Annotated in this window: 90 protein-coding genes, 1 tRNA gene and 1 pseudogene (1 of these 92 running past the window's edge); 52 read left to right on the top strand and 40 right to left on the bottom strand. The window is 49.6% G+C overall.

Annotation, left to right across the window (positions count from 1 at the left end; translation table 11 throughout):
• The 6 genes from ubiU to ABD028_RS05465 all read left to right on the top strand — a co-directional run.
• A protein-coding gene (gene ubiU, locus ABD028_RS05490) for a ubiquinone anaerobic biosynthesis protein UbiU (RefSeq protein ID WP_343842699.1) crosses the window boundary here: on the top strand, positions 1-681 show its 3' portion. Its footprint begins 315 nt before the window's first position; only the last 681 of its 996 coding nucleotides appear in the window; its start codon lies off the left edge, out of view; it ends in the stop codon at positions 679-681.
• A 3-nt stretch (positions 682-684) separates the two neighbouring features.
• A complete protein-coding gene (locus tag ABD028_RS05485) occupies positions 685-1,569 on the top strand; it encodes a U32 family peptidase (RefSeq protein WP_343842697.1) in 885 nt (294 codons plus the stop codon).
• A 116-nt stretch (positions 1,570-1,685) separates the two neighbouring features.
• Positions 1,686-4,349 carry a nitrate/nitrite transporter gene (locus ABD028_RS05480; RefSeq protein ID WP_343842694.1) on the top strand — a complete coding sequence of 888 codons (2,664 nt, stop codon included), beginning with the start codon at positions 1,686-1,688 and terminating at the stop codon, positions 4,347-4,349.
• 13 nt (positions 4,350-4,362) lie between these two features.
• Positions 4,363-5,550: an NnrS family protein gene (locus ABD028_RS05475; protein ID WP_343842692.1), complete on the top strand. Its 1,188-nt coding sequence runs from the start codon at positions 4,363-4,365 to the stop codon at positions 5,548-5,550.
• Positions 5,551-5,802: 252 nt separating this feature from the next.
• Positions 5,803-6,381, top strand: coding sequence for a DUF3299 domain-containing protein (locus ABD028_RS05470; protein WP_343842689.1), 579 nt, complete (start codon positions 5,803-5,805; stop codon positions 6,379-6,381).
• Positions 6,371-6,829 (top strand): hypothetical protein, encoded by a 459-nt coding sequence (locus ABD028_RS05465; protein WP_343842686.1) that lies wholly within the window; start codon positions 6,371-6,373, stop codon positions 6,827-6,829. Before ABD028_RS05470 ends, ABD028_RS05465 begins: the two co-directional genes overlap by 11 nt.
• Before the next feature lie 17 nt (positions 6,830-6,846).
• Here the strand turns inward: ABD028_RS05465 and ABD028_RS05460 are convergent, their stop codons facing one another.
• The 9 genes from ABD028_RS05460 to ABD028_RS05420 are packed head-to-tail and all read right to left on the bottom strand — an operon-like array spanning position 6,847 to position 14,739.
• Positions 6,847-8,472 carry an HAD family acid phosphatase gene (locus ABD028_RS05460; RefSeq protein ID WP_343842683.1) on the bottom strand — a complete coding sequence of 542 codons (1,626 nt, stop codon included), beginning with the start codon at positions 8,470-8,472 and terminating at the stop codon, positions 6,847-6,849.
• Between the two features lie 11 nt (positions 8,473-8,483).
• Positions 8,484-9,044, bottom strand: a complete 561-nt coding sequence (locus ABD028_RS05455; RefSeq protein ID WP_102797066.1) for a DapH/DapD/GlmU-related protein — start codon at positions 9,042-9,044, stop codon at positions 8,484-8,486.
• A gap of 60 nt (positions 9,045-9,104) precedes the next feature.
• Positions 9,105-10,049 carry a GTP cyclohydrolase FolE2 gene (folE2, locus tag ABD028_RS05450; RefSeq protein ID WP_343842681.1) on the bottom strand — a complete coding sequence of 315 codons (945 nt, stop codon included), beginning with the start codon at positions 10,047-10,049 and terminating at the stop codon, positions 9,105-9,107.
• A 15-nt stretch (positions 10,050-10,064) separates the two neighbouring features.
• The gene (locus tag ABD028_RS05445; RefSeq protein ID WP_343842678.1) at positions 10,065-11,399 is read right to left on the bottom strand and encodes a dihydroorotase; all 1,335 of its coding nucleotides are present in this window, start codon (positions 11,397-11,399) and stop codon (positions 10,065-10,067) included.
• Positions 11,400-11,412: 13 nt separating this feature from the next.
• Entirely contained in the window at positions 11,413-12,090 is a 678-nt protein-coding gene (locus tag ABD028_RS05440; protein WP_343842676.1) for a DUF1826 domain-containing protein, read from the bottom strand.
• Positions 12,087-13,292: a zinc metallochaperone GTPase ZigA gene (gene zigA / locus ABD028_RS05435; RefSeq protein ID WP_343842673.1), complete on the bottom strand. Its 1,206-nt coding sequence runs from the start codon at positions 13,290-13,292 to the stop codon at positions 12,087-12,089. The genes ABD028_RS05440 and zigA overlap by 4 nt, the downstream gene beginning before the upstream one ends.
• Positions 13,285-13,704: a MerC domain-containing protein gene (locus ABD028_RS05430; RefSeq protein ID WP_343842670.1), complete on the bottom strand. Its 420-nt coding sequence runs from the start codon at positions 13,702-13,704 to the stop codon at positions 13,285-13,287. Before ABD028_RS05430 ends, zigA begins: the two co-directional genes overlap by 8 nt.
• A gap of 13 nt (positions 13,705-13,717) precedes the next feature.
• Positions 13,718-14,191: a Fur family transcriptional regulator gene (locus ABD028_RS05425; protein ID WP_343842668.1), complete on the bottom strand. Its 474-nt coding sequence runs from the start codon at positions 14,189-14,191 to the stop codon at positions 13,718-13,720.
• A complete protein-coding gene (locus tag ABD028_RS05420; protein WP_343842667.1) occupies positions 14,191-14,739 on the bottom strand; it encodes a ZrgA family zinc uptake protein in 549 nt (182 codons plus the stop codon). The genes ABD028_RS05425 and ABD028_RS05420 overlap by 1 nt, the downstream gene beginning before the upstream one ends.
• A gap of 313 nt (positions 14,740-15,052) precedes the next feature.
• Between ABD028_RS05420 and ABD028_RS05415 the strand changes: the two genes are divergently transcribed.
• The 7 genes and pseudogenes from ABD028_RS05415 (at position 15,053) to ABD028_RS05385 (ending at position 26,743) form a co-directional block, all read left to right on the top strand.
• The gene (locus tag ABD028_RS05415) at positions 15,053-16,168 is read left to right on the top strand and encodes a TonB-dependent receptor plug domain-containing protein (RefSeq protein WP_343842664.1); all 1,116 of its coding nucleotides are present in this window, start codon (positions 15,053-15,055) and stop codon (positions 16,166-16,168) included.
• Between the two features lie 71 nt (positions 16,169-16,239).
• A complete protein-coding gene (locus ABD028_RS05410; protein ID WP_343844049.1) occupies positions 16,240-17,268 on the top strand; it encodes a TonB-dependent receptor domain-containing protein in 1,029 nt (342 codons plus the stop codon).
• Positions 17,268-18,470 (top strand): ABC transporter substrate-binding protein, encoded by a 1,203-nt coding sequence (locus tag ABD028_RS05405; protein ID WP_343842661.1) that lies wholly within the window; start codon positions 17,268-17,270, stop codon positions 18,468-18,470. The genes ABD028_RS05410 and ABD028_RS05405 overlap by 1 nt, the downstream gene beginning before the upstream one ends.
• The gene (locus ABD028_RS05400) at positions 18,467-19,528 is read left to right on the top strand and encodes a FecCD family ABC transporter permease (protein WP_343842659.1); all 1,062 of its coding nucleotides are present in this window, start codon (positions 18,467-18,469) and stop codon (positions 19,526-19,528) included. Before ABD028_RS05405 ends, ABD028_RS05400 begins: the two co-directional genes overlap by 4 nt.
• Positions 19,529-20,320, top strand: a pseudogene (locus tag ABD028_RS05395) (ABC transporter ATP-binding protein). It begins immediately after the preceding gene.
• 326 nt (positions 20,321-20,646) lie between these two features.
• Positions 20,647-20,877, top strand: a complete 231-nt coding sequence (locus ABD028_RS05390) for a helix-turn-helix domain-containing protein (protein ID WP_343842656.1) — start codon at positions 20,647-20,649, stop codon at positions 20,875-20,877.
• 31 nt (positions 20,878-20,908) lie between these two features.
• Complete coding sequence (locus ABD028_RS05385) at positions 20,909-26,743, top strand: anti-phage protein ProA (RefSeq protein WP_343842653.1); 5,835 nt, start codon at positions 20,909-20,911, stop codon at positions 26,741-26,743.
• Positions 26,744-26,829: 86 nt separating this feature from the next.
• On the opposite strand, the gene ABD028_RS05380 is transcribed toward ABD028_RS05385, so the two are convergent.
• Complete coding sequence (locus tag ABD028_RS05380; RefSeq protein WP_343842650.1) at positions 26,830-27,039, bottom strand: hypothetical protein; 210 nt, start codon at positions 27,037-27,039, stop codon at positions 26,830-26,832.
• A gap of 42 nt (positions 27,040-27,081) precedes the next feature.
• A complete protein-coding gene (locus tag ABD028_RS05375; RefSeq protein ID WP_343842647.1) occupies positions 27,082-27,687 on the bottom strand; it encodes a BRCT domain-containing protein in 606 nt (201 codons plus the stop codon).
• Between the two features lie 982 nt (positions 27,688-28,669).
• Here ABD028_RS05375 and ABD028_RS05370 point away from each other — a divergent pair.
• From ABD028_RS05370 to ABD028_RS05310, 13 genes are all read left to right on the top strand, one after another.
• Entirely contained in the window at positions 28,670-29,548 is an 879-nt protein-coding gene (locus ABD028_RS05370; protein WP_343842643.1) for an NAD(P)-dependent oxidoreductase, read from the top strand.
• A gap of 194 nt (positions 29,549-29,742) precedes the next feature.
• Positions 29,743-32,013, top strand: a complete 2,271-nt coding sequence (locus ABD028_RS05365; protein ID WP_343844046.1) for a chondroitinase-B domain-containing protein — start codon at positions 29,743-29,745, stop codon at positions 32,011-32,013.
• Between the two features lie 6 nt (positions 32,014-32,019).
• Entirely contained in the window at positions 32,020-34,227 is a 2,208-nt protein-coding gene (locus ABD028_RS05360) for a heparinase II/III domain-containing protein (protein WP_343842640.1), read from the top strand.
• Positions 34,228-34,238: 11 nt separating this feature from the next.
• The gene (locus tag ABD028_RS05355) at positions 34,239-34,583 is read left to right on the top strand and encodes a cupin domain-containing protein (protein ID WP_343842638.1); all 345 of its coding nucleotides are present in this window, start codon (positions 34,239-34,241) and stop codon (positions 34,581-34,583) included.
• A 2-nt stretch (positions 34,584-34,585) separates the two neighbouring features.
• Complete coding sequence (locus ABD028_RS05350) at positions 34,586-35,893, top strand: MFS transporter (protein WP_343842635.1); 1,308 nt, start codon at positions 34,586-34,588, stop codon at positions 35,891-35,893.
• 4 nt (positions 35,894-35,897) lie between these two features.
• The gene (locus ABD028_RS05345) at positions 35,898-36,830 is read left to right on the top strand and encodes a sugar kinase (protein ID WP_343842632.1); all 933 of its coding nucleotides are present in this window, start codon (positions 35,898-35,900) and stop codon (positions 36,828-36,830) included.
• A 48-nt stretch (positions 36,831-36,878) separates the two neighbouring features.
• Positions 36,879-37,496: a bifunctional 4-hydroxy-2-oxoglutarate aldolase/2-dehydro-3-deoxy-phosphogluconate aldolase gene (eda, locus tag ABD028_RS05340; protein ID WP_343844043.1), complete on the top strand. Its 618-nt coding sequence runs from the start codon at positions 36,879-36,881 to the stop codon at positions 37,494-37,496.
• Positions 37,497-37,510: 14 nt separating this feature from the next.
• Positions 37,511-38,602 carry a class II fructose-bisphosphate aldolase gene (fbaA, locus tag ABD028_RS05335; RefSeq protein WP_343842631.1) on the top strand — a complete coding sequence of 364 codons (1,092 nt, stop codon included), beginning with the start codon at positions 37,511-37,513 and terminating at the stop codon, positions 38,600-38,602.
• On the top strand, positions 38,590-39,558 hold the full coding sequence (locus ABD028_RS05330; protein WP_343842629.1) for a class 1 fructose-bisphosphatase: 969 nt from the start codon (positions 38,590-38,592) through the stop codon (positions 39,556-39,558). The genes fbaA and ABD028_RS05330 overlap by 13 nt, the downstream gene beginning before the upstream one ends.
• Positions 39,559-39,726: 168 nt before the next feature.
• Positions 39,727-40,632: a polysaccharide lyase family 7 protein gene (locus ABD028_RS05325; RefSeq protein WP_425542083.1), complete on the top strand. Its 906-nt coding sequence runs from the start codon at positions 39,727-39,729 to the stop codon at positions 40,630-40,632.
• A 296-nt stretch (positions 40,633-40,928) separates the two neighbouring features.
• Positions 40,929-43,964: a TonB-dependent receptor gene (locus ABD028_RS05320; RefSeq protein ID WP_343842623.1), complete on the top strand. Its 3,036-nt coding sequence runs from the start codon at positions 40,929-40,931 to the stop codon at positions 43,962-43,964.
• 124 nt (positions 43,965-44,088) lie between these two features.
• Positions 44,089-47,739, top strand: a complete 3,651-nt coding sequence (locus ABD028_RS05315) for a VCBS domain-containing protein (RefSeq protein WP_343842620.1) — start codon at positions 44,089-44,091, stop codon at positions 47,737-47,739.
• A gap of 1,183 nt (positions 47,740-48,922) precedes the next feature.
• Positions 48,923-51,865, top strand: coding sequence for a TonB-dependent receptor (locus ABD028_RS05310; protein ID WP_343842617.1), 2,943 nt, complete (start codon positions 48,923-48,925; stop codon positions 51,863-51,865).
• A 188-nt stretch (positions 51,866-52,053) separates the two neighbouring features.
• Here ABD028_RS05310 and ABD028_RS05305 read toward each other — a convergent pair whose 3' ends face one another.
• From ABD028_RS05305 to ABD028_RS05295, 3 genes are all read right to left on the bottom strand, one after another.
• Positions 52,054-52,785: a FadR/GntR family transcriptional regulator gene (locus ABD028_RS05305; protein ID WP_343842614.1), complete on the bottom strand. Its 732-nt coding sequence runs from the start codon at positions 52,783-52,785 to the stop codon at positions 52,054-52,056.
• Positions 52,786-53,407: 622 nt separating this feature from the next.
• Positions 53,408-53,484: transfer RNA gene (locus tag ABD028_RS05300), tRNA-Val, on the bottom strand.
• A 159-nt stretch (positions 53,485-53,643) separates the two neighbouring features.
• A complete protein-coding gene (locus ABD028_RS05295; RefSeq protein ID WP_343842611.1) occupies positions 53,644-53,862 on the bottom strand; it encodes a tellurium resistance protein TerC in 219 nt (72 codons plus the stop codon).
• Between the two features lie 131 nt (positions 53,863-53,993).
• Here ABD028_RS05295 and ydiJ point away from each other — a divergent pair, with 131 nt between their 5' ends.
• Together ydiJ and ABD028_RS05285 are read left to right on the top strand one after the other, a co-directional pair.
• Positions 53,994-57,020: a D-2-hydroxyglutarate dehydrogenase YdiJ gene (gene ydiJ, locus ABD028_RS05290; protein WP_343842608.1), complete on the top strand. Its 3,027-nt coding sequence runs from the start codon at positions 53,994-53,996 to the stop codon at positions 57,018-57,020.
• 2 nt (positions 57,021-57,022) lie between these two features.
• Complete coding sequence (locus tag ABD028_RS05285) at positions 57,023-57,418, top strand: DUF4826 family protein (protein WP_343842605.1); 396 nt, start codon at positions 57,023-57,025, stop codon at positions 57,416-57,418.
• A gap of 31 nt (positions 57,419-57,449) precedes the next feature.
• On the opposite strand, the gene ABD028_RS05280 is transcribed toward ABD028_RS05285, so the two are convergent.
• The 7 genes from ABD028_RS05280 to ABD028_RS05250 all read right to left on the bottom strand — a co-directional run bounded on the left by ABD028_RS05280 (position 57,450) and on the right by ABD028_RS05250 (position 63,539).
• Positions 57,450-57,908, bottom strand: a complete 459-nt coding sequence (locus ABD028_RS05280; protein ID WP_102797052.1) for a GNAT family N-acetyltransferase — start codon at positions 57,906-57,908, stop codon at positions 57,450-57,452.
• A gap of 68 nt (positions 57,909-57,976) precedes the next feature.
• The gene (locus tag ABD028_RS05275; protein WP_343842601.1) at positions 57,977-59,215 is read right to left on the bottom strand and encodes an adenylate/guanylate cyclase domain-containing protein; all 1,239 of its coding nucleotides are present in this window, start codon (positions 59,213-59,215) and stop codon (positions 57,977-57,979) included.
• 114 nt (positions 59,216-59,329) lie between these two features.
• Positions 59,330-60,703: an adenylosuccinate lyase gene (purB, locus tag ABD028_RS05270; RefSeq protein ID WP_343842598.1), complete on the bottom strand. Its 1,374-nt coding sequence runs from the start codon at positions 60,701-60,703 to the stop codon at positions 59,330-59,332.
• Positions 60,704-60,715: 12 nt separating this feature from the next.
• Positions 60,716-61,345, bottom strand: coding sequence for a high frequency lysogenization protein HflD (gene hflD, locus ABD028_RS05265; RefSeq protein ID WP_343842595.1), 630 nt, complete (start codon positions 61,343-61,345; stop codon positions 60,716-60,718).
• 2 nt (positions 61,346-61,347) lie between these two features.
• Positions 61,348-62,460, bottom strand: a complete 1,113-nt coding sequence (gene mnmA, locus ABD028_RS05260) for a tRNA 2-thiouridine(34) synthase MnmA (protein ID WP_343842592.1) — start codon at positions 62,458-62,460, stop codon at positions 61,348-61,350.
• 98 nt (positions 62,461-62,558) lie between these two features.
• Positions 62,559-63,002 (bottom strand): NUDIX hydrolase, encoded by a 444-nt coding sequence (locus tag ABD028_RS05255; protein ID WP_343842589.1) that lies wholly within the window; start codon positions 63,000-63,002, stop codon positions 62,559-62,561.
• Positions 63,003-63,539, bottom strand: a complete 537-nt coding sequence (locus ABD028_RS05250; protein WP_102797046.1) for a pseudouridine synthase — start codon at positions 63,537-63,539, stop codon at positions 63,003-63,005.
• Positions 63,540-63,871: 332 nt separating this feature from the next.
• On the opposite strand from ABD028_RS05250, the gene ABD028_RS05245 reads away from it, so the two are divergent.
• On the top strand, positions 63,872-66,097 hold the full coding sequence (locus tag ABD028_RS05245) for an NADP-dependent isocitrate dehydrogenase (RefSeq protein ID WP_343842584.1): 2,226 nt from the start codon (positions 63,872-63,874) through the stop codon (positions 66,095-66,097).
• A gap of 284 nt (positions 66,098-66,381) precedes the next feature.
• On the opposite strand, the gene cspD is transcribed toward ABD028_RS05245, so the two are convergent.
• Positions 66,382-66,600, bottom strand: a complete 219-nt coding sequence (gene cspD, locus ABD028_RS05240) for a cold shock domain-containing protein CspD (protein ID WP_102797044.1) — start codon at positions 66,598-66,600, stop codon at positions 66,382-66,384.
• Positions 66,601-66,805: 205 nt separating this feature from the next.
• Between cspD and clpS the strand changes: the two genes are divergently transcribed.
• Together clpS and clpA are read left to right on the top strand one after the other, a co-directional pair.
• Positions 66,806-67,120, top strand: a complete 315-nt coding sequence (gene clpS / locus ABD028_RS05235; protein WP_102797043.1) for an ATP-dependent Clp protease adapter ClpS — start codon at positions 66,806-66,808, stop codon at positions 67,118-67,120.
• Positions 67,121-67,150: 30 nt separating this feature from the next.
• Entirely contained in the window at positions 67,151-69,415 is a 2,265-nt protein-coding gene (gene clpA, locus ABD028_RS05230; RefSeq protein ID WP_343842580.1) for an ATP-dependent Clp protease ATP-binding subunit ClpA, read from the top strand.
• 51 nt (positions 69,416-69,466) lie between these two features.
• Here the strand turns inward: clpA and infA are convergent, their stop codons facing one another.
• The 5 genes from infA to ABD028_RS05205 form a co-directional block, all read right to left on the bottom strand.
• Complete coding sequence (infA, locus tag ABD028_RS05225; RefSeq protein ID WP_006010397.1) at positions 69,467-69,685, bottom strand: translation initiation factor IF-1; 219 nt, start codon at positions 69,683-69,685, stop codon at positions 69,467-69,469.
• Between the two features lie 212 nt (positions 69,686-69,897).
• A complete protein-coding gene (locus tag ABD028_RS05220; RefSeq protein WP_102797041.1) occupies positions 69,898-70,575 on the bottom strand; it encodes an arginyltransferase in 678 nt (225 codons plus the stop codon).
• 4 nt (positions 70,576-70,579) lie between these two features.
• Positions 70,580-71,287, bottom strand: coding sequence for a leucyl/phenylalanyl-tRNA--protein transferase (gene aat, locus ABD028_RS05215; protein WP_343842564.1), 708 nt, complete (start codon positions 71,285-71,287; stop codon positions 70,580-70,582).
• 36 nt (positions 71,288-71,323) lie between these two features.
• Positions 71,324-72,277 (bottom strand): thioredoxin-disulfide reductase, encoded by a 954-nt coding sequence (gene trxB, locus ABD028_RS05210; RefSeq protein WP_343842561.1) that lies wholly within the window; start codon positions 72,275-72,277, stop codon positions 71,324-71,326.
• 59 nt (positions 72,278-72,336) lie between these two features.
• Positions 72,337-73,803 carry a RimK family protein gene (locus ABD028_RS05205; RefSeq protein ID WP_343842558.1) on the bottom strand — a complete coding sequence of 489 codons (1,467 nt, stop codon included), beginning with the start codon at positions 73,801-73,803 and terminating at the stop codon, positions 72,337-72,339.
• A gap of 239 nt (positions 73,804-74,042) precedes the next feature.
• Here ABD028_RS05205 and rimI point away from each other — a divergent pair, with 239 nt between their 5' ends.
• Positions 74,043-75,143: a ribosomal protein S18-alanine N-acetyltransferase gene (gene rimI, locus ABD028_RS05200; RefSeq protein ID WP_216362569.1), complete on the top strand. Its 1,101-nt coding sequence runs from the start codon at positions 74,043-74,045 to the stop codon at positions 75,141-75,143.
• A 104-nt stretch (positions 75,144-75,247) separates the two neighbouring features.
• Positions 75,248-75,694 carry a terminus macrodomain insulation protein YfbV gene (yfbV, locus tag ABD028_RS05195; protein ID WP_102797036.1) on the top strand — a complete coding sequence of 149 codons (447 nt, stop codon included), beginning with the start codon at positions 75,248-75,250 and terminating at the stop codon, positions 75,692-75,694.
• Here the strand turns inward: yfbV and ABD028_RS05190 are convergent.
• A complete protein-coding gene (locus tag ABD028_RS05190) occupies positions 75,691-75,975 on the bottom strand; it encodes a hypothetical protein (protein ID WP_343842554.1) in 285 nt (94 codons plus the stop codon). The two genes, yfbV and ABD028_RS05190, sit on opposite strands and share 4 nt — an antisense overlap.
• Positions 75,976-76,118: 143 nt before the next feature.
• On the opposite strand from ABD028_RS05190, the gene ABD028_RS05185 reads away from it, so the two are divergent.
• The 3 genes from ABD028_RS05185 to ABD028_RS05175 all read left to right on the top strand — a co-directional run bounded on the left by ABD028_RS05185 (position 76,119) and on the right by ABD028_RS05175 (position 81,451).
• Entirely contained in the window at positions 76,119-78,161 is a 2,043-nt protein-coding gene (locus ABD028_RS05185; RefSeq protein ID WP_425542063.1) for a S9 family peptidase, read from the top strand.
• Positions 78,158-79,207: a CNNM domain-containing protein gene (locus ABD028_RS05180; protein WP_102797034.1), complete on the top strand. Its 1,050-nt coding sequence runs from the start codon at positions 78,158-78,160 to the stop codon at positions 79,205-79,207. Before ABD028_RS05185 ends, ABD028_RS05180 begins: the two co-directional genes overlap by 4 nt.
• A gap of 87 nt (positions 79,208-79,294) precedes the next feature.
• Positions 79,295-81,451: a patatin-like phospholipase family protein gene (locus ABD028_RS05175; RefSeq protein ID WP_343842552.1), complete on the top strand. Its 2,157-nt coding sequence runs from the start codon at positions 79,295-79,297 to the stop codon at positions 81,449-81,451.
• A 66-nt stretch (positions 81,452-81,517) separates the two neighbouring features.
• Here ABD028_RS05175 and ABD028_RS05170 read toward each other — a convergent pair whose 3' ends face one another.
• Positions 81,518-82,318: an acyl-CoA thioesterase gene (locus tag ABD028_RS05170; RefSeq protein ID WP_343842550.1), complete on the bottom strand. Its 801-nt coding sequence runs from the start codon at positions 82,316-82,318 to the stop codon at positions 81,518-81,520.
• A 229-nt stretch (positions 82,319-82,547) separates the two neighbouring features.
• On the opposite strand from ABD028_RS05170, the gene ABD028_RS05165 reads away from it, so the two are divergent.
• A complete protein-coding gene (locus ABD028_RS05165; protein WP_343842548.1) occupies positions 82,548-83,543 on the top strand; it encodes a branched-chain amino acid aminotransferase in 996 nt (331 codons plus the stop codon).
• A 45-nt stretch (positions 83,544-83,588) separates the two neighbouring features.
• Here ABD028_RS05165 and pyk read toward each other — a convergent pair whose 3' ends face one another.
• Both pyk and ABD028_RS05155 read right to left on the bottom strand, forming a co-directional pair.
• Positions 83,589-85,025 carry a pyruvate kinase gene (gene pyk, locus ABD028_RS05160; RefSeq protein ID WP_102797030.1) on the bottom strand — a complete coding sequence of 479 codons (1,437 nt, stop codon included), beginning with the start codon at positions 85,023-85,025 and terminating at the stop codon, positions 83,589-83,591.
• A gap of 264 nt (positions 85,026-85,289) precedes the next feature.
• Complete coding sequence (locus tag ABD028_RS05155) at positions 85,290-86,144, bottom strand: MurR/RpiR family transcriptional regulator (RefSeq protein ID WP_102797029.1); 855 nt, start codon at positions 86,142-86,144, stop codon at positions 85,290-85,292.
• A 248-nt stretch (positions 86,145-86,392) separates the two neighbouring features.
• Between ABD028_RS05155 and zwf the strand changes: the two genes are divergently transcribed.
• The 5 genes from zwf to ABD028_RS05130 are packed head-to-tail and all read left to right on the top strand — an operon-like array spanning position 86,393 to position 92,030.
• On the top strand, positions 86,393-87,883 hold the full coding sequence (gene zwf, locus ABD028_RS05150; protein WP_102797092.1) for a glucose-6-phosphate dehydrogenase: 1,491 nt from the start codon (positions 86,393-86,395) through the stop codon (positions 87,881-87,883).
• Between the two features lie 3 nt (positions 87,884-87,886).
• Entirely contained in the window at positions 87,887-88,573 is a 687-nt protein-coding gene (pgl, locus tag ABD028_RS05145) for a 6-phosphogluconolactonase (RefSeq protein WP_343842542.1), read from the top strand.
• Between the two features lie 9 nt (positions 88,574-88,582).
• Complete coding sequence (edd, locus tag ABD028_RS05140) at positions 88,583-90,412, top strand: phosphogluconate dehydratase (protein WP_102797027.1); 1,830 nt, start codon at positions 88,583-88,585, stop codon at positions 90,410-90,412.
• Positions 90,409-91,362 carry a glucokinase gene (locus ABD028_RS05135; RefSeq protein ID WP_343842539.1) on the top strand — a complete coding sequence of 318 codons (954 nt, stop codon included), beginning with the start codon at positions 90,409-90,411 and terminating at the stop codon, positions 91,360-91,362. The genes edd and ABD028_RS05135 overlap by 4 nt, the downstream gene beginning before the upstream one ends.
• Positions 91,363-91,367: 5 nt before the next feature.
• Positions 91,368-92,030: a bifunctional 4-hydroxy-2-oxoglutarate aldolase/2-dehydro-3-deoxy-phosphogluconate aldolase gene (locus tag ABD028_RS05130; RefSeq protein WP_102797025.1), complete on the top strand. Its 663-nt coding sequence runs from the start codon at positions 91,368-91,370 to the stop codon at positions 92,028-92,030.
• Between the two features lie 51 nt (positions 92,031-92,081).
• Here ABD028_RS05130 and ABD028_RS05125 read toward each other — a convergent pair whose 3' ends face one another.
• The gene (locus ABD028_RS05125; RefSeq protein WP_343842535.1) at positions 92,082-92,921 is read right to left on the bottom strand and encodes a D-hexose-6-phosphate mutarotase; all 840 of its coding nucleotides are present in this window, start codon (positions 92,919-92,921) and stop codon (positions 92,082-92,084) included.
• Positions 92,922-93,027: 106 nt separating this feature from the next.
• Positions 93,028-94,035 carry a type I glyceraldehyde-3-phosphate dehydrogenase gene (gap, locus tag ABD028_RS05120; protein ID WP_102797023.1) on the bottom strand — a complete coding sequence of 336 codons (1,008 nt, stop codon included), beginning with the start codon at positions 94,033-94,035 and terminating at the stop codon, positions 93,028-93,030.
• A gap of 381 nt (positions 94,036-94,416) precedes the next feature.
• Here gap and malQ point away from each other — a divergent pair, with 381 nt between their 5' ends.
• The 4 genes from malQ to gndA all read left to right on the top strand — a co-directional run bounded on the left by malQ (position 94,417) and on the right by gndA (position 102,528).
• Positions 94,417-96,624 (top strand): 4-alpha-glucanotransferase, encoded by a 2,208-nt coding sequence (malQ, locus tag ABD028_RS05115; protein ID WP_343842533.1) that lies wholly within the window; start codon positions 94,417-94,419, stop codon positions 96,622-96,624.
• A gap of 22 nt (positions 96,625-96,646) precedes the next feature.
• Positions 96,647-98,836: a 1,4-alpha-glucan branching protein GlgB gene (gene glgB / locus ABD028_RS05110; protein WP_343842531.1), complete on the top strand. Its 2,190-nt coding sequence runs from the start codon at positions 96,647-96,649 to the stop codon at positions 98,834-98,836.
• Complete coding sequence (glgX, locus tag ABD028_RS05105; protein WP_343842528.1) at positions 98,820-100,892, top strand: glycogen debranching protein GlgX; 2,073 nt, start codon at positions 98,820-98,822, stop codon at positions 100,890-100,892. The genes glgB and glgX overlap by 17 nt, the downstream gene beginning before the upstream one ends.
• Before the next feature lie 103 nt (positions 100,893-100,995).
• Positions 100,996-102,528 (top strand): NADP-dependent phosphogluconate dehydrogenase, encoded by a 1,533-nt coding sequence (gene gndA, locus ABD028_RS05100; protein ID WP_102797019.1) that lies wholly within the window; start codon positions 100,996-100,998, stop codon positions 102,526-102,528.
• A gap of 91 nt (positions 102,529-102,619) precedes the next feature.
• On the opposite strand, the gene ABD028_RS05095 is transcribed toward gndA, so the two are convergent.
• On the bottom strand, positions 102,620-103,417 hold the full coding sequence (locus ABD028_RS05095) for a DUF2989 domain-containing protein (RefSeq protein ID WP_343842524.1): 798 nt from the start codon (positions 103,415-103,417) through the stop codon (positions 102,620-102,622).
• A 236-nt stretch (positions 103,418-103,653) separates the two neighbouring features.
• On the opposite strand from ABD028_RS05095, the gene ABD028_RS05090 reads away from it, so the two are divergent.
• Positions 103,654-105,114 carry a glyceraldehyde-3-phosphate dehydrogenase gene (locus ABD028_RS05090; protein WP_102797017.1) on the top strand — a complete coding sequence of 487 codons (1,461 nt, stop codon included), beginning with the start codon at positions 103,654-103,656 and terminating at the stop codon, positions 105,112-105,114.
• A 427-nt stretch (positions 105,115-105,541) separates the two neighbouring features.
• Complete coding sequence (locus ABD028_RS05085; protein WP_343842520.1) at positions 105,542-105,946, top strand: LIC_13387 family protein; 405 nt, start codon at positions 105,542-105,544, stop codon at positions 105,944-105,946.
• A 39-nt stretch (positions 105,947-105,985) separates the two neighbouring features.
• On the opposite strand, the gene ABD028_RS05080 is transcribed toward ABD028_RS05085, so the two are convergent.
• The 3 genes from ABD028_RS05080 to ABD028_RS05070 form a co-directional block, all read right to left on the bottom strand.
• Positions 105,986-106,435 carry a GNAT family N-acetyltransferase gene (locus tag ABD028_RS05080; protein ID WP_343842517.1) on the bottom strand — a complete coding sequence of 150 codons (450 nt, stop codon included), beginning with the start codon at positions 106,433-106,435 and terminating at the stop codon, positions 105,986-105,988.
• A 300-nt stretch (positions 106,436-106,735) separates the two neighbouring features.
• Positions 106,736-107,932, bottom strand: a complete 1,197-nt coding sequence (locus ABD028_RS05075) for a retropepsin-like aspartic protease (RefSeq protein ID WP_343842515.1) — start codon at positions 107,930-107,932, stop codon at positions 106,736-106,738.
• A 27-nt stretch (positions 107,933-107,959) separates the two neighbouring features.
• On the bottom strand, positions 107,960-108,160 hold the full coding sequence (locus tag ABD028_RS05070) for a hypothetical protein (protein WP_343842513.1): 201 nt from the start codon (positions 108,158-108,160) through the stop codon (positions 107,960-107,962).
• A gap of 171 nt (positions 108,161-108,331) precedes the next feature.
• On the opposite strand from ABD028_RS05070, the gene ABD028_RS05065 reads away from it, so the two are divergent.
• Positions 108,332-108,715 (top strand): DUF6746 family protein, encoded by a 384-nt coding sequence (locus tag ABD028_RS05065; protein ID WP_343842511.1) that lies wholly within the window; start codon positions 108,332-108,334, stop codon positions 108,713-108,715.
• A gap of 60 nt (positions 108,716-108,775) precedes the next feature.
• Here ABD028_RS05065 and ABD028_RS05060 read toward each other — a convergent pair whose 3' ends face one another.
• Positions 108,776-109,177, bottom strand: coding sequence for a VOC family protein (locus ABD028_RS05060; RefSeq protein WP_343844037.1), 402 nt, complete (start codon positions 109,175-109,177; stop codon positions 108,776-108,778).
• 192 nt (positions 109,178-109,369) lie between these two features.
• Between ABD028_RS05060 and ABD028_RS05055 the strand changes: the two genes are divergently transcribed.
• Entirely contained in the window at positions 109,370-110,272 is a 903-nt protein-coding gene (locus tag ABD028_RS05055; RefSeq protein WP_343842508.1) for a hypothetical protein, read from the top strand.
• Between the two features lie 87 nt (positions 110,273-110,359).
• On the opposite strand, the gene ABD028_RS05050 is transcribed toward ABD028_RS05055, so the two are convergent.
• Both ABD028_RS05050 and ABD028_RS05045 read right to left on the bottom strand, forming a co-directional pair.
• Positions 110,360-111,064 (bottom strand): PEP-CTERM sorting domain-containing protein, encoded by a 705-nt coding sequence (locus ABD028_RS05050; protein WP_343842506.1) that lies wholly within the window; start codon positions 111,062-111,064, stop codon positions 110,360-110,362.
• 124 nt (positions 111,065-111,188) lie between these two features.
• Positions 111,189-111,911 (bottom strand): hypothetical protein, encoded by a 723-nt coding sequence (locus ABD028_RS05045; protein WP_343842504.1) that lies wholly within the window; start codon positions 111,909-111,911, stop codon positions 111,189-111,191.
• 215 nt (positions 111,912-112,126) lie between these two features.
• Between ABD028_RS05045 and ABD028_RS05040 the strand changes: the two genes are divergently transcribed.
• Together ABD028_RS05040 and ABD028_RS05035 are read left to right on the top strand one after the other, a co-directional pair.
• Positions 112,127-113,251 (top strand): beta-ketoacyl-ACP synthase III, encoded by a 1,125-nt coding sequence (locus ABD028_RS05040; RefSeq protein WP_343842502.1) that lies wholly within the window; start codon positions 112,127-112,129, stop codon positions 113,249-113,251.
• Between the two features lie 111 nt (positions 113,252-113,362).
• The coding region (locus ABD028_RS05035; RefSeq protein ID WP_343842500.1) for a sensor histidine kinase at positions 113,363-115,343 on the top strand (1,981 nt) is incomplete at its 3' end.

The following is a 115,343-nucleotide window of genomic DNA, read 5'->3' as shown; positions in this document are numbered from 1 at the left end:
CGTTATCCTGAGGTGGAATTGCATTTGTCGGTGCAAGCCTCTGCTACCAACAGTGCCGCCATTGAGTTTTACCAGCAGCAGTTCAACGTGCGCCGGGTGGTGCTGCCCAGGGTCTTGTCCATCCATCAGGTTAAACAACTTGCCCGCCAATGCTCTGTTGAACTGGAAGTGTTCGCCTTTGGCAGCCTGTGCATTATGGCCGAAGGGCGCTGCTATTTATCGTCCTATATGACCGGGGAGTCGCCGAATACCGCAGGTGCCTGCTCGCCTGCCGCGCATGTGCGCTGGCAGGAAACCAGCCAGGGACTGGAGTCCAGATTAAATGGCGTGTTGATCGACCGTTATAACAGACAGGAAAAGGCCGGTTATCCGACCTTGTGCAAAGGGCGCTTTGATGTGGATGGGCAGACCTATCATGCCCTGGAAGAGCCGACCAGTCTGAACACCCTTGAGCTACTGCCGGATCTGCTTGGTTGTGGCATTGCCGCGGTTAAAATAGAGGGGCGCCAGCGCAGCCCTGCCTATGTGCAGCAGGTGACTCAGGTATGGCGTCAGGCCATCGACACCTGCATCAATGGCAGGGAGGATTTTCACATCATGCCAAGCTGGCGTCGGCAGCTTGATGCACTGTCCGAAGGCAATCAGACCTCTCTTGGTGCTTATCACAGAAAATGGCAGTAATTTATGCAGTATGCGTTAGGACCCATTCTTTATTTCTGGCCCAGAGCAAAGGTGGAAGACTTTTATCAGGCCGCGGCACAAAGTAGCGCTGACATTATTTATCTGGGCGAAACCGTTTGCTCAAAGCGTCGTGAACTGCGTACCCGCGACTGGCTGACGCTGGCGAAAACTCTCACCGGCAGCGGTAAGCAAGTGGTGCTGTCTACGATGGCATTGCTTGAAGCGCCCTCAGAAGTGAAAACGCTGAAAACCTATTGCGATAACGGTGACATTCTGGTGGAAGCCAATGATACCGGGGCCATCCAGTTTTTGCATGAACAGCGTAAACCCTTTGTCGCGGGGCCGGCGATTAACTGTTACAACCAGTATGCCGTTAAGGGCCTGCTGGATCTGGGCATGCAACGTTGGGTGATGCCGGTGGAATTGTCGCGGGACTGGCTAATTCAACTGTTGCAGCAGTGCGAAGACATGGGGCTTCGCCAGCGCTTTGAGGTGGAAGTCTTTGCTTATGGCTACCTGCCTTTGGCCTATTCGGCCCGCTGTTTTACCGCCCGTTCACAAAACCGTGCCAAGGATGACTGTGAACTGTGTTGTATAAAGTACCCCAATGGCCGGCTTACCCGCAGTCAGGAAGGCCAGCCGCTATTTACCTTAAATGGCATCCAGACCCAGTCTGGTCAGTGCTACAACCTGGTAAACGACTTACCAGGCATGCAGGGTTTGGTGGACTGCTTGCGACTCAGCCCCCTGGGCCCGGACACCCTCGACTGGCTGGATAAATTCCGGGCCAATCAACAGGGTTTTGCGCCGCAACCCCTGGCGCAGGATTGCAACGGATACTGGCATGCTATCGCTGGTATGGCCAAATCAGCACAAAGCGCATCCTGACCACAATGGCTACCCCTTGATGGGTAGCCGCATCCCAGCCTTATGCCTCTTCATCTGTATAGTGCCCACCTGCCGCTGTCTCTATGATCAAACTGAGACAACCGGGAGTAACAAAAATGATTGAGGCAGGTACGGTTTCCAGTAAAGACCAGCGATATGCCCTGTGGCTGACAACGCTGGCCTTTACACTCTGTTTTGCGGTTTGGACCCTGTTTTCCATTCTGGGTATTCGTATCAAGGATGAAATGGGCCTGACCGATACTGAATTGGGGCTGCTGATGGCCACCCCAATATTAACCGGCTCGATTAGCCGCTTGTTCCTTGGCCTGTTGACCGACAGGTTTGGTGGCCGTTGGGTGTTTGGTTTGCTGATGCTGACCACCTCTGTCGCGGTATTTTTGCTGAGTCTGGCAAGTAGCTATCCATTGCTGCTGTTGGGCGCCCTTGGGGTTGGCCTGGCGGGAGGCGGTTTTATCGTGGGGGTGGCGTACCTGTCCAGTTGGTATGAACAGGGTAAGCAAGGAACTGCACTGGGGATATTTGGTGCCGGCAATGTGGGCGCCGCGCTGACTAATTTCGCGGCACCTTTTTTACTGCTGGCAGTAGGCTGGCAAAGCACAGCTCAGGTGTACGCCGCAGTGATGGCGGCAATGGGCCTGAGTTTTTTGCTGTTTGCCAGGGCCGATCCTGGTCAGCATCAGCGTCAGCAGGAGCGCATCACCCTGGCCGCCCAGTTAATGCCACTGACTGAGCTCAGAGTGTGGCGGTTTTCCCTTTACTATTTCTTTGTATTTGGCGCGTTTGTGGCGCTGGCCTTGTGGCTACCGCACTATTTGATGGAAGTGTACCATCTGGACTTGGCCACGGCGGGGATCCTGGCGGCGCTCTACACTATCCCTGCTTCCCTGTTTCGCATTCTGGGTGGTTGGCTGTCTGATCGCTTTGGTGCACGCAAGGTGATGTACTGGACGTTGATTGCATCAGTGCTTTGTACCTTCTTATTAAGTTATCCCCCCACCGAATATCAGGTGCACGGAATACGCGAAGTGTTAAGTTTCTCTCTGCAGACTAATCTGGTTGCCTTTGTACTGCTGACCTTTGTACTGGGCTTTTTCATGTCGCTGGGTAAAGCCGCGGTGTTTAAGCATATTCCGGTGTATTACCCCAAACACGTTGGTGTGGTAGGGGGAGCGGTTGGCATGATTGGTGGTCTGGGTGGTTTCTTCCTGCCCTTAACCTTTGGCATGCTCAATGACGTGGTCGGCATCTGGCAAAGCAGCTTTATGCTGTTGTTTGTGATTTGCGCGCTGGCGCTGTGGTGGATGCATTTCGCGATACGCCAGGCAGAAAAACGCGAGTGGCAGGCAGGGCAGGAGGTCACCGACCTGCCGGAAATGTCCAGCGACAGTTTGCTGCTTGAAGACTGGCGGCCTGAAGATAAAGGCTTCTGGCAGGACAAAGGGCGGCGCATTGCCACGCGTAACCTGTGGATCTCTATTCCCAATCTGTTTCTGGCCTTTGCCGTGTGGTCCATCTGGAGCATTATGGTGGTGAAAATGCCGCAACTGGGCTTTACCTACAGTGCGAACCAACTGTTCTGGTTGGCTGCGCTACCGGCCTTGTCGGGTGCCACCTTGCGGATATTTTACGGTTTTATGGTGCCCATTTTTGGTGGGCGGCGCTGGACGGCATTGTCTACCGCTTCATTGGTACTGCCTTGCCTGTGGATGGGAGTTGCACTGCAGGACACCAGCACCCCATATCTGGTGATGTTGATCCTGGCATTGCTGTGCGGATTGGGGGGCGGCAACTTTTCTTCCAGCATGGCCAATATCAGTTTTTTCTACCCCAAAGCAGAGAAAGGCGCGGCACTTGGATTAAATGCCGGGCTGGGCAATCTTGGTGTGTCAGCAATGCAGTTAATCGGGCCTTTGGCCATCTCTGCCAGTTTGTTTGGCGATATGGGTGGTGCGCCGCTGACCCTGCTGGATAAAAACGGAGCCAGTCATCTACTGTGGCTGCAAAATGCCGCGTTTATCTGGGTGCCCTTTATTGTGATTGGGGCGCTGGCAGCCTGGTTTGGCATGAATGATATTGCCGATGCCAAGGCGTCGTTCAAAGAACAGGCGGTGGTTTTCAAGCGTTCCCACACCTGGATTATGTGCTGGCTGTATCTGGGCACCTTTGGCAGCTTTATCGGTTTTGCCGCGGGTTTTCCGCTGCTGTGTGGTTTGCTGTTTCCCGATGTGGATCCGGTTAAATATGCCTTTATCGGCCCTCTGGCCGGTGCGCTGGCGCGGCCCTTTGGTGGCATTATGTCGGACCGCCTGGGCGGCGCTACTGTAACGCTGTGGACCTTTGTGCTGATGGCCCTTGGTGTGTTGGCGGTGCTGCATTTTCTGCCACAGGACGGGCAGGGGGGGAACTTTATCGGCTTCTTCGCGGCCTTTATTGTGCTGTTTATTGCCAGTGGTATTGGTAACGGCTCGACCTTTCGCATGGTGCCGCTGATCTTCCTGACACTGCGCAGCCGTGCTTTGGGAGCGTCAGGGGCAAAACAGGCGGAGATTGAAGGTAACCGGGAAAGCGCAGCGGTACTGGGCTTTATCTCGGCGATTGCCGCTTATGGTGGTTTCTTTATTCCCAAGGCGTATGGGTCCTCTATCAGTGCAACGGGCTCTGTGGCGATGGCGCTATATGGCTTTGTACTCTTCTATATCAGTTGCGTACTGGTCACCTGGTGGTGTTATGCCCGCAAACAGGCCACTATTCCATGCTGAGGGAGAATCTCTGATGACACACCACAACCCGGCACTACCACATCCACTGTTTCGTCTGGGGTTTCGGCCGCTGTTTCTGGGCGCAGCCCTGTTTGCTGCGCTGGCGATTGGAGCCTGGGGTGGGCTGTATGCCGGGCTGTGGGGCTTTTCACCTTATGGCGGAGCCTACTTCTGGCATGCCCATGAAATGTTGTTTGGCTTTGTTGCTGCCGTTGTAACGGGCTTTTTGCTGACCGCGGTGCAGAACTGGACCGGCATTCCCGGACTCAAAGGCCGGGCGTTGGCATGGCTGGTGATGGTCTGGCTCGCGGCCCGGCTTGTCAACTGGTGGGGACCGGCGTGGCCAAACTGGCTGATAGCAACACTGGATCTGCTGTTTTTACCTATGGTGGCGGGCTTTATGGCCTATCCGCTGTGTAAAGCCGGTCAATGGCGAAATCTGTTTTTTGTACCGGTTTTGTTGCTGATGAGTGGGGCGAACTTTCTCACTCACTTTGGCCTGCTTAGTGGTGATAATGGGTTTGTCAAACAGGGCATCTACCTGATGCTGATGCTGGTGACGGCGCTAATGTGCGTGATTGCCGGCAGAGTCACCCCCATGTTTACCGCCAACGGCACTGGAACCGTCAAAGTGCAGCCTGTTGCCTGGCTGGAAAAAGCCGCATTGCTCAGTATCTGGCTATTGGTTGTACATTTTCTATGCCGGGAAATACTACCGCCGTTACTGGCGGGGGGCTTGTGCCTTGTCGCTGCGGCTCTGCACTTGTGGCGCTGGTGGCGGTGGCGCTTCTGGATTACTTTTCGTGTGCCGCTGCTGTGGTCTTTGCATCTGGCCTACCTGTTTATTCCTCTCGGGTTGGGGGCATTGGCGGCACATTATCTGTTCAATGCGATGGCGCTGAGTACCGCCATACATTTTCTTACGGTAGGGGCGATGGGCGGCATGATTCTGGCCATGATGGCCAGGGTGTCATTGGGCCATAGTGGTCGGCCGCTTAAGCCCAGACCGCTGATGAGTCTGGCCTTTGCTTTAGTGTTGCTGGCGGCGATGATTCGAACGCTGGGCAGTTGGCTGCTGCATCAGCACATCGTCGCGGTATTGTTGCTGGCCAGCCTGCTGTGGTGCCTGGCATTTGTGCTGTTTGTGCTGTTGTACTGGCCGGTACTGACCCGCCCCAGGGTCGATGGCAAACCTGGGTAGAAAAGTGTCAAGCCCGATGTAATTCTGCATGCTGCCTGATCTTGGTAACAAGGATAGGTTGGTTAATCTTAAACGCTATATCAGTCAAATGAAGAATGCGGTTGATTGCCCTTTTCCGGACGACCACTGCGAGTAGTGGTTCAGCGACTCAGCAATAACGCTATTCGAGTGCTTGACAGTTGGCATCGGTATACAGTTTGGTTGTGGTATGTTATAACGTTTTCGCTTGGCTCGCGTATTCCGGTGAAAATTATGGCGTTGCGTTTTGTATCTCTCTGTTTATCTGTTGCGATGTTGTTAGTATTTGACACGTCAGCACAAACGTCTAAGTCCCTTGACAGGCAATATCAGGAAGTCGAGTGGGTCGCATTGATGCCCAAAGACGATCTGGATACCTTGTTGGATCCTCCGGATTACTTTGCCGATATTGCAGACGGCTCGCAGGAAGACTCCCTGGAGGCGCTGACTCAGCAGGCGCAACAGGATGAAAAAGTGCGTCGCTACCAGGATGCCCTGACATCGACTCGTGTTGTACAGGACTGGCACAACAAAGCCATAAAAATTCCCGGCTTTATTGTGCCGTTACAAGCCGATGAACAACAACATGTCACAGAGTTTTTTATTGTGCCTTATTTTGGTGCCTGTCTGCATATGCCGCCCCCGCCACCCAATCAAATTATTTATGCGGTGTTGAAAAAAGGGGTTGAGCTGAAAAATCTCTATGATCCCTTTTGGTTTGAAGGGGTACTGGCCATTGAAATCAATGAAAATGAGATGGGGACGGCCGCCTACCGCCTTTGGATAGACTCTGTTGTGCCATATGAAGACTAAACCTCTTCGGTTAGCGTACTGCAGCATTTACACGCTGATGTTGCTGAGCCTGGCACCCAGTTCAGGGCAAAGTTGTGAGTGGCATGACGGGGCGGAGCGTTTTGGCCATTTTCATCCTTTGATGCAACAGCATAGGCTACCCAGCTCCCCGCAGCTTATTCGCGTCAGCCATCAGAAGCAGGTTGCTGTCTCTTCGCAACAGCCAGCCGTGCTGGAAATAGACTATCAGGTGCCTGGCCGTTTTCATCAGGCAACGCTGAAAGTTTCAGCCAGCGATAAGATTGTCTTGCAGGAGCCAACCAAGATAGCCTTATCTCTGTCGGGTAAACTGCGGCTTTATTATCAGGCCAGCGAACCGGGTGAGCATAATATCACGCTGCACATCCAGGCAGAGGACGGTCGTCAGCCTCTGTTGAAACAACAGCGAATTAACGTAAAAGCAGATTAGGATCAAAATATAAGCACTTATTGCCAGGAGCCATACAAGGGGTTAGGCAGCAAAAACAGTGTTTTTCCTATTTGAGGTAATACGGTCCCAATATCGGCCTGCTGCTGCGTAAGCCCGGAAAAATCCTCAATATTGTCACCAACTTGCAACACTATGTTATGTGGTTCCGACCAGGAGGTTTTTGACTCATGGGGGTGCCCAAAACAAGGGGCATCGCCTTGCACGATTTGCTGGCGACGTAAGTCTTTGTCGTTCCTGATGAGCTTATGGTCCAGCGCGTCCTGGTCTGATGCATGCCGACCGATAAGACAGGTATTTGCCGTTGTTATGGGAATGCCCAATTCCTGCAGATTGCGCCAGGTATGAATGTCCAGGCGCCGGTTGCGGTTGGTCACCAATGCCAGCTTTCCGCCGCGCTGAAATATGGCTTCTATAAAAGGTTTGACACCGGGCACCAGACTGGCTTGTTCGCTTTGCACCCAGGTATCCCAGGTCGCAGGTGAATAGCCGGTCCCTGCGATTTCTGTCTGCTTTTGGTAGGCAGTATTGTCCAACACTGTTTCGTCAACATCCATAACCACCACCCAGTTTTGCAAATCAGCAGGCACCTTTGCCAGAGCCTGTTGTGCCTGCTGATAGATTGCCCTGCTAACAAGCTGATATTCCTTGCTGGTGGTTTGCCACAATAATGCAGTAGAAAGTCTGGGGCTGTCAGCTGATAAGGATACTGACACAGCGCAATGGTCACTGAGCATGGCACCTTCATCTGCGTAAGTATGTATCTGTGCAGATTCAGTTATCCGCTCAGTCGGCATGCCGCCTGCCAGTATATGGTCGATCAGGGCCGAATGGCGTGGATGACAACTTAGCAGATTGCGTGTGGTAATCGTGGTTGAGCGCTCATTATTCAGCAGTACCCGGCTCAGGCGGTTATAGGATGCTGAAATCCGGTGATTAAAATCCCCTAATACCAGATAGGGTGAAGCCGATTTTTCCCGCTGCGCAATCCACTCATTCAACACATCTGCCTGTTTAGCCAAAACCCGGCAGGCCTGTGTGTCGCTTTGCAGGTAATCATCGACAAAACAACCGCTTTTCAAGTGCAGATTTAAAATGTCTATTGGCCCGGTGGGGGAGTCAACCCTGACGGCCAGCCCATAGCGCAAGTCGGGTAAGTCCAGGCCGAAATCTTTAACATGGGTGATGCTTAGCAGCGGTACTTCTCTTCTGATTGCAAAAGCTAATTTTTGCTGGGTAGAAAGATAGCCATTTTCCCTGCATTGATAGGGCTGGCTATTGGGTCTGTCGGACAGGATGAGTCGCCAGTGTAGATCCGGAAAGATCAGTCTTAACGCCTGTTTCGAATCGACTTCCTGCAGGGCAATAATATCGGCATCCAGACTTGCTGCATATCGTCGCATGGCTGACAGCTGAGTATTGCTTCTGGGTTTGCACCCACCGTCGCCCGGATAGGCCAGATGTTCAGTGTTCCAGGTGGCCACTTTTAGCGCCCTGGGTTGTGGGCGTTGCGCTGTGGTGAAGGCGTCTGCAGGACTCTCTGTAACTGGCGATGGAGGACTGGCCACGCAACCGCCACAAAGTGAACTGATGGCCACCAGCGCAAAGAATTTAACGATATTCATCTATGTCAGCCTTAGAGTTCGTTAGCGAGCTTTTTGTAACCCTGCACCAGGTAATGATTGGCCGATACAACGGATTCTGAAAAGCTTGAATACTCAGGTGGCACTTTACTGATGCTATCTAAATCAAAACCGGGTCCGATGTTGGTCATAGGTGGGACATGAAACTTGTCGGGCAGGTTTAACCCATCAATAACCGAGTTGTGTCTTACTACACAGCCGTTACCAATTCTGGTCCGAAATACCACGGAGTTAAAGCCGATGAACACATCGTCACCCACTTCGCATGGGCCGTGAATAATGGAGCGGTGGGCGATGGAGGTTCGTTCGCCCACGATAACCGCCGCGCCGGATTTGGAATGGATTACCACCCCGTCCTGAATGTTGGAATCCCGTTTGATTACAATGGGCTGCATATCACCGTTGGTGTCCACTTCATCGGCGCGAATGACCGCATAGGGACCAATAAATACATTGTCCTCAATCACCACTTTTCCACAAATAATGGCGGTAGGGTCGATAAACGCGCTTTGTGCCACGTCGGGCAGATGACCACTGGGATTTTTGCGTAACATATTAGTTTATTCCACGTTTATGATGGACGGGCGCCTTTTGTCATTATGCCAAACGGCGGTTCAATAAGCCCTGTTATGGCCGTTATGCAGCCAATCGGTATGGTGTTTTTGGTCGTGCACCACGGCGTTATGAGCATGCAGACTTTCCTGATGCTCTACTTTAAACCAGTAGTCGGACACCTGAGGCATCAGCTCCAGCGCTTGCTTAATACGTCTGGCTGCATCCTCACAAAACAGCAGGTTTTGCGCATTCAGCTTGGCAAAGGCCTGCTCGTCCTGACGTTTGACGGCGGTTTGTACTGATGTGCCGATAACCTGCTCAAGATGGAAGATTAGGGAGGGCAGATTTGGCAGGTCTTCATCCGTCAGTCTCAGCCTGATATAGGCGTAGGAGCGCTGGCTATGGGGGGTGGCGATACTGGCCTGCTCAGACGCGAGCCACTGGATAAGTTCATCTTTGTCTAACTGCGCTGTGTTGAAACGCCGGGCGAATGCCTCACTCAGAGCCTGCCTTGACAGGGCCGCAGAGCAAGGGCAAGTGCTGGAATAGGGAATGGTGACACTAAGATCGGTGATGAGGGAGCCGCTTTTCAATTCTCTGGTCAGGGTCACAGTGTAGTTCTGATAACCGGACTCGTTGCTCAGCAGTGCGTTTTTTACCAGCGGCAGATCAAACTGCAGGTTTAGCTTAGCGGCCTGGCTGAGCCCTTGCTGGCTTTGCACCATATCTTTTAGCAGGGCGGATATCCCTGAGCCACTCAGACGTTGCTTGCTCAACTGCTGATTAAGGCGCAAATACAAACGCGACATATGTATGCCCTTGGCCTCGGTTTTTTCCAGGCTGACAAACACATCTGCCCTGGCGGTGATGTGGATTGGCTGGTTGCCATCCCCATCTACCAGAATGGGCAGTGCGATGGCCTCCATACCTACCCAGCGCAGGGGCAGAGAATTTAAGCCGGTTTGGCCAGCGGCAACATCGGGTAAGGTGATCATCATGTTCATACAGCGGGATTCCGGTTATCGGTTAAAAACAAGTGGCATGGCCGGCGTTTGAGATTGAGTTAGCTTACCAGCATCAAAAACAACCTGGCCGTTGACCCAGGTTGTTAATATGCGCGATGAAAAACGGGTACCGTTAAAGGGCGTCCAGCCACAGTGGTAGTGGCAGGTTTTGTGGCTGACCTCTGTACTGTGCTTTGCTGATACCAGCACCAGATCGGCAAAGTAGCCCTCGTGGATAAACCCTCTGTCGGCAATGCCATAGCGAATGGCTGGATTATGGGCGGTTTTCTCTGCCACCAGCTCAATGCTGAGTCTGTTGTGGTGCACCTGTTCACACAGGCTTAGCAGTGCGTGTTCAACCAACGGCAATCCGGCCGGTGCCTGCAGATAGGCTTGCTGTTTTTCACTCCAGGTATGGGGAGCGTGATCGGTTGCGATGATATCGATAAGGCCGCTTTGCACCGCGTTTAGCAATGCTTCCCGGTCACTTGCGGCCTTGATGGCTGGGTTGCATTTGATTAGGTTGCCAAGCCTGGGGTAGTCATCCTGACTAAACCATAAGTGATGAACACAGGCTTCGGCAGTAATATGTTTGTTCCTTATATTACCGGTGCTGAACAAGCTAAGCTCTTTTTCGCTGGTGATGTGCAGGACATGCAACTGGGCGCGATATTGTTTAGCCAGTGACACTGCATAAGAAGACGATGCATAGCAGGCTTCGGTATCGCGGATTTTGGCATGATCTAAAATACCTGGCGTCAGACCGTTTTGACGGTACATCTGTAGATTGTGATTTATGCGTCGCCCGTCTTCGCAGTGGGTCACGATCAATACCGGACTCTCCCTGAAAATAGCTTCCAGTGCCTGGGGATGTTCCACCAATAAATCGCCTGTCGAAGCGCCCATAAAGACTTTCACCCCGCAGATTTTGCTGGGATCCAGTGCTTTAATATCTTCCAGGTTGTCCTCGGTGGCGCCCAGATAAAAGGCATAGTTGGCCAGTGAACCTTGTCGGGCAATGGCATATTTATGTGCCAAGGCAGCCATATTGGTACTGGCAGGGCTGACATTAGGCATTTCCATATAACTGGTGATACCTCCGGCGACCGCTGCCCGGGACTCGCTGGCGATGGAGCCTTTGTGGGTCAGGCCGGGTTCGCGAAAGTGCACCTGGTCGTCAATCATACCTGGCAACAGCCAGGCACCTTTTGCATCGATAACCTGTTCGTTTGCTTTGGCTGGTATGTCCGGGGCAATGCGTTCAATTCTGGCCCCGCGGATACGCACGTCAGCCGGCATACTTAAGCCGGCATTGATCACCAGGGCATTTTTGATTAACTGCTCATTCATAAGAAAGGGTAACTCAGAAAACAAAGTCCAGGGTCATTAACAGGCGTTTTTCAGTCCCGCTGGCTGGCGCAGAGCGGTGGACTAAACCAGCATGCTCATTGCCTTGCCAAAGTTCACCTTTTAACAAGGCGACATCCCCTGGTGCTAATACCTGAATACAATCCTGGCCGCTGTATAAACCTGATTGTTCGTCTGCCAGGTCCTGACTTTTAATGCCGAGTCTGTCGCGGTTAACCAACTGATGGGGTAGCCATTGGGTACCCGCGCCGTAAAAGGTTGTGACTAATCGACAGGGCACCCTGTCCACATGAAAGCGCGGACACATTGCGTGTTCCAGTACTTTTAAGCGTAACCCGGCCCGTGTTAAATCGAACAGGCAGCAAAACATCTCGACCAACTCGGCCACCTTTGCCTGTAACAGCGCATTGCCGGGAAAATCCGGCAGTGTTTCCTGTAGTTGCTGTTCAATAGCTTCAGCCTCAATGGTTTTGGTGATACTTAATCTGGGGTTGCTCTGCAGATACTGTTGCAGACTGCCAAGCAGTTCGGTTGGCAGTTTGCGTTGCCAGATGGCAATATTGACCGCGTCCTGATAGATATCCGTCAATACCACGGGGCTTGTGCCTTTTGAGGCAACTCTTAATAGTGCACCCCTTTGTTCTGCCGCGGGTGCTAAACATGCGTTACTCATGTTTCGCTCTCCCAAGCGGGAAAAGGATCGGGCAGGGTCTGCCAATAGCTTTTACCCTGCAACAGTTCTTGCTCAGACAGCAGACAACGATCCAGCGACTCGGTGATTACCTGCTTATCCAGATTCTGGCCAATAAACACCAGTTCCTGACGCATATCGCCAAATGGCTCCTGCCAAAGCTTTTGTATATAAGCCAGAGACTCTGCATCGGTAGGCCATTGTGATTCAGGCACCGCTTTCCAGAACAGGCCCGCAAACCCATATCGGGCGATGCCGCCAGCCTGGTTCCACTGACCCGCATACTGGGGGCGCGATGCCAGCCAGAAATAGCCCTTTGAGCGCAGCAGCTTGCCCTGTTGGTTGCTGTTGTGCAGAAACTGATAAAATTTTTGCGGGTGGAAGGGGCGACGGGCGCTATAAGTGAAACTCGAGATACCATATTCTTCGGTTTCTGGTATATGTTCACCGCGCAGTTCCTTTAGCCAGCCAGGCACCTGCTGGGCTTTGTCAAAATCAAACAAGCCGGTACCCAATATGGCGCTGACCGGCACCTGGCCATGTTGAATGGGGATAATACGCGCGCTGGTATTAAGGGTACTGAGTATGACTTTTAAACGTTCCAGCTCAGCATTGTCCACCAGGTCGGTTTTACTGATTAAAATCACATCGGCAAATTCCACCTGATCGATTAACAGGTCGGCAACGCTGCGTTCATCCTGTTCTCCTAAGTGTTCACCGGTATCCTGCAAATACTTGGCTTCGTCATAATCCCTGACAAAATTAACCGCATCTACCACGGTAACCATGGTGTCCAATGTGGCCACATCGGACAGGGAAATGCCGTCTTCGTCTGCAAAGGTAAAGGTTTCGGCCACTGGTAAGGGCTCAGAAATGCCTGTCGACTCGATAACCAGGTAGTCGAACTGTGCGGATGAGGCCAGTTTGCGGACTTCTATTAATAAGTCCTCTCTGAGCGTACAGCAGATGCAGCCATTGCTCATCTCCACCAGTTTCTCTTCGCTGTGATTGAGCGATACCTCGTTTTTGACCATGGCCGCGTCAATATTCACTTCACTCATATCGTTGACTATCACCGCCACTTTCTTACCCTGACGGTTATTCAGAATATGGCTGAGTACCGTGGTTTTTCCTGCGCCAAGAAATCCTGACAGCACGGTGACGGGTAATTTGTTGTTAGTCATGGTTGGTATATTCCTGATGGGCATTGGTGCACTGCTGCTGACGACCAAGTTGATAGTTGCGGATATGGCCAAAGGCAATGATGCAGGAACCCAGCACGGTCATGGCGACTTCACCATACTCACCCAGCAGGTCATGACCCATAACTGCTGCAATTACCAAAATGGTTAAGCCTAAGGCACCGATAACAAAGACACGGCGGTTGCGGTGGTGAAAGTACCCCATCAACAATGCAATGCTGCTAATTGGCACTACTGCGAACAGCAGCCAGATGTGAAACAGCTCATCATTTAATGCCAGCACGCCTGACAAGGGCGGGATAAGGATCAAGATAATGGGCATAAATAAACAATGCACGACACAAAGTGCTGAGAGGCCTATGGCTGCTTTATCACTAATGTTTTGAAGCTTCATCTGACATCTTTCCTTAAGACGAAGAGGCTGATTGGCACTTGCTGCACAGCCCATTAATTTCGAGTTGTGAGCCAGCAATAAGAAATCCTGATTTTTTGGTGCTCTGTGTCAGTAGTCTCACCAGATTGGTGGGTACCGACGTCTCCTCCACTTTCTGGCAAAGGGTACAGATCAGAAATAATGGGAACGGATGATCACATTGGCCTGATAGTTGGGTGCAGGCCATATATTTATTGGCAGAGTGGAGTCGGTGTGCAAGTTTCATCGATTCCAGAAACACCAGGATACGGTATACCGACATGGCCATAATGGGGGCTGGCGCTATCTGATTGTAAGCGTCCGTCAACTCATAAGCGGACATAGGAGCTTCCGTCTTTAGCAATATCTCCAGCACTCGCTGACGCTTTTCTGTCAGACCACGGCCACTGTTGCGACAAGTCTGCTTAGCCTGCTGGATAACCTGACCCATTTGCCCCTGATTCATCATTACCACGCTATATAGGGTTGGCTGCTGGTGAGATTGGCGACACCTTGCCCCTTGTCGGTTAACCACTGCGCTTTTATCAGGCTCAGTGAAGGCATAGATTCAAACAGTGGCAGAGAAAGCTGGGTGACTGCGCTTGCACAGTCATATTGGTAGGTCACCTCAATATTGCTATGTCTATGCTCGTGATGCTGTTCATTGTCGTCATGATGCTCATGATGCTCATGATGTTTGTGGGGGTGATTTTGGTTGTCAACCGCCTGTAGTGAATGCTCTGCGCTGACCAGCGAGCATTGCCCGGCCAGTTGTACAACCCCGGCATTGTGCGTTAGCTTGTGTGCCAGGTGGTGCTGGGCTTTTTTTTGTTCACTTGTTTTTGCTTCATGTTCAAAGCCCAGGGCGTCGGCTGCCGGCAAAATCAATTGGAGATGCCAGCGCTCGCCATCCTGAGCAATCAGCAGTTCGCCCTGGCCATGGGTGTGCTGCTGGGCATAGGCTGACGGGCTTAAGCACAGTATCAGTGCCAATCTGAGCCAGTGTGAATTGTTCATAGTCCAACCTGTAGAAATGACTAGCGATCTACGGCAGGGCGGTTGCCCTGCCTGTTCATTTGACTTAAAGCTGCAAACCAACGTATCGTAGGTGTACTGTATTGATACAATATAACATATCGAAATCTAATTGAAATGATATGATGTATCTTTTGTGCGTGAAGCGTTTAAGACGTTTTGCTGTTCTGCAGATTATTTCCGGCAAAAAGTGGTGGGCAACTCAATAGCAGTTGCATATCAGACCTAGCAGAAAACAGTTTATCAGCCTGAGTAAAACTTGGTTGGCTCCTAACTTACTAACGAGAAGATAAACATGCGCTATACATTCATGGCGGCCCTTATTGCCGCTTCCTGGGTTGAGCCAGGCACGTCGTCAGCTGTCGCTGGTGAGACGTTTTCTGGCCAAGCAGAAACTGGCATCGAACGAGTGGTTGTGACGGCAACCCGCTCTGAACAAATGTTGCTTGAGGTTCCAGCAGCGATTTCTGTGCGTGAACTGGATGACTTGCGCGGCAAGGGCTTCACCTATGGTACCGACGAATTCAGAGGCGTACCTGGTATATTCTTTCGGCGGGGTGAGGGGGATGGGGAAGAGTTCCCCTTTGTGTCCATACGTGGTGCCACAGGTAATCACGGCAATGATACTTTTCTAGCCATGCTTGATGGCATTCCTTTTGTCGGCCCCGACGAAGAAGTGTTACTTTATGAGATTCCCTATCCCATAGTGAATCATATTGAAATTGTGCGGGGGCCGGTATCTGCACTCTATGGTCGCGGGGCTATTGGCGGCGCGATAAATTATCAGACCCGCAATCCAGTCAACAACAGCGCAGAACTGTCTTTTTCTGCAGGTCAGGACGGCTATTATCGCGGCCAGGTGCTGTTAGAAAGACTGTTTGAACAGGACATCGGCGTTCTTGCCAGCCTCAGTTATGAAGATTTCGCTGGTTGTAGAGACAACAGCTCGCGTGATGCAACCAGCGCTTTTCTGAAGACCGTCATCCCCTTCAACAGCAGCAGCGCGTTGACTGCCTGGTTGTCTTATTTTGAACGCAATGCGCAGGTGCCCAGCGTTATTCCGACGCTGGCAGATGGCTCAGTAGTAAAAGTGGCAGGTGGCGCTGAGCGCTTTCTGGGGCATAAGCCAACCCGCAACAACAACCAGGGCTGGATAGCTGCGCTGCGCTATGAGCAACAAGTAACAGACATTCTGGATATCCAGCTAACTGCCCAGGCGCGCCAGTTCGACAGTGACGTTCGCCTCAATTTTTATGACTACTTAGAGTTTAATCCCGACAACAACATCATGGGGGTAAACGGCTTTGCCTCAGTCAATGACGCTTCCGTATATTTTGCCGAAGCGTTGGCCAACTGGCAAAGTGGCAGGCACAAACTGGTTGTCGGTGTCAGTGCTGAACCACCACATTAGATGAGCAGGACAGGTGGTCAGGAGAGCTTGACCCGTTTTTCAGCGGTGAATGTGGATTTAGATTCTACGCCATTCTGATTGATTACAGCACAGTTGAAGTGCTGAATGATCAGCCTGGCAATGACTGTTTTGTGCGTGAGCAGTTGCGAACGGCAGCAGATACCACCAATCAGTTTTATGGGGCTTTTTTTCAGGACGAAATCAGTCTGAGCGAACGTTTAACGCTGACTGTGGGCGCGCGATATGATGAGTTTAAGCGTAATATCGATTTTTCTGTGATTGCCGCATTACCTGATTTGCAAAATGCCGAGGGGCGTTCTGAAGCCGTGTCGCCCAAGGCGGCACTCGCCTATCAATTGGATAGTGGATTAGTCTATGCCAGTTATGGACGGGGCTTTAATTCCAATTTTGGTCCGGTTTGGCAATGGGAGCCGGATCGCTATGCCCGCGACGAAGCCCCTACCTTTATTGACAGTTATGAATTGGGATGGAAAGGGCAAACGCAAAACAAACAACTGAGCTGGGAAACCGCGCTGTTTTATTTACGGCAGACTGACCGGCGGATTTTTATTGACAATCCCGATCCAGAAGGACCACCAACCCTGGCAACCACAGGACAGAAATACTCCAGTCGTGGCCTGGAAGCCGCTGTCCGTTACCGCCCAGTGCGCAGCACAGAATTGCTGGTCAATTACACCTACCTGGCCCCCGAATGGGATGAGTTAATTCTGGCCGGCTCTTTTGGCGCGCCTGACACCAACTTTTCCGGCAACACACCGCAAGGCGTGCCAGGGCATATTGTTTATGCAGAAGTATCACACGAGTTTTCCGAGCAATGGCACGGCAGTTTGTCTTATGAATGGTACAGCGACTATTTCGTTGACTTGTCCAACAGTATAAAGACCGGTCAATACAGTCTGATGAATTTGTCTGTTAGCTGGTTTCCCATCAACAATCCAGACCTGGCCTTCGACCTGTCAGTCACCAATGTGCTGGACGAAGACTACTTTTTCTATTTTGCTGGCTCGCGTAGTGCGGTCACCAATGTGACGCCGGGCGTGCCACGCCAGATTCGCCTGGGTACAAAAGTGAGATTTTAATGAAGACATTCATCATCTTAATGCTGTTATTTGTGGTTGGGGGCTGCAGCCAACCAGACAAATCACAAGATAAGGTGCAGGGCAAACCAACTTTGAACCTGTCATCCAGTGTTCAGGTGCCTATGCGTTATACCGAAACCTTTGTGGTCAGGGAATTGGATGGCTATCAGATTATTGATTTAAAAGCACCCATGGTGTCCTGGGGCGGCAGTGCGCAGGGAAATGAGCAAAGTGCTCGCATTATTCTAGTGCCGCGCGATAAAGCCGAACCTGTCCTTACAGGTGACCTGGAGGGTGCCACCGTGGTCAGAACACCAGTGATGCGTATTGCAACTAATTACGGCTTTTTGGAAGCCATCGTCAGTGAATTGGGCATAAAGGACAGGTTGGTGGCGGTTGGCGGAGTTAAAAGTTACGACGACGAGTTACGCGCCAAAGCGCGCAGCGGTGAACTGGCGCAAATAGGTTATGGCTGGCACACGCCACCGAATATTGATCCCTTGCTCGATGCCAGTCCAGATGTATTGTTAATGGTATTGGGCAGCCTTGAGCATGTGCAACATATGCAGCGCATCAGCAAATTAGGGATTCCGGTAGTACCGATTTTTTTCGAAGCCGAAACCCATTATATGGGGCCTGTTGACTATGTGCGCCTGATTGGGCTGATGACCGGCAAAGAAAAGCAAGCCCAGAGTTTTGTCAACAACGTGGCAGAACAGGTTGAGCAACTCAAAGCCATCGCCGATACCGCCCCAAGGAAAAAAGTGCTTAGTTCCTGGTATGGCGGCAGTGATCGCTGGATGGTGACGGTCAGAAACGCAGACAATGCGCTGTTGAGGGACGCCGGGGGAATGAATCCGCTTGCCCAGCCAGATGATATTCGCATTGATGATTTTGTTAAGCTCAGTTCCGAAGTGCTGCTTGAACAAGCCAGGGACGTTGATTGCTGGGTTATTCGCGACAGCCATTCTCAGCCTTTTACCGATGTTAAGTTTCTGCACAATTTCAAAGCCTGGCGACAAGGCTGCCTTTTTGCCGCCGATGGCTCGAGTAAACCTGAAGCCGATGCTTTTGACATTTATGCAACCGACCAGATACGCCCAGACTTGATTTTGCGTGATCTGGTGCAAATGCTGCACCCGAACCTGATCAACGCCCCTTTCACCTATATTCAACCCGACAGTCAGACGCCAAGGCCATGAACAGCACAATACACGCTTCAAACCATTTTGCATCGCTACAACGCATGGTTGTTACGGTATTTTTACTGATGTTAGTGGCTGTCATTGTCTTTAGCCTGAGTTATGGGCAGGTCATATTGGGGGGAGAACGGTTGTTGGCGGCGGTACTTGACCCCAGTGGGGATCCCGTTGCCAGCCAGATTGTGCGGGATATCCGCCTGCCCAGGGTGCTCACCGGATTAATTGCTGGTGCAGCACTGGGGATTTCTGGGGTGCTGATGCAAGCGTTGTTCAGAAACCCAATGGCTGACGCCTGGTCTTTGGGACTGCTGGCGGGAGGGCAGTTGGGCGTATCACTGATTGTCACTGCTGCAGCATTTGCCGGGCCTGCCGCATTGGCGTTTTTGACGGCGTTTCAGGGCATTGGCTTAACCAGTGGTGCAATTCTGGGCGTGGCCGTGTTTGCTGTGCTGATGGCCGGACTGTCAAGACGGGTCAGCAATATTACTCTGTTGGTGGTGGGTTTGATGCTTGGCTTTACCGTTCAGGGGCTGGTCAGTATCGTGATGCATTTTGCCAGTCGCGTAGGTGGGAGGGTGTATTCAGGCTGGAACGACGGCACCTTTGCCAGCACAGAGATCAGCGACGTTGCTTTAATGCTACTTCCTATTGGGCTTGGGCTGGTGTTGGCGATTGTCAGTGCCAAAGGACTGAGCGCTATGCTGCTGGGAGAGACTTATGCACGCAGCATGGGGACGGATGTTAAACGGTTGCGCTGGCTGACCTTAGGCGCCGTAGTGCTTTTGGTGGCACCAGTAACGGCGTACTGCGGCCCGGTGACCTTTATTGGTCTGATCGTACCGCATTTTGCCCGTGCCATGGTCAGAACGTCGCAAATTCTGCCCTTGCTACCCATTGCCGCCCTTTGCGGCGCATTGCTGGCTTTGAGTGCCGATGCCATTGTGCATTTGCCATGGGAACAACACTTTTTGCATTTGAATGCTATTTTGGCTTTAGTGGGAGCACCGGTGGTTATTGCGATATTGTTGGCCAGTCCATCCTTACGGGGGCGCATTTAGATGTTGGAAGTGATGAATGTAGCGGCCGGTTACCCCGGGCCTCGCGGTGCGGTGTTGGCCAATCTGAACTTAACGTTAAGACCTGGCGCATTTATCTGTGTCATCGGCCGAAACGGTGCGGGTAAATCAACTCTGCTGCGCACTATCAGCGGCCTGCAGAAGCCACTTGGTTGAAGGGTTTGCCTGCACAATGTCAATATTCATGAGATGACGGCACAATTGCGGGCACAGCGTATTTCTGTGGTAACTACCGAGAGAGTTTCCAGTCCGGGGCTCAGAGTACGAGATGTTATCAACCTCGGCCGTCAGCCCTATACCAACTGGCGAGGCCACTTGAGTGACACAGATTATGAGGTTATCGCAGATGCCATGCGTACCGTAGATGTCTTGAAATTTGCCAATCAGCCGTTTGACAGCCTTTCTGATGGAGAACGCCAACGGGTGATGATTGCCAGAGCGCTGGCTCAGGATACTGATGTGATAGTGTTAGACGAAATTACTGCGTTTCTGGACCTGCCCGGAAGAGTAGAGGTAATGAGTCTGCTTAGAACTCATGCTCACACTATGGGTAAAATAGTATTGCTGTCCAGCCACGATCTTGAACTGAGCCTGGAATTGGCAGATCGGCTGTGGATTGTCGACGAAGGTAAGGTAAAAGCGGGTATTGCCGAAGATGGTGTTATTTTACAGGCAATTGCTAATGCCTTTGATACTAAAAATGTCAGGTTTGAGCCTGCAATAAGACAATTTAGGTTACGGGACCCAATGCTAGCCATTACAGATCCTCCCTGATGCCATGGGGATGATCTGTGCGGGCCTGACCGCAGGGTTATAGAGCTCATGCTCTACGGCTTCCCAAATGTAGAACCCCTTGAGGCCAGAAAATGGCCGGATTTGATGTAATGTATCCCCTCCAGTAGGACACTATATTTCAATGCTTTGTTGATGTAACCTGCATTGAAGTGGATTCGGATCTGCCAGCTGTTTTTTCTGAGAGAAGTGTATTTGGCATACAATCACCTTTGTTCTTTATTGCTACGTAATGTTCTTTCAGAAAACCTGTGGGCAGTGTAAAAGTATTCTGTCAAAGAACATTTGCATATTTTTTAAGGTTTTTGATGATCCGGTTTCGATTGAAGGAGCTCCTGGCCGACAAGGAGTTCCGGGAAAAAAGAGAAATCATGCTCGAAGAAGTGGCCGAGCAAACGGAGGTCAACCGCACCTCCTTATCCAAGATGCAGAATCCCGCGATGCGTCATTCCACGACGACTAACGCCATTGATTCACTGTGCAAATACTTTGGCTGCAGAGTAGATGAACTGATGGTGTATGTGCCGGATGAGGAATAACTAAACCAGACACTTAGCCAGGGAGGGTATTATGACAGTCAATTCACACCTGAACCTTGTCATCGACGCAATATCGACGTTTTCGTTAGCCGCACAACAAAACGCCTACCCACTGATAAAAAGCTTGAAGCTTGAATACCTTAAGCCCGATACCCAAGAGCCTGAAGTGCAGGCTGTGCCGAGCAAGAGCCTCAAAGTGGTCCTGCAAGCTATTCCTTGCTGGTTGGAAGAGGAAACCTGGCTCGTCGATGAACTGGCCCCCGGGCAAATACTGACATTACCCAAACGTGACCTCAGATTTACCTTCGACAAACTCTTCGGCCTAACCGAAGAAATATCCCTGGAGCTGTCATTTCGGGTTCTTAACGAAGACGAGGTGATATTGGCCTCTGCAACCCACACTATTGCTGTGTTACCGGCAAACTATTGGGGTGGGGAAACCCGGCAACCTGATTTGCTGGCGGCATTTGTTAAGCCCAACGGCGTATATGTTGAATCACTGCTTCGAAGCACCGCTGAGCTATTGGAACGAGCAGGGCACGGTCGAGTCATTGACGGCTATCAGTCAAATACCCGTGAAAAACCTTATTTGATGTTAGCCGCTCTGTGGAACGTCATTTTCGATCAGCAACTGGCCTATGTTTCGCCCCCAAATGGCTTTGCCAGGTACGGTCAGCGTATCCGGTTAGCCTCTGATATCAGCACTAGTAAAATTGCTGCCTGCCTGGATACCTCCCTGTTATTCGCAAGCTGCATTGAAGCAATGGGGCTGAATCCTGTTGTCGCACTAAGTAAAGGGCATGCTTTTGCGGGGGCATGGTTGATTGATGAGCGCTTGCCGGTCCTTACCAATGACGATCCCATGGATGTGCGTAAGCGACTTGATAACCGCGACATGGTGTTGTTTGAAACCACCCTGGTGACCAATGTTACCCCCGTAACTTTTGAGCAAGCCAAAGAGCGGGCACGCAGCCTGCTTGCAGAAGAATGTGAGGATGAGTTTGTCTACGTTATTGATATCGGACAGGCTCGCGCCAGACAGATAAAGCCTTTGTCGACAGTTGAGGAAAGACGGGAAGAAGTGCTGGCAAAAGGTCCTGCAGTGATGGACTTACCAGTTGTGCCACCTTTACCGCCGGTTCGTGCGGACGAGCGGGTAACGGTAGAAACACCCGAAACCCGCATAGACAGCTGGTCACGAAAGTTACTCGATCTATCCAAGCGCAACAGTCTACTTAATTTGCGGGAGCAAGCGGTCTCCATAAAATTGTTTTGCCCGGATATAGCGTCCATGGAAGATGAACTCGCCGATGGGGGGCGCTTTCGCTTTATCTCGGCCGAAGAGAGTCCGATTAACGATCGTGAGCGTGATCCTGAGAGTTTCAGGATGCAATCAGGCTCAGACTTACACAAACAGTATGCGCAGGAGCAGCTTGGAAAGCAGGTGCTGGTGGCAAACCAAAGTCAAAAGCGACTGGAAAGCTGTGCCGTCTCCTTGTTCCGCAAAGCTAAGAATGACCTGGAGGAGGGTGGGTCTAATACCCTTTATCTGGCGTTGGGAATGCTCAAATGGAAAGAAAATCCCGAGGACGACAAAAGCTACCGAGCACCGCTGATTCTGATCCCAGTGAGCTTGAGCAGAAAAAGTGCACGCTCACCGGTGACGCTACAACAATTGCAGGACGAAGATCCCATATTCAACCTGACCTTAATTGAATTTCTTCAATCTGAGCATGATATCAATCTGTCTGAATTTAAAGAGACACTGCCAACCGATGACAGCGGGGTAGACGTACCCTATATCTGGCACAGGGTGAGAGAAGCGGTCAGTGAGCACCGCGGGTTTGAAGTGGTTGAGGAGTTGGTGCTTGCCTCGTTTTCATTCGCCAAATATTTAATGTGGAAAGATCTCAGGGATCGAATCGACGAGCTAAAGGAAAACCCTTTCGTCAATCATTTGGTTGACCATCCCAAAGAACCTTACAGACAGGAAACGCATTTTTTTGAGCGCTCTGAGGTAGACGCCAAGATTGATCCTGCTGAGCTATACACGCCATTGAATTGTGACAGTTCACAACTAGTAGCCGTGGCGGCCTCTGCAGAACCGCAAGATTTTGTATTGGAAGGGCCGCCCGGCACCGGCAAGTCAGAAACCATTGCCAATATCATTGCTCACAATATCGGCAAAGGCCGCAAGGTACTGTTCGTTGCTGAGAAAATGGCGGCACTGAATGTGGTTTATCGACGTTTGCAAAAGGTCGGGTTGGATCACCTTTGCCTGGAGCTTCACAGTAATAAAACCAATAAGCGGGCAGTGTTGGACCAACTCAATCGCGCCTGGCAGAAACGGGAAGGGCTGAGCCAACAAGAATGGTTACAACATGTTGAACAGCTCAAGGCTCATAAGGATGAACTGAATGCTTATGTACATGCCCTTCATGAAAAATCGCCATTTGGATTGACCGCCAGAGAGGCCATTGCAAAGGTTTCTTCCAAATCGAAAGAACCTGTCATTTCCCTGGGTTGGCCGATGAATATAGAGGCTGGCCCTGTTCAGTCTGACCATGACCTCAATCAGGCAAGAGAAATAGTCGCAGCTCTGGCCCTGGCATTTGTGGATGTCAGAGAACTTGATGGAAACTGTTTTGCTCCGATAACCGCCTCGACCTGGTCGAATGTTTGGCAGTCAAAACTTACTGAAAAACTTAAAACCTTTAGTGACCAACTGACGCCGCTGGAAACCGCGATCACCAGCCTGTTGCACTTGCTTGATATCAAACCAGCCGCCACTGCTACTGGCCAGCCCTTACTAGAGGGCCTTTCGGCGATCACCACCCTTGTGGACATGGCGGAAAAAGAGAGTATCGACTTTGCCATGGAAAAGGGAGCTAAAGAGCGACTTGCCGCAATTGAAAGTCTGGCAGACAACAAACGCAAGTTTGACGTACAGCTCAATGCATTCAAGGGCAAAGTCACGCCACAGCAGCTTCAAACTATCCCTATCGACCGCTGGCTCCAGTTAAAAGATGAAGCGGCCTCGGGCTGGTTTAAGGCCCTGGTTTCAATCTGGAAAATCAAATCCGAAGCTAAAAAACTCGGCTTTACTGCCTTAGAAGGGCTGCAGACCATTGAACAGCTTAGAACGATCATACCACTTCAAAAATCGATTCTGACGCAAGTCGAACAACTACAGCCATATGCGCTTTGGCAGGGATGGGAAACAAGCCCCGAGTTTTTACAGGGCAAACTGCAGACGGGGCAAACCGTTTTAGGCGCGATATCCCGTGGGTTAAGTCTGGTTGACGAACCGGTTGAACTAATGATTCCGCTTAAAAAGTGGCTAGTCGAGGGACGGGACTATCTTGAGGGATCGAAGCTGCAAAAAGAGAGCGCTTCATTCGCACAGCTAGTCAGTCAGTACCTTTCTTATGTTAAAGAACTACAAGAGCTAGGCTTTTCGTTATCAGAAGAGTTCACGCTGGAGCAAATTCGTCAAAGTGTTGAAGCCATCTTAAAAGCCCAGCCAAAGCTCAAAAGTTGGTGTGAGTGGCAAGGTACAAAACAAAAGGCCATGTCGCTGAAGTTACAAGCAATGGTGTCCGGGTTGGAGAAAGGGGAGTTCCCACCAGAACAAGCGGCTGAGCAATTTGATGCGGCTTACAGTGCCTGGTTGGCTCCCTTGCTAATAGATGCCAATCCGGTGTTGCGTGAATTCAAAGCCTCCACCCATGAAGCCACCATTGAAAAGTTCAGGCAGCTTGATCAAAAACTGGCGGATATCACCAGCGACTATATTGTCGCCTTGTCTGCATCCGCAGTGCAGTCACAGGATTCTCGTGACAATCCACCAGAATTTGGCGTTCTTGCCAGAGAAATCCAGAGAAAGACCCGTCATCTTCCCACCCGTGCGTTGATTGAACAACTGGGTAAGTCTCTGCTTTCACTTTGCCCCTGCTTAATGATGTCTCCATTGTCAGTGGCGCAATTTCTGCCAGCCGGGTTCAGGGACTTTGATCTGGTTGTCTTTGATGAAGCATCGCAAATGACGACCTGGGACTCGGTAGGAGCCATTGCCCGGGGACGTAACGTCATTGTTGTAGGCGATCCAAAGCAAATGCCGCCGACAAACTTCTTCTCGGCTGCCAGCAGTAGTGAGGATCCTGAAGAGGAGGATTTGGAATCTATTCTGGACCAGGCCCTTGCTGCCAGATTGCCACTGCTGCGATTGATGGGACACTACCGCAGTCGGCATGAAACCCTGATAGCCTTTTCAAACAGCAAGTATTACGAAAATGCGCTGGTTACCTATCCTTCATCTGATACCAAGGAATCGGCTGTTCATCTGCATCGGGTGGACGGCGCCTATGCCAAAGGTAAGGGGCGTAACAATGTTATCGAAGCCAAAGCAGTTGTCGATGAAATAGTGCGACGGTTGAAAAGTCCGGCGAAAAGCAAGTTGTCGATGGGAGTGGTCACCCTTAACACTGACCAACAACGGACAATAGAAGATTTGCTAGACGATGCCAGGCGGCGTCATCCTGAAATTGAAGCCTATTTCAGCTCAGATCAAAATTATGACGGCGTTTTTGTAAAAAATCTGGAGTCGGTGCAAGGAGACGAGCGTGACGTTATTATCCTGAGTCTTGGCTTTGGCCCGACAGAAGTTGGCGACAAGACAATGAGCATGAATTTTGGCCCTCTGAACAAGTCAGGCGGGGAGCGCAGACTCAATGTTGCAATAACCAGGGCAACCACCGAGGTGCTGATATTTAGCAGCTTCGACTCATCCATGATTGACTTGAATCGTACTTCGGCAAAAGCGGTAGAGCATCTGAAGCACTATCTGGAATTTGCTGAGCGGGGACCCCGTGCTTTAACTGAACAAACGACTGCGGTCTATGGTACCGATCAGTTTGACAGTGACTTTGAAAAAGCCGTTGCCTTTGATCTTCGCGAAAAGGGCTGGAAAATCCAGACACAGGTGGGAGTCAGTAAATTCAGAGTGGATCTGGGTATCGTCCATCCAGACAAACCCGGAGTGTACTTGGCAGGCATAGAATGTGATGGCGTGAGCTATCATGCCTCTCCCTCGGCTAGGGATAGAGACAGAGTGCGCCAGGCTGTACTTGAAAACCTGGGTTGGCGGATCTTGAGATTGTGGTCAACTGATTATTTCGTAGACCCTGAAACAGCTGTCCAGAAATTGGATGTTCAACTAAGAGAGCTGGTCGAAAAAGACAAGTCTGAGCTAAGTGAGATCGAGCAAATGGCTGAAGTGGTTGAATCTGTCCCAGACGATGCAATGACCACAATTTTGGATGTTCCTCTCTCAGAAACTGAAATTCAGCAAGCTCAAGATACAGGACCCACAGGTCCGGAGGCCAAGGACTACTTTGCTGACAGTAACAGGCAATCTATGGAGCAAATGGCCAGAGGCATACTACAAGAGAAGCCGGGAATTACGCTGCAGGCCTTGGCTCTTGAAGTGGCTAATCTGCATGACTTGGCCAGAACCAGTCAAAAACAGATTGCTCATTTACGTTCCATCATAGAGCCCTGGGCTGGTATTACTGAGATTGATGACCAAAAGCCAGTGGTGTGGCCAAGTGCTGATAACATCGCCAGTGAAATCCCATGGCGGGGTGTTGCTGCCTTTGGTTACCCCAGACTTTGGAGTGAAATCGCCTATCCCGAAGCATTAGGCTTGGCAAGGCTGGCACTTGAGAAAAGCCCACAGGACCCTGTGGGCTATATATGTGACGAGTTTGAACTGAAACGCAGGCATGATAAAACTTTGAGTATCTTTAAATCCTGGGTAGATGAAGTCAAAGAAAACTCAATTGTAATGCCTCCGGCTCAACAGTAAGGCCGGTATACAATAAGCCATCGCAAGAATTCGATTTCTTTTTAGCAAGAGAGCGACTTTTCCGATGGCTTCATAAGCAAAGATATTCAATCACCTAGGCTCAAGGAAATTTCGTAAAGTTTAGTATCTATTTCTTCCAGCCACTCAAGTTGCATCTTGCTGTGTGAATGTTCCTTAGTCCAATCAAGTTCATTTGTGATTGTGGACAGCTCATTTTGTATATCGAAAAGTTTTTCCAATATTTGCTCATTAACTTGAACTAGGCGTTCAAGCAAAGCCGTTTGCTCATTGCTCATATTTCTACATCAACCTTTTAGTGATCCTAATGCTTGTGTGTTTCAGAGTTTTGTCTGACTTATCCAATATTCCTCGCAAACAATCCTAAGCGGTACACCGGATTCCCGGTATTCCATGGCCTTTTCAATCTTGCGCCCAAAACTTTCATGTGCCCAGCTGTCGGTAACGTAACTGCCGATAATCAGATAATTCAGTTTCTTAGTTACACTGTTAGCGTTTTGACCGCCGAGGGATTCAATCGCTTGCTGACACTGCTTGCGACTGCCATAAGCACAGGTGCCGGTAAACAGAAAACTGTGTCCAGGGAAGGTAATTTGTGGGGCAGGAGAACAGAGCGGCAGACTTGTTGGCTTGGCTACCTCACCTAACTCTGAAGGTTCACCGGAAAAGCGCCTTAGGATCTGCAGCAGCTCGGTGGACTCTTCTTTATCCAGAATCCCGTCTTCCAGCATCAGGCTGATTTTCTCCAGCAGATTGCGGACCACAGGGCTTTCTGCACCTGTGTGCTGGACCAGCCAGGTTTGCAGCATTTCGGCTTCAGCCTGGTTCACCATGCCATCGGCGGTGATGCCTTTGGCAAGACCAATCAGGGTGTCGATATCCCTGTCCTGGATTTGCTTGCGATTAAAGCGAAGAAAGATATTCATATTGCCCACTCCCTGTTGGTACCTGATAGCCTCCTTCGGTTCCAATCACCAAAGGATCATGCCGGTGCTGTTTGTTATGGCTTTGATAAGCCTAGTTTTTTTAATATCTATACCACCAGATCTCGGGATGGGCAAAAATTAGTTAGCAAGGAAACTTCAGGCAACTGAAGAATTTCGATAAGGCGGATGTAGTTGAATGGTTACTGAGGAAGGTCTGTAATGGCAATCAGAGCCAAACTTGAACGTCAGCAAAGGGAAAAATGAGAGGAATTAGCCATGTGTGACCGAGTAGGGTGGTGGTCAAGAAAAATCGGCCGAAAGTTGGGTCAAAAATTCATTTTGGTCACCAAATGGCCAGTGATAGGAATATGCCATTCTAATAGGGATCCTGCATGACGCAAAGCAAAGATCTAATATGCCAAACATATTATTCATGCATCTGTGAAAAGTAAAAGTTCAAGCAGAGTAATAATCGAAAGATACACCACGAGATGAGCTGCCTTTTTATTGTCATACCAATTAACCTTCTTTTTATTACCACAAGTTTTGCCGCCGTCTAAAGACTTCAAGACCATTGAAGCCAGGAAATAAGGTCCGTCTGGACCTGACCTTCCAGATGCTTATTTAATAATTATCCTTATAAAACAGGAGGGTACAGCTTTTTTAAGGAGCTCTTTGCGGTAATGGGACAACAGGGTCTCAGTATCTTCCTGCCAATTTTGACGCCATCTTGGTTAAATGGCTTTGTTCGAACAGTTTACCGTTGTTAAAATATTGGTTGACAAATTGGCAATACACAAATAGTTTAACTGATATACCGTGTGGTTAGGTTGAAACTATGGCAGCCTGAAAGAGAACGGTATGTGTCGAATTTTTGCAACTGCACTTTTCTGTTGCGAGAGTGCAACAATGCGCTGCTGTTAGGTAGTGGGTAAGCGTGCTTGCTCCAGCGGTTATGCGGCAACCAAATTAGGGGTTACTCATGTCAAAACCAGTTATAGGTTTCATCGGCCTTGGCCTAATGGGCGGCAATATGGTCGAAAATTTACAAAAGAAAGGCTATGAGCTGACGGTTATGGATCTCAACAAAGATGCTGTTGCAGCCTGCGTGGCCAGAGGAGCATCGACTGCAGACTCAGCAAAAGAGCTAGCGGCCTCTGTTGACATCGTCATGCTCTGTCTGACCACCTCCGCCATTGTCGAAAAAGTGGTGTATGGAGAGGATGGCATTCTCGAAGGAATCAAAGAAGGCTCGGTACTGGTTGATTTTGGCACGTCTGTTCCAGCGTCAACCCGCAAGATTGGGGCGGACCTGGCCAAGAAAGGGGCCGGCATGATTGACGCGCCATTGGGTCGCACGCCTGCTCACGCAAAGGACGGATTGCTAAATATTATGGCAGCTGGCGACCGCGAAATTTTCGATAAAGTGAAACCAGTGCTGCGAGATCAGGGGGAGAACGTGTTTTATCTGGGGGCCTTGGGCGCTGGGCATACCACAAAACTCATCAATAATTTTGTTGGTATGACGACCGTCTGTGCGATGTCTCAGGCATTTGCTGTAGCCGATCGTGCTGGTGTTGACCGCCAGCAACTGTTCGACATTATGTCAACAGGCCCTTCCAGCTCCCCATTTATGAAGTTCTGCAAAAACTATGCAGTGGACAATGTGAGTGATCTGGGCTTCTCCCTAGCCAATGCAAATAAAGACTTAGGTTATTTCTTAAAAATGGTGGAAGACCTGGGTACCGAATCAAAGATTGCCAAAGGCTCTTCTTCCGATCTGCAAGCGGCTTTCGATGCTGGAATGGGCAACGGAAACGTCCCTGAGATATTCGATTACTACCTCAAGCTGGTTAAATAGACCGGGTTGTCTTTATGTCGGCGCTTATCCCACAGCTAAGATGGTCCGGCTAGTTCCGGTTCCGGGAACTACTCTAAGCGCCGGATACCACTAACGTGCAAATGAGATGGAACTCGTTTGTGCAGAAAGTTTTCCTCGCTTCATCCACCCTAGGAAGTGAAGCGAACATCAGCGACGAGGCGCAAGATCTTGGTATGCATTTATTCAATGGTTATCTGCTTAAAATAAGCCTGACTCTGGCACTGGCCTCTGCGGCCGTTGTGGTCCACGCTACCGAATACTTTGTAGGAAGCAAAGCCGACTACAAGAAGATTTCGTCGAATCTGGTTGCAGGCGACAAGGTCATTTTGAAAAACGGGGTTTGGACTGACTTTGAAATATTACTGACAGGTCAGGGGCAGGCTGACAACCCCATCCAACTAACGGCTGAAACCAAGGGTCAAGTAATTCTCTCTGGCCAATCAAATCTCAGACTGGCCGGGCAGCATCTCATAGTGTCTGGTTTGGTATTCAAAAACGGCTTTACGCCCAGCAGTGCGGTCATTGAATTTCGCAAAAACAGCGATGAACTGGCTTTCCATTCCAGGGTCACGGAAGTGGTCATCGACAACTATAACAATCCGGATAAACAGGAATCAGACTATTGGGTGGCATTGTATGGTCAACATAATCGGCTCGATCACAGTCACTTTGTTGGAAAGCGTAACAAAGGCGTCACTATTGCCGTCAGGCTGAATAGCGAAAAAAGCCAGCAGAATCACCATCAGATTGACCATAACTACTTTGGTTATCGCCCAACGTTTGGCTCAAATGGTGCCGAAACTCTGCGTATCGGCACCAGCCATTATTCGCTCACCGACTCCTATACATTGGTGGAGAACAACTACTTCGAACATACCAACGGTGAAGTCGAAATTATTTCAGTGAAGTCCGGCAAAAATATACTGCGCGGTAATCTTTTTTATGAGGCCAGGGGCACTCTGACTCTTCGCCATGGCAACGGCAATATCGTCGAGCAGAACATATTTTTAGGTAATGGGGTGGAACACACTGGTGGCATTCGCGTGATCAATAAAGATCAGGTTATCCGCAACAATTACCTGGAAGGTTTGACCGGCTATCGATTTGGTAGTGGTTTTACCGTTATGAATGGGGTGCCGGACTCGCCAATCAATCGATACCACCAGGTAGAAAATGCCCTCATCAGCAACAACAGTTTTATTAATGTCCGCCATATCCACCTGGCGGCCGGCAGTGATGCTGAGCGCACCGCTGTGCCCATCAATTCTGTGATGAAAAACAACCTTATATTCAACAACGACCATCAACAGCCGTTTAGTCTGTTTGATGATGTCAGTGGTATTGAGCTGTCCGCAAACATCACCAATGTCAGGGTGCCTGAAGCATTGGCATATGGCGTTCAACAGCAAGACGTTGCCCTTGAGCGAGGAAAAAACGGTCTGATGTATCCCGAGTCTGACGCACTGAATGCCGGAGCCAAACGAAATTTAAATGTTCTTTCCAAAACCGACACCGGGGTGAGCTGGTACCCGAAATCCCCTGCGGTAGTGGCATTTGATTCGGGCACGATACATAACGTCGGCAAAGGCTCCGATACTCTGTTAGCCGCCATAAGCAAAGCAGAATCCGGCGACATCCTTGAGTTGGCCAATGGCCAGTATGATATTCCTAAACTGGTAAAGATTGACAAGACCCTAACCATTAAAGCAGCACATCAAGGGCAGACCAGGTTGAGCTTTGAGCGCTCCACATTATTTGAACTCCAGGATGGGGGCAGTTTAAAGCTTGAGGGTTTGTCCATTTCTGGGAAGCACAGCCCCGACTCAGCAGGCAACACCGTTGTTCGAACTCAAAAATGGGGCATGGTTGAGAATTACCGCTTCATCATGCTGAATTCACAGGTTGAAAACCTGGATATCAACCATTCGTTCGATTTCTTCGCAACTGGCAAGGGAGCCTTTGCCGATGAGATCACCCTGATTGGTAACACTTTTGAAAATGTGACCGGCGACATTCTGCGTCTGAACACCGAGCTTGAGGATCTGGGGATTTATAACGCCGAGTATGTCACGTTAAAGGGCAATACCTTTAGCAATGTCGATGGTGCGGTAGTGAAGCTATACCGTGGTGGTACCGATGAAAGTACCTTTGGTCCGCACTTGTTAATGACAGACAACAGGTTAAACCAAGTTGGTCATGGCAAGCGAAACAAGCATCAATCCAGTCTTTATCTGCACGGCGTTCAGGTTGCCTACATTCTCCAAAACACCTTCGTCAGGTCTGCCTCAATAGTAATTGAACATACGGTAGGGGAGCCAATAACGGTGATTAAGGGAAATCGTTTTGATTCGACCCAGGCACCAACTGTGACTGAGCTCAGGGTTGAAGGGCCGCATACGGCAGTCGTTGAAGATAACAAAACAGTTAACACTGAGAGGAGGTAGCTTCAGATGAATCCCCAATTTCTCCTGTCAAAACTAAAGTTACTGACGTTGACTATCTTCACCTTGGTATTGTCATACGGTGTTCAGGCGTCTCATCCTAGTTTAGTCATTACGCAATCCGATGTGCTCGAAATGCGCAAAGCGGTCATTGAGCAGGGAAGTTTTGCCACCGCTTATGGAAAACTGAAAGCCAAGGTCGACTTACAAATGGCTTTACCTATTGAAGTGCCTGTTCCCAAAGACGGCGGAGGAGGTTACACCCACGAGCGTCATAAGAAAAATTACCAGTTGATGTATGACGCCGGCATCCTTTTTCAGCTAAATCAGGATAAGACTTATGCAGATTATGTCCGGGACATGTTGCTGGCTTATGTACAGTTGTATCCGACACTGGATCTGCATCCGGCCAGAAAAGTTAAATCACAAAACCCGGGAAAACTGTTTTGGCAAAGCTTGAATGAGGCTGTTTGGTTGGTACATACCATCCAGGCTTACGATTTAGTTTACGGTGCGCTAAGCGCACAAGACATCGATAGCATCGAAACAAAGCTGTTGAAACCTGTCGCACTGTTTTTGTCACAAGGACAACCCTCTACTTTTAACAAAGTGCACAACCATGGTACCTGGGCAACTGCCGGGGTCGGCATGGCCGGTTATGTGATGGACGAACCTGAATGGGTCGAGAAAGCCCTATATGATCTGGAAAAGTCTGGAAAAGGCGGTTTTCTGAGGCAACTGGATGAATTGTTCTCCCCTCAGGGTTACTACAATGAAGGGCCTTATTATCAGCGTTACGCGCTATTGCCTTTCGTCACCTTTGCCAAAGCCATTGATAATAACGACCCACAAAGAAAGATCTTTGAGTACCGGGATGGGATTTTATTAAAAGCGATAGATACGACTATTCAGTTGAGTTATGACGGTCTGTTTTTCCCAATCAACGATGCTATAAAAAGTAAGGGTATAGACACCATAGAGCTGGTACATGGCGTTGCTCTGGCATACAGCCTCACAGAGGACCCTGGCTATCTGGATATTGCCAGGCACCAGGATCACATCATTCTTTCCGGCGATGGCCTAAAGGTGGCGCAGGCCCTCGACAAAGGCCTGGCCGAACCTTATCAGTTCGAATCCGTTGCCTTCGGCGATGGCAGTGATGGTAAGCAAGGGGCGCTGGTGATTATGCGTAGCCAGTTGGCTGGTGATCAGGCCTTGCTGTTTAAACCCGCTGCCCAAGGTCTGGGCCATGGTCACTTTGACAAGCTCACCTGGCAGTTTTATGACCAGGGTAAGGAAATCGTCTCTGATTATGGTGCGGCGCGTTTCCTCAATGTTGAAGCCAAGTTTGGTGGCCGCTATCTTCCTGAAAATGAGAGTTACGCCAAGCAAACCGTTGCCCATAACACTGTGGTAGTGGATGAAACCAGCCACTTTAACGGCGACGTTGAGGTAGGCAACCTAAACGCGCCGACACTTAATTACTTTGACACTAATCAGTTTGGCACCATCGCAAATGGGGATATCAGTAGCGCTTATCCGGGCGTTAAGCTTGAGCGTACCTTGGCTCTGATCAACCTGGCTGAGCTTGAAAAAACTATCGTACTGGATCTATTCGACGTCAGGGCATCTGCTGAACATCAACTTGACCTACCTTTGCATTACCTGGGCCAGCTAATCGGCACGAACTTTGAATTGTCGGTGAATACCGAACAGCTCTCGGCCCTGGGCTCCAATAATGGCTATCAACATTTATGGCTCAAGGGCCGCGGTCAACCTGAACAGGGGCTGGCAAAGGTTTCCTGGTTGAATGAAAACGGCCGATTCTACACTCACACCAGTTTGGTTAAGGGCAATGAAGAATTCCTGTTTACCCAGATCGGCGCGAATGATCCCTATTTTAACCTGCGCAATGAGCAGGGCTTTATCCGCCGGGTAAAAGACAAGAAACAGCATCAATTCATTTCCATATTGGAGCCTCATGGAGAATACAACCCCGGCAAGGAATACACGTTGGAAGCCGAAAGCAAGCTGACCGGTTTGGTCCATGGCGAACAGGGGGACCTGACCCTGATAAAGATTACCATGGCGGGTATGCCTTATCTGATTGTGGTGAATCAGTCAGCAGACGCTTCGACCCAGCACAGTTTCCAATATCAGGATAAATCCCTGTCAGTAAACGGTCGTCTCGCCGTTTATGCACTGAACAATTTTTAGGAGTGAGTCAGATGAACAAGCAAAGTAATCATTTTATTTTTGGCAATGACGTTGAAATTGAAGATCTTGGCGGCGGATTGAAGCGCCAATTACTGGGATTTAACCATGAACTTATGATGGTAAAAGTCTGGTTTGCCAAGGGTGCCGAAGGTTACGTGCACAAACATCGTCATTCTCAGGTGACTTACGTGGAAGAAGGCGAATTTCATTTCAATGTTGGTGGCGAGATCAAAGTGCTGAAGCCCGGTGACAGTTGCCTGATTCCACCGCACGTTGAGCACGGGGCCGTGTGTCCGACCGGAGGCATCCTGATCGACACATTCAGCCCGGCCCGAGAAGACTTTCTAAAGGAATGATTATGAAACTGAAAGGTTTGCGCTGGTGGGTGGTGACGTTAATCGCCCTGGCGACCATCATTAACTACATTGATCGTCAATCGCTCAGTGTACTCTGGCCGGCTATTGTTGAGGACTTGTTTCCAGACCAATCAGCGCTGGAGCGTAAGCAGATATATGCAAACATCTCTGTGGTCTTTGTTTTCGCTTATGCCTTTGGTCAGGCAATCTTCGGAAAAATATTTGACTGGGTGGGCACACGTATCGGATTCGTCCTGTCCATAGGCGTCTGGTCACTGGCAACCATTGCGCATGCGTTTGCTCAGGGTGTGCTTAGCTTCAGTATTTTCAGAGCCATACTCGGGGTGGCTGAAGCTGGCAACTGGCCGGGGGCAACCAAGGGTAATGCAGAATGGTTTCCGGTTAAGGAACGTGCTTTAGCACAGGGGATTTTCAACTCGGGGGCCGCAATTGGCGGTATTGTCTCCATCCCATTGATCGCTTTTCTGACTGTCTACTTCAGCTGGCAAATGGTCTTTGTGATTGTCGGTCTGGTGGGATTTCTCTGGCTGATCCCCTGGTTAGTTCTGGTCAAGGCTCCGCCGGCTATGCACGCCTGGATTACAGATGAAGAACGCGAATATATCCTGACCGGCCAAAAGCGGGTGTTGACACCGGAGAAGGCAACGCTACCGGAAGAAGATGACTATAACCCCAGCACCGCTGAACTGTTATCTCGCAAAGAAAGTTGGGGGGTTATTATCGCCTCTGCCGCTATTGATCCGATTTGGTGGCTGTTTGTTTTTTGGATCCCCATTTACCTGAACGAAGTCTACGGCATGGATGTGCAATCCATTGGTATCTATGGCTGGGTGCCTTATGTGGGTGCCATGCTTGGAGCCTGGTTCGGTGGCTTACTCGCGCAAAACAGGCTGAAGGCAGGGTGGACTGCAGATAAAACCCGCAAGCTGACTATCACGTTGGGATGTTTCATTATGTTGCCTTCCCTGTTAGCCATGGCGGATCCGGGCGAACCTGTGATCGCTGTGCTGATCATGGCGGTCATCCTGTTTGGTTTTCAAACCGCCATCGGCAATGTGCAAACGCTCCCCAGTGACCTTTTCAGCAAGCGCGCGGTGGGTACCCTGGCCGGATTTTCCGGCATGGCTGCCAAACTCGGAGCCGTCGGTCTGACCTCTCTGGTGCCATTTCTCACGGCTGATGGAAACTATACACCGGCTTTTGTTATCGGCGCGTCTCTGGCGATAACGGCGGTGGCAGCTGTGTGGATTTTAATACCCTCCATCGAACCCTTAAAGAAACCCGAGTAAGAAGATGACAAAGATATTTTTTCTGGGTGAATGCATGGTCGAACTCCGGGAACAGGATGAATCGACCATGGGGCTATCGTTTGCCGGTGATGTCTATAACTCTGCGGTCTACATGAAGCGATGTTTTCCACAATTAAGCGTATCCATGGTCACGGCCATAGGCCGCGACCGGCTCAGCGACAAAATGCTTAACCGTTTCAAGAGTGAGAGCTTGGAGACTGAGTTTGTATTCAGACATCCAAGCAAAGTCCCTGGCATTTACTTTATTGAGACAGATGAGTCCGGTGAGAGACGTTTCACATACTGGCGCAATGACTCTGCGGCCAGAAAGCTGGTTGATTTTCTCAGTGCTGAGGTTATTGAGCAGTTGACGGTCGCAGATACGTTCTTTTTTTCAGGAATACCGTTGGCCATTTTTGAACAAGGTGCGCATACGAAGTTTTGGCAATCGCTGGAGCGCCTTAAAGCGGCGGGGGTGAAAGTAGTCTTTGACCCCAATTACCGTGCCCAGCTTTGGACAAGCAAAGAAGAGGCAATAAGACAGTTTGATAAGGCCCTGAGGCTGAGTGACATCGCCCTGCCAGGTGTCGAGGATCTGACTGTACTTTACGGCATTCAATCTGCTCAGGATGCCGTCGGTTTTTGTCAACAATATGAGCTGGAAGAAGTGGTAGTGAAGAATGGACCGCATTCCGTCTTCACTCTGGTTGGCAACGAGCTTCTCAGCCACACCATCACACCTGTTACAAAGGTGGTTGATACCACATCAGCAGGGGACGCCTTTAATGGTGTTTATCTTGGTGCACGTTTATCGGGGCGAGGCATAGGAGAGTCCGTGCAACTGGCGGCTAAAGCGGCTGGAACGGTAATTCAGCATCCCGGTGCTATTGCACCTATGGCAGCATTCAAACAGACCATGTCTGAAGCTGGCATATAGCTGTTATTGCAAATCAACATCCACTATCAATTAATGAGATATTCAGACATGACTCACTTTTCTGAACTGATGTCAGGACAGACATTGTTACCTATTATTCAAGCGAATTCCCCTCAGCAAGGTGTTCAAATAGCTCAGGCCATGGCCAATGCCGGGCTAACTCTGGTAGAAGTAGTATTGAGAACGGACGCTTCTCTTGCCGCTTTAACAGCGATAAAAAGAGAAGTGCCTCAGCTCAAAGTCGGTGCCGGAACAGTGATCGATGCCCGGATTCTGAACCAGGCAATAGAAGCCGGCGCGGACTTTATTGTAACCCCGGCGGTTTCAGAGAAGCTGCTTGGCGAATTGTTAAGTTGTGGGGTGCCGGTACTGCCAGGGGTTTCGAATACCGGTGAAATTCTGATGGCTTATGAGCACGGTTTTGGCGAACTTAAACTGTTTCCGGCCTCTCTGTCCGGTGGCGCTGCCTTCCTTAGCGCACTGTCTTCAGTGTTCCAGTCGATCCGTTTTTGTCCCACCGGTGGAGTGAACCAGCAAAATAAGCGGGACTATCTGTCATTGAGCAATGTTTTTGCAGTGGGGGGGACCTGGATTGCACCTGCTCAATGGGTTGAGCAGGGGAATTGGCAGGCGATCACAACAGCTTGCCGTCAAGCGCTCAATTAATCGGGTCCAGGCCAATGACTCATTCAACCACAAAGATTCAGGCTGGCGTCGCCCTGGCCGAACAAGTCAGTGCACTGTACGCGCAGGCGCGGGCGAATCATTATGCGTTTCCCGCCGTCAATGTTGTCGGTACACAATCTATAAATGCCACCCTCGAGGCAGCGAAAACAGTTCAATCCCCCGTAATCATTCAACTGTCTTATGGTGGTTCACAGTTTTTTGTGGGTAAAGGACTTTCCTTGCCCGGCCATCAAAGTGCGGTGCTAGGCGCGGTTGCTGCGGCCAATTATGTCCACCTTATAGCCGGGCATTACGAAGTGCCGGTAATGCTGCATACTGACCATGCTGCCAGGAACCTGCTGCCATGGATAGATGGATTATTAGACGAAGGTGAACGTCACTTTGCCCGTACCGGCAAACCCCTTTTCAGTTCGCACATGCTCGACTTGTCCGAAGAACCGTTACAGGAAAATATTGAGCTCTGCGAACAGTATCTGACCCGAATGGCCAAAATGGGCATGACCCTGGAAATTGAGTTGGGGTGCACAGGTGGTGAGGAAGATGGGGTAGACAACTCTCATCTTGACAATTCGGCACTGTACACACAGCCCGAGGACGTTGCCTATGCATATGAGCGACTGAGCCGAATCAGCCCCAATTTCATCATTGCCGCCTCTTTCGGCAATGTGCATGGTGTCTATAAACCCGGCAATGTCGTCCTGACACCAGGTATTCTTAAAGCGTCACAAGCCTATGTGTCGGAAAAATTCGGCCTGCAGGTAAACAGCCTGAACTTCGTATTCCACGGTGGCAGTGGTTCCGAGCCGGAGAAAATTGCTGAATCGCTGACCTATGGTGTGGTGAAGATGAACATTGATACCGACACGCAATGGTCATGTTGGCAGGGGGTGTTGGACTATTACAGGAGCAAAGAGGCTTATCTGCAGGGGCAGATCGGTAATCCTGAGGGGGAAGACAGACCTAATAAGAAATACTATGACCCACGGATATGGCTAAGAGAGGCCGAGCAGCAGATGGTATCCAGGCTTGTCCGATGCTTTGGTGATCTTAATTGTATAAACCGGTTTCCCGCATGCGAAGACTGATCCCGGTTCTGAAACAAGATGGAGTGGACACAGATCTCATTATGCTGGTTCGTACCATCCTGGCAGCCAGCAAGGAAATTGCCTTTCGTGTCAGTCAAGGCGAGCTGGCCGGTATTCTGGGTTCGACGCTGAATGAAAATATTCAGGGGGAAGTGCAGAAAAAACTGGATGTGTTGGCCAATCAGCTAATAAAAGAGATGCTGCTGGACGATGAATCAGTCAGAGCAATTGCCTCAGAAGAGGAAGAGCATGTTGTTGCTGGCCATTCGACAGGTCGCTACATCGTCGCATTCGATCCTCTGGACGGCTCGTCAAATATCGATGTTAATGGCCAGATTGGCACCATTTTTACTGTCTATCCCGCCAGGGAGGATGTGGCGTATGACAGTTGTCAACAGTTTCATCAGCCCGGTATAAATCAACTCTGTGCAGGATACATTCTGTACGGTCCCTCGTCCCTGCTGGTCTTGAGCACGGGGGGACCCACCCGCTGTTACACACTGGATCTAACCCATGGTGGCTACCTGCTGACCAAAGCGCAGATGAATGTGCCAAGGGACAGTTGTGAGTTCGCTATCAATATGGCCAACTATCGTCATTGGAGCCGGGTTACACAGGCATATTTTGACCAGGTCCTCTATGCATCTGAACGCTTCAGACACAGCTCCGTCCGATGGAACGCTGCCATGGTCGGTGATGTTCACCGGGTGTTAAGCCGGGGCGGTATTTTTCTTTATCCGGAGGACGCGCGTCTTGGCAACGAGACGGGCAAGCTCCGATTGCTGTATGAAGCCAACCCCCTGTCATTGCTGATAGAAAAGGCAGGGGGTAAAGCGACGTCCTCAGGGCGGCGAACGCTGGAAATCATGCCGAAGGATCTGCATCAAAGGGTGCCGGTTGTCTTAGGCTCTGTTGGGCCAGTAGACGACTTTAATAGCGCTGTTTTCAGCGCATGAGTGGCCCAGCGGTCTACAGCATCTGGGAATCAACCGATCTTATTCAATTGTGTCTGATTAACGGGAATAACCATGAAAACAATAAAATGTATGTTGACGGTCTACTTAATATTGTCGCCGGCTTGCTTGGTTTTCGCAGACGACCATGGTGAGTCTGACCTGGACATCATGATGCCCGAATCTCATCGGCAATTAGCGCAAGGGGTGTTGCTTGGGAGTTTTACTCAGTTGGATCCTGCGAGAAAGCCCAGTGAAAACTTTGACCTGCTCGACTGGAGTCTAACCCTGCCGACGGATCTGAACAAAGATCAAAAGGCCGACATGGTTTATGAGAAAGCCTTAGCCGATGGGTTTGAACTGAAACCGCTGTTTTATACCGCAGAAGATGGTGGCATGGTGTTCGCTTGTCCCAATCAGGGAGCCAAAACCTCAAGCAATACCAAATATGCTAGAACGGAACTGCGCGAAATGCTCAGACGTGGCATTACCCAAATAAAGACGCAGGGCATAACTGAAAATAATTGGGTCTTCAGTTCTGCCCATGGAGCGGCGAAAAGGCAAGCCGGGGCTGTTGATGGAAGCCTGGAAGCCACCCTTGCTGTCAACCGCGTATCAGTTACCGGTGATGAAAAGAAAATCGGGCGGGTCATTATTGGTCAGATCCACGCGACTGATGATGAGCCCATTCGACTCTATTTTCGGAAACTACCGGACCATGAACATGGTTCTATCTATTTTGCTCATGAGATTAATGGTGGCGAGGATATCTGGGTCAACCTGGTCGGTTCCCGTTCTCATACTCTGGCCGATCCCACTGACGGTATTAAGTTGAACGAGAAGTTTAGCTACAAGATCACCGTCGAGGAGGATGTGTTGCATGTCACCCTGATTCGGCAGGGTAAAGCCAATGTCACCAGGCAGATGGACATGCGCCGAAGTGGCTATCATAAAGGTGATCAATACATGTATTTTAAAGCCGGTGTTTACAACCAGAATGAAAGTGGTGATCCCCGCGACTATGTGCAAGCCACTTTCTATCACCTTGATAATCAACACGATGGTTATCAATTTTAGTTAAGTCTTCCCCCTCTAAAACCCAACAGTCTTACTGCGCAATTGGTTAACCAGTTGCGCTCTCTTCAAAGCGATAACCCGCCCAAGATGGTTCTAGGTCTAAGGTTTCAAGCCTGTTTGCGGTGCTCATGCATTGGTAAAGCTTATTGGTGACTCATATTGGTAACAACAAAGTGCAATAATTGGTTGATGATGTGCTTTTGGTTGGGTATATTTCACGTAACAACTGTATTACATATATGTAACAGGCAATCCTCAACTACATGCTCGCGCAAAAGACCAACGGAGAACCCGATATGTCGCTGAAATCTGAGAATCATGCAGACTCAAGCAAACAAGAGCAGCAATTCAGGCTTTCGCCTGTCGCTAAATTGGTAAAAGCAGCAGTGATTGTCTCTCTGACCAGTTCAGTTGCATTTTTTGCAACAGCTCAGGAGGTGAGCGATGAATCTGGAAATGAAGCTGATAATAATGTTGAGCAGATTGAGGTTATTGGTACCCGTAAAACGATCCAAGACCAAATTTCAATAAAGCGCGAGGCCACTATGGTCGTTGACGGATTATCTGCCGAAGATATCGGTGATTTGCCCGCGCTTTCAATTGGTGAAGCCTTAGAGTCTATAACGGGGGCCGCGTCTCACCGTGAGAATGGCGGCGCCACAGAAATTACTATCCGGGGCTTAGGGCCCTTCTTAAGCGCCACACACATCAACAGTCGTGAAGCGACCAATGGAAGTGGTGACCGCTCTGTTAACTTCTCCCAGTTTCCGTCGGAGTTAATGAAAAAGGTCGCTATTTATAAAACTCAGGACGCATCAATGATCGAAGGTGGTGTGGCCGGCGTTATCACCCTGGAAACGCTTAAGCCTCTGGACTATGGAAAGCAACAAATTCAGGGGGAAGTAAAACTCAACTATAACCCTGATGAAGCCAATATTGATAACTCATTACAAGGCGACGTGGGCGGTCGGGTTACATTCAGCATTGTTGACCAATTTGAGTTTGCCAGTGGTCAGTCTTTGGGGGTTTCTTTTGGTGTGCAACGTCAGGATATCAGCCAACCTGAAGCTGAGTACCGGGGTTCAAGCCCTACCGGTTCTTCTTTGTGGGCATGTTTAAACGACCCCACTAACAGCAATGAAGGTTTTTTCCGAAGTTCAGCCGGAGATTGCGAAGATCAGGTGACTGGTAGCAGTAATCTGGGTTATCAGACGGCTATTGATCCCGCGACGGGTGCAGCACAAAGTGCTGGCACGCCTTACGCCTGGACCGGCAGTAGCCGTAGCTATCGACAAAACGAAACCTCTGATGAGCGTAATGCAGTGTTTCTTGCGTTGCAATATCGCCCTTCCGATGCTTGGGATATCAACTTCGATGCGCAATTCTCGGATCGTACTCAGGCAGAAGCGCGTCATGACTTACTGTTCTTGCAAAAGCGTGTCACGCCTGGTGTAACCGGCCAGAATCTCATTACCAATGACGTAGGCGGGATTCTTCATTGGCAAGGTGAAGAGCGCTTTGAATCAGTAGGTGAGCAGTTTTCCCGTGAAGAAAATTATGTCGGATACGGCCTCAATGTCGAACACTTCTTCAGTGACCGCTTAACGATTACCGCCGATATCGGTTACTCGCAAACAAAACGTGAAGAATTGCAAATTTCTAACCGGGGCAGAACGCCTGGCCGCCCTTTCTTAACCTGGGATATGGGGGAATACATCCCGCATATAACCGTCACGGATTTTGATGTGACCGACATCTCGAATTTCACAGACAGCTTACGAACCCTTATTGACCGGGAAAATGTGCGTGAAAACGAGATTATTTCGGCCCGTCTGGACTTTAACTATGCGCTGGATGGTGGTGTGTTCACCAGTGTGCAAGGTGGGGTCAGAGCGTCAGAGCTAACCTTTGTGCAGTTTGGTGGCAACCAGGGTAGTGGTTCACGAACTGAAGTATTGCTGGATGAAGGTGCAACATCAGCATTAGACGTATTGCAGCAATGTCAGATCAATTTCCCGGAGTCTAACTTTCTATCCTCAGTGTCTGACGGCAATATTATTACCCACATAGACAGTAGCGGTAACGTCGTTGCCAGTGGTACGGGCTCATCATGGGCTACTTACGATAATATCTGTTTCTCACAAGCGCTTGTGGCCTCAGTCGGTGGCGATTTTGTCTATCCGCAAGTTGAGTATCAAAATGCCGGAACTCAGGATGTCACTGAAAAAACACTGTCGGCTTACATTATGGCCAACTACGATACTGAAATGCTGGGTAAATTTGTTCGCGGTAACTTTGGCGTGCGCCTGGTGGATACCGACGTAACTTCAATTGGTTTCAGAAACAGTTTTGATGTTGTCGTCAATGAATTAGGGGTGCTGAGCCTGGTAACCGGGGATTCTTTAGAGTCCATTACCGGGGGCGGCGGTTATACCGAAATACTCCCCAGCTTTAATCTGGTAGTGGATTACAGTGACGACATTTTGCTGCGGGCCGGCATTTACCGCGGCATGTCACGTGCAAACCCCAGTGATATGAGTTACAGCCGCACATTTCAAACTGATGAAGATGTGGCTCCAACAACCTTGGCAGATTTATTTGTCGGCGTGAATGGCTCTGGTAACCCAAATATCAAGCCTCTGATGTCTTGGAATTACGACGTCGCATTGGAATGGTATCCGAACGAAGATTCAATCTTCGCCGTTAGCGTCTACTACAAACAATTTCAGGGTGGCTTCCAACAGCAGACAGAATTGGAAGACTTTATTGTTGACGGTCAGACAGTGACGTTGCCGATTACCAATTCGGTCACGACAGAAAACGAAAGTGAATTGTATGGCTTGGAAGCCTCGGTGGCCTATCGGTGGGACAACGGCATTGGCATTAAGCTTGGTTACAACTACGCCGACACCGACTTTGAGTTTGAAGACAGCTTATACGGCGATACCTTTGTCACAGATTTGGACGGCACGACGCGTCAATTGACTGAGGGCATTGTGCCACCCGGCTCGGTGCCGGGTTTTTCTGAACATGTATTCAGCGGTCAAATTTACTATCAGATAGGCGATTTTGATACTGCACTTATCTACAAGTATCGCAGCGAATACTTCCAGCCCTATACAAACAACGGCACCAGACTGCGTTATGTCGATGAGGTTGGGGTATGGGAAGCTCGCGCCTCTTACAAAATTAACAACAATATCCGGTTAAAAGTGGAAGCGATTAACCTGTTCAGTGCGCCCAAGTCACAGGATTTCTTTGTGCAGGGTAACCTGGGAGAGGTTAACGACTATGGTCCACGTTTATTTGCCGGAATTAGCCTGAAGTATTAATCGATTCGCTTGAGAGCTGAATCAGAATGCGGGGAAAAGTCGAAGCCCGCGAGTGTTTACAGATATCACTTTTGTTCAGTAACGAAGCAACGTTTAAACACTGAACCTATTAGGAGCAGAACGCATGGTTAAGCAGTCTCTGATACCGATCATCCTCGTAACCGTTTTAGTCGGTTGTAGTGGTGGTGATAAAGACGAACTGGATGGAAATAGCAGAGGAAGTATCACAATCACCGGTGGTGAGTTAATCGCAGGCACCACACTGTCTGCATCGGTTAGTGATGCAGACGGCATAAGAAACGACACCTTGGTTTACGCGTGGTCAACCGGGGCGACAGGGTCATCCTACACCATCACTGAAGCGGATGAAGGTTCTGTAATATCGGTGTCTGCCAGATATACGGATGAAGCCGGTTTCACAGAAGGTGTCGGCGCATCGACTTCAATGATACTGCCAACTCTGGATGTGACAGCAACCGTGGTAAAAGGGCCGGTAAGCGGTGCTAGTTGTGAAATATTTGCCATTACTGACACGGGCGCAGCGGTGATGCCCGCTCAGGCTTCGGCGATTTCCAGCAGTATGGGCAGTATCACTTTTACTGGAGTTCATTTTGAAGGCGCGGGTTTAATCTCGTGTTCGGGCGGTATCTACAAAGATGAGTCAACCGGCCTGATGCTTGAAGCGCCAGCTTTGCGGGCGGTGGTGAATGTTGTTGAAGGAAGCGCAGACACGCCTGCACCATCTTATGTCGTGTCTCCTTTGACTGAAATGGCAGTACAGGCAGCGGGTTCAGATTTGGGTGCCTTTGCTGAGCAAGCTGAAGCAATAAATGCCCGCTTTGGAATACGTTTTGACATTACAACCGTTTTACCGACTGAGGTAGGCGTTGTAGCTCTTGGTGCTGAAGGCGCAGTAAATGCTGATCGCTATGGCTCTGTATTAGCGCTTTTGTCGCAACTTGACGCCGACAACGTCGACAAAAATATGGCGATGCTAATTGCCGAAACCGCAGCTGATTTAGCTGACGGTGCGTTTTCACAGGCGTTGTTAGATGCCTTCGAAATCGCCCAGACGAATTTACAAACTGTGTCAGTCATCGCGAATGATGTAGATGTTGCTTTACTTGATATTATTGGATCCGCGATTGGCTACAACAACACCCCTGTCGGTGCAATTATTGAAGGGATGTTGAGCGCAACCGTGCAACACACTGCCACCGAACCTTTAACGGGTTCTGTCACTGTGATTGATCCGAACTTTGGCGAAGATGAAATTCTGGTTCAAACTGATGTGCTTCTCGACTATGGTACCTTCAGTATCAGTGCTCAGGGCAATTGGTCATACACTGTAGATGTTAACAATGAAACGGTCGCAAACCTTGCGGTGGGCAACTCTGTCAATGACAGGGTGACTATCACATCGATTGACGGAACAACTGACGAGATCGTCATTCGCATTGCAGCACTTACACAGTTAGTAAAGATATCGGATACCGGTAATGACACTGGCGAAATTAGATTTACTGTTAATAACTTACGCCAGGGTAAGCTCAGTGCTTCGTTTTCTAAAGATGAAACTTTGGGCAGCGATGGCAATGTTAAAGATGCCTACATTACACTTTATGGTTCTTCTGGTAGCTCAAGTGAGGCTTTAATTGATTTACGTATTCAAGGTACGCAAACGGATGCTAATGGTATTACCATCGCCCCGCGTTTCTTGGTAAGAAACACTGAGAGCGCCGCTTATCCGGGCGTGATTGTTACTGCCCCTTTTGTTGAAGAACAATTCTATGTCGTTGAAATTACGTGGGATTTAGATGCAGCCGAACAATTAACCCTTACTATTAACGATGAAGTTATTGGTGGCGGGTCTTTCTCTACTGCCGCTGTGGTTGACCCCGATTTCACGGATATTAATCAGTGGTTCGCCGATGGCATTAAGGCAATTCAGTTCAGATTGGGGGACAACGATAGAACGATACCTTTTGGATCTTTTTATGTAGACGATATTACTGTCTATTCCGATGTTGCTGGCACAACCAGCGTATTCGAAGATGATTTTGAAAGCTACGCAGAGGGTGACACCCTGGATGGTGACAACAGCCCTTATAGCTTAGCGATCTATTATGAGGTAGTGGTATTTGATGTTGGGGATGGCGCTAACGAGCCTACACCGGCGGCGTTCTTTGACTTAACTGCGTCTATGCCAAGCAATGCCACTCAAGCCTTGACCGGAACCGTCAATGTTGTTGATCCGGATGAAGGTGAAGCCTTTATTGTGCCTGCCTCGTTCCGCAGCAGATTTGGCAACATCGCCATTCAGGAAGACGGTTCCTGGAGCTACTTGCTTGATACCAGCAACGATGTTATTGCTGCTCTGGTAAGCGGTGAGCGTGATACAGATGCAATCACAATTGAATCTGTCGACGGCACGACCGCTGAACTGGTGATTACCATTACCGGTGTTGGCGGGGACACTGGTGGCGTCAATAATGTCGCGGTCATTATTGATACCGATCCAACTGATACCGGGGAACTGCGTTATGCGCTAGACAACGATGGCCCACTGGCACAAGGTCGAATTACCGTATCGGTTAAGCGCTTAGATGATGAATTGGGTGATGGTGATGCATTTATCACGCTATTCAACTCTGCAACCAATAACGATGGGGCGATTTTAGATCTGCGTATCAAAGATGATAGCTTTGAGGTTCGCAGCCCAAGTGGTGTAGATACCTCGGCGGCCACCGTATTGTTGGATGAATTTATGGATGTTGTCATCACCTGGGAATATCCAAATGGCAACTTAGAGGTTACACCATTGGTTAGGGTTGAAGTCGATGGCGTCAGTTTTGTCGCTGAAGGCTTTACCCCAGCTAACAATGCTACCGGTGGTGTGACGCACGTGTCGTTCCGGTTTGGTGACAATAGTGGTGTCCGACCAGAGACAGGTAAATTTACGGTTGATGACTTAGTCATTTACGCTGACACAACGGGAAGCAGTGTCGTATTTTCAGACGATTTTGAGTCATATATGGATGGTGATTCTCTCGACACAGATAACCCGGCATCACCCTATAACTCCAGTACGTCGGAAGCAAGGGTTGAGTCTACTGGTGATGCTGGTGGCCCAGGTACACCGGGCAATAAGATTGCTGAAATACGTGATACCGATGCGTCTGACACCGGAGAGCTCCGTTATGCGCTTGGTGACAATGGTCCACTGGCACAAGGTCGAATTACCGTATCGGTTAAGCGCTTAGATGATGAATTGGGTGATGGTGATGCATTTATCACGCTATTCAACTCTGCAACCAATAACGATGGCGCGATTTTAGATCTGCGTATCAAAGATGATAGCTTTGAGGTTCGCAGCCCAAGTGGTGTAGATACCTCGGCGGCCACCGTATTGCTAGATGAATTTATGGATGTTGTCATCACCTGGGAATATCCAAATGGCAACTTAGAGGTTACACCATTGGTTAGGGTTGAAGTCGATGGCGTCAGTTTTGTCGTTGAAGGCTTTACCCCGGATAACAATGCTACCGGTGGTGTGACGCACGTATCGTTCCGGTTTGGTGACAATAGTGGAGTACGCCCAGAGACGGGTATACTTACGGTTGATGGCTTAGTCATCTACTCCGACACGGCAGGATCCAATGTCGTATTTTCAGACGATTTTGAATCCTATGGAGAGGGCGACTCTCTCGATACAGACAACGCAGCGTCACCTTATAACTCAGCAACGTCTGAGGCTACCGTAGCGGTTGAATAACACCTTCTAGCCTCTGCTACGCGCTTGCTGAGACATAGAGGGAGTATAGATGTGAGGATGGCGGGAGTGATCCCGCCTCCTACTTGTTTTAAGCAAAACCGTCTTGCAGCAAATAGTACCTTGTAGTCTGCCAGCAAAATCCGAAAGTCTGCTTTGGGTATTCGCTGCCTGCATATCTGTTATGGCTGTTTTTAATTTCATAGAACGTAGCCTGGGCAAATTCTTCAGGATTGCTTGAATTATTAACCTTATACCGCCAACTTTGGAATAGTGGTGATTCACCTCAGGGTGAAGTATTTTTGCTTGTGCCTTGACCGTCATCACTGCCTCCACAGGAGAGTGCAGATAATGACAAGCTCGCGACAACAACGAGTGAGCGCAGTCGAGTTACTGTTTTGGCTGATGACACATCACACATCACCACTTCTCCTACTAACAAGTCTGACTTATGAAGAACTCGGAAGCAAAGCGGTAAATGTCCTGCCGTTCAGTCCAAACTTTCTACTTTCAATGAATTAACACCAGCAATTTAAACGGTCAGTTATCCATATCGCTGGTTGAACTCAGACTGCACTACATCTTTCCAATCTATTGCCGTTTCTCAGTGCTACGAGGAATCTCCCATTGTATTTCCGTTTGCTAATTGGTTAGATGTGAAAAGGAACGTAGTAAAGTTTTTTGTCATGCGAAATTCTTCCGATAATGTTACCAAATTGTTTCTTTTCATCTGGTTAGGTGGCGCCAACTTTATCATCTTTACTTATGCGAATTCATGATTTAAATCTCGAATTTGGTCAACCAATAATTCTGTTTGGTAGATGCTTGCATTACCTTCTCAACTAGCTTGCCATCGGTAACTGAGACTAACCACTCAGCGTTATGTCTCCTTAAAACATCACGATGACCTAATTAATTTTATAAGAAACAATGGGATATGTGCTTGTCTTTCCATGCTGTTGTCTTTTGGTTGTTTTATTGCTTAATTGGTAATAACTAGATTCTTGCCAATAAGTTGACCAATAGGTTGACCAAATGTCTATTTGCATGTAAACATAAGGTAAATGCATTGTAACTGCCGGTGGTTGTTCTTTTCAGAATGTTGGCATTCAGGTTCGCGGTTAATTTGAGGTCGCAGTTGTGACCAAAAATTTAATTTTGGTTTAATTTAAAACAGGAAAAGATGATGGGACACAAACTATCTAAAATCAGTTTAGCAATCTTGTCAGCCACTACGCTGGGTATGACATCTTCTGCTCTGGCACAGGAATCTCAGTCAGGCAAAGTGCAGAACGATGTTGAGGTTATCGAGGTGGCCGGCATCAGAGGGTCGCTGACCAGTGCCCTGGCAGAAGAGCGCAACGCACCTAACCTTGTCGAAGTGATTCAGGCAGAAGATATCGGTAAGCTACCAGATCAAAACCTAGCGGAAGTACTTGAAAATATTACTGGTATCCAGATTACGCGCTCAGCGGGTGTCGGTACTGGAGTACAAATTCGTGGCACTGATGCAAACCGCACTGAAATTAATGGTGTATCTACGGTGGGTTCGGGTGCAGGTCGCAGTGGTATTGACTTTGAAGATGTTTCTGCATCGATTATTGCAGGTGTAGAAGTAACAAAGGCGCCACAGGCAAAAACGATTGAAGGCTCTGTAGGTGGAACAATTAACTTAAGAACCATTCGCCCACTTGGGTTAAGTGAAACGCTAGCAGCATTCAGAGTTCAAGGTGAGGACAGCAGTTTATCCACCGATGGCGTAAAGCCGCGCTTGTCAGGAACCTTTGGTGATAATTGGGAAAATGACCATGGTAAGTTTGGTGTTGTCATTAGTGGGAGCTACGCTGAACAAGATGTCACGGCGTTTCGCCCTCGAGCTGACCGTGACAATCTGGTGCGTTCTGACAGTGGTTTAGCCAGCGCACAAAGTTTCCATTATCTGCCCATTCAGTTTCTTATCCAGGATTACGATAATTTTGAATATGAGACGAAGAATTTTGCCGGTTCTTTCGAGTGGGCCCCAAACAGCCGCAGCAAATTTTGGTTTGATGCGATTATAAATGATCAGGATCGCCGGGAGGAGAGTTCCAGGGTTCAGGCGTCCGGGGTGAGTGATCTTATTGGAGTATCGGTGCCCACTGAATTTGAGACGATAGATTTTGGCTCTTTAGATGGCATCGACCTCGGTAGCATCCAAGCCGCACTTAAAGGCATCATTCCTGTTCAGTCTGACGGTTCAGACGGCAATTTACGCTTATCCAGTGACACCAGTTCCCGGGCCACCAAGAGCAAAATATTCCGGTTAGGTGGGGAATACCTGGGGGATAATTTTAAAATAAGTGCCGAGTTATCTTCTTCTTCATCTGATTCTGCGACCCCCAGAATTGATACCACACTTAACTTCGTCAATCCCAATGCGGTAATTGGTTCTGCTAACGATAACGGTACACCATTTGAATATGACTTAAGTGGCGGTGCCTTGGCCTTCGGGATTGCATTTGGCGCAGCGAATGCACCTGCACCCGCTGATTTGCTCGACCCAGCCAACTACAGGTTGCAAGCGGTGGCAGTAGCAAATAATACCAACGAAAATACCGAAGATGCCGCCCGTATTGATCTTAGTTACGATTTGAATATGTCAATTTTTACGACACTTGACGCAGGCTACCGCTATAACAAGACGTCCAGTGTGTCCAACGTAGTGGGCTCAAATGTCAGTTTGTCCAGTATGGCGGATTCTCCCAGTGGCGATATGTTTGCTAATATCCTGACAACCGGGCCTGCTAACTTTAATGCCGCAGATGGCAGAGCGCTTTATATTAAAGATTTTCTGCTGGTGGATCCGGAGTTGGTAGGCTCTGATCCTGATCGGGTATTTACTGCGTTGGCTGACGCAATTACTGCCCATGGCGGTTCAAAGCCACTGAATACACCAACGTCATCGGTTGCGGGTTTTTATGATATCAGTGAGTCAACCAACGCACTGTACGCCCAGGCAAATTTTGAAGCTGGTATGTTCCGCGGTAATCTTGGTGTGCGTTATATAAAAACTGATCTTGATTCAACCGGGAACCGCAGCGTTAACGGAGACGTCGTCGCAGAAACCACCTCAAGTGATTACAGTTTTGTGCTCCCGCGGATTAACCTGGCCGCCGATGTAACCGACGATCTGGTGTTGCGCGCCGCTTTTGGTAAGGATATTCGCCGTCCGAATTTTAGCGACCTTTCAAGTTCTTACACATTCAGCACTAGCCCTAATCCGCCGGTAGCCGGTGGTAACCCTTACTTAAAACCCGAAGTGGTCACATCTTTTGATATTTCTGCCGATTGGTATTTTGCTGAGGCTGCAGTTGTCAGTATCGGGTATTTCCACAAGACACGTAAGGATGTACATGTGGGGCAACAAGATGATCCTTATTCAGAGCCTGTCACAGGATATCGTGACATTGTTGGTCCGGTGTGTGAGCAAGGCGGTATCTGGAACCCCATTGCGCTGATTAACGTGTTTGGTCCGGTGAGTTCTGACGTCGGTGTTTGTGTACCATTCTCCAGTATCATTAATGACACTAAAGACACTACGCAAAAAGGCATTGAAATGGCATTCCAGTATGACCTGTCTGCTTTCGAAGACGAGCTGGGCTGGGCGTCTGGTTTTGGTGTGGTGGCAAACTATACCATTCAGGAGTTCTCCGGTGGTGAGGCGGTCAATACCTCGGCCAGTCGTCCTAGTCAGGTCTTTGCTGCGTCAACAGGTGGTACAGGGTCACTGGAGGTTACTGCGGTACAGGGCTTACTCAATTTATCTGAAAATGCCTACAACTTTACTTTGTATTACGAAAAATATGGCTTGTCTGCCAGGATGCGTTACACCTGGCGTGAAGGGTTTCGCTCAAACGATTTTGGCAGCACATCAAGTTATCCCTGGGGCTTCCCCGTGGTACAGGAAGACAGAGGTCAGCTCAATGCCAGTATCAGTTATGACGTAAGCGATCAGCTCAATATTGGCATTGAAGCCGTTAACCTGACGGAATCTGATGTTCGCCAATCTTGTGTTAATGAAGGCGCACTGCTTTGCTTCCAGGGCTTAACCGACCGACGGATAACCTTTGGTGCTAGCTATAGGTTCTAGTCCTACTGACCAGGGGGTTAAGATCACCGATCCTGGCAATCTTATAGCAATAACAAATAATGAAGCAAGCCTAATGGCTTGCTTCATTATTTGCATATAGAAAGATAAAAAAACAGGCTCTTTGTCAGAGCCTGTTGTTAAGAATAAAAAAGCAGTTCCAGATGTGGACTGGATTACGCAAACCGTTCCTACTGAGTCAGATGGGAAATAGAATATAAACCTCGGGTTTCATCCGTTTTACGCTTGATCTCCTCTAGAGCTTTAGCTTCGCTTGCCTCAAACAATGCGTTGATCAGACGGTTAAAGTGATTGTGCATGGCCTTTCTGGCAGCAGATGAGTCGTGTTTGGCAATTGCATCGTAAATTGCCTTGTGCTCTTTAATTCTCTGCTCAATGCCTTGCGAGCAGACATCCTGGTATGCGGCAATAACCTGAGACTCTGTTCGTCTTATCTTCCAAAGGTTCTTGATCGACAAAACCATAGCATTGTTACGGGTAGCCTGGGAAATAATCTCGTGGAAACGCTGATCGGCTTCGTCCGCTTTCTCTGCAGAGGCCATGTCATCCAGCGCCTGCTTCAGGGAAATGAGCTCCCCTTCACGTATCGTCGCAGCGGCCAAGGCTGCGGCTTCAGCCTCAACCAATGCGCGGGCCTGAGTTAGTTCAAATGCGCTAATGGACTTAACCTGGCTATCTAAATTTTCGGTTTTACTGACATAAACACCGGAGCCAGTTTTAACTTCGACTCGTCCTCTGACTTCTAACGCAATAATTGCTTCACGTATGGTAGGGCGACTTACGTCATAAGCTTCTGCAAGTTCCCGTTCGGCTGGCAGTCGACTGCCGACCGGATAAACTCCTTTATCAATCAAGCCTTCTAACTTCTCTACGACTGTCCAGAAACGCCGGCGTTTCTTCATGTTTGGTATCCCCTAATTGTTGACCATGGATAACTCGGATAATTGCGCCGATTGTAGCTTGAATACTCTGAACAGCGCAAAAGTCTGACTTTTCATCTAGCTATGACAACTCTCATACTGAGAAGTTACAATTGGTAAGTTGATTATTTTATAATTGGTAAAATACATTCTCCGCAACTGGTTTTCAAATTGGTTTTTAGATTAAGATCCCAATTAGTCTCGGATTGTTCTGTTCAAAAACTCCGTGTATATGAACAGGTTTGATCGGCATTTCCAGAAACTGGAGAAAGCGGCCGAATATCAGCTATTACATGATGTGAACATTACGTTGCATCAAAGTATTTGCCATTTGATAGTGAAGGCCAACCCTATTGAGTTCCTTAGAGGAACAAGTCGCCCCGGCGCGTGAGCAGTTTGATGGTGGTCTCGCACTTGACGATCAGTAAAGTAAATGCTCAAAGATTTTCCATCAGTGACCGGGTCGGGGGGCAGGAAAAATTGGCCGAAATTTGAGTCAAAAATTTATTTGGGTCACCAAACGGTCACCGAGGCAAAAATACCATAACGCCCACCGGGATGATTACAAAAATAGGATGTAAAGTATTGATTTGTAATTTAGAAGTGGTGCGTCCGAGTAGACTCGAACTACCGACCCCCACCATGTCAAGGTGGTGCTCTAACCAACTGAGCTACGGACGCACATATCAGACAGTGATTGTCTTGAGGTTATGTTTCAGATTTAAGACTCATCTGAGAACGGCGCGTATAATAACGATGCGTTTTAAGCGGCGCAACTGCTTTTTCGGCTTTTTGCTTTGAACGCTGGTTTTGTATCCAGCCCGGCCGGAAAATAGTCGCTTAGCGGCTGAGTTTTCTACTCAGCAGATAGCTATCCAGCTTCACTGCACCGCGGCGCATTGAACGTTGACAGTGATTCAACCAGTTTCTTACCACGGGGAAGTCGATACTGAGCAGCATCAGGCCGGCCAGTAAAAACAGAACAGAGCCCGGCAAAATAAATAACAAGGTGCCTATCAGCGTGCAAATGATGCCCAGGGTAATGCACAGACTTTTCATCTTGAACTCCTCAATTTGCCATCAGAGATAAAGTATAGGGATTCGCACTACAGAATCACCTGTCAAGTTGTTACAGGAGGTTGCCCCCTTGTGTATACTAGCGGCACTTTTTTTCAGCTAAGTCTGTGTGGATGTTACCTCTAGTTGATCCCAAAGCCAGTATTGAACAGGATTACATTGATTATTTGCAGGCCCTGCAAGATGCCCACTTCAAAGGCGAGATAGAAACCAGCTATGCCAGTCGCCTTGCCGTGGCGACCGACAATTCGGTTTATCAGCGTTTACCGCAGGCGGTGGTATTTCCCACCGATCTTGACGATCTGCAACTGCTTGGCCGTCTGACTCAAACCTATAGCGGGGTGAGATTTTCTGCCCGAGGTGGCGGCACCGGCACTAACGGGCAATCCCTGACCGACGGCCTGGTGGTGGACTTGTCCCGCCATATGCATCAGATTTTGGAGTTTAATCCTGAAGAGCGTTGGGTGCGGGTGCAGGCTGGGGTGGTGAAAGACCAGTTAAATGATTTTTTGCGCCCATATGGTTTTTTCTTTGCACCGGATCTGTCTACCAGTAACAGAGCGACAATTGGTGGCATGATAAACACCGATGCATCAGGGCAGGGGTCGCTGGTGTACGGTAAAACCAGTGATCATGTGCTGGCGCTTCGCTCTGTCTTAGCGGATGGTACCCTGCTGGATACCGCGCCACTGAGCTTAGAACTGGCCCGGGAAAGGGCCAATCAGCCTGATGCAATTGGGCGGGTTGTGGCCCAGGTATTAACCAGCTGTGAGCAAAAGCGTGAGCAGATTCTGGCTAAGTTTCCACGTTTGAATCGCTTTTTAACCGGTTATGATCTGGAGCACGTGTTTGACACGGCTATGCAGCAGTTTGACTTAAGCCGGGTGATTACCGGCTCTGAAGGCTCATTGGTATTTGTGGCCGAAGCTAAGCTGAATGTCACACCTATCGCCCGATTTAAGACCCTGATTAATGTCAAGTACGACTCCTTTGAATCGGCCCTGCGTCATGCGCCAGCCATGGTGGCAGCCGAGGCCACATCGGTGGAAACAGTGGACAGCAAAGTGCTGAATCTAGCCCGTGAAGACATTATCTGGCATTCGGTCAAAGCCCTGATTGAGGATGTGCCAGGTAAAGATCTGCAAGGCCTGAATATGGTGGAATACAACGCCGAAGCCGAGCAGGACATGCACGACAAGGTTACCGGCTTAGTGGCGATGTTGGATGATTGTATTGCCACAGGTCAATCCGGGGTGATTGGTTATCAACTTACCTCGGACAATGGCGATATCGGTAAAATATATGCCATGCGCAAAAAGGCGGTAGGCCTGCTGGGCAAAACTAAAGGTAGTAAAAAACCTATTGCTTTTGCCGAAGATACCGCCGTACCGCCGGAAAAACTGGCCGATTTTATTATGGAGTTCCGGGCACTGCTGGATGCCAAAGGCTTGCAATATGGCATGTTCGGGCATGTGGATGCCGGGGTGTTGCATGTGCGCCCGGCATTGGATTTGTGTGATCCTCTGCAGGAAATGCTGATGGCGGAGATCTCGGATCAGGTCGTGGCACTGGTGGCCAAATATGGCGGCCTGATGTGGGGTGAACATGGCAAAGGCTATCGTAGTGAGTACGGCCCGGCGTTTTTTGGTGAAGAGCTTTTCACTGAACTGCGCAAAATCAAATCGGCCTTTGATCCTCACAACCGCATGAATCCCGGCAAAATCTGTACGCCTTATGATTCCAAGGAAGTCTTGGTTAAAGTATCTGATACCAAGCGGGCAAGTTATGACAGGCAAATCCCACTTAAAGTGCGGGAAGCCTTTGAACCGGCCATGAGTTGCAACGGTAACGGACTGTGTTTTAACTATGACACCACGTCACCCATGTGTCCTTCCAGCAAGATTACCCGCGATCGTCGTCACAGTCCGAAAGGCCGGGCGGGGCTGATGCGCGAATGGCTGCGTCTGCTCAGCAAGCAGGGTAGCGATGCGCACAAACTGGAAAGCAAGGGGCAGCGCTACAGTTTCGCCAGACGCTTGTATAACAGTTGGCAAAAAGACAATGAACAGGACTTCTCGCATCAGGTGATGGAAGCGATGGACGGTTGTCTTGCCTGTAAGGCCTGTGCCAGCCAATGTCCGGTCAACGTAGATGTGCCCGGCTTCAGGGCCAGATTTCTGAACCTGTATTACGGACGCTACGCCAGGCCCTTTAAAGATTATCTGGTCGCTAATGTGGAAAAAATGGCCCCGCAACTGGCTAAGGCTCCCAGGTTGGTCAACGGCCTGATGACGCTAGCCGAGTGGCCGCTGCGCAAGTGGGTGGGCTACGTGGATGCCCCTAAACTGTCCTTTCCGACACTGGCCTGGCGGCTAGACAAAGAAGTACAGGCCTTTGACTTACAGGTATTGAAATCACTAAACCCGGAGCAACTGGCTAAGCGGGTGCTGATTGTACAAGACCCTTTCACCAGTTTTTATGAGGCTGAGCTGATTGAAGACCTGGTACGCCTGGTACGAAAACTGGGCTTGCATCCGGTATTGTTACCCTTCAAACCCAATGGCAAACCTCAGCATGTTAAGGGTTTTTTGAAGGAGTTCGCTGCCACAGCTGCAAATTCGGCCGCGTTTTTTAATCAGTTAACTGAGCTGAATATTCCTTTGATTGGGGTCGATCCATCCCTGGTGCTTTGCTACCGGGATGAATACCAAAAAGCGCTGGGGGCAACCAGAGGGGATTTTAGGGTGCAATTAGTGCATGAGTGGTTAGCAGAAGTAGCGCTGCCTGACGTGCCCGCCAACGCTTCGCCGTCTTTCGCCTTATTTGGCCACTGTACGGAGAAAACCGCATTACCTGCATCTGAAAAGCAGTGGCAGCAGATTTTTACCCGACTGGGTGCCAGTCTTACCCCCGTTTCGGTTGGGTGTTGTGGCATGGCTGGAACTTACGGCCATGAGGTGAGCCATTTGGAGGATTCAAAGGGCATTTTTAATTTAAGCTGGCAACAGGCGCTGGCGCGCTATGATGCCAATCAGGTACTGGCTACCGGTTATTCGTGCCGCAGTCAAACGGCCAGGTTACAAGGTTATAAACCCAGACACCCATTGCAGGCGGTGCTGAGCTTACTTGAGGAAAAATAATAATGACAGAACAACAATCATCCAACTGGGTTAGGGAACAATACCAGAAAGTAGCGCAATTCCTGGCCGAAAAAGGCGTGATAATAGATGCCGTGATCCTGGAACAAAGTCGGGTGATGGAGCCGGTACTGACAGTGTGGAAAGTCAAAGCCACCGATGGCAAGCAATATTGGGCTATAGGCGGGGATTTGCCCAGTGATGTGGCACCCGTGTCAGTGGCAGCGGATGCCAGAGCGGTACTGAAACATTTTTCTCTGCACTGGCAATTAAAAGCGGAAAATCTGTTGAAACTGGAAAATCCTGACCAAACCCAGCAGGATTTTGCCAAGTTATTAATAGGTCGTGCCGAAGGGTTATATGCTATGGCTGAGCAGGACGATCTCTGGAAAATCAGCTAAAAACACACCCCAGGGTGCCCGGATGGGCACCCTAGTGGGTAAACTCTACCCTTGGTAGAGAAAACTGTTTGATGTCGCAGGCCATTCTCTGACGAGGTATACCTGCATCCATATACACAGCTCCGACAGGACGAAATCCCTGTTGTTGGTAGTAACTGACACCTTCCAACTCGCACTGCACTGAGACCGTTTGCATACCTTGTTGCTCGGCAATTGCCAGCAGGGCCGCAAACAACTGTTGATATACCTCAGGTTTACGGCAGCTGTTGATAACCGCTATGCGGCCGATTTCACCCTCTGGGGTAATGCGGCCGGTAGCGATTTCGGCACCCGCTTCGTCAAACAGCAAAACGTGGCAGGCGGCGCTGTCCTGGCGGTCGAATTCCACATCTTTGGGGATCCGCCATTCGTAAACAAATACCTTTTCTCTTAGCTTTGTGAGCTTGTCTTTGGCGCTCATCCAGTCGACGTTTTTCACAATTAACGTCATCTGACTAGCCTCCCAAAGCGGCGCATCATTGCGCCGGTCTTTTAGTCTATTTTGTGTTCAAAAAATAATCAATCCCCGTTTTCATCTTCCTTGCTGGACAACAGCCAATAGGTCTGGCATTGACCCATGCCTTTTACATCCAGTCGGCACCTTGGCTTAAAGTGAAACTGATGACGACATAATCTGTAAGTGTGCTCAGAAACCTGGATTTTGCCGCTTTGCCCCTGACTTTCCATGCGCGAAGCCAGATTGACACTGTCACCCCACAAGTCATAACTGTATTTGTCTCTGCCTATCACACCAGCTATCAGTTGACCGCTGTTTAAACCGATGCGTAATCCGTTGCTGATATGATGCCGCTCACTGACGGTAGTAAAAATAGCCTGCATCTTCAGCGCACAAATACAGGCACGCCGGGCATGGTCTTCGACACTGACAGGTACCCCGGAGACGGCCATATACTCATCCCCATTGGTTTTAATTTTTTCCATTCCCAATGGTTTAAGGAGCTGATCAAATTCGCTGTACAGATCGTTAAGGTATTTCACTACGTCCTTTGGATCGCGGTTGTTGACAATGTCACTAAATCCCTCGATATCGGTGAATACTACGGTGGCACTGGCAAAGTGGTCGGCGACTGGCTTGTTGCTGTGTTTCAGACGCTCGGCAATGGGATCCGGCAATACGTTCAGCAGCAGGTTCTCCGAGCGACGCTGCTCAGCGGCGATATGCTGCCAGCTTTTGGCATGGTCATAAAAGATATGCAGGGTGCAAAGCAGGCAAATTAAAGGAAAGCTGAAATTTGTCAGCTGTTTTATAAAGCCCTGGTAGCCAGGAGCAACGGACAATAAGGAAGGCAAGCTGAGCTGTTCGAGTACAACAAAACAGGCAACAAAAATAACACCGGCACAGGCCAGTAGTTTGACCTCATTGTGTTTGAATAAGAACGGCGATATAAAAAATCCCAGTATCAGAAACCAATGGCTGGCACTGGCATAGCCAAGATAAAGACTGGTAAAACTGATAAAGCTGGCATACCCGCCGATCAACAGGCGCCGGGCAAGCTTAGGGTAGCCGAGGCTGCTGCATACCGGAACCAAGGGGCAGAGCAGGGCGTGGAAAAGCAGAATAAGGGTTTGAACATGGCCGCCCTGGGACCAAAAGTAAAGATGTATGGGTAAATGCAGCAGCATCACACAGAACAATAACAAGGAAATAAGGTTGGTCAGTCTGGCGGGGCTGATATTAATACATCCGTCACGGCGAATGCCGGCCCAAACCCAAGTTTTGAATAGTGCAGTGATCATGCCATGCTCCTTACGGCTAATAATCCCTAAATCTGTGCTACAGGGTGCTCCTTGGTTTGCAAATAAAAACGCCCGCTAAAGGCGGGCGTATAAGTATAGTCTGGATTGTATTGATTAGCCGACCAGTGCGTCAACCAATTCCACAGCACGGCCTATATAGCCCGCCGGTGTCCATTGTTTGAGCTCTGTTTTAACTTCGTCGGGTAGGGCCAGACCATCGATGAAATCTGCCATCATCTGCTGATTAACGCGCTTGCCCCGCGTCAGTTCTTTGAGCTTTTCATAGGGTTTTTCGATACCGTAGCGACGCATCACGGTTTGAATCGGCTCTGCCAGCAATTCCCAGTTTGCATCCAGCTCATTTAATAGACTCTGGGCATTCACTTCCAGTTTGCTGATCCCTTTCAGACTGGCCTGGTAGGCAATCAGGCTATAGCCAACTCCCACGCCCAAGTTGCGCAATACGGTCGAGTCGGTCAGATCGCGCTGCCAGCGTGATACAGGAAGCTTGGCCGCCAGGTGATCGAAAATCGCATTGGCCAATCCCAGGTTACCCTCTGAATTTTCAAAATCGATGGGGTTAACCTTATGTGGCATGGTAGATGAACCAATCTCGCCCGCTACGGTCTTTTGCTTGAAGTGACCCAGGGCAATATAACCCCATACATCACGGTCAAAATCGATCAGGATCGTATTAAAACGGGCTACTGCATCAAACAGCTCGGCAATGTAGTCATGGGGTTCAATCTGGGTGGTATAGGCATTCCAGACAATCCCCAGGGATAGTACAAATTCGCGTGAAATGGTTGGCCAGTCCAGGTTCGGGTAGGCAGATAAATGGGCGTTGTAGTTGCCAACCGCACCATTTAACTTACCCAGCAGTTCCACTCCGGCAATTTGCTGGCGCTGACGCTCAAGACGCACCATCACATTGGCCATTTCTTTACCCATTGTGGTAGGGGAGGCAGGCTGGCCGTGGGTACGGGCCATCATCGGAATGGTTTTGTATTCGATGGCCAGGCGACGCAATTCACTGATAAGCTGGTCACAGTAAGGCAGAATGACCTTGTCCCTGGCTTCGCTCAGCATCAGGGCGTGGGACAGATTGTTAATGTCCTCAGAAGTACAGGCAAAGTGAATAAATTCACTGACTGCATTAAGTTCCGCATTGCCTGCCACTTTTTCTTTCAGAAAATACTCTACGGCTTTTACGTCGTGGTTAGTGGTCCGCTCGATTTCTTTCACTCTGGCGGCGTCGGCTTCGCTAAAGTCTGTGACGATGGCATCCAGCACGGCATGGGCTTCGGCACTAAATGCCGGCACTTCGGCAAGGGCTTCGATGCTGGATAGTTTCTGCAACCAGCGTACTTCTACCTGAACCCGGTATTTGATCAGGCCGAACTCGCTGAAAATTCCGCGAAGTTCTTGGGTTTTGCTGCCATAACGCCCGTCTACCGGGGAAATAGCTGACAATGCAGAGAGTTCCATGTTGGCTCCTGATTAGTGATTAATGCGTTTTAGCGCCTTCTCGGCGTTTTCCAGTACCGTGCGTCGGCTCAGTAAAATCTGGCGGCGTTTACCCCCCAACTGGCGCCATAGCACTGCAGCACGAATTCCAGCCAGCAGCAGGGCACGTACCCTATGCTGAATAGCGGTTTGTTTTAACAGGTTAGGGTCACCGGCCACCTGGATACGTGGGCCAATGGGGCTGATGATATCAGAGTAAATGCGAGCCATATTCGCCAGCATCGGCTCATCGGTCAGGGCGTACAGGCTTTGTTGACGCTTGATATGCTCAATGCGTTCACCTAACTCTGCCAACTTGCTGGGCTGTCTGGCCAGTTTGCGTTCCAGTCCGAGCAGGCTGGCTATATAACGGGTAATTTCCGCATCTTTGGCGGCAGGCTTGCTGGATAGTTGCGCTTCGAGGGTCACAAAGCCCTGGCGCAGGCTGGCCAGATTGCCAAAGATATCCTCAATATTTTCCGGATTGGTGGCCAACAGACTTTGAATACTGGCCACAAAGGCAGCATCATCGGCTTTACCTTTGCGGGCAAATTGCTGGACCAGGGCCGCGCTCTGGCAGACACCTGCCAGTGCCAGGCTTTTGTCGAATTCTTTGTCGCTCATAATTAACGAATGTAACTCTCAATAATTCCGCCACCCAGACAAACGTCATCAAGATAGAAGACGGCAGATTGACCCGGCGTAACGGCTTTTTGCGGCCGATCAAACATCACCTGTAATTGCCCATTATCTGTTGGTGTGACGGTGCAGGGGATATCCTGCTGGCGATAGCGGGTTTTTACCGTGCAGCGTATGGCGGTTTGTGGCCCTTGCCTGTCTACCCAATCCAGTTGTTTGGCCAGCAGACCGTTGGAATAAAGCCTGGGGTGATCGTCACCCTGACCCACTATCAAAACGTTGCGCGCCACGTCTTTGTCCACCACGTACCAGGGCTGGTCGCCATGGTCCTTTAATCCACCGATATGTAAGCCTTTACGCTGACCCAGGGTGTGGTACATCAAGCCTTCATGGTCACCAATGACCTCGCCGTCTGCTGTTTCAATTTTGCCGGGCTGGGCTGGCAGATAACGGCCGAGAAAGTCGCGAAACTTGCGCTCGCCGATAAAACAGATACCGGTGCTGTCTTTTTTGTCGTGGGTGATCAGCCCTTGCTCGGCAGCAATTTCACGGACTCTGGGTTTGGCCATATCGCCAATGGGAAACAGGGTATTACCAACCTGCTGCTCATTTAGAGTATACAGAAAGTAGCTTTGATCTTTATTGTCATCCTGGCCGCGCAGTAATTGCCAGTGACCTTGATGCTGACGGCGACGCACGTAGTGACCGGTGGCAATATAATCCGCCCCCAGATCTTCCAGGGCAAATTCAAGGAAAGCCTTAAACTTGATTTCCTTGTTACACATTATGTCCGGGTTGGGCGTGCGTCCGGCCTTGTATTCGGCCAGAAAGTATTCAAATACATTGTCCCAGTACTCGGCAGCAAAATTAATCGTGCGTAGTTTAATCCCCAATTTGTCGGCAACAGCCTGGGCGTCTTTGAGATCTTCCGCCGCCGCGCAGTATTCGGCGTCATCGTCTTCTTCCCAGTTTTTCATAAACAAGCCTTCCACCTGATAGCCCTGTTCCTTCAACAAATAGGCTGAAACAGAGGAATCAACACCACCGGACATACCGACAATGACTTTTATCTGGCTTTTGCTTTGCACGTTTTCTCGCATGGGTAAGAACAGCTCAGGGTAACTAGAGACTGATGACTAAATTCAGGGAGCGCGAATTCTAGCAGAGTTACATCCCTGGCGCACCTGCTATGGACCGCTCAGGGCAGATAATGGAATTGCCCAAGGTCATACTGTTGACCCCGCCGGAAATCTTTAATACAACGCAGCACCATAGGGGATCTCAGTTGCGCCTGGCGCTGGATGATGTCTTCCAGAGTAAACCAATGACAGGCTTTAATTTGCGTATCTACAGGGGAAGCGGTGATGGCTTCGGTAAGGCGTAAGCCAAAGCAAAAGCGCAGAAAGGTCAGATTTTCTCTGGCCACAGGGTATAAATAGGTGCCCACTAAAAACTGCGGCGCCAGGTTTAGCCCGGTCTCCTCAAAAAGCTCCCTTTGTGCGGCGTCGATAATGGATTCATCTTTTTCGAGATGCCCCGCGGGTTGATTAAACACAGATTCCCCGAGAATCTCTTCCTCGACCAATAAAAAACGGTTTTGCGCTTCCACCACACAGGCAACGGTGACATTTGGTTTAAACATTTAAATCTCCAGATACTGGCCGCAGGCCAGCCCGTCCAGCGTCCAGTTGCCGACCCGGTAACGAATTAAGCGCAACGTTGGGAAACCGATATGTGCTGTCATACGCCGTACTTGCCGGTTCCGCCCTTCAATGATACTGATAGACAGCCAACTGGTCGGAATCGACTGGCGAAAGCGCACGGGTGGATGGCGCGGCCATACTTGTGGCTCGGCCATAAGCTTGACCTTTGCAGGCAGCGTCATACCATCTTTAAGCTGCACGCCATCACGCAGTGCCTGTAGATCGTTGTCGCTGGGAATGCCTTCTACCTGTACCCAATAAGTTTTACTGGTCTTACTTTTAGGGTTGGCCAGCTTGTGTTGCAATTTACCATCACCGGTCAGCACCAGCAGGCCTTCGCTGTCCATATCCAACCGTCCAGCCGCATAAACATTGGGCACTGGAATATAGTCTTTGAGTGTCTGACGGCCCTCCTGGTCGGTAAACTGGCATAAAACGCCGAAGGGCTTGTTAAATAGCAGAGTTTGGCTTTGCATAACCTATAAGGAAAGAATTCTTCAGCTTGGCAGAATTGTCTTTATTATCCGGGTGCCCGACGGCCAGTCAACTCGCTCTAACTTGATAAAAATCAAACAGCAGCAGAACCCGGGCAGGCAGTATATACCCAAGTAGCACTTGTACTTAGCGGTTTTGGCCATATATGATTCAAACACTTTTAGTGCGGGACAATGATTTTTCCCGCTGCCATGGTGGGGTTGTGGTCCGGATTTGTTGGAGCCGGATCTTGTTTGCAGGAGATTGAGAGTGGCACCTGCCGCCCCAGACTATTCCAACCGGCCGCATCCAGCCGTAACAACAGAGGTATCAAATGACAAGCAAGTCAAAAATTATCTACACCAAGACTGACGAAGCGCCGGCCCTGGCAACCTATTCATTGCTTCCCATCATCAAGGCCTTCGCTTCCACCGCTGATATCGAGGTAGAGTTAAGCGATATTTCCCTGGCCGGACGTATTCTGGCTAGTTTCCCTGAGTCTTTGAGCGACGCGCAGAAAGTGCCGGATGCCTTGGCTGAATTGGGTGAACTGACCCAGCATCCTGAAACCAATATCATCAAATTGCCCAATATCAGCGCATCTATTCCGCAGTTAAAGGCAGCGATTAAGGAACTGCGCAGCAAAGGCTTTATGGTGCCGGAGTACCCCGAAGAGCCGAAAAATGATCAGGAAAAAGATGTAAAAGCCCGTTATGGCAAAATTTTAGGTAGTGCGGTTAATCCGGTTCTGCGTGAAGGTAACTCTGATCGCCGCGCCCCGGCAGCGGTGAAAAACTATGCAAAAAGCCATCCTCATTCCATGGGCGCCTGGAGCCAGGCTTCGCGCACGCACGTAGCCCATATGCGAGGCGGCGATTTTTACTCACGGGAAAAGTCTGTCACGGTGGACAAAGCTGGCTATGTGCGAATCGAACATACCGATAAACAAGGTAAGGTGAGCGTACTCAAGCCGCGCGTGGATTTGCTGAAAAGTGAAGTCATTGACGGCATGTTTATGAGCAAGAAAGCTCTGTGTAAGTTCTTCGAAGAGCAAATTGAAGATGCCAAGCAAACCGGCGTATTGTTCTCCTTGCACGTGAAGGCCACCATGATGAAGGTATCGCACCCCATCGTATTTGGTCATTGCGTTAAGGTGTTCTACAAAGAACTTTTTGAGAAGTATGCAGATCTGTTTTCCGAACTTGGTGTTAACGCCAATGATGGTCTGGGTAGTGTCTATGACAAAATTTCGGCCTTGCCAGAATCACAGCGCAGTGAAATTCAGCGTGATATCAATGCCTGTTACGCCGACCGTCCGCCTATTGCTATGGTGAACTCAGATAAAGGTATTTCCAATCTGCATGTACCCAGCGATGTAATTGTTGATGCATCTATGCCTGCCATGATCCGCAGCTCGGGGCAAATGTGGGGACCCGATGGTAAGCCATATGATACCAAGGCCGTTATTCCGGAAAGTACGTATGCCACAATCTATCAGGAAGTGATCAACTTCTGTAAGACTCATGGTGCGTTTGACCCGGCAACCATGGGAACAGTACCCAATGTTGGCTTGATGGCGCAAAAAGCCGAAGAGTACGGTTCGCACGACAAAACCTTTGAAATCAAAGCAGACGGTACAGTGCGTATTATCGATCAGGACGACAAGGTGCTGATTGAACACGAGGTGGAAGAGGGCGATATCTGGCGCATGTGCCAGACCAAAGACGAGCCGATTCGTGACTGGGTTAAATTAGCGGTTACCCGTGCCCGTCAGTCTGGTATGCCTGCCGTATTCTGGCTGGATGATGAGCGTGCTCACGATATCCAACTGATCAAGAAAGTCAATGAGTACCTCAAAGATCACGATACCAATGGTCTGGATATTCAGATTATGTCACCGGTGCGAGCCATTCGATACAGTATGGAACGTTGCATTCGTGGTCTGGATACCATTTCTGTCACAGGCAATGTGTTGCGTGACTATCTGACCGACTTATTCCCGATTCTTGAGCTGGGTACCAGTGCCAAGATGCTGTCTATCGTGCCCTTAATGGCCGGTGGTGGCCTGTTTGAAACCGGTGCCGGCGGTTCAGCGCCTAAGCATGTTCAACAGTTCGTTGAAGAGGGGCACTTGCGTTGGGATTCACTGGGTGAGTTCCTGGCACTGGCGGTCTCGCTTGAAGATCTGGCGATCAAACAATCCAATGGCAAAGCAGAATTACTAGCGAAGGCACTGGATAAGGCGACTGAGAAGCTGCTGAACGAGAACAAATCGCCGCTGCGCCGCGCTGGTGAACTGGACAACCGTGGTAGTCACTTCTATTTGGCTATGTACTGGGCCGAAGAACTGGCAAATCAGAGCAAAGATGCCGAACTGGCAGCGCGTTTCAAGCCCTTGTTTGCAAGTCTTCAGGCCAATGAAGCTAAGATCCTGGCGGATATAGACGCAACACAGGGCAATGCGTTGGACATTGGTGGTTATTACTATCCTGATGAAGCCAAAGTGAGTAAGGCCATGTTCCCGAGTGACACATTCCAGGCGGCTCTGACTGCACTTTAATTAAACGTTAACAAGCTAAGCCCGGCGCAGTCCGGGCTTTTTTACGCAGGAAGCATGCTGAAGGACAAACTATTCCCTCTACATGGCAATTCAGGAATAAATTACCTTTTTGCGAGCGAAAAATATAACTTGCTGAAACTAAAAATTATTTAGCAAGTTTTCAACGTATTAGATGCAGCAGCTATAATTCAGATGTTTTAAATCTAAAATAACTAACGTAAAAATGTGCAACAAATAAAAAAGCAGATACTTGTATCTGCTTTTTTTATCTTCCGGAACCGGATTTATCTTTCCGGCTCACTGGCCAACTCAATATTTTCTGCATGCAGTCCCTTTGGACCTTGCTGAACCTCAAATTTCACTTCTTGCCCAGCTTTAAGAGAGCGATAACCCTCCATCTGGATAGTGGAATAATGAGCGAAAACATCTTCACCGCCGTCTTCCGGCACGATAAAACCGAAACCTTTAGCGTTGTTGAACCACTTAACCTTGCCAACTGCCATACTTCTGCTTCCTCTTGAGCCCTTGAACTGTCCTGAATTAATCCCCACAATGCAGTTAAGGGATTAAGGTTCCCTACAGCAAAATTTTCGGGAACCTAAAAAATGTAGATTTTTTAACCTGAATATGTCAAGGGTAAATTTAACATTTCACTAAAAAGTCAAAAATCCCATTAACCATTTTAATTGAGCAGCTATTATTTGAAGTATGAGCAAAGACAGCATCATAAGTCATGACAAGCAGTTGGAGGCGGTCAAGCGAAAGCTGCAACCACCACCCATGTACAAGGTTCTGCTGAACAATGACGACTACACGCCAATGGACTTTGTGGTTGAAGTATTGATGCGTTTTTTCAATATGTCGGCGGACAAGGCCAATCAGTTGATGTTAACCGTACATTATCAGGGCAGGGCGGTTTGCGGTGTGTTTACCGCAGAAATTGCTGAAACCAAGGTAATGCAGGTTAACCAGTATTCCAGAAAGCATCAGCATCCATTGATGTGCTCTATGGAGCAAGCTTAATTAGTCGGGCGTAGCAGTAAGGGGTCGCGTATGTTGAATAAAGATCTAGAGCAAACACTGAATCAAGCGTTTATTTTCGCTCGCGAACACCGTCACGAGTTTATGACGGTGGAGCATTTGTTGCTGGCATTGCTCGACAACAAAGCGGCCCGTGAAGCATTAAAGGCTTGTGGGGCAAACATTGACACAATCAAGGCAGAGTTAACTGACTTTGTTAAAGACACCACACCACTTATCCTTGATGGCCCTGAGTCTGACCGCGAAACTCAGCCTACTTTGGGCTTTCAGCGCGTATTACAGCGTGCGGTGTTTCATGTGCAGTCGTCTGGGAAAGACGAAGTCACGGGCGCCAACGTGTTGGTGGCCATTTTCAGTGAGCAGGAGTCTCAGGCTGTTTATATTCTTAAGAAAGCCGATGTGACTCGTTTGGATGTGGTGAATTTCATTTCTCACGGTGTGTCCAAGTCGGACGAGGAAAGACCGCCTCAGACTGAAAGGGAAGAAGAAAGCGGAGAAGTGGAAGAAGGAACATCCACGCTGGAGAAATACTCCACCAACCTGAATGTACAGGTCAAAGACGGCAAAGTGGATCCCCTTATTGGTCGGGATTTGGAACTGGAGCGTACCATTCAGATCCTATGCCGTCGTCGCAAGAATAACCCTTTATTGGTCGGTGAGGCGGGGGTCGGTAAAACCGCCATAGCCGAAGGGCTGGCGTACCGTATTGTCAACAAGGAAGTACCAGAGGTGATTGCTCAGGCCACCGTGTATTCCCTGGATTTAGGTGGATTGCTGGCTGGTACTAAGTATCGCGGTGACTTTGAGAAGCGGCTTAAGTCTATATTACGTGAGCTGGAGCGCGACGAGCACGCTATTCTGTTTATCGACGAAATCCATACCATTATTGGTGCAGGCGCTGCATCTGGTGGTGTGATGGATGCGTCCAACCTGCTCAAACCTAAGCTTTCCAGCGGTGAATTACGCTGTATTGGATCAACCACGTACCAGGAATATCAGGGTATTTTTGAAAAAGACCGTGCCCTGGCCAGACGTTTCCAGAAAATAGACATCATTGAACCCAATGTAGAAGACACCACCAAAATTCTGATGGGGCTTAAATCCCGTTACGAAGAACACCATGGAGTGCGTTTTACCCACAAAGCGGTACGAGCGGCGGCGGAATTGTCGGCCAAGTATATAAACGAACGCCATCTGCCCGATAAGGCTATTGACGTGATTGACGAAGCCGGCGCCAGTCAAAGGCTATTACCTGTGTCACGTCGCAAGAAAACGATTGGTGTGGCAGAGATTGAACACATTATTGCCAAAATGGCGCGAATTCCTGAGAAATCGGTGTCAGCATCGGATAAGGAAACCCTCAAGAATCTGGACCGCAACCTGAAAATGGTGGTATTTGGCCAGGACGATGCCATCGAAACATTAACCAACGCCATTCGCCTGTCGCGCAGTGGCCTGGGTAATGAAAGTAAGCCTATTGGTAATTTCCTGTTTGCTGGCCCAACCGGCGTGGGTAAAACCGAAGTCACTCAACAACTGGCGAAGATCATGGGCGTTGAGCTGGTGCGTTTTGATATGTCCGAATATATGGAAAGGCATGCGGTTAGCCGTTTAATTGGCGCGCCTCCAGGCTATGTTGGCTTTGATCAGGGCGGTTTACTCACAGATGCCGTTATCAAGCATCCGTACTCAGTGGTGCTGCTCGACGAGATAGAAAAAGCTCACAGTGATATTTACAACATTCTGCTACAGGTCATGGACCATGGTACGTTGACCGACAACAATGGCCGCAAAGTAGATTTTCGCAATGTGGTGCTGGTGATGACCACCAATGCCGGGGTGCAGGAGACGGTGCGCAAGTCGATTGGCTTCAAACAGCAGGATCACAGCCATGATGCGTTAGCCGAGATAAACCGTATCTTCAGTCCGGAATTCAGAAACCGTCTTGATGGCATCATCTGGTTTAACCATCTTGAGCCAGATGTAATTCTGCAAGTGGTAGACAAATTTATTGTTGAGTTACAGGTTCAACTTGATGCCAAAGGCGTGTCTTTGGAAATCACCTCATCAGCCAGAGCCTGGTTGGCTGAGAAAGGCTACGACAAAGCCATGGGCGCCAGGCCAATGGCAAGAGTGCTGCAAGAGCATGTGAAGAAGGAACTGGCTAATCAACTGTTGTTTGGTGAGTTGTCTGAGGGCGGTAGTGTTAAGATTGATCTTAAAGATGACAAGCTGATCTTTGATTACAGCACCAGTGATTCCAAGGCTGAAGCCTGATAAACGAAAAAAGGCCCGTTAGCGGGCCTTTTTACTGTCTGAGTCCTGAAATTAACGGGCGCGGTAAATAATGCGGCCTTTGCTCAGATCATAAGGGGTCATCTCGACTGTGACTTTGTCGCCGGTGAGAATACGGATGTAGTTCTTACGCATTTTACCGGAGATATGCGCGGTGACCACATGACCATTTTCAAGCTCTACACGAAACATAGTATTTGGAAGGGTGTCCAATACCGTGCCTTCCATTTCAATACAGTCTTCTTTCGCCATCTAAAAAAATTACCTTTGTTTTAACACTGCTTATAGCCGCCTGACTTAATGTGGCGGTGATGAAAATCTGTTTCCTCCGCGTGGACAACATGCTGTTGTGGCGGGCGCTGATTCAGTGACAGACATCTGTCGACCCGATACCCGGAGAAATGCCGCGCAGATTTTGCCCAAATATGCCGCCAGTGTAAAGCACAGTCTGCATTTTTTTTCTGTTAGTACCACACACCCTGAATATATTTCTCATTGGGGGTGAAGCTGGCTTTGTAACGCATTTTTTCGCACTGATCGATTTGGTAACCCAAATAGAGGTATTGCTTGTTAAGTTCGCGGGCCAGTTCAATTTGTCTGAGAATAGCCAGGGTGCCCAATGACAGCTTGGCGAGTTCAGGGGAGAAGAAGGTATACAGTGCCGATAATGCGTGATTGGTGACATCTGTTACCGCCACTGCAATTAGCTCACCTTCTAGTCTGAGCTCCAGAAACATAGGGTTGCCCCATGGAGCGCGAATAAATTGCTGATATTGCTCCTGGCTTGGCGGATACATACTGCCATCCTGATGCCGGGCGCTGATATAACGGGCATAAAGTGCGTAATATTCTTGATGGTCAGTATCGGCAAGGTGGTGTTTGACCGCTTGTCCTGCCTTTGCCACCCGTCGTTGATTGCGATTGGCCCTGAATGCCTGAACGGGTATCCGCAAGGACTGGCAGGCAGCGCATTGTGGGCAGTGCGGTCGATAAACATGGTCGCCGCTGCGCCTGAAGCCTGCGTTTAACAGGGCTTCATATTCGTTTGGTGTGATATCCGCATTGCCAGCTAATACAATTAGTTGCTCATACTGATGGGGCAGATAACTGCAGGCAAAAGGATGAGTCAGGGCAAATTTCATCGGTTCAGCTTAAAGACAAATCACCAGCCTGCCAGCAATGTTGTGGGGCAGGGCAGCTAACCGCCTGTTGTAGTTTGCTCAGAAAGCGACGCCTGGGTATTTCTTGTATACCCAGGGTGGCAAGGTGCGGGTTTTGCAACTGACAATCAATAAAGTGAAATTCCATGGTTTTTAGATAGCGGACCAGATAGAAAAACGCCAGTTTTGAGGTGTTACTGCGCAGATGAAACATTGATTCACCGCAGAATACCCTGCCAATGCTTACACCATATAATCCACCGACCAATTCTGCGCCCTCCCATATTTCTACGGAATGTGCATAACCTGCGTGATGTAAGTCCGTGTAAGCTTGTATCATAGGCTTAGTGATCCAGGTGCCGTTAATATCTCTGGGTACCTTGGCGCAGTGCTCTATGACCGCCGCAAAGGCTTTGTTCAAACTGACCTGGTAACGACCACTGCGGGCCAGTTTGGCCAGGCTGCTTGAACAAATAAAGCCATCCAGTTCCAACACTCCGCGAGGATCTGGTGACCACCATAGAATGGGCTCGCCTTCACTAAACCAGGGAAAGATGCCACTTTGGTAGGCCAGTAACAGTCGTTCTACGCTAAGGTCTCCACCAAAGGCAAGCAGGCCATTAGGATCGATGAGTGCATCTTCGGCATGAGGGAACTGTAGCTTGTGATCAAGCTTAATAAATTGTTTGCTCATAGGCAGGAGAGGCGGGCTGTTGCCCGCCTGCTAATACTATTCCAGAGCGTCCAGATATTTTTCGGCATCCAGGGCGGCCATGCAGCCAGTCCCGGCAGAGGTGATAGCCTGGCGATACACGTGATCGCAAACATCCCCTGCTGCAAATACGCCAGGTACACTGGTGGCGGTGGCATTACCATTAAGACCGCTATGGATCTTAATGTAACCGTCGTTCATGTCTAACTGACCGACAAACATATCTGTGTTGGGTTTGTGGCCGATAGCCACGAACAGGCCCATGACATCCAGCTCTTCTGTGCCGTCGTTCTGGGTATCGCGGATACGGATTTTTGTTACACCCATCTCATCTCCCAGCACTTCATCCAGGGTTTTGTTGAGATGCAGCACCACGTTACCGTTTTTGGCTTTGTCCATCAGACGATCAGCCAGAATCTTTTCGCTGCGGAAGCTGTCGCGGCGGTGAATAACATGTACCTCAGAGGCAATGTTGGACAGGTACAGGGCTTCCTCAACCGCAGTGTTGCCTCCACCGATCACCGCAACTTTCTGGTTACGATAGAAAAAGCCGTCACAGGTGGCACAAGCTGATACGCCTTTACCCATAAAGGCTTGCTCTGACGGTAGTCCAAGGTATTTAGCCGAAGCGCCGGTGGCAATAATCAGTGCGTCACAGGTATAGCTGCCGCTGTCGCCTTTGAGCGTATAAGGGCGCTTAGAGAAATCCACTGCATTGATATGATCAAAGATAATTTCGGTATCAAACTTTTCTGCATGTTTTTGCATGCGCACCATTAGATCCGGTCCAGTCAGGCCTTCCGGATCGCCCGGCCAGTTTTCCACTTCCGTGGTGGTGGTTAACTGACCACCTTGCTGGATACCGGTAATCAGCACAGGGTTGAGATTAGCACGGGCCGCGTATACAGCGGCTGTGTAGCCTGCAGGGCCTGAACCCAGAATCATCAGGCGGCTATGTCTTGCTTCAGCCATAATTTCTCCAGCTAGAAAAGGTTACTACATTAATTCAGTACAAAGGACCGGTGCCTCTGCTATTGCGACTCAAGTCTGCGCAAAAACTCTGCCATCACTTCATAATACAAGGCCTGGCCCAAAAACTTGTCTTCCACAGACGAATCGATACTGGGGTTGTCGTTGACCTCAATGACCGCCACCCGGCCGTCTTTGGTTTGTTTGACATCGACCCCATAAAAACCATCACCAATCAGGCGGCAGGCTTTTAACGATGCTTCCAGCACCGCTTGCGGTACTTCATAGGTTGGCATGGTTTCAAACCCACCCGTGGCGGCCTTTTTACCGTCATCATGACGATAAATCTGCCAATGGCCTTTGACCATAAAGTACCGGCACGCATATAAGGGTTTGTTATTAAGCACCCCAATACGCCAGTCGTATTCGGTATATAGGAACTCTTGCGCCAAAACCAAGGCCGAGGTCTTGCTTAATTTTTTCATCGCGTCCACCAACTCTTCCATATTGTTGGCTTTATACATTCCCCGCGAGAAAGCACCGTCCGGGATTTTCAGCACCATAGGTAAACCCAGATAGTCAATGGCGTCCTGCAGGCTTTCTCTGTCGGTGCGGCTGAGCAGCAAGGTTTTCGGCGTAGGTACTTTGTTGGCACGCAGCAAGTCAGCTAAATAGACTTTGTTGGTGCAGCGCAGGATGGATGTCGGGTCATCTATCACCACCATGCCTTCAGCTTCTGCCTTTTTGGCAAAACGATAGGTATGATGATCAATGGAGGTGGTTTCGCGAATAAATAAACCATCGTATTCAGCCAGGCGCACATAGTCCTTTTTGCCGATCAGCTCCAGGTTAATACCGAGCTTGTCCGCTGCCTTGATAAAATTGCTCAGCGCTTTCTTATCGCTGGGCGGCATGGTTTCTTCAGCATTGACCAACATGGCAACATCATAACGATAATGCTTGCGGGTTTTGGGTTTGCGCCACAGCCTGTTGCTGAATTTCTCCAGGGTGTTGGCTAAAAACTCCTGCTCGGCCTCGTCGGTAATTTCTTTGAGTGACAACGTGTGTACTTTATCCAACGTCCACTGGCCGTCTTTTTCCAACGTCACTTCCAGCACTGGCGCTGCAAAGCGCTCAAAAATACTCTTGGCTAAATCGGCCAGCTCGGGCTGCAGGCATTCGCCCAAAAATACCCGGAAGGTAATCTGACTGGCATCACCGGCAGGTTTCAGCTTGGCGATGGATTTGGCGACATCTTCGAGCTTAAGGGTGTAAAGCTTCTTACGACGTAGGTCGTTTAATACGCTGATGTTGGGAATAACCTTATGCCCGCGAGCTTCGGCCAGAAGGGAGCAGTAGTAGCCCCGGCCCAGCGCCCTTTTATTTCGGCAAAAGTTGAGTATTCTGACCGTTTGTTCGGCCGGAATGTCGGTTTTTGCCAGGTATTGATCAAAAGAAATGACTTCACGGCTTGGAAAATAGGGAGCCCAATCATCCAGGTCATCCACGACCACAAAATATCCAGACATAGAATCAAATGCCTTAGACGCCAGCCAGCGCCAAAAAAGAAGTAAACCAAGAGTCTATATTCTGCCACATTCTTGGCAACAGAATATCGATGGCTAACCTACTCTAGGGACTGTTTATCTTTCAAGTATAGATTTTGTTCAAACCCAGCCCCTGGCTGAATAATAGTTTTAAACGTCTGGCTTATTGCAGTTTCTTTGATTACGCCTAAACTATCGCCACGCATCAGTTTGAGTCCACGTTGTTGAGCAATCTTGAAATCAGACCTGCACAGGTCGCCGATATCCCAGATTTAATGACCCTGGAAAAAGCCAGTTTCACGACCGACAGAATATCCCGTCGCAGTTTTGGTTACTTCATCCGTAAGGGGCATTGCTCTTTAGTTGTTGCCTATGAAAACGGGCAACTGGCTGGTTATGCTCTGGTGCTTTACCGCAATGGCACTCAGCTTGCCAGACTTTACTCTATTGCGGTATCTGATGCCTTTCGGGGGCGTGGCGTGGCCCAGCAACTTCTCACAGAAATGGAGCAACTGGCGACGCAGGAACTTTGCCTGTTTATGCGCCTGGAGGTTCGGGTGGATAATCAGGCTGCCATCAATTTGTACCAGAAGCTTAAATTCCGCCCTATCGGCCGTGTGGAAGGCTACTACGAAGACGGTGGTGATGCCTTACAGATGGAAAGGACACTCAGGCCGACCAAACTGGGCAAAATCCCAAACCTGCGCTATCAGCAAAATACGGATTTCACCTGTGGGCCGGCCAGTCTGATGATGGCCATGCACAAGCTTGATGCCGGTTACAACATGTCCATGGAGGAAGAGATACAGATTTGGCGCGAAGCCACCACTATTTTTATGACATCAGGACACGGTGGTTGCAGCGGTTTTGGTCTGGCCTTAAGTGCCTGGCGGCGTGGCTTTAAAGTGCATTTGTATGTAAATCAGACGTCTGTGCCCTTTATCAACAGTGTCCGTGACCCTCAGAAGAAAGTGGTCATAGAACAAGTGCATAAACACTTTGTCAGTCAGTTGCAGGACACCGATGTCGATGTGCATTACCAGCCTTTAACACTGAGTAAACTGGATGATTATCTTGGTCAGGGTGCAGTACTGGTGAGTCTGATCAGTATGTGGCGGCTAACCAGGGACAAAGCACCACATTGGGTGTTGGTGGCCGGTGCTGATCAAAATTGTGTTTCTATTACCGATCCTGAACGGGATTATGAAAGCTGGCAAACCGAAATGGATTTTACCAATGTGCCGGTAAGTCGTGAGGAATTTATCAAAATGGCGTCTTTTGGCCGCGACCGCCTGACCAGCACGCTGGTTCTGTATCGTTAAGACTTGTGTATATGTGCGGCCATCAGACCTGTACAAATCTTTGCCACGCAAAGCGGGATTTGCTGGTATAGTTAACTCAACGGCTTTAGTTTAGCGAGGCAGTTATGGCCCAATCCATTTCCGGTATGTTCAAAGATGGTCAGGCATATATGCAGCTATGGCCAATGCAGCCTGAGCTCTATGGGTTGTTTCCCGAATGCAGGGTTATCGCAGCGACCCGCTTTTCATTGCGTTTTATGCCACCGCTAGCCGTATTGGTTGCCTTTATTCATGTGAATACTTTTGGAAATGACGCATTACCCCAGGCCATTGCGCTGGCGGCATTCTTTTTGAGTTTGCCTATGCAGGGCTTGTTATGGCTGGGTCATCGGGCCAATCAATCGCTGCCGCCGGCTATGCAGGGATGGTATCGTGAGATTCATCAAAAAATGCGCCAGCAAGGTTGCCAGTTGCAGGAAATCAAGAATAAGCCAAGGTACATGGAGCTGGCAGCTCTGCTACGTAAAGCGTTTGATGAACTGGACAGAGTGTTTACCCGGCAGTGGTTTTAAACCTGCGTATCCAATAACTTTCCAGGCATCTCGGCTTGTTGGTACTTGTAATACTTGAGTTCGGTTTCAAGTATATAGTTATCCATCTGCCGTTCTATCTTCAGTTTGATTCTGTAGTCTTTATCCATGGCATTCAACGTCTGTGTGGCCGGTGCGCTTTGCTCCTGCGCAGCGTCGGGCCGAGCGTTTTTCGGTTGCCATTGTACAGGTCTGGCAGTTGAGCCGTTCATAACTTGAACGGAGCGGAGCTGATCTGTTGTATAAGCGATGGACATGTTCATAACATCCTCCTGCTGTTTATATCGGCTGGCTAGCTCAATAAATGAGCAAAATAACATTTCTAATGCGACAAACGGCGGATGACAGCCCGTGCATAGGGTGTAACAATCAGCGTTCTAATAATGACAATATTCAGGGAAGCAAAATGAATCCTTTGAAATGCCTGGTATTTTTTCTAGCAGTAGGCAGCCTGCCGAGTATGGCTGCTTTGTCAGACACCTTTACTGCTCAAGATATTTTTAATCTGGAATATGCGTCAGATCTGGTGATTCGGAACAATGGTGAAGAGGTGCTATTTGTTCGCCAGTTTATGGATATCTATCAGGATAAAAAGCTGGGTAATATCTGGCAGGTCAATGACCAAGGTAATTTGCTGCCGGTCACCAGTGGTAATCATCAGGATTTTGGACTGGCTCTATCGCCAGATGGTAACCGGCTTGCTTATATTTCAACTCGTTCTGGTAAGCCACAAGTGCATATGCAGTGGCTGGATAAGGGTAAAAGTGCGCAATTGACACACCTTACGTCGGCGCCCAGCGGGTTAACCTGGTCGCCGGACGGTAAGTCACTGGCATTTAGAATGTTTGTAAAAGGAAAGGCCAAAAGTCCGGTTTCGCTGGCAGGCAAGCCCGAAGGGGCCAAGTGGGCAGAACCCGCAATATTTATCGACGATCTTTATTATCGGGCTGATGGCGGCGGGTATGCTGAGCCTGGCTTTGTGCAACTCTTTGTTATGGACTCCGAGGGGGGCAGTGCCCGGCAACTGACCTTCGGTGATTATCATCACAATGGTGCGATGAGTTGGAGTGCGGATGGCAAGTTCCTGTATTTTTCTGCCAATTTGCACGACAACTATCAGCTTGCGCCATTGAATAGCGAGATTTACCGCCTGGACATCGCCAGCGGCGAGATTAAAGCGTTAACCGACAGAGATGGACCGGATCAACAACCAAGCGTGTCGCCGGATGGCAAGGCACTGGCCTATCTTGGCTACGATGACAAGCGTACCAACTACGAGAACCGTCGTTTATATGTGCTGGATTTGTCCAGTGGCAAATCCACACTGTTGAGTGGAAGCTTAGATCGCAGTATCGATGCCTTTAAATGGGATCCCAAAGGTAAGGGCTTGTATATTCAGTATGATGACAAAGGCCAAACCTTATTAGCATCGCTTACGCTGGATGGAAAACTCAAGGTACTGACAGATTCGTTAGGTGGGCAGTCATATGGTCGGCCCTACACAGGTGCAGAGTTCGATGTTGCTGCAAATGGTACGTTGGCTTTTACTTATTCAGATGCTTTGCGTCCTGCAGATGTGGCGGTATGGCGAAAAGGTCAGGCGCGCCAGCTGACTCATTTAAACGACGATGCCCTGGCTCATAAACGCCTGGGCAAAGTGCAAGAGATTTGGTATCAATCCAGTGCTGATAAATTGGATATTCAGGGCTGGGTGGTGTACCCACCTGGATTCGATGCAGGCAAAAAATACCCATTGTTATTGGAGATTCATGGCGGGCCTACTACCGCATATGGGCCACATTTTTCGGCGGAAGTACAGTTATATGCCGCCGCGGGTTATGTGGTGCTGTATACCAACCCGAGGGGGAGTTCCAGTTATGGCGAGGCCTTTGCGCAGAAGATTCATCACAATTACCCGAGTCAGGACTATGACGATTTAATGAGTGGCGTGGATAGCCTGATAGACAAAGGCTTTATTGATGAAACCCAGTTGTTTGTCACTGGTGGTTCTGGTGGTGGTGTGTTGACGGCCTGGATAGTCGGTCATACCGACAGATTTAAAGCGGCAGTGGTGGCAAAGCCTGTTATCAACTGGTATAGCTTTGTGCTTACTTCTGATTTTTATCCGTTTTTCAGTCAATACTGGTTTGCCAAAAAGCCTTGGGAAGATCCTGAGCATTATCTGCAGCGCTCACCCATCAGCTATGTGGGCAATGTTAAAACCCCTACCATGCTGCTGACCGGTGAAGCGGATTATCGTACCCCAATCTCTGAAACCGAGCAGTATTATCAGGCTCTTAAACTTCAGGGCGTTGACACGGCCATGGTCAGGATCCCTGACGCACCACATGGAATTTATAAGCGCCCCAGCAATCTGATGAGCAAAGTACAATATATTCTCTGGTGGTTTGACAAGCACAAGAAAAACAAGGAGCACAGTACACAATGATACTGTTGATTATTTATATCCTGGTGGCGCTGGGCTTCTCTTTTCTTTGCTCTGTGGCTGAGGCGGTTATTCTTAGTGTTTCTTCAGCCTATATATCTGTGTTGGAAGGTGAGGGGCGTCACAGTGGCGTTTTGTTGCGAAGCCAGACAGAGGATATCAATCGACCTTTGTCGGCCATCCTGACCTTGAATACGTTCGCTCATACCTTTGGTGCAGCAGGGGCCGGAGCCCAGGCCGCAATTGTGTTTGGTGATGCTTATCTTGGTCTGGCTTCGGCGGTGCTGACCCTGTTGATTTTGATATTTTCTGAGATTATCCCCAAAACTATTGGCGCAACCTTTTGGCGCCAACTGGCACCTCTGACTGCTTATTTACTGAAGTACCTGATTTGGGCCATGTATCCTTTTGTTAAAATGTCCAATTGGCTCACTAGCTTTATTGCTCCGGAAGGCGCGATAAAAGGCCTTAACCGGGCGGAACTGGCCGCCATGGCTGAGTTGGCCAGAGACGAGGGGCAATTGGCCAAGCGCGAGGCTCATATTCTGCAAAATCTGTTGACCTTGCATCAGATGAATATCAAGGAGGCTATGACACACCGCACCGTGGTGTTTTCATTGCCGGAGTTAATGACGGTAGAAACATTTTTCCACAAGCATGACGATGTCAGTTTTTCCCGTATCCCTGTCTATGAAAATGAACCAGAGCAGATTACCGGTTTTGTACTTAAAGCGGATTTGCTACTGGCACAGGCGCGGGGAAATGGCCAACGGCACTTAAAGGAATATCGTAAAGACATGGTAACCATGCTCAGTAGTATGCCGCTGGTGCAAACCTTTGATCATTTCCTTAATAACCGCGCTCATATGTTGTTGGTGGTGGATGAATATGGCGGACTGGAAGGCATACTAACGCTGGAAGATCTGTTGGAAGCCATGCTGGGCATGGAGATTGTGGATGAAAAGGACAAAACCATCAGCATGAAAAAACTCGCCCACATTATGAGCCGCAGGCGTGGTGTGGGGCTGAATATCAGAAAATCTGAATGAAGTTATATTGGGTTATTTATTATAAGCTTCTGAATATTTAAGCCTTTATTCTATACTCTAGGTCCTGTCCTTAGTTCGGATTAACGCATGCAGTTGGATACTGATCGCAGTGAGCTGCTGGAAGAGCTGGCGTCTCGTCATGGCCTGATGGTCAATTGTGAGAAAGGCCATTTGCTGTTTGCTCAGGGCGATCTGAATACCGCCTTGTTTCGGTTAGTGCAAGGAACGGCAATTGTTCAGCTGCAGCATCAGGACATCAGTGTTTGCGCACTGGAACTGAAACCCGGTCAGTGGATTGGCCAGTCCATGATTGCTGACGAAGACAGCTTTGGCTTTGGGGTAAAGTGCTTATCCTCGTGCTTATTTGAGGAACTGGATTGGGATCTGGTCGGCAAGGACAGCCTGGATGAGCTGTCCATCTTGTTTGACCCTTTACATCATCGCCTGCACACCACCAGGCTGCTGCTACAAACTTTTGTTCGCTCTTACCCAAATGTGTCTGCGCAGTTTCTGCAGGAGCTTATTCAAAGCGCACATTTTACTTACCTGAAAGAAAATGAAACCTTGTTTGAGGCAGGGGACAGCGCCCAGGTCATGCACTTTTTATTGAGCGGTAAAATTGATGTTTATGTCGGGGGTAAAGACAATCTTAAGCGCGTAGGCGAGATATTCCATGGTGAGGCATTCGGCGAAATGTCTTTGTTCAGTAATCAGGTGCGCACTGCAACGTTAGTGGCGACCCGCTCAAGTTCGCTGATTAGTTTAGACCGACAGCAATTTGATCGACTGTCGGTGGTGTTTCCCTGGTTAAGTACTTATGTGGTCAGCAGCCTGATTGACAGAATCAAGAAGCAGAATGAAAAAGTCCGGCGCACAACGCAGCCCATTAACCGCCTGGTGTTAGTTTGTACAAAAGATGAAGCCCGTCGGACGGTGTCCAGGCTAATGGAAAGCCTTGAGGAGAGTCCCTTTGCCGGCTTTACCGAGCAGGACATCAGCCGTCGTTTCAACTATCGTCCATTGCAGGACATCAGCCACTCGGCATTGATCGATCATCTTGATGAAAGAGAGCAAAGCAGTGCCATTAATTTGTATTTTTCCAATCTGGAATCCGACGACTGGACAAAGATTTGTCTGGAACGGGCCGATGAGGTCTGGTTGGTAGCCGATGCCGACCATTCTCCAAAACAAGTGGCAAACTGGCTGGAAAAATATAGCGCGATGTTTTCCTGGCAGAAGCAAAAAAAATTCCTCGTTCTGATTCAACCCGATGTGGCGCGTATTAGGGCCACTAATGAATGGCTGGCACAGCTACAAGTCAAACAACACTTCCACTTGCAAGCGGCCAGCGGCCAATGTACCGAACGTTTCCGCCGTTATCTTACGGACCAATCCGTTGGTTTGGTGTTAGGTGGGGGCGGGGCCAGAGGTTTTGCCCAGATTGGCATCTTCAAGGCCATGGAAGAAGCAGGCATTAAGGTAGACTGGGTAGGGGGGACCAGTATGGGCTCCATTATGGGGGGCTGGATTGCCATGGGGTGGGAAAGCGAGCGCATTATTGAGGCTATCAGACGGTTCTTTGTGTCGGTAAATCCGCTGGGTGATTACACCTTACCAATGATTTCCCTGTCTAAAAGCCAACGGCTTGATACGCTACTGCATCAGGGCTTTGGTGATGCGTTGATTGAAGATATGGCGATACCTTATTTTTGCGTATCCTCTGATATGAGCACCGCGCAAGAGCGGGATCACGAGATGGGATTGCTGTGGCGAGCGATTCGCGCCAGTGTATCGATACCCGGAGTTATCGCCCCTGTTATTGATGGCGGTCATTATCTGGTGGATGGGGGGCTGTTTAATAATTTGCCCTGTGACTTGATGCGTCAGCGCAACAGGGGGCCTGTCATTGCTATTGATGTCAGCCCGGATGAAGATTACCTGACCCAACTGGAGCAGGTCCCTTCGCCCTGGCAATTATTGGTGAACAAGGTCTTGGGGCGTGAGCAGCCCAAGGTGCCCTCTATTCTCTATACCTTGCTGCGTTCATCTATGTTAGCCAGTACCCATAAACAGCGGGCCAACCGGGAGATGGTGGATTTTTTTATTCAGCCGAAAATCGATAATGTGGGGATGCTGGACTTTCGCCGCGCTGAGCAAATCATTGCAGTGGGATATCGGGAAGGTGTGGCTTATCTGCAAAAAGGCATGCTTGAGCAGATAGGCCCTGGCCCAAAGAATGGGTGATTCATGCTGCCTTACGCAAAGGTTACACAGACTGCGGCAGATTGAGCACCAAGAGGTTAACAGCCACTAGTCAAACACGGTGATAATTTGCCGACTGATAGCTACCAGTTCGCCCTGGGTATCCCAGATACTGGCTTCGCTGTGACAGTATCCATCCGCTGCCTGCCGGGTATCGGCCTGATAGGCAAACCAGTCTGTTGGGGCCACAGGCTGGTGTGGGTGCACAAACTCCAGATTCCAACTCATCGTGCTGGCCGGTGCCGGCCAGCGCAGCATCTGCAATATGGTGGGGGGCCAGGCGTCAATCAGTGTAATCAGGTGGGCGTCGGTCATCTTCGCCGGAGGCTGACTAAAGCGCATCCAGCCGTAGGTATTGGATTGTTTTTTACCGGTAAATGGCATGCCACCGTCAATTAGTGCCAAATCAACATGCTGCAAGAATTTGGGGGTCACCTTGGGAATTTGCGGAATAAACTTGGGTTTGGCCGGCAGTGGCATATTGTGCTGCCTGGTATTCTCCACCTGAATCTTAGAAGCACGGGCGATGCCAAAGCAAACCTGACTGAACACTGCAACTTGCTGATTCTGAATGGCTTTGGCAATCACCTGCGTAACATTTTTGCCTTCTCTGAGTACCTCAGTTTCGATATGAAAGGGCGTATCTGGTAGCAGCGGGCCAATAAAATTAGTGGTCAGGGAGCGCAGAATACTGTCGCTGCGCACCTGTTGACGGGCAGCCGTATACAACAATGCCGCAGACAAGCCACCAAACAGCGTGCGTCCCTGTGTCCAGCTTTTGGCAACGGTGATGCTTGTATTGTGCTGTTGTGAATCCTGGGCCTGTTGAATCAGTTCATCAATATGCATGGTCAGATTGGGTTATGAGCGCATGCAGGTAGCTTAACTGGTCGGATGACCATCGTAAAGCCTTTGAGCTTATCAGCAAGTAACCAACTCCTGGCTTTATTCCTGCCCCTGACGCTAGAAGGGAGCGAAGGAGGGTTATCACTGGACAGCTAAATTAACTGAAGTCAGACTGCTTCAATTTGGTACAATCCAATTTTTCAATCGACCCTTGCTAGGAGAATCAAGAAGTATGTCGGCATTTGGCACCGTCTTTAGCCCGGAGATGATTATCTCCCGTTTCGAGAATAATAGTTGGAGTACTCCGCAATTTGTCACCGCCGACAGCATCCCGATGCATCCTGGCGCCCATGTACTGCATTATTCAAGTACCTGTTTTGAGGGGCTCAAAGCCTTTCGTCATAACGATGGCAGCATCCATGTATTTCGTATGGATAAGAACGTTGCCCGTATGGCACAAAGCAGTGAACTGCTGTCGCTGCCGAAGGTCGACCCAACTATGCTGGCCGCGATGATCACCGACATCGTGCGTCGCTTTGCCGCCGATGTACCCAATCCTCCGGGTTCAATGTATATCCGCCCGACCCATATCGGCACCGAAGCCTCTATTGGTAAAGCTGCCGCACCCAGTGTCAGTTCCATGTTGTATGTGCTGCTTTCACCGGTTGGCGATTATTTTTCAGGAGGCGCAAAACCCCTGCGCTTGTTGCTGGAAGACAGCGCTCGCTGTGCACCGCATATGGGCATGGTAAAAAGTGGCGGTAACTATGCCAGTGCTTTACAGCCGATTATGAAAGCCCGCGCAGCGGTACAGGCAGACCAGGTACTGTTTTGTCCAAATGGTGATGTGCAAGAAACCGGCGCAGCGAACTTTTTGCTGATCGATGGCAATGAAATTATTACCAAGGCGCTGGATCCCAGTTTCCTGCATGGGGTTACCCGTGATTCCATCCTGACCCTGGCACGGGATCGCGGTATGAAAGTTTCTGAGCGCCAACTGACAGTGGATGAACTGCTGGAGCGCGCCGCGAAACCTGATTGTGAGGCGGCACTTTCCGGTACCGCTGCAGTATTAACACCGGTTGGTACCTTGATTCATGACGGCAAAGAGCATCAGGTAGGCACAGGCATGGGCGGCAATACCACCAATGCCTTACGCCAGGCATTAAATGAAATCCAGTGGGGCCAGGCCAGTGACAGCCACGGCTGGCTGACCAAAGTTTGTTAAATTAAGCAGATAAAGGCAGGCAATTGCATTGCCTGCCAGCTTGGATCAGGGAACCACTACTATCTTACAACCGTTGGTAGCCCCTTCGGTTTCCATTTCATCGCCGTAGGTCATAATAAACTGGTCGCCGGACTGCACCAAATTCAGTTCCTTAAGGCAATTGACAACGTCACTTTTTAGCTGCCCAGGGACACTGCCAGTAGAATCAAAAAACACAGGCTTAACACCGCGGTACAGGGCCATCACATTGAGCGAAGCCTGATGACGGGACAAGCCATAAATGGGCAGGCTGCTGGTAATTCGGGACATCAATCTGGCAGTGCCGCCACTTTCTGTCAGTGCCACAATGGCCTTGATACTGGAAAGATGATTGGCCGCATAGACCGCCGATAACGCCGTTGTTTCGCTGATGGAACTGAAATGTTCATCAATACGGTGTTTGGAAATTTTAACGCTAGGGTGGGTTTCTGCTCCCTCGCATACCCTGGCCATGGCTTTAACGGTCTCTACCGGGAACTGGCCTGCAGCGGTTTCGGCGGAGAGCATAACGGCATCAGTGCCATCCAACACCGCATTGGCCACATCCATCACCTCGGCGCGAGTCGGCAAGGGGCTGGATATCATCGACTCCATCATTTGCGTGGCGGTGATCACCACTTTATTTAACTGACGGCTGCGCGAGATGAGTTTCTTCTGTACCCCCACCAGTTCGGCATCACCAATTTCCACCCCTAAATCGCCACGGGCTACCATGACTGCATCTGAGGCCAGGATCACATCATCGATGGCGTCGTCGGTGGCAACGGCTTCGGCACGCTCAACCTTGGCACAAATCTTCGCTTTACAGCCAGCTTGTTCTGCCAATTGGCGGGCGTATCGCAGATCATCGCCATTTCTGGGGAAAGAGACCGCCAGATAATCCACTTCCATCAGGGCGGCGGTTTTAATGTCTTCCTTGTCTTTGTCGGTCAGGGCCTCTGCCGTTAATCCGCCTCCCTGGCGGTTAATACCTTTATTGTTGGACAGTTTGCCGCCGACGGTCACTTTGGTATGCACTTTGTTGCCGATGACTTCGGCAACCTGCAATTGAATTCGACCATCATCTAACAGCAGGATATCGCCTGCGCTGACATCCTGGGGCAGGGCTTTATAGTCAATGCCGACCTGCTGTTGATTACCTTCATCACGCCCAAGATCGGCATCCAGAATAAAATCCGCGCCTACGGCCAGTTCAACCGGACCATTGGCGAAACGGGACACACGAATTTTTGGCCCCTGCAGGTCGCCCAGAATGGCAACGTACTTACCCAAACGCTGGGCAGCGGCACGCACACGTTTGGCGCGGTTAATATGATCTTCTGCGGTACCATGAGAGAAATTCATTCTTACCACATTGGCACCGGCCGCCAGTACTGCCTCAATTCTTTCATCTGTGTCGGTGGCAGGGCCCAATGTCGCAACGATCTTGGTTCTTCTTAACATAGTTTGATTCGCTCGTATGGTGACAGGCCAGCAATGCTGGCCAGATTCGATTCTCAGATTCAGTCTACAGCATCTATTGCTGTAATTTTATTACAGAATTCTAGCTAAAAATACGTTACCTGTGAAACTTTTTAACGAATTAACTGGTAGGAACAGCGTAGCCAAATTAGCTTCATTACCTTTCCCGACAAGTTCTGATCGTATTATCAGGCCGTCAGCTGATAAAAATAAGGCCCACAACGGGCCTCAACATCTATCCATCAGTCAGCCTTGCTGCTTCTTATCGTAACGGGATTCCCGCAGGGTATCTTTAACCCGTTTAAGATTTTCACGGAACTTCGTGCCGCGGCGCAGGGTAAAGCCAGTGGCCAGCACATCTATCAGGGTAAGCTGAGCAATGCGCGATGCCATGGGCATATACATATCGGTGTCTTCAGGTACATCCAGTGAAATAACCAGGCTGCATTCTTTAGCCAGCGGACTGTCTTTGGACGTAATACCAATAACGGTGGCATCATTGCCGCGGGCAATCTGGGCTATTTCCACCAGGCTCTTGGTACGACCAGTGTGGGATATCAGCACCACCACGTCCTCTTCAGAGCTGTTCATACAGCTCATACGCTGCATCAGAATATCGTCAAAGTAGACTACCGGCACGTTGAAACGAAAGAACTTGTTTAAAGCATCATGGGCGACAGATGCCGATGCACCCAAGCCAAAGAACGAGATTTTTTGCGCCTGGGTCAGCAAGTCCACCACCCGGTTTATAATATTGACGTCCAATGATTGGCGGGCAACTTCCAGTGCAGCCATGGTAGACTCGAATATCTTCTTGGTATACTCATCTGGCCCATCCGATTCTTCTACATGGCGGTTCACATAAGGTGTGCCATTTGCCAGACTTTGTGCCAGGTGCAGTTTGAAATCGGGGAAGCCTTTGGTGTCCAGACGGCGACAGAAGCGATTCACTGTCGGTTCGCTGACGTTGGACATTTTCGCCAGGGTGGCGATGCTGGAGTGAATGGCTGTTTGTGGATTAGCCATGATCACTTCGGCAACTTTGCGTTCAGACTTGCTGAACAGGGCGTGGCTTTGGCTGATTTTTTCAAGAATGTTCATAGGCGCTGCAGAATCTACTTATAATTGTATGGGTCTATTTTTGTAAGTTTTTAACAGATTTGCTAGCTTTTTCGCCGCATTTTGTCAGCGAAGCCAGGCGCTCTGGAGAAAAACTGACGAGTCAAGTTGTAATTTTACTACATTTGATGTTTACTAACGGGAAGTTTACCAAGTCATCCGAGCGTTATTTAGTAAATTTACCGCGTTTTGGTAATTTTTTTGATTTTATTCTATTCGGGTTGAAACTCATGGTGTTGGAAAATACTGTCGAACCTTGTGACTTTGTTATCTTTGGCAGCAAAGGTGACCTGGCACGTCGCAAACTCTTACCTTCGTTATATCAATTGGAGAAAGCCAATCTGGTTCACAGCGATACCAAAATAATTGGTGTTGCCCGTCACGAACACAGTGACGAAGAATTTGTGGCGCTGGTGAAGGAAAATATTGAGAAATTCAGCGGTGAAGCCTTATGTGCTGATACCTGGGCGCGTTTTTCCGCCAAGCTGGATTATGTTTGTCTGGATATGCAGGACAGCAGCAGTTACACCTCTTTTAAAGAGCATGTTGATGCGTCCCGTACTATGGTTTGCTATCTGGCCACGCCGCCATCCATTTACGGCGATATCTGCAAAGGGCTGCATGAAGCCGGTATTATCGACCCCAGTATGCGCGTAGTGCTGGAAAAACCAATCGGTCACGATCTGGCGTCATCCAAGATTATTAATAATCAGGTGGCCGAGTATTTTAATGAAAACCAGATTTATCGTATCGACCACTATCTGGGCAAAGAAACCGTTCTTAACCTGATAGCCCTGCGTTTTGCCAATAGCATCTTTGCTACCAACTGGGACCACAACTGTATCGATCATGTGCAGATTAGTGTCGCGGAATCCGTGGGCATTGAAGGCCGCTGGGGATATTTTGACGAAGCTGGTCAAATGCGCGATATGGTGCAAAACCATTTGCTGCAAATTCTCACGCTAATTGCCATGGAGCCCCCCACAACGCTGGACGCTGACAGCATCCGTGATGAAAAGCTGAAGGTATTAAAGGCATTACGCCCTATTAACAGCTCCAATATTGCCGAGAAAACCGTACGTGGTCAGTACACTACGGGGTTTGTAAAAGGCAAAGAAGTACCTGGCTATCTGGAAGAGCCTGATGCCAACCAAAAGAGTGAAACCGAAACTTTCGTCGCTCTGAAAGTGGAAGTGGACAACTGGCGCTGGGCGGGCGTGCCGTTTTACCTGCGTACTGGTAAACGCATGCCGACTAAGGTTAGCGAAATTGCCATTTATTTTAAACCGCAGCCGCATAACCTGTTTAAAGACAGCTTCGCCAAGCTGCCACCGAACAAACTGACCATTCGTCTGCAGCCTGACGAAGGCGTCGAAATCACGGTTATGAACAAAGTGCCAGGCTTAACCGGCTCCAGTTCGATGAACCTGCAGAAGTCCAAGCTGAATCTGAGTTTTTCTGAAACCTTTAAGGATGAGCGCATTGCTGATGCGTATGAAAAACTGTTGCTGGAAGTCATGATAGGTAACCAGGCACTGTTTGTACGGCGTGACGAAATTGAACAGGCCTGGACCTGGGTTGATAGCATCATTGGTGCATGGGAGAGCAGCAATGAGCCGGCAGAACCCTATCAGGCTGGTACCTGGGGACCCGTTGCCTCTATTGCGCTGATGGCTCGTGATGGCCGTGCCTGGTATGAAAGCAAACTGGGAAGGAAATAGTTGATGCGTACTAGCAACTTTGCTTCCCCCCAGGAACTGAATCTGGCGTTTGCTGAACGAATTGCCCGGTTGTTGAATGAAGGTATCGCCACACGCGGTAAGGCCAGCCTGGTGGTGTCAGGTGGTCGCACTCCGCAGGGTATGTTCGCACAGCTTTCTCAGCAGGACCTGGACTGGTCCAAAGTCGTTGTCAGCCTGGCGGATGAACGCTGGGTGGATAGCTCGGATGAGTCCAGCAATGAAAAAATGGTCCGTGAGCATCTGCTGCAGAATAAGGCTCAGGCTGCTACCTTTATTGGTTTAAAGAACCCGGCACAGCGGGCTCAGGATGGTGTTGATGACTGCGTTGCGGCAATCGCACAGATGCCATTGCCTATTGATGTGCTGATCCTCGGCATGGGCGAAGACGGCCATACTGCATCATTGTTCCCTTGTTCGGCACAAATCAGTCAGGGCCTGGATCTAAATTATCCCAAACCTTATCTGGCGGTACAGCCAACAACCGCGCCGCATTGGCGTATGTCATTGTCTTTGGCTGCATTGCTGAATAGTCGTCATGTATTTTTACACCTGACCGGTGAAGGCAAAAAAGCCGTATTAGACAAGGCGCTGGCCGGCACCGATGAATTTGAGATGCCCATCCGTGCGGTACTGAACCGTGCCGACGTAGAATTAGTCTGGGCACCCTAGGAGAGATTTATGCATTCCACCATCCAGGAAGTTACCGAGCGCATTATTGAGCGCAGTAAAGCAACACGCGCAGCGTATCTGGCTAAAATTGACAAAGCCAGAGGCCAGGGCCCGCATCGCGGCGTGTTGTCTTGCGGCAATCTGGCACATGGTTTTGCGGCGTGTAACCAGGACGACAAAGCCAGCCTGCGCAGCATGACCAAAGCTAATGTGGCGATTATTTCCTCGTACAACGATATGTTGTCTGCGCACCAGCCCTATGAAAGCTATCCGCAATTAATTAAACAGGCGGTGCATCAGGTGGGCAGTGTGGCCCAGTTTGCTGGCGGTGTACCCGCCATGTGTGACGGGGTGACACAGGGTAACCCTGGTATGGATCTCAGCTTGATGAGCCGCGATGTGATTGCTCAGTCGACGGCCGTAGCCTTGTCACACAATATGTTTGATGCGGCCCTGATGCTGGGGATTTGTGACAAAATTGTACCCGGATTGCTGATTGGCTCTCTGGCGTTTGGCCATTTGCCTACCGTATTTGTACCCGCCGGTCCCATGCCATCTGGTATTCCTAATAAGGAAAAGGCCCGTGTTCGACAGGCGTATGCCGAAGGCAAGGCTACCCGGGAAGAGCTGCTGGAAGCGGAGTCTAAATCTTACCACAGTGCGGGTACTTGCACTTTCTATGGTACGGCCAACAGTAACCAGTTAGTGGTGGAAGTGATGGGCCTGCATTTGCCTGGCTCCTCGTTTGTTAATCCAGGTACCCCACTGCGTGATGCCCTAACCCGCGCCGCCGCTGTACAGGCCACCAGACTGACTGATCTGGGTGACAACTATATGCCTATCGGCCATATCGTTGATGCGAAAAGCATTGTTAATGGTCTGGTCGCTCTGCTGGCAACAGGTGGTTCTACCAACCATACCATGCACTTGGTGGCGGTGGCCCGCGCTGCCGGTTATCTGATTAACTGGGATGACTTTTCAGATATTTCCAACGCAGTACCATTGTTGACCCGCATTTATCCTAACGGTTCGGCTGACATTAACCACTTTGTTGCCGCTGGCGGTATGGCACTGCTGTTCCGAGAGTTGTTGGATGCAGGCCTTCTGCACAACGACGTAAATACCATATGTGGTAAAGGGTTGGAACAATACACCAAAGAGCCGGTGCTGGAAAATGGTGAACTGGTGTGGAAAGACGGCCCTAAAACCTCGTTAGACACCTCGGTGTTTTCTTCGGTTAAAGCGCCCTTTAAACCCGATGGTGGCCTGGCGGTGCTAAACGGCAACCTGGGTCGTGGGGTGATTAAAACCTCGGCTCTGCGTGACGGTAAAACCCATATCAAGGCACCAGCCGTGGTATTTGAAGACCAGTTTGACCTGGACCGGGCGTTCAAGGCCGGAGAGCTGGATCGCGATTGTATTGTGGTGGTGCGCTTCCAGGGCCCTAAAGCCATTGGTATGCCGGAATTGCACCGTTTAACCCCACCACTTGGGGTACTGCAGGACAGAGGTTATCAGGTGGCGTTGGTTACTGACGGACGTATGTCAGGTGCTTCGGGTAAAGTGCCTGCTGCTATTCATGTTACACCGGAAGCTTATGACGGCGGTTTGCTGGCCAAAGTGCAAAACGGCGACATTATTGAGCTGAACGCCGAAAACGGCGAGCTGACATTGTTAGTGGATGAAGACGAACTGGCACGTCGTGAAAACAAGCTGGCTGATATCAATAATCACCTGCAGGGCATGGGGCGTGAGATGTTTGCTGGCATGCGTGCGACCCTGACTGGCGCCGAAGAGGGTGCCTGTTCTTTGTTTGCTACTCAGGTGCAGAATGTATGAAAGCCCAGTTTGTCGCTGATGTAGGCGGTACCAATATTCGTCTGGCCCAGGTGGTGGATGGGGGAATTAGCCAGGTACGCAAGTATCTGTGCAATGACTACCCCAGCATTGGCGATGCCATCCGCGCCTATACCCAGAGTTTTCCGCAGTTGCAGTTTAATGCCGGCTGCATTGCCATTGCTTGTCCGGTGGATAAAGACCTGATCAAGATGACTAACCATCATTGGCAGTTTTCAAAAGCAGCCTTAAAAGACGAGTTAGCCTTGGATTGTCTGGAAGTGATCAATGATTACACCGCAATCTCCATGTCGCTGCCGGTGTTAAGCGCTGAGCAAAAAGTGCAGATTGGCGGCGGGCAGGTGCAAGCTGGTCAGAATATTGCCGTGTTCGGCCCAGGCACAGGTCTGGGGGTAGGGCATCTAACGGCAGTTGATGATGGCTGGCAATGCCTGGACGGAGAGGGCGGCCATGTGGATTTCGCACCTGTTGATGAACTGGATTTGGCCATATGGCGCTTTTTAAACAAAAAGCATGGCCATGCCTCTGCCGAGGAAGTCTTGTCTGGTCGCGGCTTGGTTCAAATCTATCAGGCCCTGGCTGAGCATTTCGACAAACCAGCCCTGCAGACTGAGCCTGCCGATATTACTTGTCTTGCTATACGTGGCGAATGTGAACTCTGCGAGGCAACGCTGCAGCAGTTTTGCCGGGTGATGGGGAGCTTTGGTGGCAACTTGGCCCTGAATCTGGCTACCTTTGGCGGGGTATACATTGCTGGCGGTATCGTACCGCGATTTGTTGAATTTTTGCAGCGCAGCGAATTCCGTCAGCGCTTTGAAGCTAAGGGACGTTTCCAACACTATGTGCAAGCGATCCCGACATTTGTAATTACCGAACCGGATCATGGCCTGATTGGCACAGCCGCGTATTTGACACAGCATTTTAAAGGTTAATCTCGATGACTAAAGATTGGATGATTTCTGCCGAGCAACTCTTCGCTCAAGGACCCGTGGTACCTGTGCTGGTGATTAAAGATGTGGCCCATGCCGTCCCTCTTGCCAAGGCATTGATTGAGGGCGGTATCCGGGTTCTGGAAGTCACACTACGTACGCCTGCCGCACTCGATGTTATTCGCGAGATTGCTGACAAAGTACCTGATGCCATGATAGGTGCTGGCACAGTAACCAATGCGGCGCAGTTACAGCAAGTGGCTGAAGCCGGTGCTAAATTTGCCATCAGTCCGGGCCTGACGACCGAGTTGCTGGAAGCTGGTAACGCATCGAAAATTGCGTTGATACCAGGCATTTCGTCAATTTCAGAGCTGATGAAAGGCCGTGATCTGGGTTATACCCACTTTAAGTTTTTCCCGGCAGAGGCCTCTGGGGGGATCAAAGCGCTAAAATCCATTGGTGGTCCATTCCCTGATGTGACCTTCTGTCCAACCGGTGGTATTGGGGCAAATAACTACCTGGATTATCTGGCATTGCCAAATGTGCGCTGTGTAGGTGGTTCCTGGCTGGCACCTGATGACGTGGTTGCTGAAGGCAACTGGGCGAAAATTACTGAGCTGGCATCACAGGCTGTTAAAGGTGCCGCGGCGGTGGATAGCGCGACTGCCTGAAGGTGTAAAAGCGATTAGAAAAGCCGACGTATGTCGGCTTTTTTGTGGCGTTTAAGCGATAACCTGTTTGAGCGTATGGCTTTGTCCAGGCGCCAGCTCCAGGCCCTGTGTGATTGCGGCTTCAATGCAAAGCATCTGCTGATAGCCGTTGGCTGACATATCTGCCATGTGCGCGGATTTTTCCTGCCAGGGATTCCATACCACCAGGCTGTCATGCCCTTGGTTATGGAGTTGGGTTGCACACTCAGCATCTACAATGCTGATATCCGCGCTCTGGGTTAGATGGATCCGGTCCGTTTCCGCTGCGATGCAGTAGGGGCTTGGCGAGGTGTCCATCAGGGTGTTCTGCACTTTATCCTGATAGGGGCCCTGTAAACCGGTGATTTTTACCTTGCCAATATCGCTGACCCGGAAGTAGCTATGTAAGGCTCCGCCAAAAGTGAAAGCCTGCTGGCCGGTATTGCGGGTAATCAGGCTGACACTAAGTTGATGGCCAATCAGCAGTTCCAGAGTCAGCTCGGCGCTGTGCACAAAGCCGGGGCCGCTGCATTGCTTGGGTTGCAGTTGCAGGCGGGTTTCATCCATATCATCATCCACCCTGATGACCTGCCACATCTGATTACGTACCAAGCCATGAGCGGGTAAATCAGCTTGTGAGGCCTGGCCGAACCAGGGCCAGCATAGCGGAATACCACCACGAATGGGTTTACTACCGTCCATTACGGCTTTGGGGCTTAGCCAAAGCCGTTGCCTGTTGTCACGTTTGGGCATAAAACTCAGCACATGGCCACCAAACAGCGACAACTCCAGACTGGCCACCGGATTATCAACACTGATGATTGGCATTCCCTGATCGGAAGTACGCTGGAATACATGGGTGGATAATTTCATGGCTATTCCCTTTAGCTAAACGGTACAACAACTATGCTGAAGAATGCTCCCGGCTGCGTCAATATAAAAAAACGGCCTGTGCGGCCGTTTTCAGCAAATCTGACTGTTACAGACTAAGCCAGTATTGAGCGTTGTCCAGCATCCGGTTGCTGAAGCCCCACTCATTGTCATACCAGGACATCACTTTTACCAGTTTGCCTTGTACTTTGGTTTGCGTGGCATCAAACACAGAGGAGTAAGGAATATGGTTAAAATCAACAGACACAAGGGGCTGTTCGTTAACATCCAGTACTTCACTCATGGGCGCGCTGGCTGCTGCTTTGGCGATAATCTCATTCACTTCCGCCACTGTGGTCTCACGACCGGCAACAAAGCTTAAATCCACCAACGACACGTTGATAACTGGCACCCGCACTGACATACCGTCGAATTTGCCTTTCAGCTCTGGTACAACCAGGCCCACTGCGGCGGCGGCACCGGTTTTAGATGGGATCATAGACATAGCGGCGGCGCGGGCACGACGGACATCGGTGTGATATACATCACTTAAACGCTGATCATTGGTATAGGCATGAATGGTCGTCATCAGGCCGCTTTCGATACCGAGCGCGTCGTACAACGGCTTGGCAATAGGCGCAAGACAGTTAGTGGTGCAGGATGCATTGGAAATAACTGTCATATCACCGGTCAGTACATCGTGGTTCACGCCATATACCACTGTCGCATCAACGTCAGTGCCTGGCGCGGAGATAATCACTTTGCGTGCACCGGCTTTGATGTGCGCTTCGGCATCGCTTTTTTTAGTGAACAGCCCGGTACATTCAAATACCACGTCAATACCCAGCTCGCCCCAGGGTAAATCCGCTGGGTTGCGCTCGGAATAAATATTGATCTTATCGTCGTTAACGTAAATGGCTTTGTCGTCGTGGCTGACTTTAGCGGCAAAACGGCCATGGGCTGTATCGTACTTGACCAGATGAGCATTGATGGAGGCATCGCCCAGATCATTGATAGCAACAATTTTCAGGTCATAGTGTTTTTCTGACTCGTACAGGGCGCGCAGTACGTTGCGACCTATACGTCCGAATCCATTAATGGCAACTTTGATGGTCATGACATTCCTCGACTTTTTGCACTTGTTGAAAATAAATTACAGAAATTATGGATCAAACTGCGAGCTAAGGCAAAGGCTCATCCCTGATTTGTTGTTTAATTACATAAAATATTTATGCAATCGTATTCTCATAGACTAGTCTGGCTTTCTTAACTAGCTTTTACCGATACCTGCAAGCATTGACTAACCCTTATGCAACAAGCAGGTAAGTACTGGTGTCTGCTGCAATACTGCTTTTTGACAGGGACAATAGGCAACAGTTCAGATAAACAGTTTGGCAATGCAACATCGGGGATGAGCAGTCTTTTAAATTGCAAATGCCTCTGTTAGCTTGGTCATCAACCGGATGGTTTCATCCACTTATATGGCGTTTTCATATCCATGAATCAATCCCTTATCGACAGACTGATAGAAGTCAGGGGCATAGAGTCCAATTACATCGACGCCTGGGGCAAACCAGCACAGATTGACCCGGCCAGTAAAAACAAGTTGCTGAAAGCCATGGGTTACCCGGTTGATGACGAACAAGGTCTGATGGAAAAGCTCGAACAGGAGCATTTGCAGGCCTGGCTGAATCCACTGGATCCTGTGCAGGTAAACCGCCTTGGTGAACCTTTGATTATTGCATTACGTTTGCCGATTGAATTAGTTAATGACCGTTATTCTTTGCGTCTGGTCAGCGAACAGGGGCAGGTGACGGACCAGGCAGTGGTGCCAAGCGAAGGAGAGCTTATCAATGTCAGCCATATTCAGGATGTCGAATTTCAGGAGTATTTACTCGACATCCAGGCTGCGCCAGGCCTTGGATATCACCATTTAAAGTTGGTGGCTGAGGGCGAGGACGAACTGGCGGTCATGAAACTGATTATTGCGCCACAGGCTTGTTACACACCTGCCAGAATTGAGCAGGGCGGGAAAATCTGGGGGTTAAGCGTACAACTGTATTGCCTGCGCAGTGAGCGAAATTGGGGAGTCGGAGACTTTACTGATTTGCGCTTGTTATTGGCCAAAGCTGCCGACAGTGGTGCTCATTTTGTCGGTTTAAATCCTATTCATGCCCTCTATCCTGCCAATCCTGACGCCTGCAGTCCGTATGGCCCTTCTTCCAGGCGCTGGCTGAATTTCATCTATCTGGATGTCAGTGCTATTGAAGGCTTTGACGAACAAGCCATTCAGACGCTTTATCAGGAGGCTAATTTTCAGCATGCACTGCAGCAGGTCAGGGACAATGAGCAGGTGGACTATCAGCAGGTTACCAGACTCAAACTGGCCATATTGAGTCCGCTGTTTGAACAATTTAATCAACGCTATCTTAAAGGCAATACCAGGCAAAACCGCGCATTTAAAGCTTTTGTCGCCCAAGGCGGGGAAAGCCTGCAAATGCTGGCGACCTATGATGCCCTGCAAGAAACGCTTAAAGAGCAGGGCAAAGAATATTGGGGCTGGCCGGTGTTCCCCGCTGCGCTGGCAGAATTCCATCTGCCTGACGTGAAAGCCTTTCAAAAGAAATATGCACAGCGGATAAAATTCTATCAGTTTCTGCAATGGCAGGCGGCGTTACAGCTTGAGCAAGCCCATCAACTTGCCATAGAGAACAATATGGTCATCGGTATTTACCGCGATCTGGCCGTTGGAGTGAGTGAAGGCAGTGCCGAAATTTGGGGCAATAAATCCTTATATGCCATTAACGCCAGTGTGGGGGCGCCGCCAGATGTGCTTGGACCGCTTGGGCAGAACTGGGGCCTGCCGCCCATGGATCCACAAAAACTGTATCAACAGGCTTATCAGCCCATTATCGATTTGTTTAGCGCCAATATGCAGTCCTGTGGGGCGCTTCGAATTGACCATGTAATGGCTTTGTTAAGGCTATGGTGGGTAGCCAGGGGCGATAGCGCCAAGCAAGGTGGTTATGTTTATTATCCGGTGGATGATCTGCTAGGCATTCTGGCTCTGGAAAGTCACCGTCACCAGGTTTTAGTTATAGGGGAGGACCTTGGCACCGTACCCGAAGAGATTCGTGACAAACTGGCCGACAACGGTATTTATTCGTACCGGGTATTTTTCTTCGAACAGGCCGAAGATGGTGGTTTTTATTCGCCGGCCCATTACCCGGTGCAATCTATGTCCACTCTGACCACCCATGATATGCCAACCCTCAAGGGTTACTGGCATTGCCTGGATTTAGAACTGGGACAGCGTTTAGGTTTGTATCCAAGCGACGATATTGTCTCGTCTTTGTACCGCAGTCGATATGACAATAAACAACAGATCCTTAACTCTCTGCATGGTCATGGCAGTATTCCGGACTGGATAGATAGGCACGTGGACCAAGTTGGCATGACCTGGGAATTGAATCAGGGTATGCAAGTACATATGGCGGGTGGCTCCAGCGCACTGTTGAGCCTGCAATTGGAAGATTGGCTGCAAATGGACAAACCTGTTAACGTACCTGGTACCAGCCACGAATACCCCAACTGGCAGCGTAAGCTAAGCGTTAATCTGGAGCAGATCTTTGACGAACCGACATTGCAGTCGCTAAGCCGTCAATTAACCGAGGCAAGGAACCGGGCTACACAAGCCCAGGGTTAACAGAGTGATAAGCAGAGAATCCATGCAGTTAGATGTCCTACAAGCAGCGCGATGTGCAGAGCCTTTTAATTTACTCGGACCGGGGCAGGATCAGTCTGGAGGGTGGATAAGGGCCTGGTTACCTGGGGCCACAGATGTCAGTGTGCTCGAGCTGGCAAGTGGCAAACACCTTGGCCATATGCAGCAGCAAAGTGGTTCGGCGCTATTTGAACTTGTCTTACCTCAGTACCAGCAGGTTCCACTTTATGCGCTGGAGATCACTACGCTGGATGGCAAATTCGAACGTATTGATCCTTACCAGTTCAAAGAACAGGCCTACCATGCGGTACATTTTGTTGATCACGACCCGCAGAATGTTTACCAACAATTGGGGGCGCAACTGCTTGAACTGGATGTTGGCTTAGATAAGACGATTCGTGGCACCCGGTTTGCGGTGTATGCACCTAATGCCTTGGCGGTGTCTGTTATTGGTGATTTTAACTGGTGGAATGATACTGCCCATCCTATGCAGAAAACCAGCCTGGGATACTGGGTCTTGTTTGTACCGGGAATCGCAGCCGGTACCCGCTATAAGTATGCGCTTAAGGACAGACAAGGTAATTCGTTACCACATAAGGCTGACCCTGTTGGTTTTCAGGCTGAGCAGTATCCGTCCCATGCCTCTGTTGTGTATGAGCATGCAAAATACATATGGCAGGATGAGGCCTGGATGAGTCGCCAGGGCTGGGATCCGTACCATCAGCCTATGAGTATTTACGAGGTACACCTTGGCTCCTGGCGACGCAAGTTATCTGGCAATGGCAGTGTGTTTTTAAGTTACCGGGAGCTGGCCAGCGTCCTGCTACCTTACGTTGTTGAAATGGGCTACACCCATCTGGAAATCCTGCCCGTGTCGGAACACCCTTTTGATGGGTCCTGGGGTTATCAGCCGGTGGGATTGTTTGCCCCTACCAGTCGTTTTGGTAACCCGGATGATTTTAAATACTTTGTTGATCAATGCCATCAGCACGGTATTGGTGTCATTATCGACTGGGTGCCGGCCCATTTTCCCGAGGACGGTCACGGCTTAGCCAGATTCGATGGTACGCATGTGTATGAATACGAGGATCCACGTAAGGGCTGGCATCCTGACTGGGACTCGTGCATTTATGATTTTGGTAAAAATGAGGTACGGCAGTTTCTGGTCGCCAGTGCCTTGTATTGGCTCGACAAGTTTCATATTGATGGCCTGCGGGTTGATGCGGTGGCCTCCATGTTGTATCTGGATTATTCCCGTAAGGACGGTGAGTGGATCCCCAATGTGGATGGCGGCAATCATAATTATGAGGCCATCAGCCTGTTACGTTGGATGAACGAAGAAGCCTACCGTCGTTTCCCTTTAGCCATGACCATTGCCGAGGAGTCCACTTCTTTTGCCAAAGTATCCCGGCCCGTGTTCGAAGGGGGCTTGGGGTTTGGCTTTAAGTGGAATATGGGCTGGATGCACGACTCTCTGCACTATATTGCCAAAGATCCGGCATATCGGCGTTATCACCATAATGAACTGACGTTTTCCATGGTGTATGCCTATGACGAAAGCTTCATTTTGCCGATTTCCCATGACGAAGTAGTGCATGGTAAAGGTTCGCTGCTGCGAAAAATGCCGGGCGACGAGTGGCAGCAGGCAGCCAATCTGCGTTGTTACGCGGCCTTTATGTACGGGCATCCCGGCAAAAAACTGAATTTTATGGGCAATGAAATCGGCCAGAGCAGTGAATGGAATCATGACAGCTCGGTACAGTGGCATTTGCTGGATTATGATAAACACCAGGGGATTCAGTTGTTGTATCAATCACTGAACCGATTGTACTGCCAGTATCCCGCGCTGCATCAGTGTGATCATGCCGCAACGGGTTTTGAGTGGGTTGATCATCAGAACAGTGAGCAAAGTATCCTGGCCTTTGTACGCAAAAGTCTGGACAGCCGCCAGAAAATCTATGTGATATGTAATTTTACCCCGGTACCCCATCAGGGATTTCGCATGGGTGTGACAGATGCAGGTCACTACAAGGTGTTATTAAACAGTGATGACGCGCAGTATTGGGGCAGTGGATACTCGGACAAGGTGGCCTATATCAGCGAGCAACAAACCTGGCATGGCAAACCCCATTCTGTGCAAATTGATTTACCGCCTCTGGCAACACTCTACTTGATCTATGAGCAAATCGACTGAGATCTCTTCACAACTGGTAAGCTGCGGGCTGCCCAAACCTTTGGGCGCTGTGCCTACCGCAAGTGGCTGTAATTTTGCCGTACACGCGCCAAATGCCGAGCGTGTGGTACTTTGCCTGTTTCATGCTGATACCGAAGAGCCACTGCTGGAAATTGACCTGCCGGCTAAAACCGGCAAGATTTGGCATGGGCATATTGAAGGGATACAAGCCGGACAACTGTATGGCTACCGTGTGCATGGCCCCTCCAGGGGCGACACCGGGCATTGCTTTACCCCCGAAAAACTCTTGATTGACCCCTATGCGCGTCGCCTCAATCGTCCGCTGGTATGGAATGCCCGGCAGTATCAGGATGACAGCCAGTTTATGATCCCCAAGGCCATTGTCTGTGACCCACTGCCGCCGTTAACTACCGACGAAAAGCCGGATTACGGCGATGCCGAAACCATTCTGTATGAGGTACATGTAAAAGGTCTGACGCAGCAACATCCGCAGGTGCCTAAGGCGAAACAGGGCAAGTTTCTGGGGGTGTGCGAACCCGTCATACTGGAACACCTTAATGCACTGGGCGTCACTGCCATCCAGTTGATGCCGGTCATGGCTTTTATGCCTGAGCCTTTTATCACCAATAAGGGCCTGACCAACTACTGGGGCTATAACAGCATTAATTATTTTTGCCCGGACCCGCGTTACGCTATTGATGATCCTGTGCAAGAGTTTCGCACTATGGTGCATGAGCTGCACTGTGCCGGCATCGAAGTGATTTTGGATGTAGTATTTAACCACACCGCAGAAGGGGGCCTGGATGGCCCTATCTTGTCGTTTAAGGGCTTTGATAACCAGGCGTTTTATCTGTTTGAACACAACGAATTTGGCATTCCTGATTACCGGCGCTATCTGAATAATTCCGGCTGTGGCAATTCGGTCAATACTGCCCACCCCTTTGTCATGAAACTGGTAATGGATGCCCTGCGTTACTGGGTGCAGGTGATGGGGGTGGACGGCTTTCGTTTTGATCTTGCTGCCAGTTTGGGACGGGATCCTTACGAATTCAGTGGTCAGTCAGGATTTTTCCGCGCCTTACGTCAGGACCCGGTTTTGTCAAATGTGAAGCTGATTGCCGAGCCCTGGGATTTAGGTATTGGTGGTTATCGTCTGGGCCAGTTTCCGTCCCATTGGCATGAATGCAATGACAAATACCGGGATCAGGTACGGGCGTTCTGGCGGGGTGATAAGGGCCTGACCAGCGATTTTGCCACCCGCTTGCTTGGCTCAAGGGACATTTTTCACAAAGACACCAGAGCGATTACCAGTTCGGTCAATATGCTCACCTACCATGACGGTTTTACCTTACAGGATCTGGTCAGCTACGCAGAAAGGCACAATGACGCCAATCTGGAAAATAATCGCGATGGGCACGGCCATAACCTGTCTGCCAATTATGGCGTGGAAGGGCCCAGTCGTGACAAGCAGATTGTGGCCCTGCGTGAACGACAAAAGCGCAATTTATTTGCCACTCTGATGCTGTCGCAGGGCATTCCACATATGTTGGGGGGCGATGAGCTAAGCCGCACTCAACAGGGCAACAACAATGCCTATTGCCAGGATAACGATATCAGTTGGTTTAACTGGGACCTGACCAGGCGTAAACAGGATTTTCTGGCCTTTTGTAAACATATGATAGCGGTACGGAAAAACAGTGAATTGCTAAGTTATCTGAATTTGCACGATGACAATTACAGCTTGCAGTTCAATGTGGCTAAAGTGGGCTGGTACCGACCAGACGGTGCCCGTAAGGTGGAAGATGACTGGCATGACGCCAATAATCAGGCATTTGCCGTTGAGCTTAAAGGTGAAGGAGCTCAGGCGGAACACTGGCTGATTCTATTTAATGCCAGTGATCATGACATTACCTTTCAACTGCCGGGTTGCAAGGCCTGCTGGCGACTGCTGGTGGACACACGTTATGACCATCCGGCACAGATGCCACCATTTAGTATGCTGGACCGCTTTGAGCTGGCGTATAAAAGTCTTTGTGTTTTATATGAGTGGCAATGACTATTCTTGCGGTGTGAAAGTTACAAGCTGAGCAGGACTGTGTATAATCGCCGCCAATTTTTCCGGGGCGCCAGCGCCCACCACTGACAACGGGACATGACACATGCAGCAAGACACCGCACTTTGCGACATTGGTTTTATCGGTTTGGGGGTGATGGGGAAAAACCTGACCCTGAATCTGGCCGACAATGACTACCGTATTGCCTGTTTCGACCTTGATCAGACCAAGATAGACGCCATTATCGCGCAAGACGAGAAGGAGCGTAATGGGCAAAGTCCCAGGGTCGTGGGCTGTCATTCATATACCGAGCTGCTGGCCAAGTTAAAAAAGCCCTGTCTGATTGTTTTATCTGTTCCGGCCGGTGAACCCGTAGACCATGTTTGTCACCATTTAATCGACGCAGGTATTGGCGCCGATGATATTGTGGTGGATACCGGAAACAGTCTGTGGACAGACTCGGTCGAGCGGGAAAAGCACTATAAAGGCAAGTTTATTTTCTTTTCCACCGCCGTCTCCGGTGGCGAAGTCGGCGCCAGATTTGGGCCGTCATTGATGCCATCGGGCGATCCTTATGCCTGGACCAGAATCAAGCCGGTTTGGGAAGCCATTGCGGCTAAAGTCGATCCAGCGTCCGGCAAGCCCATTGAATCCCATATCCCCGGTCAGCCGGTCAAGCAAGGTGAACCGTGCGCGGCCTATATTGGGCCGGTAGGGGCCGGTCATTATGTGAAAATGGTGCATAACGGCATCGAATATGCCGATATGCAGCTTATCTGCGAAGCCTATCAGATTATGCGTGATGGACTGGGCATGCAGGCGGCAGAAATTGCCGATACCTTCCGCCAATGGAATGCCGGTTTGCTGAACAGCTATCTGATTGAAATCAGCGCCGAAGTACTGGACAAAGTCGACGAAGAAACCGGCCAGCCGCTGGTAGACATGATCCTTGACAAAGCCGGGCAAAAGGGCACGGGCTTATGGACAGCAGTCAGTGCTTTGCAAGTAGGCAGTCCGGCACAAACTATTACTCAGGCGGTGTTTGCCCGCAGTATCTCCAGCCTTAAAGGTGAGCGCACTAAAGCGGCAGAAGTGCTCAAAGGTCCTGCCCCTGTAACACTCAGTGCAGAGCAAAAGCAACGTGCTGTGCAAAACCTGCATGATGCGCTGTATTGTTCAAAGATTTGTGCCTATGCACAGGGCTTTCAGCTGATGGCGATGGCCAGCAAAGAGCAGAACTGGAAGCTGGATTTTGCCCAGATTGCCAAAATTTGGCGGGCCGGTTGCATTATTCGTGCAGTTTTCCTGCAATCTATTACCCAGGCCTACGAGCAGAACGACAATCTGGCCAATTTGTTGTTGGATCCGTTTTTTGCCAGCCAGATCCAGTCTTTCCAGGGCAATTGGCGTCAGGCTGTGGCAGACGCGACACTGATGGGGATCCCCTGTGCAGCCATGTCATCAGCATTAAACTACTACGATTCTTACCGGTGCGCGGTGTTACCAGCAAACCTGTTACAAGGGCAGCGTGATTACTTTGGTGCTCATACCTTTGAACGGGTAGATAAGCCGCAAGGTAAAAAATTCCATGTTGAATGGAGCATGCAAGGGCAACCTCAGGTGGCGATTAAGCGCTAATTTGGTAAAAAGTAGCAAAAAGCCAGCATCCGCTGGCTTTTTTTATGATTTTTTTCTGAAAGTGGCTTTCAGAAATCTGCGATTTTTGCCGTTAAAGTGGCGCGACAAAGCGACCCTCTTCAATCATATCCACATAGGAATCGGCTTTTTCCCGAATCGGTTTGAGCTGTCTGGACTGCTTTTGTAACAGGGCTTCAAGACTGGTTAGGTCCAGGTCTTCAACGCCAAATTCGCGACCGGCATACCCCCACAAATATGCCCAGTCCAGTTGTTCTTCTTTCATAAACAGACTGGTGAGGCTGCGAAAAATTTCCGGGTCCACCTCATCGCCTTCTTTGTACAATTCCAGGGCATGGTAGAGCAACTGTATGGTTTTGGGACGATCAAACTTTATGTAATAGGTGGCCAGGGCAACCTGCATTTCGGGGTACTGCAGTTGGTTGGTTTTTTCGTATTCGAGGAAGTGTTTTAGCGCTTCATCGTTATGAAACCTCGACCAGTGGTAGTAAAGCAGGTGAGGGGACATAGAGTCGCGGGTCTCTCTTGCCAAACGTTTTAACTCGCGTTCAGCGGTCAGTAGTCCTTTAACCCGCTCGGTTTTCTTTTCTTTGAGCTTGATGTGCTCGATTTGCGAGGCCTTCGCAATACACTTTTTGTAACGCTCAAAGTCCAGCAGCAAGTCGTAGTTTAACTTATCCGTTGGGCTGTGGCTTTGTTCAAAACGGTGTTTGATGATGTTGGCTTTTTCCGCCCGGCACCAACCGTCAGGATTTAAGTCGCTGCACATCTGCGGATGCTGGGCACAGATATCCTTTACGTTTATCTGATTGAACCTATCACAACCGGTCAATGCCAAGACGATCAGCAGCAAGGGCGTAAATCTGCCCATATTCACTCCAGCAAAATGAAGAAAGTTTACCGATAATTTCCCAATAAATCAGCCGTTTTGCTTAAAGCTGAAACTTTAGCACAATTTGGCGACAGTCCTGTGTTTCTTTAAAATAGCGGCCGTTTTTGACATTGCCAAGTCGCAGGCCACCCAAGCCAATGGAATATTGAGCCGGAATACAAGAAGCCCTTGTCAAACACAACCCTACAACCCATTTAGTTGCAAAGGTCGAGTGCATGAATCACCAACATGAAGAAGCGTTACTCAATAGCTGGCAGGAACGGCAGGAATTCGCCGAGAAAATGCAGCCCTTACTGGGCAAACTGCATCGCGATAGCGCTGTTGAGATAACCCTGTATGGTCGCCCGCTGCTTGGCGCCAACAGCATTGATATCATAAAAGCCCATCGCAGCGTGCGTTTGCACACTGGTGAAAAGCTGCGTCTGCGTGAAAGCTGGCCACTGCTGGACGTTATGAGCCGGATGAAGCTGGCGCCAGCACAGATTGATTTAGGTAAACTGGCGTATAACTACCACTATGGTGATGCCGCTAAAGGCCGTGACGTGGAAACTTACCTGCGTGATGAGCTGGCTGACATACTCGACCGCGATGATGATCATGCTCCGCAGGATGTGGTGCTGTATGGTTTTGGCCGTATTGGTCGCTTGCTGGCCCGCCTGTTAATCGAGCGTCATGGCAAAAACAATAAACTACGCCTGCGTGCCATTGTTGTGCGCGGTGGCAAAGAGGGCGATCTGGAAAAACGTGCCAGTCTGTTACGCCGTGATTCCGTGCATGGGCCATTTAACGGCAGTATCACCATCGACCACGAGCGTAATGCGCTGAAAGCCAACGGTGCCTATATTCAGGTCATTTACGCCAACAGCCCGGCCGAAGTAGATTATCAGCAGTACGGTATTAACAATGCCATTGTTATTGATAACACCGGTATGTGGCGTGATCGTGATGGTTTGTCTCAGCATCTGCAGTCCAAAGGGGCGAAAAAAGTGCTGCTGACGGCCCCAGGCAAAGGCGATATCAAAAATATTGTACATGGCGTAAACCATGCTGATATTGAAGCGACCGATTATATTTTGTCAGCGGCAAGCTGTACCACCAATGCTATTACCCCAGTGCTGAAAGCCCTGGATGAGCATTACGGCATTGAAAATGGTCATGTGGAAACCGTGCATTCCTATACCAATGACCAGAACCTGATCGATAACTTCCACAAGGCCGAACGCCGAGGTCGTGCTGCGCCACTGAATATGGTGATTACCGAAACCGGTGCGGCCAAAGCGGTTGCCAAGGCCTACCCTAAACTGGCAGGTAAACTCACGGGCAACGCCATTCGGGTACCCACGCCTAATGTTTCGCTGGCTATCTTGAATCTGAATCTGGGTAAGGGGACAGATCGGGACGAAATCAACGAGTTTCTGCGCAAAACGGCGCTGTTCTCCGATTTACAGCACCAGATTGACTACACCGCATCCACGGAGCTGGTGTCCAGCGATTTGGTCGGCTCGCGTTTTGCCTCTGTAGTGGACTCCCAAGCCACTATCGTTGCTGGCGACAGAGCGACCTTGTACGTATGGTACGACAATGAATTTGGCTACAGTTGCCAGGTTATGCGTGTAGTGCAGGATATGGCCGGCCAGCCCGTACCGACTTTCCCTGCCAGTAAAAAGGTGGGCTAACTGCGTTTTTGCTGCCCGCAGCTGCGATAACAAAAGGGTAAGTCCAGTGTGACTTGCCCTTTTTTGTTTGCAGATTCATTTTGATAACATTGTTTGGGAAATCAGTTTAGCACGTGGCGGTGTTACCGAGAATTTAAGGGGGCTGAGTTGACCCATTGTGCTGATGGTCGTGCTTATTTTTGAGACAACCAATAAGGAAAGCAAGCAGCGTGATTTCACATAAAACACTCGGTAGCAATGATATCCAGAAAGCTGAATCCTTCTATACTGCGATTCTGGCGTGTTGCGGTGCCAGTCTGATATATAAGTCTGAAATCGTCATTTTCTATGAGTTTTTGGACTCTCCAACAAAACTATCTATTACCAAACCCCTTAATGGTCTGGCTGCCAGTGTCAGGTAAATGTGTCGTATAAGGAAGCAAAACCAATGACTGTCGTTTTTATGTTGGCCAGCGCCAGCATCATGTTTTTACTAGGAGCCGTGCATTTGGCTTACACCTTTTGGGGGCCCAAACTGACTCCTCGTGACGATGAGTTGAAACACGCCATGGCCAGGGTTTCGCCGGTTATTACGCAGGAAACCACGATGTGGAATGCCTGGCTGGGTTTCAATGCAAGTCATAGCCTGGGCGCCATGCTATTTGGTCTGGTGTTTGGCTATCTTTCGTTAAAGGGGCAACCCCTGTTGTTTCAGGCCGATTTTTTGCCCAGTGTTGGCCTGATTATGTTGTGTGGCTATGTTGTACTGGGCAAGCTGTATTGGTTCAGGATCCCTTCTACCGGTATTTTGTTAGCTCTGCTGTGTTTTATCGCCAGTATGTTGATCCGATAGCGGAAAAAGTGCTGTTGACTTCCTGATTGCAAATATGGCTTAAAGGGGCGCTCGCAACATCACTAAATCCAGGCAACGAATACCATTTTCATAAATAGGTTGCGGATAGGTCGAAAAGAAATCCTTTCTGATGCACTCCATACGAAATCCACATTTCTGGTAAAGGGCAAGCTGAGACAGACTGGAGTTACCTGTACCTACATGCAAGCTGCTATAGCCAAGTTGGCTGGCTGCTTGCTTTACCGTCACAATTAACTGCTTGGCCAAACCCTGACCACGGTGATGCTGGCAAACGGCAATATTTTTAAGTTCAGCCCTATCCTCGCTGGTTTGTAAAACGGCGATACCGACAGGTTCAGCCTGCTGAGATGCGACAAATACCCGGGCGTCTTTCAGATAGGCATCAACGGCCTTGCTGTCAGGATCGGCTTCCAGCAGCAGTTTCATCAGCGTGCCAGTAATGGGATAAGAGTAAGGTTTAATCTGCATTTTTTTGTCGCAACCGATAATCAGGGATGAAGTGACGGGGCATTACGCAGCAGGCGTAAGCCTTTAACTAATATAAGCATTGTTTCTCTGGCTGAAGGTTTGGAAAAGGGCGGCCAACTGCTTTCCGCCGCCAGAAGGACTGTGGTCTTAGCATGGCCAAAGGGTGTGTTTAATAGCAGCCATGCCAACAGAATCACGCGCATAAAGTCCAGCTGTGAGTATCTTTAATCAGTCCAGACATAATAGCCTGAACTGCAGGACAAGACTTTGATTTATCTCAGACTTTGACTTCGAGAGTTATCACCGTGCTGCTTTTTGTAACTTTATCTCTTGCCGCTCCAGAGTCAATGTCAGTTGTTGACTCTCTGACAGTAACTGCTGGGTTTGACGCAGGTTGTCACAACTGCCATTTAATGCCATGCCATCTATAGCGCTAACCTTTTGCCCTACTTTCAAGCCGGCTTTAGCCGCAGGCGAGTCCTGCCAGACCAGCGAAATAGAAGGTTGAGACGCATAGGATTGAGTGTTCTGCGATAGCGATTCAAAGCTCAACGCAAAGCCGTATCCCTCTTTGCTATAGGGACCTTGCTGATACGCCTTGAAATAGGCGGCTTGGCTTTTACTGTCCAGGGTAATAATAAAATGCCTGAGCAGCGCCGAGCCCAGTAAACTGGGCGCGTGTTCCCGCACGGGGGCCTGCAGGTTGTCGAGCACAAGTTCACCCAATTGCAAGGTTTTTACGCTGGCAAGACGCTGTGCATCAACTGCTGCTTGCCCGCCTAATGAGCTGCCCAAAGAACCATGGCCTGCCGTCACTTTGACTATGGCCTGATTGCGATTGGCCCCGTCGAAGTCCTGAGGGGAAAGGGTCAGGTATTCTGCCGAGCCGGTATCAAACATGGCTTTGCTGCTGGCATGTTTGGCAAACTGTATGTCCAGAATAGGCATATGCGGGTAACCAATGTTGTGCAGAGTTAGCTTCTGTGCCTTGTTAAGATGATTCAGGGTTTGAGGCTGACTGTGACAGCGTAGGGCCTTGCCTGGTGTATCGATTTGCCACAGGCAAAGTGGCAGCAATTCGGAGCCCAATACGCCGTCAAACAAGCACTTTGCCGTATGGGGGAAGTCGGCGACATACACTGGCACTTTATTAAACGTTAGGTCCGCCAGTGTCAGGTCTGCCTGCATGATCTGGGTCTGCACCACAGTGCCGTGTGCATCTTTGCCCTGCCGTGTATCGACTACTGGCAGATTTAATTGCTCAGCCAGCTCACGACTGAGCATGGAAGGAGAGCCAGTATCAAAAACAAAACGTTTATACTGGCCGCCAATCTTTACGTTGACATAGAGCTTACCGGCAACCTCATCCAATGGCACTGAGATGGCAAAATTGTCACTGTCTACATAAGGGCCTTGTGCCAGCCACGCCGGTGGTGACGGATTGGCTAACGCTGATGCAGATAGGATAGAACTGATCAATAACAGTATGTTGCGCATAGGGCCGATTCCCTGGCAGTGTGGACGTTAAGGCTTTTCTATCGCTTCCTGGCGTTCTTGTTCGTATTGCTGGTAACTTTTGTCCATGCCCTCCATACATTTTTCATAGTCTGGCTGTGGCACCTTCAAGCAGGCATGGCGTTTATTAGTTTGCAGGTTTTCATAGACCGCTCTGTTACTGCAACTCGCCAGGGTCAGCAGTGCGAAAATGACTAGCAGGTATTTCATTTATCCCCCGATTGTGTATAAGCCCCGAAATCTATCCTAGGCAGTTGCTGAATAGATTGCAGGTTAAATATTGTGGGCTTTTGTTACAGCTTGTAAGTCTTACAAATAAACTTGCAAATGAAAATGGTTATCAATAACATTGTTGACTTTAAACTATAAAAAGGATTACCCATGCAATACAGAAGGTTAGCCGCTGGAATGGCGATGTTAATGTGTTCCACACTGGCAAGTGCAGAGACAAGACCTGATCATTATCACGGTCAAAGTGCCGAAAGCCTGGAACAGGCGCTGCAAAATCTTGATCTTTACAATGCCAAATTACAACAAGTGGTCAACAAAGCTGAGCTGACTATCGAGGATATGGTGTTGGTACATGAACTGACATACAGCCTGGAAAATGCACTGCAGCGTCTGGATCTGGAACTTGGCAACTTGGCTGAAACGCTGGAAGAAGTGCACGTTGGCTCAGAGCAGGCTAAAACGGAGTTGGTCAGAGCCAAAGCCAGGGCATATTTGCAGCACTCTGCCAGATTGTTGCCAAAAAAGGCCGATTAAACAGAAGGACAGCCTTGCCATCCACCTTATCTGGTGGATGGCAAGTTTCGCTCAAGCTCGTTAACTCTGTGGCGGTATGGCCGCAGGATCCATCCATACAGCCTCCCACACATGGCCATCGAGGTCAGCCAGTGCGCGACTGTACATAAAGCCCAGTTCTTGTTTGGGATTGATATCGGCTGTACCGCCCTTTATTGCTGCAACATGGTTCATACTATCCACGGCGTCCTGGCTGTCACAGGACAGTGCCAGCATCACCTCACTTGAATCTTTGGATGGGATTGGCCTGGAGGTAAAATGCCGCCACTTATCATGTGTTAGCAGCATCACGTGAATAGATTCACTCCAGACCATGCAGGCTGCTGTTTCGTCAGTGAAATGCGGGTTATTGTCAAAGCCCAGCGCCTGATAAAAGGCCATGGATGCGTTAAGGTCGGAAACCGGCAGATTAACAAAGATCATTTTTGACACGAGACTCTCCATACATAAGGTTATTCAGACAACCAAAATGGCTGTTCTGCAAGCTAGTCGTTACAGGTATGTCGGATTCGACAGGAGCAAGAAATTTTTTGTGTGCGGCCTGAGGTGGTTTGGCTATACATGTCGGTGGTTTTTCAGCTAAGGTCATTGAATTGAAAGCGGTTGGAATTTGTGTTGCGTGGAATACTGACCCTGGTGTTACTGGCCTGCACTGGCGTAACCTCTGTGCTGGCCGAACCAAATGCCCCACTTAACTGGTACAAGCTGGACTTCCCACCCTATACCATTGTTAATGGTCCCTTTAAAGGGCAGGGGTTGGGTGACGATATTCAACAGTTTATACAAGCGCGACTGTCTGGCTACCAGCACAAGTCTTTACTGGTCAATGCCGCACGTTTATATGCCGATCTGGAACAGGGCAAAGCCGTATGTACGGTAAATTCTGATTATGATGCACAGACTGACAGCCGTAACAGCATCAGTTTACCCACCAATATTTACTTCTCTTATAGTCTGGTCAGTGCCAGGCTGAGTAACCAAGTGGCACCGACAACCTTATCACTAGGCCAATTGTTAAGTGACCAACCCGGTGCATTGTTGCTTGCTGCCGGACGCCCTTATCAGCAGCTTGACAGAATATTGGCCAACTTTCAGCCTGGTGTGCACTACCAAACCCGGGCCGGGCAGTCCTTAAGTGAAGGCATATTGCATATGTTGGATAAAGGCCGGGCTGGCTACACCATTGAGCTTTGTTCCACGGTGCGTTATCTACAGCAAAATGGGCAATTTGAGCACGGCTTTGATTGTGCGCAAATTGAAGAACTGCCGTTTGCTATTGGTCGGGCTGCCGTTACCTGTGCAGATAATGCCTGGGGGCACAAAGTGATTGCCCAGATCAACAGCATATTGCTGGCGTCGCGCGACAGTCAGCCCTACCGGGCAATGATGCAGCGCTGGTATGTGCCAAAAGACCCCCAGCGTCGCAGCCGCTACTGGCAATACTATCAAGACTTTTTACTGGATGTGACTACCAACGATTATATGCCGCTCAGGCCACCGATTGAATCTGAACATTGAACATGCTTCACGCTACCTGTTTGTCTGGATAGACGGATGTTCTCAACCGGTCCGGAGATTTCGTTCCGGACCGATAGCAAATCAGATTCAAGGTTTCTGTTTGTTTAGGCGAATGCGAGCTAAGCCCAACAGCCCCAGCCCGGCCAGCAATAAGGCGATTGGCGTGGGTTCAGGTACGGCCTGGCTGCGCGGTTCACCGAAGTCGCCTTCAATGCTGATACCGCTGATGCTGCCGGCAAATAGTTGGAATTTGAATCCCAATTGTGGCAGTGGTGCATTCAGTTCACTCAGATAAACGCTAGTACGGGAGGCGATATCCACTACCGCCATACCGTCGCCCAATAAGGTTGGATGGTACGTGGAATTGCCTACATGAAAGCCGTAAGGGTTTTCCCCATATTGGTGTTTAAAGCCGAATTCCATATCCTCAGTGCCAAAAATTCTTAGCCTGTAGTTATTCATCTGCTCCATTACGTCACCCAATATATAGAATTCAGTGGGAGTTGATGCATCACTCGATTGAATACCGGTATCGAATAACGGGTCACTGAGATTGCTTTGATATAAAGACGACAGACCGCCACTTAAGTGCAGACCCAATTCATAAACAGAGCCATTCTCTGCCGTCAGACCATAGCGACTTTGGTTAAAGGTAACGGCATTCCATATCTCAGTCGCACGGGTGGCTTCCTGGCCATGGGCGGTAAAATCAATATTAATAATGGCGGCGTGGGCAGCATTGGTAAGCAGTAAAGCACTCAGCCATCCTGCTTTATATAAGCGTTTAATCATCTTTGTCTCCTGAATGTGTGGTGTTAAGTAAAATGCAGCTAATGAAAAACGCCGACAAAGTAGCAACCCTTTCAACAGAAGGCTGACATACAACGGGCAATTTTTGTCAAGCGTGACTTACAAGTTAGCTCTCAGAGTATTTTGCTTTTCGCCTGGTTTTTGCTGTTGAAGCCATGGCCAGCAATGACAAAGCAAGCAGAGACCAGGTGGTAGGTTCATCAATCTGACCGGTGACCATGGTACTGACTCTGAAATTGTCCAGTGCCGTAGTCGGGCGGCTATTGATATTCAGATTCACAAACTCGAAATAGCGGATATCGTTTTGTGCCCGTTGTATACCCAGAAATTCCCCGCCTGAGGGCATCAACGCATCAATACGGTAACTCTCCAGCAGGTTGGCATTTTGATCCAGAGCCCGAATTTCGAAAGCATTCACTTCGTCCCGTGCAGTAGTGATAAAATCCGCACCAACAAAGCTATGAAGGCCGCTAAGGGTAAAACGAGTTGCCTGGCTTTCGGGTCTTCGCATGGACTCATGACGAAACAAATAGCCCCCACGCTCAGGATCACTCCCATACCAGGTACCATTATTGCCAAAACCCATATTAGGCATACCGATACCAATAGTGCCTGTGCCTTTGGCACCTGTAGATGTTGGCATCAGGGCGATGTTCAACCAGTTGTTAAACTGCAGGCCCTCGTCTCTGATGGTTATGCTTGTATTTGGTGCTAAATCGAAGCTTTCTATTAAGCTATTGCCCTGCACCTGGGTGCTGGAATGAATAAGCGCTGCTTGAGTCAGGCTGCTAAAACTCAATAACAGGCATGTGCCGATCACTTTCCTCATCTGTCTCTCCTTTTGATTACTTCGACGGCAATATAAAACCTGTCTGCTGCTGTCTTCTTCTAGCTGACGGGCAAATCTTGTTGATTAACGCGCATATTGAGATGAGCGCTGATTCGCGCGTTGTAAAACACAGCACGCGCGATTGAAGGCATATATCGTGCGAGCTCTGAGATAGCCTGACCCTCTTGATTTGAGCTGTGAAATGCAGGGACAAGATGTATAAACACGTAACACTGCTAGGGTGGGGAAAGGCACTGCCCGCCAGTCGTCTGAGCAATGATGATTTGAGCCAGTTTCTGGATACCAATGATGAATGGATCTTTGCCCGGACCGGCATTAAAGAGCGCCGAATATCGGCGTTTCCGGTGTCTGAAATGGCTGCACTGGCTGCCAGCAATGCTCTAGCTTGCGCAGGTCTTGGGATTCATGAAGTGGATCTGTTGATACTTTGCACCACCACTCCGGATACTCTGGTTCCCAGTGCCGCCAGCCGTACGTTGGCCAAACTGGGGGGCGCGAATATCGCGTGCTTTGATCTTAATGCGGCGTGCGGCGGGTTCTTATATGCCATGCATCTGGCGGCCAGTCTGATTGAAAGTGGTGCACATAGAAGGATTCTGTTGGTGGGGGCAGAGCGATTAAGCTGGTTCCAGAATTGGTCGCAGCGTTCTACATCGATACTTTTTGGTGATGGTGCTGGGGCGCTGTTACTGTGTCGCGATGAACAAGCAGGGGGGGCGATTTGTACCCATATTGGCGGAGACTGTCGCGGTAACGAGGCCATTAAGGTGACAGACTATGGGGCAGGGCATAACCGTTATCTGAAAACCTCACCTTCTCTTAACTTTCTGTTTGATGGTAAAGATGTGTTCAAGCAAGCCGTAAGTTCAATGCTGCTTAGCGCTCGTCAGGTGATGGCGCAAGCCTGTGTGGATGAAACACAACTGGATCTCTATATTGGTCATCAGGCAAATGCGCGAATTTTACAAGTCGTGGCAGACAAGCTAGGACTGGATGACGACAAAGTATTCAGCAACATCCGCCATTATGGCAACACCTCTGCGGCCAGTATCCCTATTGCTGTTTGTGAAGCAATTCAGCAGCAGCGGGTTAGGGCTGGGCAGCGCCTGCTGCTAACGGCTTTTGGTGCGGGTTATACCTTTGCAGCCGCCTACCTGAAATTACCCGAACGTTTACATGCAGTTGTGTCACCGCTATCGGAACAAATCCCGCAGATGCAATCGGGCTTAGAGCTGATTTGGCAGGCTGTCGAGCGTGACCAACGGCACGCCTGGTCCAGGCAACCGACGGTGCAGATGAATAAAGCCGTGTCAAACTAACCAGAGCGATAACTGATAAACAATGCGCGTTTGATGCAAAACTTAACGACACCGATCAGCTGCATTTAGTAGTATTCTGAACGGCTGTTTAGTTTGGGATTGTGCCGCAAAATGATTTGCAAACCTGCTTTGCCTGTTGCACTGCTTTTTATTATTCTGTTGTCAGGTTGCTATTCCTGTTTTGCCGCTCCTTCAACTGATAAACATGCACCTGGCTACGCGCTTGCCTCGCTGGGTGTCGATTCTGTGCAGCTCAGCCTGTTGGATATATTGGACAAGCCGCAGCAATATGCCTTTGCCGAACTTAAGTCCCATACTTCGTCGGGACGAAAGTTCGCCGCAACCTGGCTCAGATTTAAGCTGGCTGACACTGACTTTCAGGATCCTGTGGTTGTACAGTTTTATTACCCTGGCCTTTATCAGCTTTATTTCCAGGACAATCAGGGGGCCTGGCACACCAAGTCATTTGGCCGCGATATACCCGCCTGGCAATGGGATTATGCCGAGCTGCGCTCAGCTGCCTCCCTTGATCAGAATCTGGATGTCAGCCGCCCGTTTTACATCAAGATCTATCAACAAGGTATTCAACCCATTGGCCATCGGTTGTTACCTTTATGGCAGTTGCAACGTGTTAACCAGCTTGAAAACTATTTCTGGGGCGCGGTACTGGGGCTGATGCTGTTGGCCACACTGATTGGTTTGTTGATCTTTGCCCTGGGGCGTGAGCCTGCCTATCTGTATTTTGCCGGCATTTGCCTGAGCTCTTTGGTCTGGAGTGTAATGTACCTGCAACTGGCTCATCTTATCGACAGTCGGCTGTATGCGCAGTCAACCCTGGATTTTGTATTCAACACGGTGATTGCTTCACTGGGCTTTTGTATCGTTCAGTTTATGCGTCACTTTGTGCAGTTCAGACGCTTCTCACTGCGCTTTGACCGCATCTTTGGCTGGGCTGCCAAGGGCTATGTGGCGAGCTATATGCTGGTCATCTTTATGACCTATATGGCCCCCGGGCAGATATGGCCAATGCACATTTTTTCCCTGTTTATATTTATTTCCGGGGTAATGGCGATACTGGGGCTATTACTAGGACTGAAACGAAGAGATCGTACCGCTGCCATTATGGCGCTGGCCTGGATCCCGGGTAGCAGCGTGGCAACTGTCTCGGTCCCCACCTACTATGGGATCCTGCCTGGCACCTGGTTGACAGAAAATGTCGTAACGCTGGGGTTGGCGCTGGCAATTGTAATGTTTTCTGTGGCGATAGCCGATCAGGTGTTGCAATTGCGCCAGCAGCGCAACACGTTGTTAAAAAAGCGCAACGAAGAGCTGCAATTGCAAGTGGACAAGCAAACTGCACATCTGCGGCAAAAAAGTGACGAAATTGCGCATCAGCATCAGGTGCTGGCCACGACCCTCAGCTACAAAGAAGATCTGCTGGCCAACATAGCCCATGAACTAAAAACCCCGCTGACCCTGATGTTGGGGGTAATGCGTGGCAGCTACGGTGAAGGGGAACGACAGCAGAAACTGCACCGTCTGATTTACCGCATCAGTCATTTGCTGGACAGCATGCTGGATTTATCGCAAGCCCGGGAGATGGACAAGCGCGATAATGCTGCCCATTGTTACCGGGCCCATGAATTTGTGGAGTTCTACCTGACCACCTACCGGGGTTTTGTGGCACAGGGCCGCCTGAGTCTGGAGGACAATCCCCCGGCGGTGGTGTACTGCGCACCGGACACCCTGGATAAGGTCATTACCAACCTGGTAAATAACGCGATTAAGTATTCGCCGCCTGGCAGCGCCATCAGTATCCGGGCCTGGCTGGATGCCGAGCACTGGCAACTGGATGTGCAAAATGGCGGCGAAGGCATAGCCGAAGAGCAGCTACACAGCGTGTTTGAGCGCTACGTGCAGATAGGTGAAGGCAAGCAGTCCTATGGCCTGGGGCTGGGATTGCCGCTGGTGAAACAACTGGTTGAGGCGGCAGGTGGGGGTATCCAGATATGGTCACAACCGGGTGAATATACCCGGGTCAGTGTGCGTTTGCCGCTGGCCGCGGCCCATCAGCAGGCTCAGGAGCCGAGCC

Source organism: Bowmanella denitrificans, assembly GCF_039522935.1.
In the GTDB taxonomy this organism is placed as follows: Bacteria; Pseudomonadota; Gammaproteobacteria; order Enterobacterales; family Alteromonadaceae; genus Bowmanella; species Bowmanella denitrificans.
Note: the sequence above shows the minus strand (reverse complement) of the source record. Positions and strands in the feature narration are given on the sequence as shown.

Bases quoted from the DNA above. Each gene is read 5' to 3' on its own strand.
- ABD028_RS05060 (WP_343844037.1), bottom strand. From the start codon at position 109,177: ATGATCTTTGTTAATCTGCCGGTTTCCGACCTTAACGCATCCATGGCC.
- ABD028_RS05375 (WP_343842647.1), bottom strand. From the start codon at position 27,687: ATGAATATCTTTCTTCGCTTTAATCGCAAGCAAATCCAGGACAGGGAT.
- ABD028_RS05440 (WP_343842676.1), bottom strand. From the start codon at position 12,090: ATGAGTAACGCATGTTTAGCACCCGCGGCAGAACAAAGGGGTGCACTA.
- hflD (WP_343842595.1), bottom strand. From the start codon at position 61,345: ATGAGCGACAAAGAATTCGACAAAAGCCTGGCACTGGCAGGTGTCTGC.
- pgl (WP_343842542.1), top strand. From the start codon at position 87,887: ATGCGTACTAGCAACTTTGCTTCCCCCCAGGAACTGAATCTGGCGTTT.
- ABD028_RS05475 (WP_343842692.1), top strand. From the start codon at position 4,363: ATGACACACCACAACCCGGCACTACCACATCCACTGTTTCGTCTGGGG.
- zwf (WP_102797092.1), top strand. From the start codon at position 86,393: ATGGTGTTGGAAAATACTGTCGAACCTTGTGACTTTGTTATCTTTGGC.
- ABD028_RS05365 (WP_343844046.1), top strand. From the start codon at position 29,743: ATGCATTTATTCAATGGTTATCTGCTTAAAATAAGCCTGACTCTGGCA.
- ABD028_RS05070 (WP_343842513.1), bottom strand. From the start codon at position 108,160: ATGAAATACCTGCTAGTCATTTTCGCACTGCTGACCCTGGCGAGTTGC.
- ABD028_RS05480 (WP_343842694.1), top strand. From the start codon at position 1,686: ATGATTGAGGCAGGTACGGTTTCCAGTAAAGACCAGCGATATGCCCTG.
- ABD028_RS05245 (WP_343842584.1), top strand. From the start codon at position 63,872: ATGACAAGCAAGTCAAAAATTATCTACACCAAGACTGACGAAGCGCCG.
- cspD (WP_102797044.1), bottom strand. From the start codon at position 66,600: ATGGCAGTTGGCAAGGTTAAGTGGTTCAACAACGCTAAAGGTTTCGGT.
- ABD028_RS05190 (WP_343842554.1), bottom strand. From the start codon at position 75,975: ATGAACATGTCCATCGCTTATACAACAGATCAGCTCCGCTCCGTTCAA.
- clpS (WP_102797043.1), top strand. From the start codon at position 66,806: ATGAGCAAAGACAGCATCATAAGTCATGACAAGCAGTTGGAGGCGGTC.
- ABD028_RS05135 (WP_343842539.1), top strand. From the start codon at position 90,409: ATGAAAGCCCAGTTTGTCGCTGATGTAGGCGGTACCAATATTCGTCTG.
- ABD028_RS05090 (WP_102797017.1), top strand. From the start codon at position 103,654: ATGAATCACCAACATGAAGAAGCGTTACTCAATAGCTGGCAGGAACGG.
- gndA (WP_102797019.1), top strand. From the start codon at position 100,996: ATGCAGCAAGACACCGCACTTTGCGACATTGGTTTTATCGGTTTGGGG.
- ABD028_RS05485 (WP_343842697.1), top strand. From the start codon at position 685: ATGCAGTATGCGTTAGGACCCATTCTTTATTTCTGGCCCAGAGCAAAG.
- ABD028_RS05050 (WP_343842506.1), bottom strand. From the start codon at position 111,064: ATGATTAAACGCTTATATAAAGCAGGATGGCTGAGTGCTTTACTGCTT.
- ABD028_RS05170 (WP_343842550.1), bottom strand. From the start codon at position 82,318: ATGCATATTGATGAACTGATTCAACAGGCCCAGGATTCACAACAGCAC.
- folE2 (WP_343842681.1), bottom strand. From the start codon at position 10,049: ATGAACATGATGATCACCTTACCCGATGTTGCCGCTGGCCAAACCGGC.
- ABD028_RS05470 (WP_343842689.1), top strand. From the start codon at position 5,803: ATGGCGTTGCGTTTTGTATCTCTCTGTTTATCTGTTGCGATGTTGTTA.
- ydiJ (WP_343842608.1), top strand. From the start codon at position 53,994: ATGTTACCTCTAGTTGATCCCAAAGCCAGTATTGAACAGGATTACATT.
- clpA (WP_343842580.1), top strand. From the start codon at position 67,151: ATGTTGAATAAAGATCTAGAGCAAACACTGAATCAAGCGTTTATTTTC.
- ABD028_RS05065 (WP_343842511.1), top strand. From the start codon at position 108,332: ATGCAATACAGAAGGTTAGCCGCTGGAATGGCGATGTTAATGTGTTCC.
- ABD028_RS05400 (WP_343842659.1), top strand. From the start codon at position 18,467: ATGAACAGCACAATACACGCTTCAAACCATTTTGCATCGCTACAACGC.
- ABD028_RS05310 (WP_343842617.1), top strand. From the start codon at position 48,923: ATGGGACACAAACTATCTAAAATCAGTTTAGCAATCTTGTCAGCCACT.
- ABD028_RS05040 (WP_343842502.1), top strand. From the start codon at position 112,127: ATGTATAAACACGTAACACTGCTAGGGTGGGGAAAGGCACTGCCCGCC.
- ABD028_RS05305 (WP_343842614.1), bottom strand. From the start codon at position 52,785: ATGAAGAAACGCCGGCGTTTCTGGACAGTCGTAGAGAAGTTAGAAGGC.
- aat (WP_343842564.1), bottom strand. From the start codon at position 71,287: ATGAGCAAACAATTTATTAAGCTTGATCACAAGCTACAGTTCCCTCAT.
- ABD028_RS05075 (WP_343842515.1), bottom strand. From the start codon at position 107,932: ATGCGCAACATACTGTTATTGATCAGTTCTATCCTATCTGCATCAGCG.
- ABD028_RS05465 (WP_343842686.1), top strand. From the start codon at position 6,371: ATGAAGACTAAACCTCTTCGGTTAGCGTACTGCAGCATTTACACGCTG.
- purB (WP_343842598.1), bottom strand. From the start codon at position 60,703: ATGGAACTCTCTGCATTGTCAGCTATTTCCCCGGTAGACGGGCGTTAT.
- fbaA (WP_343842631.1), top strand. From the start codon at position 37,511: ATGACTCATTCAACCACAAAGATTCAGGCTGGCGTCGCCCTGGCCGAA.
- ABD028_RS05350 (WP_343842635.1), top strand. From the start codon at position 34,586: ATGAAACTGAAAGGTTTGCGCTGGTGGGTGGTGACGTTAATCGCCCTG.
- ABD028_RS05345 (WP_343842632.1), top strand. From the start codon at position 35,898: ATGACAAAGATATTTTTTCTGGGTGAATGCATGGTCGAACTCCGGGAA.
- ABD028_RS05125 (WP_343842535.1), bottom strand. From the start codon at position 92,921: ATGAAATTATCCACCCATGTATTCCAGCGTACTTCCGATCAGGGAATG.
- mnmA (WP_343842592.1), bottom strand. From the start codon at position 62,460: ATGCGAGAAAACGTGCAAAGCAAAAGCCAGATAAAAGTCATTGTCGGT.
- ABD028_RS05385 (WP_343842653.1), top strand. From the start codon at position 20,909: ATGACAGTCAATTCACACCTGAACCTTGTCATCGACGCAATATCGACG.
- ABD028_RS05205 (WP_343842558.1), bottom strand. From the start codon at position 73,803: ATGTCTGGATATTTTGTGGTCGTGGATGACCTGGATGATTGGGCTCCC.
- ABD028_RS05180 (WP_102797034.1), top strand. From the start codon at position 78,158: ATGATACTGTTGATTATTTATATCCTGGTGGCGCTGGGCTTCTCTTTT.
- ABD028_RS05460 (WP_343842683.1), bottom strand. From the start codon at position 8,472: ATGAATATCGTTAAATTCTTTGCGCTGGTGGCCATCAGTTCACTTTGT.
- yfbV (WP_102797036.1), top strand. From the start codon at position 75,248: ATGGCCCAATCCATTTCCGGTATGTTCAAAGATGGTCAGGCATATATG.
- trxB (WP_343842561.1), bottom strand. From the start codon at position 72,277: ATGGCTGAAGCAAGACATAGCCGCCTGATGATTCTGGGTTCAGGCCCT.
- ABD028_RS05080 (WP_343842517.1), bottom strand. From the start codon at position 106,435: ATGCAGATTAAACCTTACTCTTATCCCATTACTGGCACGCTGATGAAA.
- edd (WP_102797027.1), top strand. From the start codon at position 88,583: ATGCATTCCACCATCCAGGAAGTTACCGAGCGCATTATTGAGCGCAGT.
- pyk (WP_102797030.1), bottom strand. From the start codon at position 85,025: ATGTTAAGAAGAACCAAGATCGTTGCGACATTGGGCCCTGCCACCGAC.
- gap (WP_102797023.1), bottom strand. From the start codon at position 94,035: ATGACCATCAAAGTTGCCATTAATGGATTCGGACGTATAGGTCGCAAC.
- ABD028_RS05405 (WP_343842661.1), top strand. From the start codon at position 17,268: ATGAAGACATTCATCATCTTAATGCTGTTATTTGTGGTTGGGGGCTGC.
- ABD028_RS05045 (WP_343842504.1), bottom strand. From the start codon at position 111,911: ATGAGGAAAGTGATCGGCACATGCCTGTTATTGAGTTTTAGCAGCCTG.
- ABD028_RS05165 (WP_343842548.1), top strand. From the start codon at position 82,548: ATGTCGGCATTTGGCACCGTCTTTAGCCCGGAGATGATTATCTCCCGT.
- malQ (WP_343842533.1), top strand. From the start codon at position 94,417: ATGAATCAATCCCTTATCGACAGACTGATAGAAGTCAGGGGCATAGAG.
- ABD028_RS05220 (WP_102797041.1), bottom strand. From the start codon at position 70,575: ATGAAATTTGCCCTGACTCATCCTTTTGCCTGCAGTTATCTGCCCCAT.
- ABD028_RS05185 (WP_425542063.1), top strand. From the start codon at position 76,119: ATGAATCCTTTGAAATGCCTGGTATTTTTTCTAGCAGTAGGCAGCCTG.
- ABD028_RS05280 (WP_102797052.1), bottom strand. From the start codon at position 57,908: ATGACGTTAATTGTGAAAAACGTCGACTGGATGAGCGCCAAAGACAAG.
- ABD028_RS05155 (WP_102797029.1), bottom strand. From the start codon at position 86,144: ATGAACATTCTTGAAAAAATCAGCCAAAGCCACGCCCTGTTCAGCAAG.
- ABD028_RS05295 (WP_343842611.1), bottom strand. From the start codon at position 53,862: ATGAAAAGTCTGTGCATTACCCTGGGCATCATTTGCACGCTGATAGGC.
- zigA (WP_343842673.1), bottom strand. From the start codon at position 13,292: ATGACTAACAACAAATTACCCGTCACCGTGCTGTCAGGATTTCTTGGC.
- ABD028_RS05250 (WP_102797046.1), bottom strand. From the start codon at position 63,539: ATGCAAAGCCAAACTCTGCTATTTAACAAGCCCTTCGGCGTTTTATGC.
- ABD028_RS05325 (WP_425542083.1), top strand. From the start codon at position 39,727: ATGATGCCCGAATCTCATCGGCAATTAGCGCAAGGGGTGTTGCTTGGG.
- eda (WP_343844043.1), top strand. From the start codon at position 36,879: ATGACTCACTTTTCTGAACTGATGTCAGGACAGACATTGTTACCTATT.
- ABD028_RS05380 (WP_343842650.1), bottom strand. From the start codon at position 27,039: ATGAGCAATGAGCAAACGGCTTTGCTTGAACGCCTAGTTCAAGTTAAT.
- ABD028_RS05390 (WP_343842656.1), top strand. From the start codon at position 20,647: ATGATCCGGTTTCGATTGAAGGAGCTCCTGGCCGACAAGGAGTTCCGG.
- ABD028_RS05275 (WP_343842601.1), bottom strand. From the start codon at position 59,215: ATGATCACTGCACTATTCAAAACTTGGGTTTGGGCCGGCATTCGCCGT.
- ABD028_RS05330 (WP_343842629.1), top strand. From the start codon at position 38,590: ATGCGAAGACTGATCCCGGTTCTGAAACAAGATGGAGTGGACACAGAT.
- ABD028_RS05095 (WP_343842524.1), bottom strand. From the start codon at position 103,417: ATGGGCAGATTTACGCCCTTGCTGCTGATCGTCTTGGCATTGACCGGT.
- ABD028_RS05315 (WP_343842620.1), top strand. From the start codon at position 44,089: ATGGTTAAGCAGTCTCTGATACCGATCATCCTCGTAACCGTTTTAGTC.
- ABD028_RS05420 (WP_343842667.1), bottom strand. From the start codon at position 14,739: ATGAACAATTCACACTGGCTCAGATTGGCACTGATACTGTGCTTAAGC.
- ABD028_RS05445 (WP_343842678.1), bottom strand. From the start codon at position 11,399: ATGAATGAGCAGTTAATCAAAAATGCCCTGGTGATCAATGCCGGCTTA.
- glgB (WP_343842531.1), top strand. From the start codon at position 96,647: ATGCAGTTAGATGTCCTACAAGCAGCGCGATGTGCAGAGCCTTTTAAT.
- ABD028_RS05175 (WP_343842552.1), top strand. From the start codon at position 79,295: ATGCAGTTGGATACTGATCGCAGTGAGCTGCTGGAAGAGCTGGCGTCT.
- ABD028_RS05425 (WP_343842668.1), bottom strand. From the start codon at position 14,191: ATGATGAATCAGGGGCAAATGGGTCAGGTTATCCAGCAGGCTAAGCAG.
- ABD028_RS05130 (WP_102797025.1), top strand. From the start codon at position 91,368: ATGACTAAAGATTGGATGATTTCTGCCGAGCAACTCTTCGCTCAAGGA.
- ABD028_RS05255 (WP_343842589.1), bottom strand. From the start codon at position 63,002: ATGTTTAAACCAAATGTCACCGTTGCCTGTGTGGTGGAAGCGCAAAAC.
- ABD028_RS05415 (WP_343842664.1), top strand. From the start codon at position 15,053: ATGCGCTATACATTCATGGCGGCCCTTATTGCCGCTTCCTGGGTTGAG.
- ABD028_RS05285 (WP_343842605.1), top strand. From the start codon at position 57,023: ATGACAGAACAACAATCATCCAACTGGGTTAGGGAACAATACCAGAAA.
- glgX (WP_343842528.1), top strand. From the start codon at position 98,820: ATGAGCAAATCGACTGAGATCTCTTCACAACTGGTAAGCTGCGGGCTG.
- ABD028_RS05085 (WP_343842520.1), top strand. From the start codon at position 105,542: ATGACTGTCGTTTTTATGTTGGCCAGCGCCAGCATCATGTTTTTACTA.
- ABD028_RS05355 (WP_343842638.1), top strand. From the start codon at position 34,239: ATGAACAAGCAAAGTAATCATTTTATTTTTGGCAATGACGTTGAAATT.
- ABD028_RS05320 (WP_343842623.1), top strand. From the start codon at position 40,929: ATGTCGCTGAAATCTGAGAATCATGCAGACTCAAGCAAACAAGAGCAG.
- ABD028_RS05430 (WP_343842670.1), bottom strand. From the start codon at position 13,704: ATGAAGCTTCAAAACATTAGTGATAAAGCAGCCATAGGCCTCTCAGCA.
- infA (WP_006010397.1), bottom strand. From the start codon at position 69,685: ATGGCGAAAGAAGACTGTATTGAAATGGAAGGCACGGTATTGGACACC.
- ABD028_RS05370 (WP_343842643.1), top strand. From the start codon at position 28,670: ATGTCAAAACCAGTTATAGGTTTCATCGGCCTTGGCCTAATGGGCGGC.
- ABD028_RS05360 (WP_343842640.1), top strand. From the start codon at position 32,020: ATGAATCCCCAATTTCTCCTGTCAAAACTAAAGTTACTGACGTTGACT.
- ABD028_RS05455 (WP_102797066.1), bottom strand. From the start codon at position 9,044: ATGTTACGCAAAAATCCCAGTGGTCATCTGCCCGACGTGGCACAAAGC.